The following is a 115,343-nucleotide window of genomic DNA, read 5'->3' on the forward strand; positions in this document are numbered from 1 at the left end:
GGCGTAACGACTTCTCGACTGTCTCGACCACAGGCCCGGCGAAATTGCACTACGAGTAAAGATGCTCGTTACGCGCGGCAGGACGGAAAGACCCCGGGACCTTTACTATAGCTTGGTATTGGTGCTTGGTTCGGTTTGTGTAGGATAGGTGGGAGACTGTGAAGCGCTCACGCCAGTGGGTGTGGAGTCATTGTTGAAATACCACTCTGATCGTACTGAGTGTCTAACTTCGGACCGTGATCCGGTTCAGGGACAGTGCCTGGTGGGTAGTTTAACTGGGGCGGTTGCCTCCCAAAGGGTAACGGAGGCGCCCAAAGGTTCCCTCAGCCTGGTTGGCAATCAGGTGTTGAGTGCAAGTGCACAAGGGGGCTTGACTGTGAGACTGACAGGTCGAGCAGGGACGAAAGTCGGGACTAGTGATCCGGCCATGGCTTGTGGAAGCGTGGTCGCTCAACGGATAAAAGGTACCCCGGGGATAACAGGCTGATCTTGCCCAAGAGTCCATATCGACGGCATGGTTTGGCACCTCGATGTCGGCTCGTCGCATCCTGGGGCTGGAGTAGGTCCCAAGGGTTGGGCTGTTCGCCCATTAAAGCGGTACGCGAGCTGGGTTTAGAACGTCGTGAGACAGTTCGGTCCCTATCCGCCGCGCGCGTTGGAGACTTGAGGAAGGCTGTCCCTAGTACGAGAGGACCGGGACGGACGAACCTCTGGTGTGCCAGTTGTCCTGCCAGGGGCATGGCTGGTTGGCTACGTTCGGAAGGGATAACCGCTGAAGGCATCTAAGCGGGAAGCTCGTTCCAAGATGAGGTCTCCCTCCACCTTTGAGTGGTTAAGGCTCCCAGTAGACGACTGGGTTGATAGGCTGGAGATGGAAGCCCTGTGAGGGGTGGAGTCGACCGGTACTAATAGGCCGAGGGCTTACAACGAAGAGGCTACGCATCCACTGTACGGTGTCTGAGACACCAACCACCCCACCAGGGGCAGACCACACGGTACAAGTGTGGGCGCCTAGGTGGGTTGAGGTTGATTGTTTCATAGTGTTTCGGCGGTCATAGCGGTGGGGAAACGCCCGGTCCCATTCCGAACCCGGAAGCTAAGCCCACCTGCGCCGATGGTACTGCACTCGTGAGGGTGTGGGAGAGTAGGACGCCGCCGGACAATCATTCGAGAACCCCCACCAGGATCCCTGGTGGGGGATTTCTCGTTTTCCGGCTCGCCTGCGGCATTGCGCTGGGCCCGTGGGGTGCGGGTGGGCTCGATGGGGCGAACCTGTTTTGCGCGGGGCCCCTGCGCCGCCCGTGGCAGGACCGCAAAGCTGGGGCCGAAAAGCATGGCCCTGTCCGCGCACAACGCTACGGACACCGCCACCCCACACAAAACAGGTCCGCCCCATCGAGCATTTGGGGTGGGCGGCTTCCGAGTGTCCAGTGGTTGCTTTGGGTGGGCTGGCTCCTTGGCTGATGGGGTGAAAGTCGGTCGCTGGGGTGGGGCTGGTGGGCGAGTATGGCCCGATGCGGATCGAGCGATACCAAGACGTCCGGGTGTTCTGGGGTGTGGTGGAGGGGTTCTACGCCACGGATCCCGTGCGGCACACCGTCCCGTTGACTGTCTTGAGCAGGCTGGTGGCGCTGGACGAGCCACCTGCGGGGATGGTGTTGTTGGCTGTCTTCGACGGGGATGAAGTGGTGGGGGCGACCTTTCAGTACGGGGCTTGGCCGTTGAGCCTGTCGGGTCTGGGGGTCGGGGTTCAGGGCGCGGTCGTGGAGTTCCTGCTCGAGCACGGGATCGACTTCCGGCGGGTGCAGGGGCCTCGGGACGTCACCGATTCGTTTGCTGGGGTGTGGAGCGGGGCCGCGGGCGTGGGGGTTGAGCGGGTTCGGTCCGAGCGGTTGTTCCGGCTGGGGGAGTTGGTCGAGCCGACCGTGGCGGGTGGGGTTCGGTTGGGGGCGGAGGCGGATAGCGAGCTCCTGGGGCGGTGGTGCTCGGAGTTCAGCGACGAGGCACTGGACGGGGACGAGGGGCTGCCGGACCCGGTGCAGTTCGCTCGGGACGCGTTGGCCAGCGGTCGGGGGGCGCCGATCTGGGTGGACGGGATTCCGGTGGCCATGGCGCTGGTGACCAAGCCGGTGCTGGGGATGTCGCGGATCGGGCCGGTGTACACGCCGAAGGACCACCGGGGGCAGGGGTACGGCAGCGCGGTGACCGCGGCCGCCGCGAAGTGGGCTCGGGAGCGGGGTGCGCGGGAGGTCCTGCTGTTCGCCGACCTGGACAACCCGGTGGCCAACTCGATCTACCAGCGGATCGGGTTCCGGCCGGTGTTCGAGGCCGTGGAAACGACCTTCACCGGACGGAATACTCTCGGGATGTGACGTCAGTTCTGGTTGTGCAGCTCGATGACACCGACCCGCCCGGCAAGCTGGCCGAGTGGTTGGCCGACGCGGGCGCGGACATCGTGCTCGCGCAGCCCTACCGGGAGCCCCTGCCGTCGGGTGACTACGCGGCGGTCGTTTGCCTAGGCGGGCCCATGGGAGCCAATGATGTCCTCGAGCATCCCTGGTTGGCTGACGTGCGCAAGCTGCTGTCGTCCTGTGTTGCTAAGAAGACCCCGCTGCTCGCGGTCTGCCTAGGGGCGCAGCTGCTCGCGGTCGCGACCGGCGGCGTTGTCGAAGTGGGCGCGAACGGGCCTGAGGTGGGGGGCGGGCTCGTCGCCAAGAGGGACGTGGGGTGGGCGGATCCGCTCTTCGCGGACCTGCCGATGATGCCGGACGTGGTGCAGTTCCACCACGACGCGGTCACCCGGCTGCCTGTCGACGCCGCCCTGTTGGCTTCCGCCACCCGCTACCCGAACCAGGCGTTCCGGGTGGGGCCGGTCGGCTACGGCATCCAGTTCCACATCGAGACCACCCCCGAGATGGTGTTGGCCTGGGCCGCCAACGCGCCCGAGAGCGCGGCGTGGGCCAAGCCGGGGGAGTTCGAACCGGAGCGGCTGGCCGAGTTGCACGCCGACGTCGAGGAAGCGTGGCGGCCGTTCGTGGAGCGGTTCATGCGGCTGGCCCGGGGTGACCTGGCGGCGGCCGAGACCAGCCGCCCGACGTTGCCGCTGATCTGACATGGCCGACTCCGCGCGCTCCATCTCCTCCGCTGCCCGGTTCGGGCTCACCGACCCGCGCGCCGAGCAGGACCTGCGAGCCGCGGGGCTCTGGGGCGACAACGGCCCTCAGCGGGAGGCGGTCCTCACCGCCCTGTCCCGCACCCCCGACCCGGACCTCGCGCTGCGCGGGCTCGACCGGATCCGGGAAGCGGCCCCCGAGCAGTGGGCCGAGTTGCTGGGTGAGCTGGAAGCCGATCGCAGGCTCCGCGCCCGGCTCGTCGCCGTGCTGGGTTCCTCCACCGCGTTCGCCGACTTCCTCGCCGCCCACCCCGACCAGTGGCGCCGCCTCGACGGTGGCGGTACCGCGGTCGAGGACTACACCGCCGCCCTGTACGCGGCCGTGCGGGCCGACGGTGACACCCCCATCGCTGCGCTGCGGGGCCACGAAGCCGTGCGGGCGCTCAAGTCCGCGTACCGCGGCCTGCTCATGGAGGTGGCCGCCGACGACCTCGGTCACCTCGTCGACTCGACCCTGCCCGCATCCGACTACGACGCCACGGCCAGGCAGCTCAGCGAGCTCGCCGAGGCCGCGCTCCGGGCCGCGCTGGCCGTGGCCTGGGCCGAGACCGGCGGTGCGGACACCGCGCGGCTCGCGGTCATCGCCATGGGCAAGTGCGGTGGCGGCGAGCTGAACTACGTCAGCGACGTCGACGTCGTGTTCGTCGGCGAGGACGACATCGCGGTCGCCACCAGGGCCGCGAGCACGATGATGCGGGTCGCCACCGAGGCCTGCTTCGAGGTCGACGCGGGCCTGCGCCCCGAGGGCCGCAACGGCGCGCTCGTGCGCACCCTCGACGGCCACAGCGCCTACTACAAGCGCTGGGCCAAGACCTGGGAGTTCCAGGCCCTGCTCAAGGCGCGGCCGGTCGCCGGTGACGCCGAGCTCGGGCGCGAGTACCTCGACGTGGTCACCCCGATGGTGTGGATCGCCGCCGACCGGGACAACTTCGTCCCCGAGGTGCAGGCCATGCGCAGGCGCGTGGAGGACCACGTCCCCGCCGAGCTGCTCGACCGCGAGCTCAAGCTCGGCCGCGGCGGGCTGCGCGACGTCGAGTTCGCCGTGCAGCTGCTGCAGCTGGTGCACGGCCGCACCGACGAGACGCTCCGCCTCGGGTCCACAGTGGACGCCCTGGCCGCGCTCGGCGCGGGCGGCTACGTCGGGCGCACCGACGCCGCGGAACTCGCCGACTCATACCGGTTCCTGCGGACCCTCGAACACCGCCTGCAGTTGCAGCGCTTGCGCCGCACGCACCTGTTCCCCGACGATGCCGAAACCGACGACCTGCGCTGGCTCGCCCGCGCCAGCGGCATCGGCCCCGAGCGCGGCCGCAACGCCGCGCAGGTGCTGGTCGCCGACTTCCGCCGCAACACCAACCGCATCCGCAGGCTGCACGAGAAGCTGTTCTACCGGCCGCTGCTCGAAGCCGTGTCCCGCGTTCCCACCGACCAACTGCGGCTCACGACCAACCAGGCCCACGCCCGGCTCGCCGCGCTCGGCTACAGCTCGCCGCAGGGCGCGTTGCAGCACATCAAGGCCCTCACCGAGGGCGTGTCGCGGCGTGCGGCGATCCAAACCGCGCTGTTGCCCGTCCTGCTCGACCTGCTCGGCTCCACCCCCGACCCCGACGGCGGTCTCCTCGCGTACCGCAAGGTGTCCGAGGCCCTCTCCGCGACGCCCTGGTACCTGCGGGTGCTGCGCGACGAAGGCGCCGTCGTCGAACGTCTCGCGACCCTGCTCGGAACCTCGAAGCTCGTGCCGGACCTGGTCGTGCGCGCTCCCGAGGTGCTGCGGCTGCTCGCCGAGCCCAAAGAACTCGCCGTGCGCGCCCCCGCCGAGGTCGCCGAGGCGTTGCGCGTCGCGGTGAAGCGGCACGGGTATCTCGGCAATGCCGTCGCCGCCGCGCGATCCCTGCGCAGGCACGAACTCCTGCGCATCGCGTGCGCGGACCTGCTGGGGTTCACCGATGTCCTCTCGGTCTGCGCGGCGCTCTCGAGCGTGTGGTGCGCGGTTCTGCAGGCCGCGATGGCGGCGGTCGACCGGGCCGAGGCCGCTGCGGCTGGCGGACACTTGGCCACCATCTCCGTCATCGGCATGGGCAGGCTGGGCGGCAGCGAACTCGGCTACGGCTCCGACGCCGATGTCATGTTCGTCTGCGAACCCGCGCCCGGCGTCACCGACACCGATGCCCTCAAGTACGCGGGCCGGGTCGCGCAGACCGTCCGCAAACTCCTCGGCTCACCTACCCAGGACCCACCGCTGCAGGTGGACGTCGACCTGCGGCCAGAGGGCAGGCAGGGCCCCATCGTGCGCACCCTGGAGTCCTATCGCGCCTATTACGCGCAATGGGGCGAGATCTGGGAGGCCCAGGCGCTGCTGCGGGCCCGACCGGTCGCGGGCGACGCCGACCTCGGTGCCCGGTTCATCGAACTCATCGATCCCGTCCGCTACCCCGATGGCGGCCTGGATCCCGCACAGGTACGGGAAATCCGCCGGATCAAGGCCAGGGTGGACACCGAGCGGCTGCCCAGGGGCGCCGACCCGGCCACCCACACCAAACTCGGCCGGGGCGGCCTCGCCGACGTCGAGTGGACCGTGCAACTGCTGCAGTTGCGCCACGCCAACGCCGTTCCCGCGTTGCGTACCACGTCCACAATGGACGGACTCACCGCTGCGGTCGCGGCCGACCTGCTCACCGAGGACGACGCGACCGCGCTGCGCGAGGCCTGGCTGCTGGCCACCCGGGTGCGCAACGCCGCGACTCTGGTGCGCGGCAAGCAAACCGACCAACTCCCCAGCCACGGCCGCGAACTCGCCGCCGTCGCCGCCGCCATGGGCACCCCGCTCACCGAAGACCCCGGCAAGTTCCTCGACGACTACCGCCGCACCACGCGTCACGCCCGCGCGGTTGTGGAACACGTTTTCTACGATTGAGGCGGCCCGGTCGCATAGGCTCGCGGCATGACCTGGAGCATCCGGATCCCGGTGCGCAGCTACGAGCTCGACGCCCTCGGCCACCTCAACCACGCCGTGTACCACCAGTACGCCGAGGTCGCCAGGGTCGAGGGGTTCGCGGCGGCCGGGTGCGCCTGGGACGGGCTCATCGCCGCGGGCACCGCGCCGGTACTGCTCACCTCGACCATCCACTTCCGCCGCGAACTGCGCGCCGGGGACACCGTGGACGTCGACCTGCGGATCGCCTTCGGCACCGGCAAGACGTTCAACGCCGACTCCACCATCACCCTCGACGGCACCGTCTCCGCCGAGATCACCTGCCTGCTCGGCGTGATGGACCTCAGCGCGCGGCGACTGCTGGCCGACCCCCAGGCCGTGCTCGCCGAGCACGGCCTGGACGTCGACAAGCTGGAGTGACCGGCTAGGCGAGCACCTCGTCGACCCCGTGGTCCACCAGCTGCGTGGCCTCGGCCGACTCGGCGATCGCCCGGCGCAGCAGCTCACCGGCCAGCGCGGGCGACTGCAGGTCCAGCGGCCCGTACACGGGAACGTCCAGACCGGCCTGTGCTTCGCGCACCGCCAACGGCGACGCGGTCAGCAGACCGCTCACCGCCAGCACCGGGTGCCCGCCTGCGCGCAGCCGCTGCACGCCGTAGAGCGCGCCGGAGGAGTCGGCTGCGGCGAACAGCACGCCGCTGGTGATCCGCCGGATCTCTGGGCGGTCGAGCAGTTGCGCGGTCTCCGCCTGCAGCAGGCCGTCGGCGATCTCCAGCACGATCGCGTCCACCCCGCGCGCCATCAGGTGGCCGTGCAGCAGCAACGAGCTCGACACGAGCCGTTCCAACGGGATGCGGAAGGTCGTGGCCATCCCCGCGTCGGTGAAGTCCAACGCGGCCACCGCACCCGAGTCGCGGAACAGCCACGGGTCGCCGCCCGCCGCCGTGCCGGTCAGCTTCGCCGCGCCGACGCGCAGGCCCGAACGCGACAGTCCGTGCACGAGCGAGGCGCACGTGGTGGTCTTGCCCGAGTTCATCGACGTGCCGACCACGACGAACGTCGGCGGCTTGCGCAGCGCGGGCAGCGGCGCGCCTAGCGCCAAGTCGGACACGTTGATGACGTGCCCGGTGTGGTCGCCGACCAGCCCGAGCGGGCGGACCGTCGTCGGCGCGCTCACCGCGGCGTTGCGGCTGCGCACCTTGCCGAGCACGCCACCGGCGGCCACCAGGTCGCAGGCGCCGAGGTCGTCGGGGAGTTCCGCTTCGAAGTGGTCGGGCGCGTAGCGGGCACCGTAGGCGACCAGGATCTCGTCACCGACGTAGAGCTTCGCTTTGCGGCCATCGGTCAGTTCCAGCACTTGGTGGTAGCCGACCTTGGTCACCTCCGCGAGCACCAGGTCCCCGTGCCGGGGCTGGTGATCGCTGTGGTGGACGAGGCTCAGGCTGGCGCAGCGATCGAGGTTGCGCACGGAGTAGGCCGTTTTGAGGCGTTCGACGCGCGCGGCATCAAGGGGTGCGAACATGGCTGGGTCCTCGTCGATAGCGGGGAAGCGTCCGAACGAGACGCGCACGGACGTGTGCGCGGGAGCGTAAGGCCTGCCCGGCCGACAAGGGAATCCCGTACTGGGTCTCGATTCGGGAAACACTTCTGTAACCCAGCTAACAGTGCAGGTGGGACCGGATTATCTACCTGATCGGGTGGATTTCAGGCGGGGCCCGGCCAGGCCGGGCGCACCCGCAGCGCGCACCGGTCGGTCTGCACCCCCGCCACCCCGGCCAGTGCCGCAGCCGGGTCGACCGCCCTGCGCAGCGCCGCCGCGGCGTCGGCTTCCCCGCCGGGCAACGCGTTTTCGTCGAATACGGTGACGGTGACCTCGGTGGTGACGACGTACTGGCGTCCGTTGCTGGTCATACCCCGAGCGTGCCCGCGCGCACCGCCCCGGCACATCCGGACCGGACCCGGGTTCCGCCTCAGGGTCTTCCCCTCCGGGGCCGATCGTCGGGGGTGTGCCGCAGACGGCGAACGGCCGAGGGGCGTGCAGCCCCTCGGCCGTTCGAGTCGTGCGGGTCGGGATCAGACGTCGTAGTACAGGCCGAACTCGTAGGGGTGCGGGCGCAGGCGCAGCGGGTCGATCTCGTGCTCGCGCTTGAACGCCACCCAGGTCTCGATGACGTCGGGGGTGAACACGCCGCCCTCGAGGAGGTAGTCGTGGTCGGCCTCGAGCGCGGTGAGCACCTCGCCGAGCGACGCGGGGACCTGCGCGACCTCGCGGGCCTCCTCCGGGGGCAGCTCGTAGAGGTCCTTGTCGATCGGGGCGGGCGGCTCGATCTTGTTCTTCACACCGTCGAGACCGGCCATCACGATCGCGGCGAACGCCAGGTACGGGTTGCCGGAGGAGTCCGGGCAGCGGAACTCGACCCGCTTGGCCTTGGCGTTGTTGCCGGTGATCGGGATGCGCACGCATGCGGAGCGGTTGCGCTGCGAGTAGACCAGGCTCACCGGGGCCTCGTAGCCGGGCACCAGGCGGTGGTAGGAGTTCACCGTGGGGTTGGTGAACGCCAGCAGCGACGGGGCGTGCGCGAGCAGGCCGCCGATGTAGTGGCGCGCGGTGTCGGACAGGCCCGCGTAGCCGGACTCGTCGTGGAACAGCGGCACGCCGTCCTTCCACAGCGAGGAGTGCACGTGCATGCCGGAGCCGTTGTCACCGAAGAGCGGCTTGGGCATGAAGGTGGCCGACTTGTCCGCCGCCCACGCGGTGTTCTTGATGATGTACTTGAACAGTTGCAGGTCGTCGGCGGCGTGCAGCAGCGTGTTGAACCGGTAGTTGATCTCGGTCTGGCCACCCGTGCCGACCTCGTGGTGCGCGCGCTCGACGTGGAAGCCGGAATCCTGCATCTTGAGGACCATCTGGTCGCGCAGGTCGGCGAAGTGGTCGACCGGCGGGACCGGGAAGTAGCCGCCCTTGAACCGGGTCTTGTAGCCCTTGTTGTTGCCGCCCTCGTCGGCGCCGGTGTTCCACCAGCCCTCGACCGAGTCGATCTCGTGGAACGAGCCGTTCTCGGTGTAGTCGAAGCGGATCGAGTCGAAGATGTAGAACTCCGCCTCGGGGCCGAAGTAGGCGGTGTCGGCGAAACCGGACTCGGCGATGTACTGCTCGGCCTTGCGGGCGATGTTGCGCGGGTCGCGGCTGTAGGCCTCGCGGGTGAACGGGTCGTGCACGAAGAAGTTGAGGATCAGCGTCTTCTCGATCCGGAACGGGTCGATCCGCGCGGTGTAGGGGTCGGGCAGCAGCAGCATGTCCGACTCGTGGATCGACTGGAAGCCGCGCACGGACGAGCCGTCGAAGGCCAGGCCCTCGTTGAACGCGTCCTCGTCGAAGGCGCTGGCGGGCAGCGTGAAGTGCTGCATGACGCCCGGCAGGTCGCAGAACCGGACGTCGACGAACTTCACGCCCTCGTCGGCGATGTAGCGCAAGACCTCGTCGGAAGAGTTGAACACGCTCGTTTGCTCCTTCGTCTGCTGTCTCGGGCCCAGACCGGCCCACCGCGTCACGGTCATGCCGTACCCGCTCGGTGATGACGCTAGGAGGGCGGTGTTGCCCGACCATCACCCGGATGTTTCGCCGGTGTTAACGACGGCTCGCGGCCGGTCAAGAGCATGCCGGCACGCGTGACGGTGGGCACCTTCTACGCTGGTCGGGTGAGCAGATGGACCGGTACATGGCTGTCCGGGCCCGGCGCGGGCCACGAGTCCGACGAGGGCCCCGTGCGCTATCGGGGGGAGCGGCTCGGCGCGCCGGAGCGCGGGCTCGGGTCGGTGGCCTCCACCGGGATCCGGCTCGGCGCCCTGGTGCTCGACCTCGTCCTGGCCTCGCTGGTGACCTCGGTGTTCCTGCGGCCCGACTACGACGACCCGAGCCGGATGTGGCAGTTCAACGTCTGGTCGGGCGTGGTGTGGTTGCTGATCACCGTCGCCGGGGTCGCGCTGGCCGGGTTCACCCCGGCCAAGGCGCTGCTGGGCATGCGCGTGGTCCGCATGGACGGCCAACCCCTGGTCGGCCCGTTCCGGGCGATCCCGCGCACCCTGCTCGTCGCCCTGGTCATCCCGGCGGCGATCGTCGACAAGGACGGCCGCGGCCTGCACGACAAGGTCGCCGGGACGATCGTCCTACGCACCCGCTGACGGCTCGGCCAGGTGGACGGCGGTGGCCACCGGGGTGAAGCCGACCTTGCGGTAGACCCGGTCAGCGTCATCGCCGCCCGGGGTGAGCCAGGTCAGGGTGGCTCCACCGCGCCCGGCCGCCGCCAGCACGGCGTGCGCGGTGACCAGCGCGCCGAGCCCCTTGCGCCGGTGCTGCTCGGCGGTCCCGACCCCCACGATCTCGGTGATGCCGTCGGCGACCTGCGTCCACGAAGCCACCGCCGCGGGCACACCGTCGACCTTGGCCAGCACGCTGCCCCCGTCCACGGCCTCAGGTGGCGGACCAGAGGGCAGATCCCCGTCGAAGCCGAACGCGGCACCCGCCACCTTCGCCCCGGCGATCCGGTCCGCCTCGCTGTCGACATAGCTGACGGTGACCCCGTCGACCGCGGGCGGCACCTCGGTCTCGGCGGGGTCCAAGACCATCACCGGGATCCGCATGGTGACCCGCATGCCCGCCGCTTCGAGGAGTTCCGCGGCCCCGGGACAGGCTTGCTCGATGAGCTCGAACCGCAACGTCCCCGGCGGGAAGGATTCCCTGAGCGAGGTGACCGCCCGGGTCACCTCAGCCGCATCGGCGACGACCTCCCCCGGCCTGGCCGCCACGGCGTAAGAGAGGTACGCGGGTCCATCGATGGCCAGCAACCCGGTGAACGGCCCCGCCGCAACCACCCGCCGCGTCTGCCGCAACACCGGCAGGTCATCGTCGCCCACCACCCGCCTGGCCCGGCTCAACCCGGACAACTGAGCGGCGGCGATGCGGGACGCGAGCGGATCAGCAGAAGTCACGGCCGGACGGTAGCCCCACCCGGCCCGCGCCCGCCTCCGGTTATCCGAGCGCGGATACCTACCTGCGGCGCATGGTGCGCTGGACGCTGCGCATCTTGGCGCCTGCGGGCATGGGGCCCTTGGGCATGGCGGCGCCGCGGGCGGTGATGGCGGCGAGGCGCTTCTCGACGGTGTCGATCTGGGCGGGGCGGAGGTTGTTGGGGAGCTTCATCAGGTGCCGCTGCAGTTTGCTGAGCTGGACCTGGCCCTCCTCCTTGCCCACGATGACGTCGTAGATGGGGGTGTCGCCGATGAGGCGGGCGACGCGCTTCTTCTCCTGGGCGAGGAGGGTCTTCACCCGGTGCGGGGCGCCCTCGGCGACCAGGACGACGCCGGGGCGGCCGATCACGCGGTGGATGACGTCGAGCTGGGTGGTGCCGTTGACCGCGGGGGTGACCCGCCAGCGGCCGCGCAGGAAGTTCTCCAGCACCCAGCCCGCGGCGCCCGGCTGGTCCTCGGCCTTGGCGAACTGGGTCCGCTGGACCCGCCGCCCGAGCAGGATCACGGCCGCGAGCAGGCCGAACATGACGCCGACCGGCAGCAGGTACCACTCGATGCCCAGCAGCAGGCCGATCCCGAACGCCACAGCGGCGACCAGCACGACCGCGCCGATCATCAGCGGCAGCAGCGCCTTGTCTTCCTTGCGCTGCATGTTGAACGCTTGGAAGATCTGCGCGCGCCGGGCCTTGGACGCGGCCTTGCGCGCCTGCTTGGCTTCCTTGGCCGCCGCCTTGTCCTGCTTCTGAGCCATACCCACCAGGATACGGGGCGGCCTCCCCCGGTTGGTGGGCGCGCTCTGCGAGGATGCACCGCATGGCTGGCGCGGACACGGACCTGATCGCCGGGCTCGACCCGGAGCAGCTCGCCGCGGTGCGGGCGCCGCGCGGTCCGGTGTGCGTCCTGGCGGGTGCCGGGACCGGGAAGACCAGGACCATCGTCAGCCGGATCGCGCACCTCATCGGGGCCGGGCACGTCACGGCGGGCCAGGTGCTGGCGGTCACGTTCACCGCGCGGGCGGCTGGGGAGATGCGCACCCGGCTGCGGGCCATGGGCATCGGGGGTGCCCAGGCCAGGACTTTCCACTCCGCCGCGCTGCGCCAGCTGCGCTACTTCTGGCCGCGGGTCGTCGGCGACGCGCCGTGGGAGTTGCTCGAGACGAAGTTGCGGCTGGTCGGTCAGGCCGCGCACCGGGCGGGGACGGGTACCGAGCGGGAGGCGCTGCGCGACCTGGCCAGCGAGATCGAGTGGGCCAAGGCATCGCTGGTGGCCCCCGAGGACTACCCGGCGGCGGCCGCGCGCACCCGGCGCGACACCCCGGCGGCGCCTGAGCTGGTCGCGAAGGTCTACGCCGGGTACGAGTCGTTGAAGAACGCCGCCAGGGTGCTCGACTTCGACGACCTGCTGCTGCACACCGCGGCGGCGTTGGAGGAGCACAGCGAGGTCGCCGAGGAGTTCCGCGACCGGTACCGCTGCTTCGTCGTCGACGAGTACCAGGACGTCACCCCGCTGCAGCAGCGCGTCCTCGACGCCTGGCTAGGCCGCCGCGACGACCTCACGGTCGTCGGTGACGCCAACCAGACCATCTACTCGTTCGCGGGGGCTTCGCCACGCCCGCTGCTCGACTTCACCCGCCGCTTCCCGGAGGCGGCCGTCATCCGCCTCGAACGCGACTACCGGTCGACGCCCGAGGTCGTGTCCCTCGCCAACCGGGTCATCTCCGCGGCGCGCGACCGGCCGGCGGGGTCGCGGTTGAAGCTGATCGGCCAGCGCCCGGCGGGGCCCGAGCCGCGCTTCGCCGAGTACGACGACGAGCCCGCCGAGGCGGCCGCGGTGGCCGCGCGGGTCAAGGAGCTCGTCGACGCGGGGACCCCGCTGAGCGAGATCGCCGTGCTCTACCGCATCAACGCCCAGTCAGAGGTGTACGAGCAGGCGTTGACCGAGCTGGAGATCCCCTACCTGGTGCGCGGCGGTGAGCGCTTCTTCGCCCGCCAGGAGATCCGTCAGGCAATGGCCGCCCTGCGGACCGCGGCGGTACGCCCACTTGAGGGTGATCTGCCAGCGGTCGTTCGCGAAGTTCTCGGACCTATAGGTCTCACCGACGAGCCCCCCGCGGGTGGATCTGCCCGTGAGCGTTGGGGGTCGTTGTTAGCGCTGGTCGAGCTGGCGGAGGAGCTGATCGCCGTGCTCCCCGGCGCAGACCTACCGCGCTATGTCTCCGAGCTCGACCAGCGTGCCCAGGCGCAACACCCGCCGACGGTCGAAGGCGTCACCCTCGCCTCCCTGCACGCGGCGAAGGGCCTGGAGTGGGACGCCGTGTTCCTCGTGGGCCTGACCGACGGCACTATGCCGATCCAGCACGCCGACGGTGACGACGTCGCCATAGAAGAAGAGCGTCGGCTGCTCTATGTAGGTGTCACCCGTGCGCGTGAACATCTGGCGTTGTCCTGGGCGCTTGCCCGCGCCGAGGGCGGCAAGCGCTACCGCAGGCGAAGCCGGTTCCTCTACGGCCTCATCCCGGAGAACCACCCGACCGCCCGGATCGCCGCGTCGCGGCAGCGGGAGCTGCCCCGGCAGGCGATGGGGCGCGGGATGAACCCCGTCCGGTACTGCCGGGTGTGCGGGGACAAGCTGGTCGGGACGATGCCGGTGAAGCTGGGCCGGTGCGAGAGCTGCCCATCTGACCTGGACGAAGGCCTGCTGGAGCGGCTGCGCGAGTGGCGGCTGGAGCGGTCCAAGGGGCTGAAGGTCCCGGCCTACGTGATCTTCACCGACGCGACGCTGCTGGCCATCGCCGAGCAGCGACCAGCTGATCGGGCCGCGCTGGTGGCCATCTCGGGCGTCGGCGCCAGCAAGCTGGACCGGTTCGGCGCCGAGGTGCTGGCGATCACCGGGGGCTGAGCGCCACCCGGGTGAGGTGTGACCGGGGTCACGGGAAGTTCTGGAAATTGGGTTGCACGGCCTCTGCCAGGGCCAATAACCTGCTGTGGCAGGCACGAAGTGCCCGCGTGAACCCGTCCGAAGTCGAGTCCAACGGTAGCAGGAAGGTGGTGGCCCCCGTGGTGATCTTCATGACGAATGCGGCCGCTCGTTTCCCGCTGTCCGCGGGCAGCGGCTCTCGTGCGTGCGCCACCGGTGGGCTGCTACCCACCGCCGCGTGGCCGCGTGAGCGGGGCATCGGCGCCGGTGTCCACACCGGCAGCCCGAAGCTGACCCCCGTTCAGACGGCTGGGGCCGTCTTCGCCGATCGAGAGCAGACCACCCAGGTCCGCTCGATCGATCTCGTCGTCACCAAGTACACGTCCGCAGCCTCAGGCTGGGGGACTTGACGCCTGTCAAGAAACCTCCAGGCCCGAGGCCGCGGACTCCGATACCGGAATCCGCGGCCTTTTTCTTTGCCATGAACCAGACATCGCCACGCCACCAGGTTTCCCCAGCACCAACGCCACAGGAGTTCACCACCATGAGTACCGCCACCGCTGCCCTGCCAGGGGCAGCGTTCACCGACCTGATGAGCCCGCAGGGCACAGGGGTCAGCGAGCTGCTCGACGCGGCTCCCTCGGCCGGGCTCGACCTGCCCTGCCGTTCCACCGACAACCCGGACCTGTGGTTCGCCGACGCTCCCACCGAGCTCGAGCGCGCCAAGGTCCTCTGCGGCGACTGCCCCGTTCGGGCGGCCTGCCTCGCCTCCGCCCTTGCCCGGCACGAGCCGTGGGGCGTCTGGGGTGGCGAGATCTTCGAGCGCGGCGCGGTCATCGCCCGCAAGCGGCCGCGTGGCCGCCCGCGCAAGGAGGACCTCGCCCGGGACGCCGCCGAGCGCTCCGCTCGCCAGCAGGACGAGGTCGCCGCATGAACGCGCTGCTGAAAGACCCGATGTTCGACTTCAAGCCAGGGGGTTTCCCGCAAATGCTGCTCTATGAAGACATAGCCCGGTGCCGAAGGCTCGAGGCGGAGCAGGTGGCGCGTGCGCACCGCCTGATCCGCCAGCTGAGCTCAGCCAGGCGCTGGCGTCGGATCTCCACCTGGGCGGCCAAGCGCGCCGATCGCGCCACCGCCGGTCTGTAGTCCGCACCCAACCCGAAGCCCACCGCGGTCACCGCCGCGGTGGGCTTTCGGCCGTTCGGGTGGAGAAACACGGTGGCAACGCCGATGTCATCTCCGGTGCCCAGACCGGCGCTACCGTGGCGGTCCCTGTCCACGATCAGCGTCTGGACGTGGTGATGCACAGCGATGACGCGAACGCAGCTGGTGGTGACCGTGTGCGCGGGGTCGAGGTCGGGCGCACCGGCGCCCGGTTCGGCCCGCCCGGTCACTGGCGCGGTACCGACGCCGAGGACGCCGCCGAACCCGGGGTGGCCGGGGCCGACATCGGCCAGGTCGGCGCCCGCTTCGGTTCCCGCAGGCGGCGCGGGAACGCCGAGCCGGAACCCGAGCCCGAGGTCGTCGTCCCCGAGCAGGCGCCCGCGCTCGACGAGCTGACCGACGACGAGTGGGTGTCGCGCCCGCAGGCGCACGCCCTGGTCCGGCCCTACGCCTGGACCGGTGGCCGCACCCGCGCCCGCGCCGACCTGGCGGTCGAGGCCCTGGTCAGCACGGTCGAGGTGCCAAGGCGCGCGTCGTGGGAGCACCGGATGATCACCGATCTGTGCCTGAGCCCGCGCTCGGTCGCCGAGGTCGCCGCGCTCATCTCGGTGCCGCTCGGGGTGGCCCGCGTGCTGATCACCGACCTGGCCGACCGGGGGGTGCTCACCGTGCACGAGGTCGCCGACGACACCCCCGACCTGGCCTTCATGAGCCGCGTCCTGTCGGCCCTGCGCAAACTCTGACTTCCGCCTAGCGTCGAACCCATGGCGCACGCCCACTCGCACGACCAGCTCGACTGGTCCGCCCGGCTCGGCCCGATGCGCCGCGCCGACGAGGTCGAGTCCGACGTCCTGCGCACCGTGGCCCGCCGCCTGCTCGCCCTGCTCCCCGCGCGTCCGGTCGTGGTGGACGTCGGGTCCGGCACCGGCGGGATGGCCTGCGCGCTGGCCGAGGAGATGGGCGACGAAGGCGGCCGGATCGTGCTGGTCGACAGCGAACCGGCCCTGCAGGCGGTCGCCGAGGCGCGGGTCCGCGAGGTCGTGGGTGACCGGGTGGACGTGGTGACCGTGCTCGGGGACGCCATGGAGCTCGCCGACCTGGTGCCGCCCGCGGATCTGCTGTGGGCCTCCGGGGTCGTGCACCACCTGCCCGACCAGCTCGCCTGCCTCACCGCGCTCGCCGGGCTCCTGCGTCCCGGCGGGTTGTTCGCGCTGCGCGAGGGCGGGCTCAACACCCGCTGCCTGCCGTGGGACCTGGGGCTGGGGGAGCCCGGCCTGCAAGACCGCCTCATCGCCGCCCGCGACGCTTGGTTCGCCCAGTTGCGCGCGACGATGCCTGACTCGGTGCGGCTGCCGCTCGGGTGGAACCTCGCGCTGGTCAAGGCGGGTTTGGTGGACGTGGCGTCCTTCAGCTACCTGGTGGACCTGCCCGCGCCCGCCCCGGCCCCGGTCCGGCACGCGGTGGCCGACTGGCTGGGCGGGCTGGCCGCGGTCGCCGGTCCGGGGTTGGCGCAGTCCGACCAGACGACGTTGCGCCGGTTGCTCGACCCGGACAGCCCGGACTGGGTCGTCGACCGCAACGACGTGTTCGTGCTGGGTGCCTCGACGGTGTACCTGGGGTCGGTAGCGTGAACGCCGTGGAACCGACCTGTTCGCTGTGCGGCCGACTCCGGTCCGCCGAGACGGCTGTGGCGGCGCTGGCGTGGGTGGCCGAGCAGGACGAGCGCGGGATGACCTGGTTGTGCCCGGCGTGCGCGCGCAAGCACGTGCGCGACATCGAGGGGAAGCTGCCCGCCGAGTACTGGTGAGCGGGTGCCGCTAGTCCTCTTCGGCGAACCCGGGCTGCCACCGCGTGATGATCTCGCGCATGGAGAACCGCGCGTCAAGTTGGCACAGGATGCCGGTCGCGCCCGCGGTGACGCGCTGGATCAGCAGGTACTGCGGCGGCAGGTTCAGCGACCGGCCCGTCTTGAAGTCCTGACCCCGCAGGTCACCGACCCGTTCCGCCTGGCGCTGCATCCACGCCCTGCTGAAGTGGAACGTCTCGACCGACGCCGGTTCGGCGAACGGCGCCAGGTACGCCAGCACGTGCTCCGGGTCGAGCCGCATCCCGTCGCGGATGAAGCCCTCGTCGCGCATCAGCTCCATCAGCTCGGCCGAGCGGCCCTGCAGGGAGAGCCGGGTCATCATGCCCAGCGGCTTGGGCAGGCCCTCCGGGAGCCGGGCGACGGCGCCGAAGTCGATCACGCACAGGCGGCCGTCCTCGGTGAGCATGAAGTTGCCCGGGTGCGGATCGGAGTGCAGCAGGCCGACGCGGGCGGGGGACGAGAAGTGGAACTCGGACAGCAGCGTGCCCGCGTGGTCGCGTTCCTCCCGGGTGCCGTCCCGGATGATGCCCGCCAGTGGGCGGCCGTCGACCCACTCGGTGATGGTCACCTTGGGGGCGCTGGCCACGACCCGGGGGACCAGGACCCGCGGGTCGCCCGCGAACGCCTTGGCGAAGGCGCGCTGGTTGCCCGCCTCGGCGCGGTAGTCGAGCTCCTCGACCATGCGGTCGGTCAGCTCCTGCAGCAGGGGTTTGATCTCCATCCCCGGCGCGAACGGCTGGAACAGCCTGCTGAAGCGCTGCAGCTGCCGCAGGTCCGACAGGAGCGCTTCGTCCGCGCCCGGGTACTGCACCTTGACCGCGACCCGCCTGCCGTCGTGCCACACCGCCCGGTGGACCTGCCCGATGCTGGCCGCCGCGGCCGGGGTGTCGTCGAACTCGGCGAAGCGCGCGGCCCAGCCCCGGCCCAGCTGCTGGGCCAGGACCCGGTGCATCACCTGCGCACTCATCGGCGGCGCCGCCGCCTGCAGCTTCGTCAACGCCTCGCGGTAGGGCTCGGCCATCTCGTCGGGCACCGCCGCCTCGAACACCGACAGCGCCTGCCCGAACTTCATCGCCCCGCCCTTGAGCTGCCCGAGCACGGCGAACAACTGCTCGGCGGTGCGCGCCGACAGCTCGGCGCTGACCTCCTCGGCGCTCTGCCCGGCCAGCCGCTTCCCCCAGCCGCCCACCGCCCGCCCCGCGACGCCCAGCGGGATGCTGGCCAGCCGCGCGGTCCGAGCGACGGTCTTGCGTGGCATCTCGGTCACCCCGCGATTGTCCCTTGTCCCCCGCCACGATCGCAGGCGAATAGCCCTCGGGTCTCGACAACCGCCGACAAACAGCCACCGCGGGCAGACCCCCGCCACCACCCAGCCACCCCGCGTGACCGTCGACCAGGCCCGCACCCGCGAGCACGGCTACCCGCCCACGGCCATCGCGAGCACACCGGCGCCTGCGAGTGCGGGCTGCTAGCCGCGCCGCCCGCGCCGCACGAACCGGCGCCGACGCACGCTGCTCACGCCTTCCCCGCCGCCTACCACGGCCTGCCTGAAGCAATCAGCACGTGGCCGCCCGCACGTCGCCTCCCACGAAGGGCGTGCCCGCCACTCACGGCCCCGCTTGCCCTACGAGTGCGGCTGCCCTCCCGTGAGCGCCACCCACGAAGGCAGCCCCGGCAAGCACGGATTGCCACCCGCGAAGGCCCGCTCGCCCTGCGAGCGTGGCCGGTGCACCGCACCTTGCCCGCCGCGGCGGGCAAGGTGCGGTCTACTACCCCGTCGCGGCTGGGCGGCTGTGGCGGAGGAGGTGGCGGTAGGTGGGGCGGGTCACTGCTCCGCAGGAGCAGTCGGGGTGGGGTTGCCAGCGGCGGTGGTCCACCGCGGCGGTGAAGGGGTTGATCTCCAGGGTCGTGTTCCAGGTTCGGGGCGGGTGGGCGGTCGGGTCTCGGAGCCAGGACACGGCGTGCAGGACCTGGGTGACGGCTAGGCCAGCGGTGAAGTGCGCGGTGGCCACGTCCGTTTGTTGCGGGTGGCCTGCCAGTTGGGTCGCGACTCTTGGCCAGCACGGGTCGAGGTCTGTCCGGTGGTGGTCGGCGCAGCGCAGGCAGCTGCTCACGCCGGGGACGACGAGGGGGCCGACGATCCCCACGCCGTCGCGGACGCGGACCGCCAGGTGGGTTTGGCCTTCGGCGACCAGGTCCGCCACCGTTGACGGGTCTGGGACCACGGCGTCGGCGAGGACCACCAGGTCTGGCCGGATCCGGGCGAACCGCCGGACTCCTGCCGTCGCTTCGGCCCGTTGGACGGCTTCCGGTCCGGCGACCTGGCGCGGGCGGCCGATGTCCTCGACCAGGTACCCGGTGCCCACGTCCTCGGCCAGCACCGTCCCCTTGGCCGACAGGTGCAGCCGGCCCACCCCGGCCACTGCGAGCAGGCTGGCCACGGCGACGGCGAGCCTGCCGTCACCGCGGACCTGCACGCGGTACCCGGATCGCGCGGCGGGCGGCGGCAGGCCGGGGTGCAGTGCCGCTGTCACCTCGTCGCCCGCCAGCCGCAGTGGGGTGGGTGGGCCCTCGGCGGCGGCGTCGTCGAGCAGGTTGTGGTCGGCGAGTTCGGCCAGCAGGTCCAGCAGAACCCCCTGGTGCGGCCCTACGTCCGCCGCCACCTCGTCGGTCGTGCGGCCGCCGGTGAGCCCGGTCGCCGCTGTGACGACCGGTTCGGGCAGGCCGCTGACGACCAGTGCCCGACGGGGGTCGAGGCCGATCTGGAGTTCACCGGAGCGGCGCCGCAGCACCGCGAGCCCGGCCCGCAGTCGGGGCCGGTGTGGAAGGGTCCGTTCGCGCATGGGACAAGGGTGCCGGGTTCGGCCGAACGGCGGATCGAGTTGTCCACAGGTGCAGAGTCACACCCGCCCGGTCCTCCCGCGTTGTCGGTGTCTCCCCTTACGGTTGTGCCGTGGCCGAACCCCGCGTCGAGGTGCGCAGGAGCAAGCGCAGAACCCGCACCGTCACGGCATACCGCGAAGGTGACACCGTGATCGTCCTCATCCCGGCGAGGCTGTCCAAGAAAGAAGAAGCCCACTGGGTCCAGGAGATGCAGCGCAGGCTGCTGCGCAACGAGACCAAGCGGCGCTCACCCGCGCGCAGCTCCGACGCGGCGCTGCTCGAGCGCTGCGGCGAGCTCTCCGCGGACTACTTCGACGGCCAGTGCCTGCCCCGCTCGGTCCGCTGGGTGCCGCCCATGCGCACCCGCTGGGCCTCGTGCACCCCGGTCGACCGCACGATCCGGGTCAGTGAGCGGTTGCGCGAGGTCCCCGCGTGGGTGCTCGACTACGTGCTGGTGCACGAGTTGGCGCATTTACTGGTACCCGGACACGGCGAGGACTTCTGGGAACTCGTCCACGCGTACCCCAAGACCGAGCGCGCCGTCGGCTACCTCGAGGGCCTTTCAGCCGCCGCGGGCTGGGGGATCGCCACCGAGGACTAGTCGTCCTTGGGCTCGTCGGTGCGCTCCAGTTGGGCGATCGGGTCGTCGGCGGGCCCGGTCGCGCTGAGGCGGTCGCTGAAGTCGAGGGGTTCGTCGAGGTCCTCGGCGGTGGGCATCAGGTCGGGGTGCGCCCACAACCCGTCACGCACGTCGATGCCGTGCTTGTCGGTGACCAGTCGCCACAGGTTCGTCGCGGCGCGCAGCCGCCGGGGCCGCAGCTCCAGGCCGACCAGCGTGGCGAAGGTCTGCTCGGCGGGACCACCCGAGGCGCGGCGGCGGCGCAGCGTCTCGCGCAGGGCCTCCGCACCGGGCAGCCGGTCGGTGACCGCCTCGCCGACCACCAGGTCCACCCAGCCCTCGACCAGGGCGAGCAACGTCTCCAACCGGGCGAGCGCGGCCTGCTGCTCCGGGGTCGTCTTCGGCTCGAGCATCCCCGAGCGCATGGCCTGCTCGATGCTCTCCGGGTTCGCCGGGTCGACCTGGGTCGCCAGCTGCTCCAGCGCCGAGATGTCGACCTTGATCCCGCCCGCGAACTCCTCGACCGCGCCGAGCAGCCGTTGCCGCAGCCACGGCACGTGCGCGAACAGCCGCTGGTGGGCGGCCTCGCGGGCGGCGATGAACACCAGCACCTCGCTGGCGGGCCGCTCCAGGCCCTTGGTGAACTCCTCGATGTTGGCCGGGAGCAGCGCCGCGGTGGCGTTCGGGCCGAGCGGCAGCCCGATGTCGCTGACCGTCAGCACCTCCGACCCCAGCTGCGCCAGCGCGTTGCCCAGTTGCGACCCGAAGGCCATGCCGCCCATCTGCCCGACCATCGCCAGCAGCGGACCTGCCTGCTGCTTGGCCTCGGCGGGCAGCGCCTCCACCCACGCCCCGGCCATCCGGCGGGCGACCGGGTCGCACAGCCGCTGCCAGGTCGGCAGCGTGTGCTCGACCCAGTCGCGGGCGGTCCACGCCTTGGTGGTGGTGGCCCCGACCGGCAGTGTCGTCACCGGGTCCAGCCACATCTCGGCCAGGTGCACCGCGTCGGTGACGGCGGTGGTGGCCTCGGCGGGTGCGGTGAAGCCGATCTGCCCGGCGAGCTTCTGCACGGCGATCTGCTTGGCCAGGTCGTAGTTGACCGGCCCGGTCGAGGACCCCGCCTGGCTCATCATCTGGCCGAGCTGGCTGAGCATCTGCCCGAGCTGGTCGAACGGGTTCTCCTGACCGCCGCCGCCAGGCTTGCCGCCGCCCTTGCCGTCACCATCGGGGTCCGGCACGCTGAAGCCGAACGGGAACTCGCTCATGTCTCCACGGTACGCGGCGTCGACCGGCCCGTGCCCTCCGGTGAACTCGGCCCGTCCGGTGATCCGCTCTCGGTGAACGCCCGTACCCTGTGGCGTCGTGAGCACCGCACCGGAGTCACCCGCCGCGCACCCCGCCGAGCACGAGCAGCCCACCGTGCGGGCGGCGCTCACCCGGCGCGGCTGGACGATGGTGGTCAGCGCGGTGGTGACGGCCGCGTTGCTGCTGGTCGGCCTGCTGGTGCCGATCCCGTACGTCTCGCTGGGACCCGGCCCGACCTACGACACCCTCGGGTCGGTCGAGGGCGTGCAGGTCGTGCAGATCGAGGGCGAGCCCAGCCACCAGACGACCGGTCAGCTGCGGATGACGACGGTGTCGGTCAACGACGAGATCACCCTCTTCGGCGCGCTGGGCCTGTGGGTCAGCGGCCGCTACGCGCTGGCCCCCCGCGAGGACTACTTCCGCCCGGGTGAGACCGAAGAGGACATCGACCGGCAGAACACCAAGATGTTCCAGGACTCCCAGAGCAACGCCGAGATCGCCGCGCTGCGGCACCTGAAGTACCCGATGAAGGTCATCGCCCAGGAGATCACCTCGGGCGCGCCTGCCGACAAGGTCCTGGCGCCGGGGGACCAGCTGATCCAGGTCAACGGCAAGAAGGTGGCCGCGGCCGCCGACGTGCGCGGGGCGCTGGCGGGCACCACGCCGGGGCAGAGCATCGACATCACCTACAAGCGTGACGGTCAGGAGAAGACCGCGAGCATCACCCTGGCCAAGGCCACCGACTTCGGGCAGGACGAGCGCCAGGAGGGGTTCATCGGCCTGGGCGCGGGGGAGCGCCCGGACGTGGACTTCAAGACCACCATCCGGCTGCAGAACGTCGGCGGCCCGTCAGCGGGCTTGATCTTCGCGCTGGCCATCATCGACCGGCTCACCGACGACGACCTCGCGGGCGGCGCCACGATCGCGGGCACCGGTGAGATCGACGCCGAGGGCAACGTCGGCCGCATCGGGGGCATCCCGTTCAAGATGGTCGCCGCCAAGGAGGCGGGCGTGAGCGTGTTCCTGGTGCCCGAGGGCAACTGCGCCGAGGCCAAGGACAACGCGCCGGACGGGCTGCGGCTGGTGAAGGTGTCCACCCTCGACGGTGCGGTCCAGGCACTCAAAGACATCAAGGCCGGGCGCCCGGTCCCCAGCTGCTAGCCGCGCAGCGTGTCCAGCAGCGCGGCGGTGAGGTTCTCGGCGAGACCCGGGTGTTCGACGACCTCGTCCACCCCGTCCTCGCCCGCGCGCAGCCGCAGGACGCAGGCGGTCGAGCCGTCGCGCAGCACGGCGGCGACCAGTCGGGCCTCGCGCGCCGACGGGTGGTTGGCCGCGGCCGCGCTGATCGAGTCCTGGTCGGTGTCGGGCAGCTCGGCCTCCGCTTCCGGCGGGAGCATCAAGATCTCCTGCACCAGCGCGCACCCCGCGACCGCCTCCGGCCACATGATCGTCCCCAGTGCGGCGCCGAGGTCGCCGTCGGGCAGTTCCTCCTGCGCGACCGGGGTCAGCGCGGCGGCCTGGTCGACCTGGCCCACCAGGTCGGGCTGCTCGCGCAGCAGGTCCTCGGTGGGGACCAGCGCGAACAGTTGCGGGCGCTGGTCCCAGCCCCCGGTGGCGACGAAGTCCTCGACCTCGCGGGCGGCGGCGGGCAGGTCCTGGGTGCTCACGGCGCACATGGTCGCACCGGCCGCCGACCAGGCCGCGGCTGCCCCCGCGACACCTCGAGTTGTCCACAACCCGCCCGGTCATCCACACATAACGGACACCCGAACGGGAACCCGGACCGGCCCTAATAGAGTTGAACAACCTGGACGGGCCAGCTCGTCCGGTGTGAACGTCGAAAGCCAGCGACTCTGGAGCGTGCCCAGTGGCCACTCGGCCCCCGATCGGTCTGCCGAAGCTGTCCCGGCGCAGTCGGATCCTGCTCATCATCGCCGCCGCGTTGATCCTGCTGCTGTTGGTCGGGTCCCGGCTGCTCAGCACCTATGTGAACTGGCTGTGGTTCGGTGAGGTCGGGTTCACCTCGGTGTTCACCACCGTGCTGTGGACCAGGATCGTGTTGTTCTTCGCCGTGGGCGCGCTCGTCGGCGGGCTGCTGGCGGTGAGCCTGTGGGTGGCCTACCGCTCGCGACCGGTGTTCGTGCCGGTGTCCAGCGCGGACGACCCGCTCGCCCGCTACCGCTCCACGGTGGTGCAGCGGGTCCGCCTGTTCGGCATCGGCCTGCCGGTCATCATGGGACTGATCGCAGGCTCGGCCGCGCAGTCGGACTGGCAGCAGATCCAGTTGCTGCTCAACGGCGGCGACTTCGGCATCAAGGACCCGCAGTTCCAGATCGACATCGGCTTCTACGCCTTCACCCTGCCGTTCATCACCTGGCTGATCAACTGGCTGTTCGTGGCGGTCGCCGTCGCCTTCTTCGGCGCGCTGATCACGCACTACCTCTTCGGCGGGATCCGCCTCGCTGGCAAGGGCGGCCAGCTCGCCGCGCCCGCGCGGATGCAGCTGTCGATCACCGCGGGCGTGTTCGTGCTGATCTACGCGGTCGACTACTTCTTCGAGCGCTACGAGCTGCTGTTCAACAAGCACGACCTGTTCAGCGGCGCGAACTACACCGACCTCAACGCGGTGCTGCCCGCCAAGCTCATCCTGATGTTCATCGCGGCCTTCTGCGCGGTGGCCTTCTTCGCCGGTGCGTTCCTGCGCAACCTGCAGCTGCCCGCGATCGCCACCGCGCTGCTGATCCTCTCCGGCATCCTGGTCGGCGCGGCGTGGCCCGCGGTCATCCAGCAGTTCTCGGTGCGGCCCAACGAGAACGCCAAGGAATCGCTGTCCATCCAGCGCAACATCGACGCCACCAGGGCGGCCTACGGGCTGACCGAGAAGAACGTCAAGACCGAGGACTACGCGGGCACCACCACCGCCGCGCCGGAGAAGATCCGCTCCGAGCAGAGCAGCCAGAACACCATCACCAACGTGCGCCTGCTCGACCCGAACATCCTCGCGCCGACCTTCACCCAGCGCGAGGGCCGGGAGAACTTCTACGGCTTCCCGGAGAAGCTCGACGTCGACCGCTACACCATCGACAACAAGACCCAGGACTACATCGTCGCCGCGCGCGAGATCAAGACCTCCGGGCTCACCGAGACCCAGGGCGGCTGGATCAACCGGCACATGGTCTTCACCCACGGCAACGGGTTCGTCGCCGCGCCAGCCAACACCATCAACTCGGCGCTGCAGGACTCCAACGACCAGGGCGGCTACCCGGTCTTCAAGGTCAGCGACCTGACCAACGACGGCCCGATCAAGGTCACCCAGCCGCGGATCTACTTCGGTGAGCTGGCCACCGACAACTACGCCATCGTCGGCGGCAAGGACAACGGCCGCCCGCTGGAGTACGACACCTCCACCAGCACCTTCGGCTACGACGGCGCTGGCGGCGTGCCGATCGACGGGCTGTTCAACAAGCTCGTCTTCGCCGCGCACTACACCGAGCGCAACATCCTGTTCTCGTCGCAGATCGGCGAGGGCGCCAAGATCATGTACAACCGCAACCCGCGCGACCGGGTGAGCGCGGTGGCGCCCTGGCTGACCCTCGACGGCGACCCGTACCCCGCGGTGGTCAACGGCCGGATCCTGTGGATCATCGACGGCTACACCACCCTGGAGAACTACCCGTACGCGCAGCGGACCGCGCTCGGCGAGGCCACCACCGACTCCCTCGACGGCGTGGTGCGCCAGGACAACCGCACGATCAGCTACATCCGCAACTCGGTCAAGGCCACCGTCGACGCCTACGACGGCGCGGTGAAGCTGTACTCGATCACCGACGACGACCCGGTGCTCAAGGCGTGGCAGGGGGTCTTCCCGGGCACGGTCTCGCCGTCCTCGGAGATCTCCGACGAGCTGCGCTCGCACTTCCGCTACCCGGAGGACCTGTTCAAGGTCCAGCGCGAGCTGCTGTCGAAGTACCACGTGTCCGACGCGGCGGAGTTCTTCTCGCAGAAGACCTTCTGGAACGTCCCGGCCGACCCGACCGAGGACGGCGCCTCCAACGCCACCAACGACGGCGCCAAGCAACCGCCGTACTACGTGCTCGCCCAGGCGCCCGGTCAGACCAAGGCGACCTTCCAGATCACCAGCGCGCTCAACTCGCTGAACCGGCAGTTCCTCGCCTCGTGGGTGTCGGTTTCGTCTGATCCGGCGGATTACGGGCAGATCCGGGTGTTGCGACTACCCACCTCCGGCACGGCCCAAGTGGAGGGTCCCGGTCAGGTGCAGAACCGGTTCCAAACCACACCCGAGGTCGCGGAGAACAGAACGCTGTTCAACAACCCCAGCGTCGCGCCGCGGTTCGGCAACCTGCTGACGCTGCCGGTGGCGGGCGGGCTGCTGTTCGTCGAGCCCATCTACATCCAGCGCAAGGACGCCAACGCGTTCCCGCAGCTGGCCAGGGTCCTGGTGTCCTTCGGCAACAAGGTCGGGTTCGCGCCGACCATCGACGAGGCGCTCGACGAGGTGTTCGGCAAGGGCACCGGTGACACGGCGACCAAACCGGGCGACCCGACGACACCGCCGACCAGTTCCACCACGCCGCCGTCCACGACGACCACCACGCCACCGCCCGGCGGCGGGGGGACGGAGCTGGACCAGGCCGTGCAGGCCCTCAACACGGCCATCGCGCACCTGCGGCAGGCCCAGCGCGACGGTGACTTCACCGAGCAGGGCAAGGCACTGGCCGAGTTGGACGCCGCCGCCAAGCAGTACGACGCGGCCAAGGCCAAGGCGGGCCAGACCACCACACCGTCCTCACCCGGCGCATCACCCTCACCCACCCCGGCCCCCGGCGGCTGACCGCCGCCCCGAACCCCGGCAGGCCCGCCCCCGCACCCGCGGCGGCGGGCCTGCCCTTTTCCGCCCCCAAGGTGACCCCACTCACCCCCCGCCCCCCTGATTTGCCCCCGGGTAACCGGCACGTGTACAGTCCTAATTACCAACGCGGGGTGGAGCAGCTCGGTAGCTCGCTGGGCTCATAACCCAGAGGTCGCAGGTTCAAATCCTGTCCCCGCTACTAAAGGGGCGGTACTCCACGGAGTACCGCCCCTTCTTTATTCCCACACCACCCCACTCAACCACCGCACCGTGGGGGCCTGGGGGGTCGCCCCCCAGATGCAATGCGAAAAAGCCCCTGTCCACGCATTCCGTGGACAGGGGCTTCCTACTTTGTAGCGGGGACAGGATTTGAACCTGCGACCTCTGGGTTATGAGCCCAGCGAGCTACCGAGCTGCTCCACCCCGCGGTGGTGAAACAAAGACTATCAGGAGGGGGCGAGGGGTTTTGCAGGGGGGTGGGGGAAGTGGGGGGCGGAGGTGGGGAGTGGGTATTCGGCGTGTGGGTGGGGGGTGGTTTCCGCGGGGGTGCGGGGTTGAAACTGGTGGTTAGTCCTCTGTGGACATCTTGATGGGGGTGCGGAATGGGTGGGTGTGGATGCGCGTGCATCGGCACTGGCGTTAGGGGGGAACGGATGCGGGAGGCGCTGGGTCCACACTGGACCCTCAAACGGGTCTTAGTGTGACAGTCTCCCGGCGAACGCACTCCCCGTCGAGGTTCCGCATCGGCGGATTCCGGTCGGGAAGCCGCTGCCATTGGGGTGATCTGGGCCACAATGGGGGGTGGTGAGCGGCGGAAACCCGGGTCCTGGACCGATTACCGCCCGCCCACCCCGGACTGGGCCGAACGGGTAGCCCGGTGGGAAGAGATCCACTCCTTCGGGGGAGCAAGGCCGCCGAGTCCACGTGGGATAGTCCGGTTTTGGGCCAACTGGGGACAGTCGGCGTCCGCTGATCGGTCCCGGGTCGAATGTCCCGACCGGGCCCGTGCGCGATCAGCCATTGTGGACTGGCGCACATGGCCACTGTGGACAGCACGGCCGTGCCGTGGGACCGTGGTGTTGTGTCTGAACTGAATGCGACCGCCGCCGCCCTGCTCGGCCTGCTGCACGAGGGCCCGCAGACCGGTGGCCAGCTGGTGTCCGCGGCAAGGGAGCGCTTCGGCTCCTTCTTCAGCGTGACGCGCAGCCAGGTCTACCGCGAACTGCCCGCGCTCGCCGACGCCGGTCTCGTCCGCCTCGGCAAGCAGGGTCCCCGCTCCAGCCAGCAGTACGTGATCACCGCGGCTGGCAAGAAGGCGTTCAAGACCTGGCTCGGTGGCGAGCCCGGTCCCGACCACCTGCGCAGCCCGCTGATCCTGCGGCTGGTGCACGCCAGCACCCTGACCGCCAAGCAGCGCGTCGGCCTGATCGACTCGGCCAAGCAGGTCTACAACGGTGAGCACGAGGCGGCCAAGAACGCCGTCAAGACCGCCGAGGACCCGTACGCCAAGGCGATCGCCGAGTTCGGTGTGGCGCGGGCCAAGGCCGTGCTCAAGCTGCTGGACTCCATCCCCAAGTCCTGACCCGGCTACCGCCGCAGCGGTGGCGTCCGCGTCCGCGTAGTCTTTTCCGACGTGAACCCGGACGTCGCCGCTGACCTCAAGGAACTGTCCACCTCGCTGGCCAACGTCGAGGCGGTGATGGACCTTGACGGGTTGCGCGCGCAGATCGCCGACCTGGAGGAACAGGCCGCGCGGCCGGACCTGTGGGACGACCCGGAGTCCGCGCAGAAGGTGACGAGCAAGCTCTCGCACCGCCAGGGCGAGCTGCGCAAGGTCGAGGACCTGCGCTCGCGCCTCGACGACCTCGGCGTGCTCTACGAGCTGGCCGAGGAGGGCGGCGACGAGGACGCCGCCGCCGAGGCGGCCGCCGAGCAGGACAAGCTCAAGGCCGACATCTCCTCCCTCGAGGTGCGCACGCTGCTCTCCGGCGAGTACGACGGCCGCGACGCGCTGGTGACCATCCGCTCGGAGGCCGGTGGCGTCGACGCCGCGGACTTCGCCGAGATGCTGATGCGCATGTACCTGCGCTGGTCCGAGCGGCACGGCTACCCCATCGAGGTCTACGACACCTCCTACGCCGAAGAGGCGGGCATCAAGTCGGCGACCTTCAAGATCGCCGCCCCGTACGCCTACGGCACCCTCTCGGTCGAGCAGGGCACCCACCGGCTGGTGCGCATCTCGCCGTTCGACAACCAGGGCCGCAGGCAGACCTCGTTCGCCGCGGTCGAGGTGGTCCCGGTCGTGGAGCAGACCGACCACGTGGACATCGACGAGAAGGACCTGCGGGTCGACGTGTACCGCTCGTCCGGTCCCGGTGGACAGGGCGTCAACACCACCGACTCGGCGGTCCGGCTGACCCACATCCCGACCGGCATCGTGGTGTCCTGCCAGAACGAGCGCTCGCAGCTGCAGAACAAGGCGAGCGCGATGGCGGTGCTGCAGGCCAAGCTGCTGGAGCGGCGCAGGCAGGAGCAGCAGGCCAAGATGGACGCGCTGAAGGACTCCTCCAGCGGGTCGTGGGGCAACCAGATGCGCACCTACGTGCTGCACCCGTACCAGATGGTCAAGGACCTGCGCACCGAGCACGAGGTGGGCAACCCCGCCGCGGTGCTCGACGGCGACATCGATGGGTTCCTCGAGTCCGGTATCCGCTGGCGCAAGACCCACGTGTAACCGCCCGGGCACCACCGGTGACCAGCTGGTTCCGTAACGGACACCGAGGCTACGGCTCGATAACAACTGAAGGTAGACTCGCCGACCGTGATCCGGCTCGAACAGGTTTCCAAGGTCTACAAGACCTCCACCCGGCCTGCCCTGGAGAACGTTTCCGTGCAGGTCGACAAGGGTGAGTTCGTCTTCCTGATCGGCCCATCGGGCTCGGGTAAGTCGACCTTCCTCCGGCTGCTGCTGCGCGAAGAGGTCCCCAGCAAGGGGCGCGTGTACGTGGCGAACTTCGACCTGACCAGGATGGCGCGGCGCCGGGTGCCCCGGCTGCGGCAGTCCATCGGCTGCGTCTTCCAGGACTTCCGGCTGCTGGCGAACAAGACCGTCGCGGAGAACGTGGCGTTCGCCCTCGAGGTGATCGGCAAGCCCCGGCACACCATCAAGAAGGTGGTGCCCGAGGTGCTGGAGCTGGTCGGCCTGGAGGGCAAGGCCGAGCGGATGCCGCACGAGCTCTCCGGCGGTGAGCAGCAGCGGGTGGCCATCGCCCGCGCGTTCGTCAACCGGCCGCTGATGCTGCTGGCCGACGAGCCGACCGGGAACCTCGACCCGGACACCAGCCAGGACATCATGCTGCTGCTGGAGCGGATCAACCGCACCGGCACCACCGTCCTGATGGCCACCCACGACCACTCCATCGTGGACTCCATGCGACGACGGGTCGTCGAGCTCGACCTGGGTCGCGTTGTCCGCGACGACGCGCGGGGCGTCTACGGCGTCGGTCGGTAACGACCCGCCAGGCCCCCAGAACCACCCGGACCCGGACAGCGAGGAACCCCACCCCCGATGCGTGCCAGCTTCGTGTTCAGCGAGGTCGTGACCGGTCTGCGCCGGAACATCACGATGACCATCGCGATGATCATCACGACCGCCATCTCGCTGCTGCTGCTCGGCGGTGGGCTGCTGGTGGTGCGGATGATCGACAACACCAAGGAGCTCTACCAGGACAAGGTCGAGGTCAACATCTACCTGACCAACGACGTGTCCGCCTCGGACAAGGACTGCAAGGCCGACCCGTGCCGCGGGCTGCGCTCGCAGCTGGAGTCCGACCCGGCGGTGGAGCGGGTGGAGTTCGAGAACCGCGACCAGGCATACGAGCGGTTCAAGCGGATCTTCGAGGCGCAGCCGGAGCTGGTGAAGCTGGCCAGGCCGGAGGCGCTGCCGTCCTCGTTCAACGTGCGGCTCAAGGACCCGGACCGGCCCGAGGTGATCATCCAGACCTACAAGGGCAAGGCCGGGGTCGACTCGATCGGCGACCAGAGCCAGTTCCTGGACCGGTTCTTCAGCGCGCTCAACGGGGTCCGCAACGCGACGTTCTTCATCGCGGGCGTGATGGCCGTCGCCGCGCTGCTGCTGATCTCCAACACGGTGCAGCTCTCGGCGTTCACCAGGCGCACCGAGGTCGGCATCATGCGCCTGGTGGGCGCGACGCGGTGGTACACGCAGTTGCCCTTCCTCCTCGAGGCGGTGGTCACCGGCATCGTCGGTGCCCTGGTGGCGATAGCCATGCTGGTCGGGGCCAAGCTGGCGTTCCTCGACGACGTGCTGGCGCAGCCGATCAAGTCCGGCGTGGTGAAGTCGGTCGAGGCGGGTGACCTGGCGTTCGTGTCGCCGATCCTGCTGCTGATCGCCATCGTCATCTCGGCGTTCACCGGCTACGTCACCCTGCGCCTCTACGTCCGCACGTAGCCCCGGGCGCGCTGCGTAGAGTTGCGCGTCATGGCGAAGGAACGCGGGCGCAAGGCGATCGTCACCAACCGCAAGGCCCGGCACGACTACTCGATCATCGACACCTACGAGGCCGGTGTGGTCCTCGTGGGCACCGAGGTCAAGAGCCTGCGCGAGGGCCGGGCGTCCATCGTCGACGCGTTCGCCACCGTCGACGACGGTGAGGTGTTCCTGCGCAACCTGTTCATCCCGGAGTACCTGCAGGGCACCTGGACCAACCACGAGCCGCGGCGCACCCGCAAGCTGCTGCTGCACCGGGCCGAGATCAGCAAGCTGATCGGCAAGATCAAGGAGTCCGGGGTCTCGCTGGTCCCGCTGTCGATGTACTTCGCCGACGGCAAGGTGAAGGTCGAGCTGGCCCTGGCCAAGGGCAAGAAGGCTTACGACAAGCGGCAGGACCTCGCCAAGCGCGACGCCAACCGGGAGATCGCGAAGGCGGTCGGGCGCCGGGCCAAGGGCCGCGAGTAGGTGGGCCCCGGCAGCGACGCCGAGGTCGCCGGGCTGGTCCGCGGTCTTGGCGTGCCCGGCTTGGTCGACGTGCACGTGCACTTCCTGCCGGAGCGGGTGCAGCGCAAGGTGTGGGCGTACTTCGACGACGCCGAGCGCACCTACGGGCTGGCCTGGCCGATCCACTACCGGGGGTCGGAGGGTCAACGCGTGGCGACGCTGCGGGCACTCGGCGTGGTCGGGTACGCGCCGCTGGTCTACCCGCACAAGCCGGGCATGGCCGAGTGGCTCACCGAGTGGGTCCTGGAGTTCGCGGCCAGGGTGCCCGAGGCGGTGCCCACCGCGACCGTCTTCCCGGAACCGTCGGTCATCGGGTACCTGGAGACCGCTCTGCGCGCGGGCGTCCGGTGCGTGAAGGCGCACGTGCAGGTCGGCGGTTACGACCCGCGAGAGCCGGTGCTGGACCCCGCGTGGGGGATGCTGGCCGAGGCGGGCGTGCCGGTGGTTGTGCACTGTGGACACGGTCCGCTGCCGGGTGAGTTCACCGGGCTGCCGGTGTTTGAAGAGGTGCTGCGCCGCCACCCCCGGTTGACCGCCGTCCTCGCGCACGCGGGCATGCCGGAGACGGCTCGGGCGTTGGACCTCGCGGGGCGCTATTCGCGGGTATACCTGGACACGACGATGGTCGGCGTCGAGTTCACCCTCCGGTCGGCGCCGCTGCCGCCGGACTGGACGGCACGGTTGGCTGACCTCGGCGACCGCGTGGTGCTCGGTACCGACTTCCCGAGCATCCCGTACTCCTACGCCGAGCAGCTGCGGGCCATCTGGGACTGGGCCCAGGCCCCTGGCCTGGGCGAACCGTTCCTGCGGGCGGTGTTGCACGACAACGGGGCCAGGTTGCTCGCTCTGGGCGAACACGCCGGGGGAACAGAACCCGACTCAGGGAAGTTGACGTGATCAGACTCAACTTCTGGAGTGTGATCCATGTCCGAGGCCCTGAACCTGCCGGTGCTCCCGCTGGACGACGCGGTCCTGCTGCCCGGCATGGTCGTCCCCATCCAGCTCACCGGCTCCGACAACGCCAACGAGGCCCGCGCCGCGGTTGAGGCCGCCCAGGCCGCCGGCGAGCCCGCCAGGGTCGTGCTGGTGCCCAGGCTGGACGGCAAGTACGCCCGCGTCGGCACGCTCGCCGTGGTCGAGCAGGTCGGCAGGCTGCCGGGCGGTGAGCGCGCCGCCGTGGTGCGCGGCACCGGGCGGGTCCGCATCGGTGCGGGCACCACCGGCCCCGGCGCGGCGCTGTGGGTGCAGGTGGACACCGCCGACGAGACGACCGATGCCAAGACCCGCGACCTGGCCCGCGAGTACAAGGGCCTGGTCACCACGATCCTGCAGCAGCGCGGCGCGTGGCAGGTGGTCGACAGCGTGACCCAGGTCGACGACCCGTCCGCGCTCGCCGACCTCGCCGGGTACGCCGCGTACCTGTCCGACGAGCAGAAGGTCTGGCTGCTGGAGACCACCGACGTCTCCGAGCGGTTGGCCAAGCTGCTGGAGTGGGGCCGCGAGCACCTGGCCGAACTCGACGTCGCCGAGACAATCCGCCAGGACGTCAAGGAGGGGATGGAGCGCCAGCAGCGGGAGTTCCTGCTGCGCCAGCAGTTGGCCGCCATCCGCAAGGAACTGGCCGAACTGGACGGCAAGCCCGCCTCCGAGGAGCAGGACTACCGGGCCAGGGTCGCCGAAGCCGACCTGCCGGAGAAGGTGCGCGAGGCCGCCCTGTCCGAAGTGGACAAGCTGGAGCGGACATCGGAGCAGTCGCCGGAGGTGGGCTGGATCCGCACCTGGCTCGACACGGTGCTGGAGATGCCGTGGAGCACGCGCACGGATGACGCGTACGACATCGCGGGCGCCCGGGCGGTCCTCGACGCCGATCACGCGGGGCTCGAGGACGTGAAGGACCGCGTCATCGAGTACCTGGCGGTGCGCAAGCGCCGCGACGAGCGTGGCCTAGGCGCTGTGGGCGGTCGCCGTAGTGGTGCCGTGCTGGCGTTGGCCGGTCCGCCTGGGGTCGGCAAGACGTCTCTGGGTGAGTCGGTCGCGCGGGCGATGGGGCGCAAGTTCGTCAGGGTCGCGCTGGGTGGTGTGCGCGACGAGGCGGAGATCCGCGGCCACCGGCGCACCTACGTCGGCGCGTTGCCCGGCCGGATCGTGCGCGCCATCAAGGAGGCGGGCTCGATGAACCCGGTCGTGCTGCTCGACGAGATCGACAAGGTCGGCTCCGACTACCGGGGCGACCCGACGGCGGCGCTGCTGGAGGTGCTGGACCCGGCGCAGAACCACACCTTCCGCGACCACTACCTGGAGGTCGAACTCGACCTGTCCGATGTGGTCTTCCTAGCCACCGCCAACGTCGTCGACGCCATCCCGGCCCCGCTGCTCGACCGCATGGAACTGGTCACGCTCGACGGCTACACCGAGGACGAGAAGGTGACCATCGCCCGCGACCACCTGCTGCCCCGGCAGTTGGAGCGGGCGGGCATGACGGCCGACGAGCTCGTCATCACCGAGCCCGCCCTGCGGCTGCTGGCGGGGGAGTACACCCGCGAGGCTGGTGTGCGCCAACTCGAGCGGGCGATCGCCAGGGTGCTGCGCAAGGTCGCCGCGAAGCTGGCACTGGCGGCGGTGTCACTGCCGTTGCGCGTGGCCGCCGACGACCTGCGCGGCTACCTCGGCCAGCCCAAGCACACCCCGGAGTCAGCCGAACGAACCTCCGTACCGGGCGTCTCCACCGGCCTCGCGGTCACCGGCGCGGGCGGCGACGTCCTGTTCGTCGAAGCATCCCTGGCGGACAAGGCCACCGGCGGAACGGGCGTCACGCTCACCGGGCAACTGGGTGACGTGATGAAGGAGTCCGCCCAGATCGCCCTGTCCTTCCTCCGGTCCCACGGCGCGGCCCTGGGCCTACCGGTAGCCGACCTGGCCGAACGCGGCGTGCACGTCCACGTCCCGGCGGGCGCGGTGCCCAAGGACGGCCCCAGCGCAGGCATCACCATGACCACCGCCCTTGCCTCGCTCCTGTCAGGGCAACCGGTCCGCTCCGACGTGGCGATGACCGGCGAGGTATCCCTCACCGGCCGAGTCCTCCCGATCGGCGGGGTGAAGCAGAAGCTGCTCGCCGCCCACCGCGCGGGCATCACCACGGTGCTGTTGCCGCAACGCAACGAGCCGGACCTGGAGGACGTGCCGAACTCGGTGCGCGAAGAACTGACCGTGCACTTGGTCAGCGATGTACGGGATGTATTGCGGCTGGCACTGGAGCCGCAGGCAGGTCAACTCGCCGCGTGAGGCTGACCCTCCGGTCGTGGGTGCACAGTGCGACGCCCACGAGTACCAGCACCGCCCACGGCACGGGCCCGTCGAACAAGGCGGGCCCGTCCGGGGCGAAACCGCGCACAGTGAGCCCGAGCAGCCCGCCCGTCGCCGTCATGTACCCCGCTGCCACCGCACCGCTCGGCGGAACGGCCCGGCCGCCGCCGGTTTCGAAGCGGCCGAAGACGCGGACCAGGGCGGTCAGCACCAGGCCGGTGCAGGTGAGCCACATCGGGGCCACGGCGAACCAGGCGAGGGAGCCGGGGTCGGGGGTCCGGTAGCCCATGCCGACCACCATGATCCCGGCGACCACGACCAGGGCGGGCATGTGCCACAGGTAGATCGTGGTGCAGCGGGCGGCCACCGCGTCGACGGCGGGTCCGGCGAGCCTGGTGAGGAAACGCCTGGCCAGCAGCAGCAACCCCAGTTGGCCGACCGCAAGCGGGAGCAGCACGGCGGCGGGCGGGCTCATGTTCGACATCGGCGCACCGGGCATGCCGATCATGCTCAGCGCGTACGGTCCACACGCGACCATCAGCGCGACGACCCCGAACCCGGCGACCGCCATTGCTGTGTGCGCCCGCTTGCCGAGTTCGAACCGGCCGTCGGTGTAGCAGAGGCCCAGTTGGTGCACCGCGACCCAGATGACGACGGCGTTGACGAACCCGGCTTCGGGGAGTCCGGCGAACCGCACCACGTCGACCACGACCGCCGTCACGGCCAGGGGGACCAGCACGGCGAGCCCGAACCTGTCGTGCGCGCGGGTCATCAGCGGGGTGAGCGCGACGACGACCAGGTAGACCACCAGGAACCACAGCAGTTGCGCACTGATGCCGCCCGCGATGTCCACCGGCTGCGGCGGAACTCCTAGGCGCAGCAGCACGTGGGGGAGGGCGACCCACACCGCGGCCAATGGCAGTACCGGCAGAACGAGGCGGCGGAGTCTGCTGGCCAGCCAGGCCCGGGTGTCGGTGCTGGCCCTATAGGAGTGCAGGTTCGCCGCGCCGCCCGCGAAGAACACGACCGGCATCACCTGTGACAGCCAGGTCAACAACCACCAACCGGGAGTGGTCAGGGCGTTCCCGGTTTCAACAGTGTGCCCATTGCTGGCCAACACCGGCATCAGCCAGTGTTGGGCCACCACCAGTAAGACCGCCCCCACTCGGATCACGTCCAAGAACGGGTCCCGCCGCGCCCTGCTCAATGCGTCCCCCTCGTGCCTTCCCGCGCCGCCAGCTGCCGGGTTCGAGCATGTCGGCCCAGGTGGCGCCGCACAGCCCGGTCAGCCGGTGTCCTGGTCGGGGTGGCTGCCGCAGTGCCGGGGGTGGGGCCAGCCCCACCCCTGTGAATTCACACGGGTTATCGCTATTCAAGTGTCGATATGAAGGCATCACCTCGCGCGGGCCCGCGCGCTATGGACTGAACAGTGGAATTCATTCCCGTGCTCTGGCGCGAATGGGTGTGATTGTGGTTGCTTCTCACGACCGGCATGCCGAGCCGTTCGATGAACGTCGTCCCTGATCCCTGCATCGCTTTTTGGAGTCATCCGATGAGAGAAGTTCGCGCGAGCCTGCGCAGACGCGCGCTCGCCGCCGGGGTGGTCGCCGCGACGGCGACCGCGCTCGTGGTGGGCATGGGAAGCGCCGAAGCCGCCGAGGGGGTTGTGCTCGGTGCCGACCGGGCCGACGCCATCCCGGGCAGCTACCTGGTCACCTTCAAGGACACCGCGGCCCTGACCTCCACTGTGGACCGTGTGGCCGCCGACGTGGCGACCCGCTACGGCGCCAGCGTGCGCACCACGTGGCGGTACGCGCTGCGCGGTTTCGCGGCGGGCATGACCGCCGCGCAGGCGCGCAAGTTGGCCGCCGACCCGGCCGTCGCCTCGGTCGAGCAGGACGCCGTGGTCCGCGCCACCGGGACCCAGCCCAACCCGCCGTCCTGGGGCCTTGACCGCATCGACCAGCGCAACCTGCCGCTGAACCAGAACTACAACTACGACTCGACCGGTGCGGGCGTCACCGCCTACATCATCGACACCGGTATCCGCATCTCCCACCGCACCTTCGGTACCCGGGCCACGTGGGGCACCAACACCGTCGACACCAACAACACCGACTGCCACGGCCACGGCACGCACGTCGCGGGCACCGTCGGCGGCACCGAGTACGGGGTGGCCAAGGACGTCAAGCTCGTCGCGGTGAAGGTGCTCAACTGCGCGGGTTCGGGCTCCAACACCGGTGTGGTCAGCGGCGTCGACTGGGTGACCCGCAACGCCGTCAAGCCCGCCGTGGCGAACATGAGCCTCGGCGGCGGCGCGGCCAGCACGGTCGACACCGCGGTCCGCAACTCCGTCAACGCGGGCATCACCTACGCGGTGGCTTCCGGCAACGACAACACCAACGCGTGCAACTCCTCGCCCGCGCGCGTCACCGAGGCGATCACCGTCAACGCCACCGCGGAGTCCGACGCCCGCGCGTCGTTCTCCAACTACGGCACCTGCACCGACATCTTCGCGCCGGGGCAGAACATCACCTCGGCGTGGAAGGACAACGACACCTCCACGAACCGGATCAGCGGCACCTCCATGGCCACCCCGCACGTGGCCGGTGCTGTCGCCAGGTACCTGCAGGGGCGTCCCGGTGACACCCCCGCCCAGGTCGCCACCGCGCTGATGAACCAGGCGACCCCGAGCAAGGTGACCAACCCGGGCACCGGTTCCCCGAACCGGCTGCTGTTCACCGGTGAGGGCACGGGCACGCCCACCACGGTCACCCCGCCCGGCAACCAGTCCGGCACCGTCGGCACCCCGGCGAGCCTGACCCTGTCGGCCACTGGTGGCACCGCGCCCTACACGTGGACCGCCACCGGGCTGCCTGCCGGCCTGTCCATCTCCACCGGTGGTGTCATCTCCGGTACGCCCACCACCGCGGGCAACTACAACGTGACCGTCACCGCCACCCCGGCGTCCGGCACCCCGGGCAGCGCCTCCTTCTCGTGGGCGATCACGGCTCCGCCCGCCGGGGACGCGGAGGTCATCTCGCCCGGTGACCAGAACACCCGCGTCGGCACCCCGGTCAACCTGACGCTGCAGGCGACCGGCGCGACCGCGCCCTACCGGTGGTCGGCCGTCGGTCTCCCGACCGGGCTGTCCCTCTCGACCGGTGGCGTCATCACCGGCACCCCCACCACGGCCGACATCTACGGGGTCACCGTCACCGCGACCCCGGCGTCGGGCAACCCGGGCAGCACCAAGTTCAACTGGACCGTCACCGATGCCCCCGGTGGTGACATCACCATCGCCGACCCGGGTCCGCAGTCGAGCAAGGTCGGCGACAAGGCCGGCCTGAAGCTGGTCGCGACCGGTGGCACCGGGCCGTACACGTGGTCGGTGACGGGTCTGCCGGACGGCCTCAGCGCCGTCGACGCGGCGGGCACCGACACCCAGGTCATCCGCGGCACGCCGTCCAAGGCGGGCCAGTTCCGGGTGACGGTCACCGCCACCGGCACCACCGGCGGCTCCGGCACGGTCAGCTTCGACTGGACCGTCACCGGCGGCGTCACCATCACCATCACCGACCCGGGCGCGCAGAAGCCCAAGGTCGGCGAGAAGGTCACCGTGGCGCTCTCGGCCAGCGGCGGTACCGCCCCGTACCGGTGGTCCGCGCGCGGTCTGCCCAGCGGTCTGTCGATCGACGGCAGCGGGCTGATCACCGGTACCCCCACCGAGGAGGGCCAGTTCCTCTCGGTCGTCTTCGCGGCGGCCTCGGACGGCACCGGCAACGTCAGCATCGAGTGGAACGTCGGCCCCGGGGGCGGCGGCTGCGGTAGCGCGCCGCAGCTGGTCACCAACCCCGACTTCGAGGGCGGCAGCACCGGCTGGACCTCCACCACCGGCGTCATCGGCAACCACGGCAGCTGGGGCGTCCCCGCCCACAGCGGCACCACCACCGCCTGGCTCGGCGGCCGCGGCACCACCTACTCGGAGAACGTCGGCCAGTCGATCACCATCCCGACCGGCTGCTCGTCCTACACCCTGTCCTTCTGGGTGTGGATCGACACCGACGAGACCGAGGCCGTGGAGTACGACACCATGTCGGTCCGCTTCGGCACCACCACCCTGAAGTCGTTCTCCAACGTCGACGCGGGTGGTGACTACCAGAAGGTCACCGTGGACGTGAGCGCGCTGGCGGGCCAGACGGCCAACCTCCAGTTCGTCTCCACCGAAGACGCCTCACTGCAGACGTCGTTCGTCCTCGACGACATCACGCTAGCGGTGAGTTGAGAGAACGCTCGTGGGGCGGGCTCGCACCCGCCCCACGAGCGATCCGCCCTCCTAGCCGGGCTCGACCTCGCCTGCTTCGGGGGCGTTGACGTAGAGCACCGAGCTCCAGGCCGTGTAGTCGGCCAAGAAGACGAAGTCGCTGGAGTGCGGGCCGAACCGGGCCTCGAACCGGACCAGTCGGCCGCCCGGCTCCACCCAGAGGTCGACGAGGAACGTGTCGGTCCGGATGCCGCCGACCCCGGTCTCGCTGAGACCGAAGCCGGAGTCCAGCTCCGCGGCGACGACCTCGACCCGGTACCGGACCACCGCCGTGGAGCCGATCCGGTCCGGCTCGGTCTCCACCAGCGTGCTCGCCGCGCTGGTCGCCGTACCGATGTGGCGCGGGTCGAGGGTGCCGATACCCGTGCCGAACGCGGCCAGCGCGAAGTCGGATTCAGTCGCGGTGGCCACGTCGAGCCTCTTCCACGGGCCGCGCACATTCGACTCGCCCTCTTTGAGGAACGTGTCGGCGCCCACCGCGACCACGGTCCACGTCTTCGACTGGTACTCCAGGTCAACTTCGACGCGCGGGCCCGGCTGGTTCAATTCGGCCCGCACGCTCGCCACCGCGACTGTGTTGCGCAACGCGTCCTCACCGATGCGCGACGAAAAGGTCCCGAGCACCGTTGTCTCGCGCATAGCCGTCGTCCGGATGGCGTCCCCGAGCGCCTTCGCGTCGCGAAACTCGGCTGCGGATGGCTTGTCCGACCCCACGCCTCCGCACCCGGTCAGCACGGACAAGAGCACGGCGAAGAGAACCAGAGAACGCACGACGTCCACCCCAGGAGATCGAACCCACCAGGTGGCCGATCTTATGGCGTCAACCGCGGTCGAGGAAGGTGAGGACCGCGCGGACGCGGCGGTGTTCCTCGGAGCTGGGTTCGAGGCCGAGCTTGGAGAAGATGTTGCCCACGTGCTTCTCGACCGCGCCGTCGGAGACCGTGAGGGAGCGGGCGATGGCGACGTTGGACAGGCCCTGGGCCATCAGGCCGAGTACCTCCCGTTCGCGCGGGGTGAGCAGGTCGATGGGGTTGCGCCGTCCTCTGGCCATGAGCTGTGCGATCACCTCCTGGTCGATGCAGGTCCCGCCGCCCGCGACGCGGTGCACGGCGTCGACGAACTCGGCCACGTCGGCCACGCGTTCCTTGAGCAGGTAGCCGACCCCGCCCGCGCCGCCCGCGAGCAGTTCCACCGCGTACCGCTCCTCGACGTACTGCGAGAGCACCAGCACCGGCAGCCCGGGGACCTCCTCCCGGGCCCGCAGCGCCGCCCGCAGGCCCTCGTCGGTGAACGTCGGCGGCATCCGCACGTCGACGATCGCCAGGTCGGGGCGGTGTTCGCTGACCGCGCGGAGCAGGCCGTCGCCGTCGTCGACCGCGGCGACGGTCTCGATGTCCTCGTCGGCGAGCAGGCGGGTCACGCCGACCCGCAGCAGCACCGAGTCCTCGGCGATCACCACGCGCACGGCAGGTCCGCCCTGATCACTGTCGGCCCACCGATGGGGCTCACCACGGTCATCACACCGTCAATCGTGGCAGCGCGGTCGGCCAAGCCCGCCAGCCCACCCCCCGGCCGCAGCACCGCGCCGCCGTCGCCGTCGTCGGTGATCTCGACGACGACCTGGTCACCGGTGGCCCGCTCGGCCCGCCACACCTTCACCGTCACCGCGCTCGCGCCCGCGTGCTTGGCGATGTTGGTCAGCGATTCGCCCACGATGAAGTACGCCGTGCTCTCCACCGCGGCGGGCGGGCGCGGTTCCACCTGGACGGTCACCTCGACCGGCACCGGGCACTTCGCTGCGAGCGACGACAGCGCGGCGTCGAGGCCGCGGTCGCCGAGCACGGCCGGGTAGATGCCGCGGGCGAGGTCGCGCAGCTCGGCGACGGCCAGTTTCGCGTCCGCGTGCGCCTCGTCGATCAACGCCTTCGCCAGCTCCGGGTCGGCGTCGAGCTTCACCTTGGCCCGGCCCAGCCCCATCGCGACCGCCACCAGCCGCTGCTGGGCGCCGTCGTGCAGGTCGCGCTCGATCCGCCTGCGCTCGGCCTCGGCGGCGTCGACCCCCCGGGCGCGCGAGGCCTGCAGCCGTTCGGCGCGGGCGGTGAGGTCCTGGGTGCGGTCGGGGCCGAGCATCGAGATGGTCAGCTGCGAGTGCAGCCAGGCGTAGCGCGGCGCGAGGAACAGGGCCAGCGGGAACAGCGGGATGCTCACGATCCCCAGCGCGAACCCGAGCACCGACAGCGGGAACTCCATCATCAGGTATGCGATGTCCCGCCAGGTCCGCCGGTCGGTCATCAGCATCTGCCACTGCCGCAGCAGCCCCTCGCCGTCGGACACCAGCACCGGTCGCTTCGGCAGGTCCGCCCCGAGCAGCCCGCGCGCCCACGCCCGGTGCGCGTTGCCGAAAGCCCTGGCCAGCAGGGCCGCCGCGACCAGGATGGCCACCCCGACCCAGATCACCACGGTGCCGACGCCGACGCAGATGAGCGTGACGGTGACCACGAAGGTGACCAGGCTCAGCGGGAACGCCCCGATCAGGTAGGCGATGGCCTTCGCCGGGTGCGGGTACCTGCGTGTTTCCATCTCAGACCCCACTCGGCAGCGGCTCGGCCAGGTACGACCCGACCAGCGACGGCGCGGGCCCCAGCAGCGCCCGCGCGAAGTACGCGTGCGCCCGCCCCAGGCCCTTGGTGACCGGCAGCGCCAGCGCCAGCAACAACAGGCCGAGCGCGGCGAACGGCAGCGACTCGAGGAAGGAGTCCACGACCAGGATCGGGTGGTCCCAGTCGCCGAGGCGCCAGCTCCCCGTCGGCAGGAACCGGTAGTACAGCGGCAGGAGCAGGAACCCGGCCGTCATCGACCACGTCGTCACCATCACCACGAACTCGAACACCCCGATCGGCAACAGCAGCACGAAGTAGCTCACATCCCGCCACGTCGCCACGTCCCGCACCCGCGCCTTCCACCGCCCCCGCTCCGGCAACGGCACATACGGCGACGCGATGTAGGTGTCGAGCATCGCGTACACCCGCGCCCGCTCCACCCTGGCCGCCACCCGGGCCCCCACGACCGCCAGCGCCAGCACGGGCAGCCCCACCCACACCACCGCGGTCCCGATCCCCACGCTGAACAGCGTCACCACCGCCACGAACCCCGCGATCCCCACTGGCAGGTTCATCGCCAGGTAGCCGAGTGACCCGAGCACCGACGGGTCCGGTCGGGTCCCGTCGCTCACGATGGTGGTCATTGCCTCACGCCTCCTCAAGCCGTTGACCACCAGCATCGAGGTCACGTCGGCCCGCATCCATGGGGGACGCTACCGATCCCGGGGTAGGGCTGCCCCTACCCTCCGGCCCTGCCCGGGCCTCCCGGCACTCCTGGGATGAAACGACTGGACCCGGGCGTTAGACTGATCCGGAAGTAGTCCCACCACACACGGGGGTGAACGGTTTCGACTCTGGACGTCGAGTCAGGGGAAGCGTGCAGGTGCAGGCGAGATGACCACCTCAAGCGTCGCTCGCAAACCAATAAGCGCCAAGACTAACAGTCGCGCTGACTTCGCCCTCGCTGCCTAAGCGAGTGCGAGTCTGTCGGCCCGGGGGTGCCTCCGCCCCGGTAGCCGGCATCAGCTAGGAGGCTCACCGCCAGTCCCGGTCACGGGGACGAAGCGGGAAAACCACAGTGACTGGGCCCGTCACACCGGCTTGTTCGCGTGACCGGTGGGGCCGAGTAGAGGCACAGCGAACTGCGCACGGAGAAGTCCTGGTGAAACGACAGAGGACCCGGGTTCGATTCCCGGCACCTCCACAGCCTCAGGCGACCTGTGTCCACGGAAAGCGTGGACCAGGTCGCCTGTTGTTTGTTGTGGGGGTCGAACCCCCACACCCCCACGGTGCGGTGGTGACGGGGGCGGGACGGTCTGTGGTGGGGCGGTTGGGGGTGGGTGGCAGGGGGAGCGGGGTGGGGGCGCTCAAGCGGGCTTGTCCCACACCGTGACGTTCAGGTCTACCTCGGTCTTGGTGGCCTCGACCCGCACGTCTGCGATGGCCAGCCGTGCCCAGCGCCCTTCAGTTGTTTCCACGCAGAACGCGGATCCAGCCTTGAGTTCGGCCGGAGGAAGGCCCCGGCGTTGTGGCGAGTTGACGCAATCGGCGTAGCTGGAAGCGGGCTTGCCTGCGGTGATCTTTTGCGCTGAGGTGAGTTCGCCGACCAGTCGGATATCGGCTTTGGAGCCGACGGGTGCGGTACGGCCTTCCTCCGATGAGATCGAATCCAGGTCGTATCCGTCATTCGTGCCGATCGTGATGATCACTTCGGGCCAGTACAGTGCTGGATCCGGGCCTGAGTGGGTAGTGGTGGTTGTAGTTGTGGGTTGTGCGCTGGACGTAGTCGTCTCTGGAGTTCCCGTGGTGGTGCTGGTAGAACTTCCTGGTGTCGCAGGACCGGCGGACTGCTCGTTGTCGATGAACGAGGCTGCCGTGAGCCCGGCCGACGCCACGCCGACCATCCAGATCATGACGAGGGTGGCGAAGTGTCTGCCAGTGTACGGCCGCCCCGATCTCTTGGCGCGCCAGAGGAATATTCCAGAGACCACAGCACAAACAAGCCCGACTGGTCCTGCCGCAAATAGTATTGGAGTCTTGTCTATCAGGTATCCAATGACCGATCCCGCAAGAGATATGACGCCACTGACTCCGCCCAGAACTTGCCACAGTGCCACATTCTTGGTGCCAAGCAAGCCATCATCTGATGGCATCTCGCCGTGAGGGTACATGCCTTGCATACTAGGCAAGATCTCGCTCAAGAGTGAGAAGTTTGACGCTGATGGAATCTCGCGGAATTCGGCCGTTCCGGCTTCTTGAGAACTTGCAAACTTGTCGAACCCTCAATGCTGTGCACGGTGCAGCTTGCACAGCAAGATTGGAATTTGTGTCCACCATGACTTAAGTCCGGGTCTGGGTTGTCGATCGGTCACTGCGCGCCGACCGCGCCTCGCCGTAGCGTTCTGGGTAGTCGAGGGACGGGAGCTGTGATCGAGTTGGGGGTTCCAGATCTGGACAAAACGGGTACGTCACCGTGGAGGTGGGAGAGGAGGTGGTGCGGGTGAGTGGTGGGCCTGAAGGGGGTCTGACCGGGTGGGCCTTGGATGTCATGGACACCCTGGGTGGGCCGGGGGCTGGGCTGCTTGTGGCTGCGGAGAACCTCTTCCCGCCGCTGCCGAGTGAGGTGTTCCTGCCGTTGGCTGGGTTCGCTGCGAGTCGGGGCGGGATCTCGCTGTTCAGTGCGATCTTGTTCACCACGTTGGGGTCGGTGGTGGGCGCTCTTGTCCTCTACTGGCTGGGGGCCAAGTTGGGCCGAGAGCGGCTGCGGGCGCTAGTCGAGCGCATCCCGCTCTTGGATGTGTCTGATGTGGATCGAACTGAGCGTTGGTTCGACAAGCACGGCGGTAGGGCGGTGTTCTTGGGGAGGATGTTCCCGGTCTTCAGGAGCCTGATCTCCATCCCTGCGGGCCTCAACCGCATGCCATTGGCCAAGTTCGTCCTCCTTACCGCCGCTGGCAGCCTGTTGTGGAACAGCGGGTTCATCTTCGCGGGCTACCTGCTCGGGCAGAGTTGGCATTTGATAGAGGGCTACACATCCTTCTTTGAGAAGGTTGTTCTGGGCGTCGTGGTCCTTGCTGTCACGTGGTTTGTCGTCAAGCGGGTGGTTGGTCGACGAGACCGGCCTCGTACGCGATGATTGCCGCCTGTACCCGGTTGCGGACGTCGAGGCGGGTCAGGGTTGCGCTGACGTATGCCTTCACGGTGCCCTCCACCAGGTGCAGGCGCTTCGCGATCTCCGCGTTGGCGAGTCCGGCGCCCACTAGAGCGAGTACCTGTCGTTCTCGCGCGGTCAGTGCCTCTATGCGTTCCCGTGCCACTACGCGCGCGCCCATCCCGGTGGACAACTCGGCGATCACCCGTAAGGCCACCTTCGGCGACAGGTAGGCCGCCCCGTCGGCGACAGCGTGGATGCCTGCGATCAGTTCGCGCGGGTCGCCGGACTTGAGTAAGAACCCGCTGGCACCGTCTCCCAGCGCGCGGGCGATGTAGGCGTCTTCGGAGAAGGTGGTGAGGATGACTACGGCTGTGTCAGGCGTACCTCTACGTATCTCGGCAGCCGCAGCCAGGCCGTCCATGACCGGCATCCTTATGTCGAGTAGTGCGACATCTGGTCTGTGCGCGCGCGTTAGAGCCACCGCCTCACGTCCGTCCGCAGCCTCGGCGACCACGTCTATGTGGTCATCGGCGGCCAGGATCGCGCGTACTCCGGCGCGCACAGTGGCCTCGTCGTCAGCCAGAAGGACCCGGATCACCTGTGCCGCTCCCGAACGACGTCCTTGGCTACCAACCTGTCTGCGTCGAAACACACCCGCAGCACCGTTGAGTGGAAGTCGAACATGGTCGGCTCCGCGAGGTAGTACTTGCAACCGGCGTTAGGCGGGTTGGGCAGGCTTGGGGCGTCCAGCATCTGCATCTCCGGTAGCGCTGCCTCTACTTCGTCCGCGGGCTGCCCGATCCAGAGTCGGTCGTAGTCGGCGCGCGCTAGCACTGAGTGCGTCACGGAGTAGGCGTAGTAGCCGAACATCAGCACAGCGAGCCCGAAAGCAATCGCCGCAGGTACGCTTATCGCCACGATCAGCCCGCGGCGGGCACTGCGCCTGACATGCTCGCGAACGCTTTCGGTGGTCTCTATAGGCTCTAGGGCGAGAGTGGCGTCATGGGGCAGTTGGACACGCACTGCGTAGCCACCCTCCTCCGGTCCTGCGGTGAACGTGCCACCCATGAGCAAGGCGCGCTCACGTAGTGCGATGAGACCGCGCTGCGTGCCAGCCTCTCCTTCGGCAGGGCGGCTCGCAGGCCCATTGACCACCGAGACCGACGTCACGTTCCCCTCGCGCTCGACCCGTACCGTCACCTGGGCTCCAGGGGCGTACTTGGCAGCGTTGGTCAGACCCTCTTGCACCACTCGCCGCACTGCCAACCCAACTGCGCCATTGGCATCCGGCGGACTGTCCAGGTCGACGGACATACCTGACGTCTTTGCTCGTTCGACCATGTCCGCCACGGAGTCGGAGGTAGGGCGAAGAGGCGCCAGTGTGCCGGGCTCGCCGAGTAGGCCGATGATGGTCCGCAGCGTCTCCGATGCCTGCCCGGCGGTCATCCGCAGCTCACCCGCGGCCTGGCGGTGGCGTTCACCAAGGCTGCGGTCGACCTCCAGCCCGCCTGCGCGCAGCACGATAAGGGCCAGTTCGTGCCCTAGCGAGTCGTGCATGTCCTGAGCGATGCGCGCACGCTCCCGCAGCCGCTCGCGTTCGGCGATGATCCGCTGCTCGCGCTCCAACTGCTCCGCGCGCTGCCAACCGGCCCGCTGCAGCTCCGCGCGCTGTCGCACGAAGCGGCCCGCGAACCACGGGAACACGGCCATCACGACCAAGCCGAAGACCATCCACAACCACTGCATCAGCTGGGCGTCGAGCCTGCCGCGGACGACTCCCATCAGGATGGTGTACCCCAGCCCGGCAGCGGCCAGGGCGGTGAACGCGTACACCGACGGTCGAACCCCGGCGCTGCGGCGGCCCAGTAGGTAGCTCATCAGCGCCGCGGCGATCGGGAAGCTCAAGCTGCCGACGCCCGCCAGGATCAGGTAGGCCAGGCCCGCGCAGGCGAGCAGGAACGACACGAGCGGGAGTCGCCTTGAGAGCGCCGAGGCGGCTGCTAGCAGGGCGAACAGGGCCGCCACGGCCCAGTGGAGCTCGCTGATCGGCAGGTTCAACAGGACTTCCACGCCGAACAACGCGCACAGGCTGACCCCGATCGCGACGTCCACGGCGATGGTCCGCGTCTGTTCCACCCGGGCGACGCTACAAGCGAGGGGTGCGTTGTCGACACCGACGAAAGTAAAGCTGGTTCGATGGGGGTTCCACTGTTGAGGAGGAGCCCATGCGCCGGTTGGTGGTCCTGCGGCACGCGAAGTCGGCCTGGCCGGAGGGTGTGCCCGACTACCGTCGTCCGCTCAACGACCGCGGTAGGCGTGACGCCCCCGCGGTCGGCAGGTGGCTGGCCGACCACGTCGACGCCATAGACCTCGCCCTGGTCTCGCCTGCCACCCGCACCAGGCAGACCTGGGAGTTGGCGTCGGCGCAGTTAGCGGACGTCCCACCCACCACTTTCGACGAACAGCTCTACGGCGAGGGCGCCGACTCGATCCTGGCCGTCCTGCGCGCCGTCCCCGACACGGCCAAGACGGTCCTGCTCATCGGCCACAACCCCGACCTCGAAGACGTCGTGGAGACCCTGACCGGCACCCGCCCCGAGTTCAAAACCTCAGCCCTGGCCGTCCTCACCTGGCCGGGCAAGCGCCTGACCACCCTCCCCCGCTCCTGCTCCCTAACCCAAACCCAAACCATCCGCGCCTAACCCCCCTCGCCCCCGGCTCATGCTCCCCCCAGCATGAGCCCCCCACACAACCCAATCCCAGTAGCCAACCCCCACGAGCCACATACCCGACGCGACAAGCCGATAGGCCTGAGCAGACGACGCTGAGCCGCGAGTGATCGCACCGTGGGGGTGTGGGGGTTCGACCCCCACAACAAAAAACAGACGACCCAGTCCACGCTTTCCGTGGACACAGGTCGCCTGAGTCTGTGGAGCTGAGGGGATTCGAACCCCTGACCCTCACACTGCCAGTGTGATGCGCTACCAACTGCGCTACAGCCCCGTACCAATCACGCTAGGTTTCCCGTGGCGTGCTTCGCATACGCTACATCACGGGGTGGTGGGGGGTGAAATCGGGGGGTGGGTTGGGGCTTCCGGCGGGTGGGGTGGGGGTGTTAGACCGTGGGGATGGGTGTTGGTGAGGTGGTTGAGGTCGGGGCTCGGCGGGAGCTGCAGGTCGGGCGGTTGCGCGGGGTGGTGGACCGGCTGCTCGCGGCGGGGGGTGTGCAGGGGCGGCGGCTGCGGGACTGCGGGGTGACCTCGGGGGCTGAGGTGGACCTGGGGTCTTTGCGGCGGTTGCCGACGATCGGTAAGCGGGATCTGTGGGATCACTACCCGTACGGGTTGCGGGCGGTGGACGCTGATGACGTTGTGTGTGTGCACGGGTCGTCGGGGACTGGGGGGCGGCCGACGTTGGTGCCGTACACGGCGCACGACTTGGACGTGTGGGGCGAGGTGGTGGCGCGGGCGTTGGTGGGGGCCGGGGCGACCCAGCGGAGCGTGGTGCACAACGCCTACGGGTACGGGTTGTTCACGGGCGGGCTGGGGATCCACCACGGTGCGGTGCGGTTGGGCGCCACGGTCGTGCCGATGTCCGGGGGGATGACGGAGCGGCAGGTGCGGTTGATCCAGGACCTGCGGCCCGATGTGCTGACCTGCACGCCGTCGTACGCCATCCACCTGGGGGAGGCGATGCGGGGGGCGCCGAACAGCCTGCGGGTCGGGTTGCACGGGGCCGAGCCGTGGACCGACGAGATGCGGGGGCAGATCGAGGGGCTGCTGGGCATCCGCGCGCTGGACATCTACGGGTTGTCCGAGATCATCGGGCCGGGGGTGGCCTGCGAGTCGCTCGATTCCGAGGGGCTGCTCAACATCGCGGAGGACCACTTCTACCCGGAGTGCGTCGACGCGGAGGGGGACCCGGTGCCGGACGGGACGCCGGGGGAGTTGGTGTTCACGACGTTGACCAAGACCGGGATGCCGCTGCTGCGCTACCGCACGGGGGACGTGGCGACGCTCGCGCCGGAGACGGACACCGGCTGGCGGCGGATGTCGAAGCTGCTCGGCCGCACCGACGACATGCTGGTGATCCGCGGGGTGAACGTCTTCCCGACCGAGGTGGAGGCCGTGGTCCTCGCCGACCCCCGGGTCAGCCCGCACTACCTGGTCGTCGAAGACCGCCGCGTCGCGGCCCGCGCCGAACTCCGGGTCGCCGTAGAACCCAAAGCCGACGTCGACCCGGCCCCACTGGCCACCACCCTCGGCGCCGCCCTCCGAGAACGCCTCGGCGTCGGCTGTGACGTGCGGGTCTTCACCCCCGGCAGCCTCCCCCGCACCGACACCGGCAAAGCCAAACGCCTAGTGCGCTGGACAGACGGCGAGTTCCCCCTACCCAGCCTGACCTGGGACTAGCCCGACTGCGCCACCCAGCGAGGCCGCGCAGACGGGCGGTTCCAGCCGCAGACAACGCGGGCCGCGACTGCGACCCCCGACAGCACACCCCGGCTGGCCCACCGCGCAGGCCGGGGCGGTGGGTGGGTGGCCGAGATCCCCACCCACCCAGCCACCGCCCGCAGAACCCGAAGCTGCCAACGGCTCGATGCGGTGAACTTGTTTCGCGTGGGGGAGCGGCACCCGTAGCGTTCTGCGCGGACAGGGCCATGCTTTTCGGCCCCAGCTTTGCGGTCCTGCAACGGGTGGCGCAGGGGTCCCGCGCGAAACAAGTTCACCGCATCGAGCACCCCGCACCCGAAACTGCGCCCACCAGAGATCACGCACCCGACCAAGCGCCCCGACCAAGCGCACTACCCGGTCAGCGCAGTGAGCCAATTCGGGTCGCTGGTGTCGATGATCTTGTTGTTGGACGCCAGGGTCGGGGTGCCGAACGCCTTTTGCCCGTTGTACTCCTGCTGCAGGTAGTCCGTACCGCGCACCTGCTGGAACGCGTCACTGACCTCCTTGTCGTACCTACCAGCCCGAACCCCGTCCGCAAACGTTTGCGAGGTGATGCCGAGGGACTTGCCCAGCTCGATCAGCTGGTCCTTGGTCCAGCCGCGGGCGCCTTCCTCCGGTTGGCTGCCGAACAGGCTCTTGTGGAAGGCGAGGAACTTGCCCTCGTCGGCGGCGAGCAGGGCGGCGTTGGCCGAGTCTGTGGAGTAACCGGCTGGGTCGGAGCGGTCGTTGAGCATGTTCAGCATGTGGTAGCGGACTTTGAGGGTGCCGTCGTTGAGCTTGTTCTCGATCTGGGTGGCGTACGACTCCTCGAACGAGCGGCAGGCCGGGCAGAGGAAGTCTTCATAGACGTCGATGGTGGCCTTAGCGCTGTCCTTGCCCACTACGACAACGGCGCCGTCGCGGGTGACTGGGAGCGAGAGGTCTACGGACTTCACTGCGATGGTGGCGCCTTCGGTCGCGCTCTTCTTGCTGTTCGTGTAGCTCACGCCGCCGATGACCGCTGCCGCGATGATGACGACGACTAGAGCGCCGACGATCATCGGGTTGCGGTTGCCCCCGGTCTTGCGGGCAGCCGCAACCGGGCTCTTAGCGGCCGAGCCGCTCTTAGCCGCCGAGCCGCTCTTCGCGACCGGGCCGCTTGTGGTCTGGTTCTGCCGCCGCTTGCGCGCGCTGCGTTCCGCTCCGCCCACCTGTACCTCTCTCCTAAGCCGCCTCGGCGGTCCGCGTGAAGCGGCCGTCGAGTGCCAGCCGGGTGCGGGGCCGCACGGCCAGCCACACCGCCATGACCAGGAACCCGATGTCCCTGGCGATCTCTTCCGGGTACCGCGTGTCGCCCTCGGCGACCGGCCCGCCGCCGCCGAAGCAGCCGCAGTCGATGCTGAGCCCCCTGGCCCAGGACTGGGCGACCGCGGCGATGAACGCCAGCAGCACCAGGACCGACAGCAGCGCGGTCAGCCGGGTGCCCAGGCCGATCAGCAGCAGCACGCCGAGCGCGAGTTCCAGGAACGGCATCGCCGCCGCGGTCACGCTGACCAGCCCGTCGGGCAGCACGTCGTAGGCGCGCACGGCGATGTAGGTCTGGTTGGGGTCGCTCACCTTGATCCAGCCGGACACCAGCCACACCCCGGCCAACCCCAGCCGCGACAGCGTGCCGACGACGTCGAGCACCGTCCCTTTCGTCACGGTCTCCGAGGCTACTCGGGCACGCTGAGCACAACCTGAGAAGCTGGTGGGGTGCTCCCCGACCTCCCGGTCCGGCCCGCGCTGGACGAGATCACCCGAACGGTGGCCGATCGTGGCGCCGCGGTGTTGGTCGCGCCGCCGGGTACCGGCAAGACGACGCTGGTGCCGTTGGCGCTAGCGGAGATCGGCACGGTTGTCGTCGCTGAGCCGCGTAGGCTCGCCGCCCGTGCCGCTGCCGCGCGGATGGCCTCGCTGCTGGGCGAGCCGGTCGGGCAGACGGTGGGCTACTCGGTGCGCGGCGACCGCAAGAGGTCCAAGAGCACGAAGATCGAGGTCGTGACGTCCGGCTTGTTGGTGCGCCGCCTCCAGAACGACCCGGAGCTGTCTGGTGTGGACACAGTCCTCTTGGACGAGTGCCACGAACGCCACCTCGACGCTGACCTGCTCTTGGCTCTGCTCTTAGATGCCCGCGAAGGCTTGCGCCCGGATCTACGGCTGTTGGCCACGAGCGCCACTGTGGCTTCGGACTCACTCTCCTCACTGCTCGGCGATGCCCCAGTGATCCGGGTCGCGGCGCGCACCTACCCCGTTGATGTCGCCTATAGTCCGTCGCTTCGCAATGAGCGGATTGAGCACTGCGTCGCCAGAACAGTCCACTTGGCTCTATCCGCGCACGATGGTGACGTCTTGGTGTTCCTGCCAGGCGCCGCCGAAATCAGGCGAGTGACAGAGGCCCTAAGAGGCGTAGACGCGGACGTTGTTCCCTTGCACGGGAGGCTCGCTGCTGCGGATCAAGACGCTGCTCTCCAACCAGGCCGTAGGCGGCGCATCGTGCTGTCGACCGCTGTCGCGGAATCGAGCCTTACCGTGCCCGGTGTGCGGATCGTGGTGGACGCTGGGCAGTCTCGAGTACCGAGGGTTGACCATAGGCGCGGTATGTCAGGCCTTACGACGGTGCGAGTGTCGGCCGCAGTGGCCGAGCAGCGCGCGGGTCGGGCTGGGCGAGAGGCACCCGGATGGGTCTACCGGTGTTGGCCCGAGCACGAGCACGGAACGTTGCCGAGGTACCCCGAGCCGGAGATCCGTACCGCTGACCTGACTCGTTTGGCGCTGGAGCTCGCCTGCTGGGGTACGCCGGATGGTTCGGGGCTGCGTTGGTGGGACGCGCCGCCTTCAGGTCCGCTCGCCGCCGGTAGGGAGACGTTGACCGCCCTAGGCGCGCTCGACGGCGGCACGGTCACCGATCGGGGCCACGCTATGGCTCAACTCGGCTTGCATCCCCGTCTTGCCCGCGCCCTGCTCGATGGCGCCGCGCAAGTAGGCCCCACTGCTGCCGCGGAGGTCGTGTCGGTGCTCGACGACGACACCCTCGCAACCGACGCAGACCTGGACGCCACCCTAAGAGCCCTCCGCGCGACCAGGCCGCAGCGGTGGCTACGCGAGGTTCGACGGCTCGCAGCGCTTGTCGACGGCCCTACGCGCGAGCAGGACCCGGCTTTGGTCGTGGCTCTAGCCCACCCTGAGCGCCTAGCGCGTCGCCGGGCACCCGGTGTCTACCTGATGGCCAACGGCACGGCAGTGGAGGCGCCAGGGGGTCTAGGCGACCCTGAATGGCTCGCGGTCGCCGTCGCCGAGCGCAAGCCGGGCGCGGCGCACGGCCGGGTCCGGCTAGCAGCCAGAGCAGATGAGCCATTGGCGGTCCGTGCGGCGGCCCCTTTGTTGGTGGAGGGCGACGAGGTGGTGTGGGCGGACGGTGACGTCCTGGCGCGGTGGGTGCGACGCCTAGGGGCGATCGTGCTCAAGGAGCGGCCTCTTACCAACCCGCCAGCCGTTGCGCTAAGAGAGGCAGTCCTAGCCGGGCTCCGCAAGGACGGACTCGCACTAGTGCGCTTCTCCCCGTCCGCTGCCGCGCTACGCGAGCGTCTGGCCCTGCTGCATCGCGTAGTGGGCCCGCCTTGGCCCGCGGTGGACGACGAGGCCTTGGTCGCAGCAGCCGACCACTGGATCGGGTCCGCGTCCAACCGGTCTGACCTAAGACGGCTGGACATGACCTCAGCGCTGCGAGCCCTGCTGCCCTGGCCAGATGCCAGTCGCCTAGAAGAGCTCGTGCCAGAGCGGATGGAGGTCCCGTCCGGCTCGAAGATCAGGCTGGACTACTCCGGCGACACCCCGGCCCTGCCGGTGAAGGTGCAAGAGGTGTTCGGCTGGACCAGCAGCCCGACGGTTCTGGACGGCCAGGTGCCCGTGGTGCTCCACCTCTTGTCGCCGGCGGGGCGCCCTGTGGCGGTGACCGCGGACCTGGCCTCGTTCTGGGCAGGCTCCTATAGGCAGGTCCGGTCCGAACTACGCGGGCGCTACCCGAAGCACCGCTGGCCGGAAGACCCCATGACCGCCGAGCCCACCCGGCACACCATCCAGCGCCGCTAGCCCTGTGCCACGGTGGAGGGGTGACCTGGGATGGCGAGAACTACCAGAGCCGGTTCGACCGCCTGGCCGAGAGCGGCCAGGACGTGCACGGTGAGGCCGACTTCGTGTGCTCCTACGAGCCCGCCACCGTGCTGGACGCGGGGTGCGGCACCGGCCGGGTCGCGATCGAACTGGACAAAAGGGATATAGAGGTCGTCGGAGTTGACGTGGACGTGTCCATGCTCGCTGTCGCCGAGGAGCGCGCGCCGCACGTGCCGTGGATCCACCACGACCTCGTCGGCCTCGACCTGGGTCGGACGTTCGAGCTCGTGGTGATGGCCGGGAACGTGCCGCTGTTCACCCCGCCCGGCACCCAGGCCGCGTTGGTCGCCGGGGTGGCCCGTCACGTTGCCCCCGGCGGTCTGCTCGTGGCGGGCTTCTCCCTCGACCGCGGCTACGGGGTCGAGGACTACGACGACCACTGCGCCGCCGCCGGGCTGACCCCCGTCGACCGGTACTCGACCTGGTCTAAAGAATCCTTTACTAATGGCGACTATGCCGTCTCCGTGCACCGACGCTCGGCCTAGGCCGGTCGGCGTAAGGGAAATACCTGGCTCCGGGACATCCGGAACATTGGGAACGAATACTGTGAATGGGATTATTCGACGGCCTTCCGGCGGGCCGGGTTCCCGGCGCTGTGAGCGGGATCCGAGCGCCCTCCGTGCCGTCTCACCCAGTGAAACCGCTGGTGGGGGCCGCGCGCACCCCGGCGGGGTCCCGGGTTGTGCGCGCGGCGAACAACTTGCCAGAAGTTGACAGTTCATTTCCGGTGTTTGGTCTTGCCTTGACTGTTGCTTGACCAGATCTGATGCTTCACCGCGCTCGGTGCTGTCCTATTCCTCCCCTGCTGCGGTGTTCTGCCCACGAGGCGGGAGCCGGTCGTGCCGTGCGCAACCCTGCACAAAGGAGCATTCCGATGAAGCGCAGAACGATGGCGGCTGGTGTCGCCCTCGCCGTGCTCGCCGGGACGGCGGTCGCGGTGACCGTCAGCCCGGTGTTCGCCAGTCAGGACCAGCAGACCCAAGGCCAGGACCGCCAGGCGATGGCGATCTCCGCGGCCGACCGGGCCGCCAACAGCGGTCTCGACGCCCTGGCGAAGGGGCCGGACGAGGCCTACTCCCGCGACCTGGTCAACCCGTTCTTCAACGACCTCTACTCAGTCAGCTACCAGCGCAGCTACCGCGGCCTGCCGGTCGTCGGCGGCGACGCCACCGTCCTGGCCGACGGCCAGGGCCGCGTGCAGGCCGTCATGGCCGCGACCAAGGCGAAGGTGGCTGTCCCGTCCACCTCCGCCAGGGTCACCAAGGCCGCCGCCGAGCAGACCTCCCGTGGCCTGCAGGGCAAGACCACCAAGGTCGAGTCCAGCCGCCTCGTGGTCAAGGTCACCAAGGACGCCCCCGCGCTCGCGTGGGAGCACCTGGTCGTCGGCACCACCAAGGAGGGTGGCCCGAGCCACCTGACCGTCTGGGTCGACGCCAACTCCGGCGCGGTGCTGGACAAGGTCGAGGACGCCGCCCACGGCACGCTCAACAGCGAGTGGAACGGCAACGTCAACATCGACACCACCAACTCCGGTGGCACCTACCGCATGGTGGACCCGAACCGCCCGGGCCTGCAGTGCGCGGACTACAGCAACAACACCGTCTTCTCGAAGTCCTCGGACTCCTGGGGCACCGGCAACGCCACCTCCAAGGAGACCGGCTGCGGCGACCTGCTCTACGGCGCCCAGCAGGAGTGGAACATGCTCCGCGACTGGCTGGGCCGCAACGGCCACAACGGCTCCGGCCGCAGCTGGCCCGCGAAGGTCGGCCTGAACGAGCAGAACGCCTACTGGGACGGCTCCACCGTCACCATCGGCCGCAACGGCTCGAACAAGTGGATCGCCGGTATGGACGTCGTCGGCCACGAGTACGGCCACGGCATGGACCAGAACACCCCCGGCGGCACCTCCCAGGAGGCCGGGCTCGGTGAGGCGACCGGTGACATCTTCGGCGCACTGACCGAGGCCTACGCCAACAACCCGAAGGACCCCGCGGACTACCTGGTCGGCGAGACGATCAACCTCGTCGGCAACGGCCCGATCCGCAACATGTACCAGCCGTCGCTGGTCAACAACGACCCGAACTGCTACAGCTCCTCGATCCCCAACACCGAGGTGCACAAGGCCGCTGGTCCGCTCAACCACTGGTTCTACCTGCTGGCTGAGGGCACCAACCCGGGCGGCGGCAAGCCGAACAGCCCGACCTGCAACAACACCACGCTGACCGGCGTCGGCATCCAGAACGCAGGCAAGATCTTCTACGGCGGCATGCTGCTCAAGACCTCGGGCATGACCCACCGCAAGTACCGCGTCGCCACCCTGACCTCGGCGAAGAACCTGGACGCCACCTGCGGTCTGTACAACAAGACCAAGGCCGCGTGGGACGCCATCACCCTGCCCGCGCAGACCGGTGAGCCGACCTGCACCCCGTCGGGCGGCAACGAGTTCTCCCTGTCGCTGAACCCGTCCTCGGGCTCCATCGTCAAGGGCAACTCCGGCACCTTCACCGTCGCGACCCAGACCACCTCGGGTTCGGCGCAGAACGTGTCCCTGTCGGCCTCGGGCCAGCCCTCGGGCGTGACCGTGTCCTTCAACCCGACCTCGGTGCAGACCGGCGCCTCCTCCACCGCGACCGTCAACGTCGGTTCCTCGGTGGCCAACGGCACCTACACGATCACCGTGACCGCGGCCGGTGGCACCAGCCACACCGCGACCTACTCGCTGACCGTGACCGGTGGCGGCGACCCGAACCCGAACCCGACCGCGCCGGACATCGACGTGGCCGCGGTTCAGGCGCACATCTCGCAGTTCGGCACCATCGCCTCGCAGAACGGCGGCAACCGCCGGGCCGGTAGCGCGGGTTACACCGCCTCCGTCGCCTACATCAAGGGCAAGCTGCAGGCCGCGGGCTACACCGTGGTCGAGCAGACCTGCACCTCCGGCTGCGTGTACCGCTCGAACAACCTGATCGCGGACTGGCCCGGTGGCGACACCGCCCAGACCTACATGTTCGGCGCCCACCTCGACGGTGTGGCCGCGGGCCCCGGCATCAACGACAACGCCTCCGGCTCCGCGACCCTGCTCGAGGTCGCGCTCCAGCTCGCCGCCAAGAACCCGACCATGGCCAAGCACGTGCGCTTCGGGTGGTGGACCGACGAGGAGCAGGGCCTCAACGGCTCGAAGTTCTACGTCAACCAGCTGACCTCGGCCCAGCGGTCGCAGATCAAGGGTTACTACAACTTCGACATGGTGGCCTCCACCAACGGCGGCTACTTCATCAACAACATCAACACCGCGGTCGCCTCCCCGCTCAAGGAGTACTGGACCTCGCTGAACCTGGCTCCCGAGGAGAACACCGAGGGCGCTGGCCGCTCCGATGACTACTCGTTCCAGAACGCGGGCATCCCGTCCTCCGGCTACGCTTCCGGCGCTTCGGCCCGCAAGACCTCGGCCCAGGCCCAGAAGTGGGGCGGCACGGCCAACTCGGCCTACGACCCCTGCTACCACGCCTCCTGCGACACCGTGAACAACATCAGCGCGACGCACCTCAACCGGTCCGCCGATGGTGTCGCCTACGCGATCTGGAAGCAGGCCGTCAGCACCACGCCGACGCCGACCAACGACTTCTCCGTGTCGTTGAGCCCGACCTCGGCCTCCGTGCAGCCGGGTGGTTCGACCACCACCACCGTGTCGACCCAGACCACCTCTGGCTCGGCGCAGAACGTCACCCTGTCGGCCACCGGCGCTCCCTCGGGCGTCACCGTGTCCTTCAACCCGAGCTCGGTCCAGACCGGTTCCTCGTCCACCGCGACCATCAACGTCGGTTCCTCGGTGGCCAACGGCACCTACCCGATCACCATCTCCGGTGTCGGCTCGGCGACCCGCTCGGCGACGTTCAACCTCACCGTCGGCGGCGGCAACCCGGGCAACTGCACCGGGTCCAACGTCATCGTCAACGGCGGCTTCGAGTCCGGTGCCACCCCGTGGACCCTGACCTCGGGTGTCCGCGACAGCTCGGCGCAGGAAGCGGCGCGCACCGGTTCGTGGAAGGCCTGGCTCAACGGCTGGGGCTCCACCCGGACCGACAGCGCGGCGCAGACCGTCACCATCCCGGCGGGCTGCACCAACTCCACGCTGACCTACTGGCTGAAGATCACCACCAACGAGACCGAGAACGTCGTGTACGACCGGCTCACGGTGACGGCCAACAGCACCACGATCGCCAGCTACTCGAACACCAACGCCGGTGGCGGCTACATCCAGCGCACCGTCAACGTCGGCCAGTTCGCGGGCCAGTCGATCACCATCAAGTTCAACGGAGTCGAGGACGCGTCGCTGCAGACCAGCTTCCTCATCGACGACGTGGCACTGCAGACCAGCTGACCGGGCAGGACAACTGAGCAGGTAGTGCCTTAGAAGCGGGGTGGGACCCAGGTCCCACCCCGCTTCGCCCTGTCCGGGGGTAGCGCCCGGGCCGTTGATCGCGATCACAGCGGTGATGAGCATCGACAACCTGACCCGCCTGACCTCGTCACCCTGGGGTTGGGTGGTCGCGGCCGTCGCGCTGCTGCTGGTGTGGGAGACGGCCAAGAAGTGGGTGCCGGAGCTCGTCGCCAGGCTCCTTGGCTGGCTTGCCACCCGGCTGGCCGGGACCAGGCTGGTGCGGGCCAAGGCCCTTCGCGAGTACCGGGCGCGGGTCGCGGACCGGTACGCGAGCCTGCCGGTGCTGTTCATGCCGGACGAAGGGCTCGACGCGGCCAAGGTGTACGTCCCGCTGCGCACCTCGGAGCAGACCGACGCCGGGGCCGATGCCTACGAGCGGCTCAAGTCGGCCCGCCGCGCCGTGGTGCTGGGACGTCCCGGTGCCGGGAAGACCATGCTGCTGCGCCACTCGATGCTCACCTGGGCGCGCGACCCGACGTGGCGGCGCGGGCAGAAGGTCCCGGTCCTGCTGGAGCTGCACCGGTTCGCCGAGACCGCGGAGCAGCAGATCATCGCCCAGTTCGCCGAGGACGGATTCGCCAGGCCCGAGCGGTTCGTCGCCCGCGCACTGCGCGACGGCGGCCTCAGCGTGCTCTTCGACGGCCTCGACGAGGTGGCCTCGGCCGAACGCGCCCGCGTCGCCGGACACCTGCGGGCCTTCGCCGCCCGCTACCCCGAGTGCCAGGTCGTGGTGACCTGCCGGACCGCGATCTACGACCAGGACCTCGCCCCCGAGATCACCGCCCGCTTCCACATCGCCGACTTCGACGACCGCGCCATCCGCCGGTTCCTCACCCAGTGGCCCGGGATCCCCGACGCCCTCGACGCCGAGCGGCTCATGGCGGCGCTGCGCGACGCGCCCAGGATCATGCAGCTGGCGCAGAACCCGTTGCTGCTCACTATGATCGCCTACCTCTACGGCGGCAAGGACGAGTCCCGCATCGTCCTGCCGCACTCCCGCGCCGAGTTCTACGGCGAGGTCACCGACATCCTGCTGCGCAGGCTCAAGGACACCCGCAATCAGTTCAAGGGGCCGCAGAAGAAGGCGCTGCTCAAGCACCTGGCGCTGGCCGCGCAGGCCGTCCCTGTCAACGCCGTCGACCGGCGGACCCTGCGCTACGAGGACGTGCTCGCCGAGATCACCCGGGTCGGCCCGTCCCTGGGCCTCAAGGACTCCGACGCGAACCAGGTCCTCGAGGAGATCGTCGACCGCAGCGGCCTCCTCCTGCGCCTCGACGGCGGCAGCGCGTACATGTTCGCCCACCTCAGCCTGCAGGAGTACCTGGCGGCGGTGGCCCACGAACAGGACCCCGCGGCGTTGTTGGCGGCGTTTCGCGCCGACCCGGCGGACTGGCGGGAGGTGGTGAAGCTGTGGTGCGGGGCGGTCAGCGCGGACGCCGGTCCGCTTGTCGCCCAGGTCTTCGAGGACGACCCCGTGCTGGCCTTCGAGTGCCTCGCGGACGCCCAGGTGGTCAACGACGAGGTCGCCGCGAAGGTGATCGCGCACTTCACCGCGCTGTTCGAGGCCAGCCCCGACCTGGACGCGGCGACCATGGCGGCGTTCGGGCTGGTGGCGGCCGTGCCCAATGACCGGGGCAGGCGGGTGTTCAGCTTCTTGGAGGGGCAGTCTGGGCCCTCGGCGTGCCGCGCTTTGGCGGCGACCAAGCTCCCGCGCGCGGCGAAGATCCTGGTCAACCGGCTCCCGGATGCTGACGCGAGGGCGGCGTTGGTGTTCATGGGCGACCTCGCGGTCCCGATGCTGGGCGCGGAGTCGGAGGTTGATCTGCTCGCCGAGATCGGCACCCCGGCCGCAGCGCTCATGCTGGTTCCGATGCTCTGGCGGCCGCAGGCCTATCGCGTGGCGTGGCACTTCATGCGGCTACTGAGCGTCCCGGAGATCGAGGCTGCCCTAGCTGACGCCGAGATACCCCCGAGCTCGGATACCTCGGACATGGCATGGGTGTGGGCACCCTTTCAGGACCACTCGCCGCCAACCTCGGGTGTGGTCGCCGCTCGCGTGGCTCACCTGTGCGAGGGCAAGGGCCTTCTGGATACGGACGACGAGGCGGTCGATCCCCGCCTGGCGATCCCGCTGATCACCGTTTCCGACCGGCACATTCCTCCCTCCTTCGTGCTGGGGCTGGTCCGCCGCGCCATCGATGTGGACGGGTCTCCCGAGTTGTCCGCGTGGAGCCCCGCGTTGCGGTCCTACTGGCATTCGGAGGCCGCGCCTGACCGGACTACGATCTCGTTGATCGACGAAATCGTGGTCCGCGAGATCGCTTTGCTCTCGGATCTGTCTCTCTGGATCCGCATCCCGTCCCGGACCCGTCTGCTGTTGCTCGCCGCCGCGGCGAATGGCCTCCGCTTCACCCGGCAAGACTGGCGGGAGTTCCCCGCTGCGACCGCGGCCGCGGCGGCGCACCAACCGCGGTGGCCGATGGCGTTGGTCATCCCCGCGTGGACGGGCTTGGTCCTGATCGTGGTCCTATCGGCTCTGGGACTGGCGCCCGCGTGGGCGCTGGGCGCCGGGGCGGGTGCTATCGGACTCTGGTTCCTTTCCAGCACCTTCCGCAGGGAAGCCCGTACGGGTCGGTTCAGCCGCAACCCCTACGTGGTGATCATGGCGGCGACCGAGGTGCACGACCTGGGCCGCACGTCGGTCATCGCGCGGTAGTCGCCGATCTTCCTGGGCCGGATGGCGTCGGGGGTGCCTTAGGGCGCTGGACCACTGGATGTCATTCCACAGTGTGATCACCGCGTCCTACTCCAGCAGGTTGTGGCGGGTACGGCGGCACTGGGAGCGTGGGTCCCGCCCGAGGGGGCGAATGGACATTGTGGACAGACACCGGGAGGAAACCTGTGCGGTCGATGATCCGAACGGCTGGCGTCTTAGCCGCGGCCGTTGCGATGGTGGCGGGGGGTGCGTCGATCGCGGGCGCGCAGACCGCCGGAGCTGGGGGGCGGATCGACTGGGGGCCGTGCGCGGAGTCGGCTTCGGTCGACTGCGGCAGCCTGCGGTTGCCGATCAACTGGGCCAAGCCCAAGGGGGAGAAGTTCGACCTGGCCGTGGCCAGGCGCAAGGCGACCGACCCGCGCAAGCGGATCGGGGTCCTCATCATCAACCCGGGCGGTCCCGGCGGGTCCGGGGTCGACTTCGCGTTGGGGGCCGACCGGTTCTTCAGCCCGGACGTGTTGGCCCGCTTCGACATCATCGGGTTCGACCCGCGTGGTGTGGCGCGCAGCCAGCCGGTGAAGTGCTCGCTGGAGGTCCTGAACAAGCAGCCTTCGCTCTACCCGAACAACCAGCGCGAGTTCGAGGCGCTGGCGGCGTACAACCGGGAGTTGGCCGCGGACTGCCGCAAGCACTCCGGGCCGATGGCCGACTACGCCGACACCAAGTCGGTCGTGCGCGACATCGACGCGCTGCGGGTGGCGCTGGGCGAGCGGAAGATCAACTACTTCGGCGTGTCCTACGGCACCCTCATCGGCCAGCAGTACGCCGAGGAGTTCGGCCGCAACGTGCGCGCCATGGTGATCGACTCGAACATGGACCACAGCGCGGGCACCGCCCGGTTCGGCGCGGTCAGCGCGGCCACCGCGGAGGATTCCTTCCGCGAGTTCGTCCGGTGGTGCGAGCGGACCACCAGCTGCGCCCTGCACGGCAAGGACGTCACCAAGTGGTGGGACCAGCTGCTGGCCAAGGCCGACCGGGGCGAGCTCGTCGACCCGAGCGACCCGACCCACGTCATCACCGCGGCGGAGATCAGCCGGTTCGCGTTCTCCGCGTTCTACGGCCCTGACTGGACGCTGCTGGCCGACGTGCTGGCCTCGCTTGAGACCGGCGCTCCCCAGCGGGCCGCGTACGGCACCGAGGAGCTCGTCGAGAACCCGTTCACCGCGGTGTTCTGCAAGGACTGGGACATCCGGGTGAAGAACCACCGCGAGCTCGCCGCGCTCACCGACCGCGCCAACCGGCTCGCACCGCACATGCGCGGTTCCGCACTCGGCCACGTCGCGACCACGGGCTGCGTCGGCCTGCCCGCCGCGACCAACCCGCAGCACGACCTGAACATCACCACCGCGCCGAAGATCCTCATGCTCAACGCCCTGCACGACCCGGCGACCGGCTACGACTGGGCGGTCAACGCGCACCGGCAGAGCCGCGACACCACCGTCCTGGTGACCTACGAGGGCTGGGGCCACGGCGTGTACCCCCGCTCCGAGTGCACCATCGGCATCACCGACACCTACCTGTTCACCCTCCGCACCCCCCGCGACGGAACCCGTTGCGCCGCGGTCGAACCCCCCGTTGGCCCGTCGATCGCCGCAGCACCCTCGCTGCCGCGTCCGGCAGGCCCGCTGCCCGGCCTGCCCGGCTGGGTGAAGTAGTCGCTTGACCCTGGAGGGCCGTCCCGTGCGGGCGGCCCTCCAGGCGCGTCCCGTGGCGTGGTTTCAGGCGTGGGAGAGGGCGAAGGCGGTGAGGAAGCCGACGACGGTGATCAGGCCGATCCAGAGGCGGGCCTTGGCGAACGCCTCGGGGATCATCGTGTCGGCGACCATGCAGAGGATCGCGCCGCCCGCCAGGGCCGTGATGGCGGCGAGGACGCCCGCCGGGAGGACGCCAGCGACCGCGTACCCGAACACCGACGACAGGGCGCTGATCACCGCGATCCCGGCCCACAGCCCAAAGACGTACCGCCGGGACCGGCCAGCCGACCGCATGCCCGCCGCGCTGGAGAGCCCCTCCGGCACGTTCGAGATGAACACCGCCGCCACCGTCACCGCGCTGACCCCGCCGCCGCCCGCCAGGCTCGTCCCGATGACGATCGACTCCGGGATCCCGTCGAGCAGCGCCCCCAACGCGATCGCCGTCCCCGACCCGGCCTGCTGCTCCTCCGAGGTCTGACCGCCGGAGCGCTTCCGGTGCTGCGCCCCGCGTTTGGCCAGCAGGATGTTCGCTCCTGTGTAGACGGTCGCCCCGGCGAGCGCGCCGAGCGCGGTCGGCACGATCCCGCCCTGCTCGTGCGCCTCACCGATCAGCTCGAACGACACCGCGGAGATCAGCACCCCGCTGCCGAACGCCATCACCCCGGCCACCACCCCCGCGGCCACCCGCACCAGGTACCCGACCAGCGCCCCCACCACCAGCGCCGACCCGGCCACCAACCCCCAGAACCCGGCTTCCAGCATCACCCACCTCCGCCGACCATCCTCGTTCATCCCACGAGAACCGGCTGGTGGCGTCCCGCGGATAGGATCGCTGCCATGGGGGAGCAGGAGTTGGCCGACCGTGAGACCTTCTGGCGGTGGGCGGAGGTGGTCATCGCGGTGTCGTTCCCGCTGGCCTTCATCGCCTTCCTGGGGCTGGTGTTCGACTTCCGGCTGCCGGAGGGCTTGAACTACGCGACCCTCCTCGCAGGCGTCGTCTTCGGACTCGCCATCAACGCCTACCTCGTCGGCGAGGGCGCCAAGGCGGTTCGCCGCCCCGGCAGCGGACCGGCGGGCGGGGTTTCGCCGGTGGTCGGCATGGGACTGGTGGTGGCGTTCTACCTGTTCTGCCTGGTCAACCTGATCAACCTGTTCCTTGATGAGGATCTGGCGGCACTGGTGGTGATCCAGTCCTGCATCGGAGTCGTCTTCGGCCTCGGCTTCCCGACCTACGTCGTGCTGCGCCTGATCGGGGGGCGAGGGGCTACGAACTGATCCAGGGCTTTCTCGTCCACCTCGATCCCCAGTGCCGCGCCGAGGACGTGGGCGGCCAGCCGCGGTGGGATGGCGTTGCCGATCTGCTGTGGGATGTCGCCGCCGGACCAGGGGTAGGTGGGGGGGAAGGTTTGGAGGCGGCCCGCTTCGGCGGGGGTGAAGCGGGGGAGTTCGGCGCCGTCGGGGGTGGTGAGGCGGTTTCGGGAGATCTTGCCGGTCACGGTGGCGGCGGGTTCGGCCGAGGTTCGGCGGCCGCGGGCTTTCGGGTCGCCGCCGGTGCCGTAGTTGGAGATGACGACGAACGGGCCGGGGCGGTCGAGGGTTTCGCCCATGGACCGCCACGGGGGCAGGTCGCCCGCGGGCTTGCGGAACCGCTGGTGCGTCGGCCGGGGAAGCAGCGGTTGCCGGTCGAGCCGCGCGATCAGGATGGCCCGGCGCCGGGTTTGCGGTACGCCGAACTCCTCGGTGTGCAGGATCCCGTGGTCGGACCGGTAGCCGATCCCGGCCAGCGCCTCGGCCACCGCCGCCCACACCGGCAGCACCGCCTGCACCTGTTCCAGCACGACCGCCTCGTACGGGCGGCCCGACCGGTGCGCGGCCAGCGCCCACCGCAGCGGCTCCAGCACCAGGGCGGTGCGCTCGTCGTCGAGGCCGGACAGTTCGGCGGTCACGTCTTCACCGGCGGCCATCCGCTTCACGAAGCCCAGCACCTGCTCGAGCGCCCGCCGCCCGGCCCCGCCGCCCGCGACCGTGTACGTCTGGCACGGGGGCCCACCGGCCAGCACCGTCGCGGAGGGGAAGTCGGCTGGGCCGTAGTCGCGCACGTCGCCCTCGACCGTCGCCAGCCCGGCCGCCGCCCTGGTCGCGCAGGCGTTGCGGTCCCACTCGACGCCCACCGCGGGCACGCCCAGCCACCCCGCGGCCACGTCCAGCCCGCCTGGACCGGCGAACAGGTCGACCACCTCCGTCATAACCGCCGATTCTAGGTAACGCCTTGGTCCGCGGCCTTGAAGCCCGCCGGATCGCCAACTAGCGTCTGCGCACTTCTGGCGGCGTGAGGAGGTGCGCTCATGGTGCTCGCACGGGTGACCACGGTGGTGCTGTTCGTGGTGGCGACGATGATCGGTGATGTCCGCGCGGCCGCGCAGTGGATCGCCGTCCTCCCATTCTGAGGGTATTCTATGAATAAGTGGAAAACGGACTTGGACTACGGCCCGATTGTTAATACATTGCCCCAAAAGGGTTGGAATGTCCGCTTTGACCAGCGGTTTCACACCGCCGCCGTGTGAAGATTTGGCGGTGTGAAGGAACTGGTTCAGCCTTCGGCGCGGGGTTAGCGTTCGACGCCAATGTTCATCCCTGCGTTTTCCAGGTTTCCCTGCCGTGGAATTCCCGTCCACGTGAGACCTGGGAAAGGAGCACCATGAAGCCGGCACATCGCCTGCTCGCCGTCGGCGGCGCGATCGCCGCGGGACTGGTCGTGGTCGGAACCGCCATCGCGGTCCCCAACACCCAGGCCCAGCCAGCGACCACCGCCACTGCCGCCCAGGCCCAGGCCAACGCCTCCAACGCCGTCGCGGCGATGGTGGCCAACCCGCCAGCGGCCCTGCACGCCAGTGGCAAGGACAAGTTCACCCAGAAGGCCGTCCGCTCCGCCGGTGGCCTCAACTACGTCGCCTACACCCGCTCCTACAAGGACCTCGAGGTGATCGGCGGTGACTTCGTGGTCGCCACCGACGACCAGGGCACCGTGAAGGCCACCTCCGTGGCCCAGGACAGCACCCTCGGCGAGGTCGACACCGCTTCGGCCAAGCTGTCGCAGGCGGGCGCCGACGCGATCGCGCTCAAGCAGGTGACCGGGGGCAAGTCCAACGGCGCGGGCCGCAAGGTCGTCGTCGCCGAGGGCAGCGGTCGCCTCGCCTACGAGAGCAACGTCATCGGCAAGGACGAGCACGGTCACCTCAGCGCGCTCAGCGTCTACGTCGACGCCCAGGACGGTCGCGTGCTGCGCACCGTCGAGCACCTGGCCGAGGGCACCGGCACCGGCTACTGGAACGGCCCGAACCTGCCGCTCAACACCACCAAGTCGGGCAGCACCTACAGCCTGAAGGACCCCAGCATCACGGGTCTTGACTGCCGCGACTACAGCTCCGGCTCCGTCTTCTCCGGCTCCGACGACTCGTGGGGCAACGGCACCGCGACCAACAAGGAGACCGGCTGCGCCGACGCGCTGTTCGTCGCCCAGACCGAGAACAAGATGCTCTCGCAGTGGGTCGGCCGCAACAGCTTCGACGGCCAGGGCGGCGCCTGGAAGATCAACGTCGGCCTCGACGAGAACAACGCGTACTACTACTCCTCGCGCCCGGCGTACGTGAACCTCGGCCACAACCCGCAGGGCCAGTGGGTCGGCTCGCTCGACATCTTGGGCCACGAGATGGGCCACGGCATCGACGACCACTCCGGCTCCGGCGGCTTCTCCGGCGGTGGCACCCAGGAGTTCATCGGTGACACCTTCGGCACCGCGACCGAGTGGTTCGCCAACGAGCCCTCGACCTACGACGAGCCGGACTACATCATGGGCGAGGACACCAACCTCGTCGGCTCCGGCCCGATCCGCTACATGTACAAGCCCTCCCTGCACGGCAGCGACCCCAACTGCTACTCCAGCAGCGTGCCCAACATGGAGGTGCACGCGGCGGCGGGCCCCGGCAACCACTGGTTCTACCTGCTCGCCGAGGGCTCGAACCCGAGCAACGGCCAGCCGGTCAGCCCGACCTGCAACAACACCACGCTGCAGGGCATCGGCATCCAGAAGGCCATCAAGATCATGCACGGCGCGGTCCAGCTGAAGACCTCGTCGAGCTCGTACCTCAAGTACCGGACCTGGACGCTGACCGCGGCCAAGAACCTGTACCAGGGCAGCTGCGCCGAGTTCAACGCCGTCAAGGCAGCCTGGGACGCGGTGAGCGTTCCCGCGCAGTCCGCTGACCCGACCTGCACCGGTGGCACCACGCCGCCGAGCAGCACCACCACGCCGCCGACCACGACGAGCTCGCCGACCACGACCACGCCGCCCACCACCACGACCCAGCCCCCGGGCGGCTGCTCCGGCCAGAAGATCCTGAACCCGGGCTTCGAGTCGGGCAAGACCAACTGGAGCGACCCGAACACCACCATCGGCAACTGGACCAGCTACCGCGAGCCCGCTCGCAGCGGCACCCAGTCGTCCTGGCTCGGTGGCTGGGGCTCGTCGCACACCGACACGGTCAGCCAGTCGGTCACCATCCCGACCGGCTGCCGGGCGACGCTGAGCTTCTACCTGCACATCGACTCGGCGGAAACCGAGAACCTGGCCTACGACAAGCTCACGGTCAGCCTCGGCTCCACCGCGGTGGCCTCGTTCTCCAACACGAACAAGGCCGCGGGCTACGTCCAGAAGACCTACGACGTCTCGTCGCTGGCAGGGCAGACGGTGACGTTGAAGTTCGCGGGCAGCGAGGACAGCAACCTGCAGACCTCGTTCGTCCTCGACGACCTGGCGCTGACCCTCGGCTAGTCCCTTGAGGACGGTCCACTGAGGGCAGGTGGAGACAGGGAAACGGGCGGGCACCCGGGGTTACCCGGGTGCCCGCCCTCTTCTCATCCGGTTGTCAGCGGTGCGAGTGCGCGTGGTTGTCCAGCGCGGCGCGGATCGCCTTGTAGGACTTGGGTTCCACCGGCGCCGCCGCCCTGGCGGTCGGCAGGATGGGGCCGTTGGGGCCGACGGTGGGCTTGCCCGCGGTGTAGAGCCAGATCTTGAGCAGGTGCCGCACCGGGCGCCCGGGGGCGAGCCGCTCGGCCAGCGCGGTGAAGTCCTCGATCCGGCCGGTGCCGCCCTTGCGGGTGGCCTGCCAGGTCTTGAGGATCTGGAAGAACGCGTCGTCGCCGACCAGGGCGCGCAGCGCGTGCGCGGTCGCCGCGCCGCGGTCGTAGACGGCCACGTCGAACTGCCGGTCCGCGCCCGGGTCACCGGGCAGGACCTGCCAGAACGGGTCCTCGGCAGGCCTGGAGTCGTAGACGTACTGCGCCAGCTCTGCCGCGGTGCCCTCGCCGACGTGCTCGGACCACAGGTACTGCGCGTAGGTCGCGAAGCCCTCGTTGAGCCAGATGTCGCTCCACCGGCCGACCGCCACGCTGTCGCCGAACCACTGGTGGGCGTTCTCGTGCGCGACCAGCGAGGTGTTCGAGCCGCCGATGAAGCCGCGCGCCCCGTAGACCGGCCTGGTCTGGTTCTCCAACGCGAACCCGATCCCGGTGGTCACCACCCCGCCCTGGGCCTCGAAGGGGTAGGGGCCGAACCGGGTGGCCAGGAACTCGTTGATCTCCGGGGTGCGCTCGATGCTGGCCTTCGCCGCGCCGAGCGAGTCGCCGAGGTCGGCGCCGTAGGCGGTGATGAACGGCTTGCCCTCGGGCGTGGTCTGCCGGTTGACCTCGTACTTGCCGATCTCCAGCGAGGTCAGGTAGGTGGCCTGCGGTTGGGTGCTGCGCCACCACCAGCGGGTCCAGCCGGTGCGGTTCTTGGTGGTGCGCACCAGGTTGCCGTTGGACAGCGCGACGACGCCGTCGGGCACCTCGACCGACACGTCGAAGGTGGCCTTGTCGGTGGGGTGGTCGTTGGCCGGGTACCACCACTGCGAGATCTCCGGCTCGTTGACCGCGAGCGCGCCGTCGGGGGTCTTCACCCAGGACGTGAAGCCGTTGATCTTCACGGTGGACGGCCGGTCGTTGTAGGCGACCACCACGGTGATCGGGGCGCCCTTGGCCAGCGGCCGCGCCGGGGTCACCACGAGCTCGCCGTCGCCAGCCGCGTTGGCCGAGAAGGTCGCGGCGACGTTGTTCACCAGCACCGACGAGACCCGCAACCCGAAATCGAGGTTGAATCGGGACAATTCCTGGGTCGTGGTCGCGGTGATCGTCGTCGTACCGGACAGGACATCCGTCGTGGGCTGGTAGGTCAGTCTGATGTCGTAGTGGGAGACGTCATATCCGCCGTTTCCGGCGTTGGGGTAGTACGGGTCGCCGACGCTGGGCGCTCCTGGTGCCGGTGCGGCGGCCGCGATGCTGGTCAGCAGGGTCGCGGCGACGGCGGCGAGCGCCACCGGCGTTGTCGCGCGAACGGTTTTGCGCATCTGTTCCCTCCCTCGTGGGCGCCGCCGAAGGTAGTGGGTAATTCGCCGCCGACATACAGCCGAAAGAGGGCTCCTACTAACTGGGAATCATTTCTTTCACCACTTCAACCGATAACGACGTTCGACGTGGTCCATTCCGCCCAATCGGCGGGTGTGCGATGCTGTTCGCGTGCCGATCGACGACCTGGTCCTGCTGCGGCGAGCCCGCGACCGGATGGACCGCGACTACGCGCAGCCGCTGGACGTGGCCGCGCTGGCCAAGGGCGCGCACATGTCGGTCGGGCACTTCTCCCGCGCGTTCCGCGCCGCCTACGGCGAGTCGCCGCACAGCTACCTGATGACCAGGCGGATCGAGCGTGCCAAAGCCTTGCTGCGCCGGGGCGACCTGAGCGTCACCGAGGTGTGCTTCGCGGTCGGCTGCTCCTCGCTCGGCTCGTTCAGCACCCGGTTCACCGAGCTGGTCGGTGAACCGCCCAGCGCCTACCGGGCCCGCGCGCACGACGAGGTGGTGGGCATCCCCGCCTGCTACGCCATGCTCTACACCCGGCCGGTCCGGCGGCCGGTCACGAATGGAGAAGCGTCCCGCGCGGACGGCTCGTAGCCTCGTCCACATGGCACTGACCGTCTCGCACACATTCATCGCCGTTCACGACCATGACGCCGCGCTGGGGTTCTACCGCGACGCCCTGGGCCTGGAGGTCAGCAAGGACGTCTCCTACGAGGGGATGCGCTGGGTCTCGCTGCGCCCGCAGGCCCAGCCCGAGCTGGAGATCGTGCTCGAACCCCCGGCCGCGGACCCCAACACCTCCGAGGCCGACCGGGCCGCGCTCACCGAGCTGCTCACCAAGGGCCTGCTGCGCGGGGTCCTGTTCGCCACCGACGACTGCGACGCCACCTTCGAGCGGATCGCGGCCACCGGCGCCGAGGTCGTGCAGGAGCCGATGGACCAGCACTACGGTGTTCGCGACTGCGCGTTCCGTGACCCATCTGGCAACCTGATCAGGTTCACCCAGAACAAGCAGGCGTAACACCGGGTATCCAGGGCGCGACATCCTGTTCGCACCGCCCAGGGCCCGGGCGGCGCGGAGGGGGTTGGTGCGGCTCATGTCGGGCAAGTCCCGTGCCGTGCTCATCGGCACGTCGACCTACAGCGACGCAGGCCTGCCCGACATCCCCCAGGTCGGGCCCGGTCTCACCGAGCTGAGCCGGGTGTTCACCGAGCTCGGCCTGGTCGAGTCGGCCACCACGGTGCTCGACGAACCGTCCATCGGCGCGCTCGGCCGCGGCCTCACCCAGGCGATGGCCGGTGCCGACGACCTGCTGCTGGTCTACTACATCGGCCACGGGCTCGTCGGGCGCGCGCACGACCTCTACCTGGGCATGCACGACAGCGAACCGGGTTCCCCGGAGTTCGGCTCGCTGTCCTACAACGCGCTGCGCGACCGCGTCCTGGACAGCCCGGCCACCATCAAGGTCGTCATCCTCGACTGCTGCTTCTCCGGGCGGGCCTTCGGCACCGCCATGTCCGCCCCGGTCGACGAACTGGTCATCGACGGCACCTACGTGCTCACCTCCGCGCCCCCCAACCGGGTGTCGCTCGTGCTGCCGGACGAACCGCACACGGCGTTCACCGGCCGCCTGCTGCGCTTGCTCGACGGCGGCATCCCTGGCGCGGGGGAGTACGTGACCATCGACGACGTCTACCGGCACCTGCTCGTCACCATGCGGGGTGAGGGCCTTCCGCTGCCGCAGAAGCGCAGCGGTAGCACCGCCGACCGGTTGCGCATCCGCAACCGCGCCACCATGGACACCGCCGACGACCTGCGCGACCGGGTGGCCGCAGTCGTCGTCCGGGCCAGGGACACCACCTGGGCCTCGGTGGTCGACGACCTGGCCGACCTGCACTCCCGCCAGATCCGCCTGCTGCACGGCGAGCACCCGGACGTGCTGCGGACCTTCGCCTCGCTGCTCTTCGCCCGTGCCGCCGCGGGCGACCCGGCCAAGTCCGGCGAGCTGCTGCGAGAGCTGATCCTCACCCAGGGCGCCGTAGTCGGCTTCGACCACCCGGACCTGCTGCGCACCGTCTTCTACACGGCCATCTGCCTCGGCGAGTCCGACAACGGGACCGAGGCGATCGCCCGCCTGCGCACCCTGGCCCCCATGCAGCGCAGCTACCTCGGCTACGAGCACGAGGACACCTGCCGCACCCAGCACGCGCTGGCCCGCTACCTGGCGCGCACGGGCGAGTACGTCGAGGCCAGCGCCCTGCTGGAGGAGCTGGGAGCGATCCGCGAGCGAACCCTGGACCCGGCGTCGCCCACGCTGGCGGTGACGCGCCGCGACATCGACGTCGTGGGGAGGGCGGTCAGGGGTGGCTGAGTTCTTCTCCGAGGGGTTCACCGCCGAGGCGGTGGCGGTGCTGACCGTCGCCGAGCAGGAGGCGGCCCGGCTGCACCACGACTACCTGGGGTCGGTGCACCTGCTGCTGGCCCTGGCCCAAGCCCGCGGGCACGTGGCAGCGGTCCTGCTCGAGCGGGGGCTCGGCCCGGACGTCCTGCGGGCCAGGGCCGAGTTCCACGTCCGCCGCGGTGTCTCGACCGGGCGGACGCCGCTGCGGGTCGCCGCCGAGGTGCAGCGGGTCATCGACCACGCGAAAGCCGAGGCGACCGCGCTCGGCCGGGTCGCCGTGCACACCGAACACCTGCTGCTCGGCCTGCTCAGCGAACCCAACTGCGTAGCGGCCAGGATGCTGGTCAACCTCGACGCCGACCTGCAGTCCCTGCGCACCGACGTCCTCACCCGGCTGGACCCGCGCCTGGCCCAACTCACCGGCGACCCCGTCCTGGACCGGCACACCACCGGCGTGCACCCCGAGCCGATCATCGGCCGCGACGCCGAGGTCGACGAGGTCGCGCAGGCCCTGAGCCGCCGGACCCGGCGCAGCGTGGTGATCCACGGCCCGCGCGGGGTCGGCAAGGCGGCGATCGTCCAGGGCCTGGCGCACCGGGTCGCGACCGGTCAGGTGGTCAAGGCCCTGCACGGCCTGGTGATCAGAACCCTCGTCGGCGACCTCCCCGACGGCGACTCCGCCCGGCAGCTCACCGACCGGCTCACCCGGGCCGGGTGCGTCCTCTGGGTCCCGCGCCCCGACCTGCTCGACCCCTTCCGGTCGGCGGTCACCACCGGCGACCTGAGCGTCATCTGCACCACCGAGCAGCTGAGCATTTCGTTGGGTTCACCCCCCTTCCACACCGTCGCCGTCGAGTCCATGTCGCGGGCGGACACCATCGCCGTCCTCACCCACCTGCGCCCCGGAGTCGAGGACCACTACGCCGTGCGGATCCCAGACCAAACCATCGCCGCGGTCGTCGAGACGGCGGCTGCTATGGGCAGGCCGCTGCCGGGCGGAGCCATAGACCTGCTCGACGAACACTGCTCCCGCGCCCAACAGGTAGACATCACCCCCGACCTCGTCCGCCCCGACCCAGTGCTCACCGGAGCCGCCGTCTTCGACACCGACATGTGGTCCCTGGGCTAGCTCTTCCGCAGGTCAGCGTGAGTTGTCCACAACCCCTTGGCTCGTCCACAGGTTTCCGCGCCCCCTTTCCCCACAGGCCAGACCCGATAAAATGGGATTGGGGCCGCCCCCGGAGAGGGTGGGGGCTGTGCCGCGTGCGCGCGAGGCGGGATCGTTGGGGCGGTTGCCGTGTATTCATCGGTGCACCGGTGAGCGGGTCGGCGCGATTTGTCCACAACCCCTTGATTCATCCACTGGTTTTCGCGCCCCCCTTCCGCGTGGGCCAGGGCCGATAGAATGGCATCGGGGCCGCCCCCCGGAGAGGGTGGGGCTGTGTCGCGCGCGAGGCGGAATCGTTGGGGCGGTTGCCGTGGATTCATCGGTGCACCCGGCAAGTGGGTGCGAGCTGTCGATGCTCAACTGGCGACCACGACGCGGCGGCCGTACGGAGTCGCGGGCGAGCGAGCGGTGGGTTCGGCGTGTTTCTCGGTGTGGATGCCAGCGAAGGCGCCTAACACGCGGCCGGTGTGGACTGGCGGGCAAGCGTCTGCAGGACGAGCCGTTGCCCGACACCGAACTGGAGCTGCGAGCCCTGGTCGACGAGCTCGCCTAGCCCAGGCCACTGCTGGTTGTGGTCGACAAACAGGCAGCGACACGGTGCGCGGCTGCCCGGGCATCAGGTGGCCTGGTTGCCTGGGCCGGGCGACCCGCATCTTGCTTGAGGTCGATGTCGCCTCGAGCTTCGCCCGCTCCGGCACCTGGCCCGAGCGGGGGTTGTGTCGCGCGCGAGGCGGGGCGTTGAAAGAGTGTTCTCGCAGGTCAGCGGGAAGTCATCGGTGGGCCGATGAGTTCGGGCCGCTTCCGCCGTTACACGGGTACAGGATGGCCACCGAGGCCGTCCGAGATCCTGGAGACACATCATGGACTGGAAGTTGCAGGTCGTCGTCGTGCCCGTGGCCGATGTGGATCGGGCGAAGGAGTTCTACGCGGGCAAGCTCGGGTTCGCCGTGGACACCGATTTCAGCCCGAACGAGCACTTCCGGGTCGTGCAGGTCACCCCGCCGGGCTCGGCCTGTTCGATCACCTTCGGCAAGGGGGTGGGTGGGGGTGAGCCGGGGTCGGTGAAGGGCTGTCACTTGGTGGTCACCGATATCCTGGCGGCGGAGAAGCAGCTGGACGCGGCGGGGGTCGAGCACTCGGGTACGCAGCACTTCGTCGACGGCGTGATGACTCCCGGGGTCGATCCCGAGGGCCGCGACTTCGGTTCGTTCCTCTTCTTCTCCGACCCGGACGGCAACTCCTGGGCTGTGCAGCAGGTCGCCGCGCGATGACCGACTTCGAACCCTATCGGCGGGAGCTGCACGTCCACTGCTACCGGATGCTCGCTTCCTACGAGCAGGCCGAGGACGCCGTGCAGGAGACGTTCCTGCGCGCGTGGCGCCACCGCGACGGGTTCGATGGCGGGAATGCCAGGGCGTGGTTGTACAAGATCGCGACGAACGTGTGTGTGGATCAGGCACGGTCGGCCAGGGCGCGCACCGAGGTGGCGTGGCTGACCCCGTACCCGGATCGGGAGTTGGACGAGGCGCAGGGGCCGCATGGTGCGGCGGTCGCCAGGGAGACCATCGAGTTGGCCTTCCTGGCGGCCCTGCAGGTCCTGCCCGCCAGGCAGCGGGCGGCCCTGTTGGCGCGCGAGGTGTTGGGCATGCCCGCGGCGGAGACGGCCGAGTTGTTGGACGTGAGTGTGGCTGCGGCGAACAGTGCGCTGCAACGCGCCCGGGCCACCATGCGCGAGCACCTGCCGTCCCGCCGCGACGACTGGGTGGCGCGCGAACCCAGTGCGGCCGAACGGGACTTGCTGGCCAGGTTCATCGACGCGCACGAGCGGTGTGACGTGGCCGCCGCCCTCGCGGTGGCCGCCGAGGACATCCGCGTCACGATGCCGCCCAACCCCCTGCGCTTCGACGGCCGCGACGCGATCACGACATTGCTCGTGCGCGCCTTCGGCCCCGATCGCGACGGCGATTGGCGCCTGCTGCCCACGACCGCCAACCGCATGCCCGCGGCGGCGAGCTACCTGCGCAGGCCGGGGGACGCGCGGTTCCGCGCGTTCAAGCTGGACGTGCTGCGCGTCGAGGGGGCGGAGGTCGCCGAGATCACCACGTTCGGCTACGCGCTGTTCGACCACTTCGGACTGCCGATGGTGCTCGACCGGTGAACCCGTGGCTGAGCAGCTCGCCGGTGGGCACGGGAACCCGCAGGTAGGCCGTCTGCGCGAACGACTTGACCCGCACCGGAACGGGCACGTAGAGGCCCGGGTCATCTCCGGCGTACCCCGACAACACCGCGTCCACGTACGCCCGCTCCGACACCACCGCCGCCACCCTGGTCCCCGGACCCGACCGGTCCAGCAACTCCCGGACCGGTCGGGCGTCGAGCAGCCGGTGCGCCTGGACCCGGGCCTCACCGTTGCCAGCCCCCAGCGACCGCCCACCCGTCAGCGGTCCGATGTGGACTGTCGCGCGCATGCGCACCCCGTCCGGCAGCACCTCTTGCAGGGTGGGCAACACGGGGTTCAGCAACAGCGGCAACAACCCGGACCGGAGCCCCAACACCCACCCGTCCCCGGTGCTGGCGCTCAACGGCGCCCGGTCCCACTCCCCGCCCAACCCGCACTCGGCGAACACCTCCCGCAGCACCACCGGCACCAACCGCACGAGATCGGCCTGCTCCCGCCCCCGCCACCCCCCGAACCCCTTGACGTCCACCACCAACACCGCCCGATACGGCGGCAACTCCAGCACTCGCCCCACACCGACCTCCTTCCGTCCCCCCAACCCTCTCCCCAGTCCCACCGCCGAACCGTCCGCCACCGGACAGATTCGCACCCCGGAAACCCGCTGCTTCACCGCTGACCCGCGTGGGAGGCCAGCAGGTCCCGATCGGCCACCACCAGCCGCGGGCCGCCGCGGAGGGCGCCGAAGCGGCGGAGTTGGGAGATGTGCTCAGCGACGGTGCTGCGGGCCAGTCCCAGCGATTGGGCCAGGGCTTCCTGCGACAGCGGCACCCGTCGGTCGTCCGGTTCCGCCAGGTCGATGACCGCCAGCAGCAAGCGGGCCAGCCGGGCGAGGCTTCCCAGGCGGGTCAAGGACATCTGCTCCACCGCCTCAACCAGCTTCAGCCGCAGGTACTCACCCAGAGCCGCCCCTGCAACGGATTCCAACGCGCGTGCACTCAAGCAACAAGCCGTGCACCGATCCAGGGCCACCACCGACGCCGTCCGGCCCACCCCGGCCGTGGCCAGCTCGCCCACCAGGTCGCCCGCACCCCGCAGTGACACGAGCAACCCGTCCGCCAGCACCACCCGAACCCGCCCGCGCACCAGCGCCAGCGCGTACCCGCCGGGATCCCCCTGCCGCAGCAACACCTCGCCGCGCGCGTACTCCCGAGCTGCCCCGGCGGCCACCACCGCCGCCCAGAGCCGGGCGCCGACCAGGGTTCGGAAGGTCTGCACACCCTCCAACTACCGCCACGGCCACCCCCGTCGCCCGTGGCCGCACCGGATTTCGCCCGATCGGGCCGGGGGGCGCCGAGTCGTCAACGGACAGAACCTGGTCAACCTGCTCGGGACCGCGCTGGTCCGCACGGCGGCGGATTACCTTCGGGTGACGCCGAGTAGAGAGGAGATCCGCCGTGGAGACCGAACTAGCCTGGTGAGGCGCGCGGGGATCGGCGATGATCACGGGGTGGAGGGTGCGATGCGACTTCCCGGTGACCTGGTCGCCGAGTCCCTGATGGCCTACCTCTCCGAGGAGGACCGCGCGCACGTGGTCGGTCTGGGGACGCCTCGGGTGTTCGGGCCGGGGGAGACGCTGCTGCGGCAGGGGGACCCGACCGACCACGTGCTGGTGCTGACCAGCGGCTGGACCAGGGTGCTGACCAGGCGCGCGGACGGGCAGACCGTGCTGGTCGCCTTCCGCGGCCCCGGTGACGTGCTGGGGGACCTGGCCGCGCTGCACGGGTGGGTGCGCTCGGCGGACGTGCAGAGCCTCGACGAGGTGCACGCCGTGCACCTGCGCGCCCAGGAGTTCGGCGACCTGCTCGCACAGCGCACTTCTGTCGCGCTGGCGATGGTGATGCAGTTGGCGGCCCGGCTGCGCGAGGCGGAGAGCGCCCGCGCCGACTTCGCCACGATGCACGTCACCGAGCGGGTCGCGGCGTACCTGCTCTGGCTGTCGCGGACCTACGGCGTGCCGACCGACACCGGCCTCGCGCTGCGCGTCCCGTTCACCCAGCAGGACGTCGCGAACCGGGTCGGCGCGTCGCTGCGCGCCGTGGCCAGGGCGTTCTCGGTGCTGCGCGACCGGGGGATCGTCATCAACACCCGCAGGCAGACCGTCATCGCGCGCCCGGATGTGCTGCGCGCCTTCGTCCGCGAGGTCCCCGAGCTCTGAGATGTGCCAAATGGCGTGCTCGGCGCGTGCCACAGGTCATCGCGGGGCCCGTTGTCCCGGGGGCATCCTTGTTCTGCGAGCGAGATCCGGGGAGGGATCACCGATGAGGATGCTGATGACGGTGGGATCGGTAGCGCGGATTGGCTTCTGGACATTCCTGGCCGGTCTCGGTTCCGGCATGTTGCTGGTCAGCGGTTTCTGACCGCCAAGCGAAGACGAATTGTTCCCGGGCTGAACGCTGCCCTGAACATGGAGGAGGTGCATGGCCGTGGAAAGCCACTGGATCCTGTTCTTGGTGTGAGCGCCGATCACCGGTCGGCGGGGGGATGAGGGGGCGGGCGCCCGGTTCGCACAGGGGGGAATGCGAACCGGGCGCCTTTCATCAGATGTGTCCGGTGTTTGTCCAGCCGCCCGTGATGTGTCACTGGTGACGAACCGGGTGGCCTGCGATGCTGCGTGGAGGATGGCGTGCGAAAGGCTGGTGGCCGGGTGGGAGTCGAGATCGCCGACGTCGTCGCCGAGCTCAAGGAGGTCCGGCGCGGGCGCGGGGTGCGCTCCGACGACCTGCACAGCCGGGTCGGCCCGGCACTGCGGATGGCCTGCGGGATCACCGAGATCGACGACCCCGCGCTGGTGCGGCGCAAGCTGGTGCTGCGGTTGACCCACCTGGGCGCTCGGCTCCCGTCCGACCTGCACCTGGCCGCGGTCGCCGCGCTCGGCCTGCACAAGGAGGCCGACGGCGGGTTCCTCGACCAGCGCATCGACTGGTTGGCAGGCCGGTTCGACCGCGACCCGCGCACCGCGCGCAGGCGGGTCGACAGCGCCTTCCAACTGCTCGCCGAACTGCTCTACGACGCCGGGATGCGCGACCGCAAGTCCGGCTCGTACTCGCCGGATGGCTGGTATGTGGAGTCGTTGCGCGCCGCCCTGCGGCTCGACCTCGAGGTCCCGACGCTCACCGAGCAGCGCCAGATCGTGGCCGCTGTCGACGAGCTCGACGAGTTGGTGCTCTCGCTGAGCGCGCCGCGCGACCAGGCCATGCCCGAGGGGGCCGACATCCGCGCGGAGATCGCCTACGGCGGCGAGATCGTGCAGGAGCAGCGGGTTTCCTCCAGCCACACGCGGTTCATCGTGCGGTTGCCCAGCCCGTTGAGCCTGGGGCAGCGGCACGACTACAGCATCGAGTTCACCTCGTACCCGCGGTCGTGGATGCGGCCGTACTACGTGTTCACCCCGCTGCGCCGGTGCGAGGAGTTCACCGTGCGGGTGCGGTTCGACCCGGTCAACCCGCCCAAGCGCGTGTGGCGGGTCAACGGGTTGCCCGCCAAGGCGTTCGAGGACTTCGCGCCAGGTGAGGACCTGTTGACCATCGACAGGGTCGGCGACGTCGCGCTGGAGTTCCACGACCTGCAGCAGGGGCTGAGCTACGGCCTCCAGTGGCTCGACTAGCTCTTTGTCCACAGTGGACCAGGTGTCCGCTCTGGGTGAACCCGCTGGTGCCGCTCGGGTTCGCCGCGCGACGATGGGGGTGTGCGGCCAGGGGTGAGCCCCGCGGGCTCATCGCGAGGCTGGGGGTCCCGCGATTCCCGCGACCTCCCCTGGTCACGGTGTCGCACCGCGCTAATTCTCCGGCGCCGGAAATGTGCGTCGATGACAAATTCACACGGCCTTCTTGTGGGTGTTACTGGCCGGTAGCTAGCGTGGCCGCACGGCGGTTCCCGCTGGTTTCCCGGGCTTTGTCCACCAGAGGAAGGAATGCGCGTGAACACTGCGAAATACGCCACGAGGCTGGCGGTGGCCACCACCGCGGCCGGGCTGGTGGCCACCGGTCTGCTGGTGGGCGCCGGATCGGGCGCCGCGACCCCGGTCTCGCTCACGCTGGACTACACCTGCCCGTTCCCGCTGATCGGCAACCAGGCGATCAAGGTCGTCATCAGCACCGACATCCCGGACACCATCGGGGTCGGCCAGCCGACCGGGGCGTTCGACATCACCGCGATCACCACCGTGCCCGACACCGCCACCCAGGGCCTGACCCTCGTCGGTGCCGCGACCGTGGAGGGCACCGCCGTGTCGGCCGCGACCGTCACCGCTCCGGGTGTCACCCTTCCGGTGAACGTGCCGATCGCGGTGGAGAAGACCCCGGTGCCCGCCTCTGGCGCCTTCGACGTCAAGGCGACCGGTCAGACCCCGTCGCTGACCTTCAGCCAGGCGGGCCCGGCGACGATCGCGGTCAACGGGCTCACCCTCACCCTGACCCCCAAGAAGGCCGACGGCAGCGCCACCGGCCTCGGCACCTTCGACTCGCCGTGCACGCTCAACCCGGGGCAGAACAACACCCTGCACACCTTCGAGATCACCGGCGCCCCCACCACGACGACCACGCAGCCCACCACCACCACCACCACGCAGCCCACCACCACGACGACCCAGCCCACGACGACCACGACGCAGCCGACGACGACCACCACCACAACGAGCCCCCCGACCGGTGGCGTGAAGATCGGCTACGACCTCAAGGGCAGCTCGACCCTCAAGGCCCTCAACGGTTCCGTGCCGCTCTCCGGCGCGTTCACCGCCGAGGCCGACCTCGCCGCGGGCACCTACACCGGCGCCCTCACCCTCAACCCCACCAGCGGGAAGTTCACCGTCCTCGGCTTCCTGCCCGCTGCGGCGAACATCGCCTTCGCCCAGGTCGGTCCTGCGGGCGGCACGGTGAAGACCGGCGCGATCACCTTCGCGGGCGCCCTCGACATCACCCTCACCAAGATCGCCATCCTCGGTCTGCCCGTCTACCAGGGCACCACCTGCAAGACCACGACCCCGTCGGCCATCACCCTCGGCTCCAGTGGGCCCTTCGACGTCCTCAAGGGCGGCACCCTCGTCGGCACCTACGACATCGGCAAGGTCAGCGGGTGCGGGCCGCTGAACGGCCTCATCGCCCCGCTCGTGACCAGCAAGGGCAACACGATCAAGGCCGACTTGGCGGTGAAGAAGTAGGAAAAGGCCGGTGGCCCCATATCGGGACCACCGGCCTTCGGCTGTCTTACGCCCACTCGGGCAGGCGTTTGGCGATCTCCTCCGGCCCGGGCATCGCCGCGATCTCCTCGGCCAGGGTGGCGACGACCTTGGTCACGCCGTCGTCGGCGAGCAGTTCGGTCGCGGCCTCGGTCAGCGCTTCCGGCGTCACGTCGGCGCCGAGGAGCTGGCGGGCGGCACCAGCGTTGGTGAAGGTCTCGGCGTTGGTGAACTGGTCGGCGCCCTGGGGGATGAACAGCTGCTTGACCCCAGCGGCCGCAGATCCGAGGGTGGTGCCCGACCCGCCGTGGTGCACGACCAGGTCGACGTGGGGGAGCAACTCGGCCTGGGCGACCCAGGGCAGCACGGTGACGTTCGCGGGCGGCTCACCCAACGCCGCCACCTCGACCGTCGGCCCGGTGGCGACCACGACCCGGTTCCCGGTCGCCGCGAGGCCGTCGATCGCCGCCCGCAGCACCTGCGGGTTGCCGAACGCGGTGCCCAGGGTCAGGTAGATCAGGCGCCCCTCGCCCGAGGTCGCGATCGAGGGCAGCTCACCGGGCTCGGCGAAGGCGACCGGCCGCAGCGGCACCCGGTTCGGGGCGAACTGCTCAGGCTCCTGCAACGACTCGGGGTAGATGTCGAGGTACGGGACGCCGAACCCGACCCGCTCGTCGAACTCCACCCCGAACTCGGCGGCGAGGGTGGGCAGCCGGTTCTTCAACGCGGGCATGGTGTCCAGCGCCACCGGCTTGCTCACCCCGTGCCCAACCGAAGGGATCCCGGCCCGCTTGGCCGCGATCGCCGCCCCGATCGCGGCCGCCTCGTGCACCACCAGGTCGAACCGCCGCCGCTCGAACACCGCGTCCAGGTCCGCGATCGCCGCCCGGGGCAGGATGTCGCCGAACACCCGCATGGCGATCCCGGACATCTCCTCCGGTGTCAGGTCCTTGATCTCCCGCCCGGCGATGACCTCGGTGAACGAGCCGGTCATGTCCCCACCGGCCTTGATCGTCTCAAACCCCAACGCGGCCAACGCCGGGTGGAAGGTCTCCCAGGTGGCGTAAGTGATCTCGTGCCCAGCCGCCTTGGCCGCGATGGCCAGTGGCAGCAGGGGGTAGGTGTGCCCGTGCGCGGGCAGACTGCTGAAGAGGATCTTCACCCTCCCCAAGGTAGGCACATCACCCCCTCGACGGCGCGTGATTTACCCGTATCCGCCCCGTTCCGCCCAATATTCACGACCTATGGCCTACGTCACCGCCGCGAAGCAACGGGAAGCCGCCCACCTAAAGCAACCACTGGACACTCGGAAGCCGCCCACCCAAACGCTCGATGGGGCGGACTTGTTTTGCGTGGGGGAGCGGCAGTCGTAGCGTTGTGCGCTGCAGGGCCATGCTTTTCGGCCCCAGCTTTGCGGTCCTGCCACGGCTGGCGCAGGGGCCCCGCGCAAAACAAGTTCGCCCCATCGAGCACACCGCACCACCACAGACCCAGCGCAATGCCGAAGGCGAGCCGACCGCGCCTTATCGAGCCCACCCGCACCCCACGGACCAGGCCGCAATGCCGCAGGCGAGCCGACCCCTCAGCGCAACACAGGCGGAAGCTCCGAAGGATCCCCCGCCTGCCACTGCAACGGATCCCCGAGCGGCACCAACTCCGTCAGCTGCAACACGCACCACGGCGAGATGTCGAGCTCCCCCGTGCGCACCTCCTCCAAGAACTGCCCCCACGGCAGCCACCGAACCGAATCCACCTCAGCCGGGTTCGGCGCCGGTTCGGCCTCCACCAGGACCCGGTACACCGGGCACATCTCGTGTTCGACGATCCCGTCCGGCATGACCGCTCGGTAGCGGAAGGCGGGCAGGATCAGTTCGACCTTGTGCGGGCCCGGCAACCCCAGTTCGTCCACCAGCCGCCGCGAGACCGCGTCGGCCGGGGATTCGCCGGGGGCCGGGTGGCCGCAGCAGGAGTTGGTCCAGATGCCCGGCCAGGTCTTCTTGGTCAGCGCGCGGCGGGTGATCAGGAACCGGCCGTCGGTGTCGAAGAGGTAGCTGGAGAAGGCGAGGTGCAGCGGGGTGTGCTCGTGGTGCACGGTGGCCTTGTCCGCCGTGCCGATGCTGTTGCCCGCGTCGTCGAGGAGCACGACCTGTTCGGCGATTGTCACCCGGTCACAATGCCGTTACCCACCGCTACAGGCAACCTAGAGTTCAGTCGGCGCGCCGATGCCGAGCAGGTCCAGTCCGAGCACCAGCACGTCCGAGGTGATCCTGGTCAGTGCCAGCCGGGAGCCGCGCACCGGTGCCGGGACGTCGTCGCGCAGGATCGGGCAGCTGTCGTAGAACGTGGTGAACGTCGAGGCCAGGTCGTAGAGGTAGCCGGTGAGCTTGTGCGGGGCGTAGCCCTCGACCGCGGCCGAGATGGCGGCGGGCAGTTGCAGCAGCTTGACCAGCAGGGCCCGCTCGGCGGGCGCGGTGAGCTCGATGTCGCCGAACCGCGCGTCTCCCGCCTTGCGCAGCACCGACTGGCACCGGGCGTTGGCGTACTGCAGGTACACCGACGTGTTGCCCTCCTTGGCCAGCATCCGCGACCAGGTGAACACGTAGTCCTTCTCCCGGTCGTTGGCCAGGTCGGCGTACTTCACCGCGCCGATGCCCACCGCCCGCGCCACGTCCGCCTGCCGCTCGGTGTCCAAAGAGGACCGTTCGGCCACGGTTTTCGCCGCCTGCTCAACGGCTTCCTCGAGCAGTTCGACCAGCTTGACCGAGCCGCCAGCCCTGGTCCTGATGGTCTTGCCGTCCTCGCCGAGGATCGTGCCGAATCCGATGTGGACGGCCGAGTGCTCCGGCCCGAGGTACCCGGCCTGCCGGGACGCGGCGAAGATCATCGCGAAGTGCTGCGCCTGCGGGGTGCCGACCGCGTAGAGCAGGTCGGTCATCCCGCGCTCGGTGATCCAGTACCGCACGGTCGCCATGTCGGTGGCCGCGTAGCCGTACCCGCCGTCGCTCTTGCGCACGATCAGCGGCAGCGGCTCGCCCTCGCGGTTGCTGAACCCGGGCGGGAACACGCACACCGCGCCGTCGCTGATCTCGGTGAGCCCCTTGGCGGTCAGCTCGTCGATCACCGTGTCCAGGTAGGGGTTGTAGAAGCTCTCCCCGTACACGTCCGCGGGCGTGAGCGAGATCCCGAGCAGTTCGTAGACCTTCTGGAAGTGCCGGGTCGACTCCGCGACCAGTTCCCGCCACAGCGTCAGCGTTTCCTCGTCGCCGCCCTGCAGCGCCACCACCCGCGCCCGCGCCCGGTCGGCGAAGGTCGGGTCGGCGTCGAACTTCTGCCGCGCTTCCTGGTAGAACCGGTTGAGGTCGCTGATCTCGCCGTCGGCGGCGTGGCCCTCGTCGAGCAGGTGCTCGATGAGCATCCCGAACGGGGTGCCCCAGTCGCCGAGGTGGTTGTGCGCGACGACCTCGTGGCCGCTGAAGCGCAGCAGCCGCAGCACCGCGTCGCCGATGATCGCCGACCGCAGGTGGCCGATGTGCATCTCCTTGGCCACGTTCGGGCTGGAGTAGTCCAGGGCGAACCGCCGCGGCCGCTCCACCACCGGTACGCCCAGTCGGGTGTCACCCAGTAGTGAGCCGACCCGGGCGGTCAGCCACTCCTCGCGCAGCCGCAGGTTGATGAACCCGGGCCCGGCGATCTCCGGCGGCTCGAGCATGTCCGCGGAGTCGAGGTTGTCCACGATCACCTGGGCCACCTCGCGCGGCGCCTTGCCGAGCTTCTTGGCCAGGCTCATCGCCGCGTTGGCCTGGTAATCGGCACCGTCGCGGGTGGACGGTCGGATGACGGCCTCGTCCGGGGTGATCTCCAGGCCCAGCCCGCGGCGCAGCGCCCCGGCCACCCGTGCCCCCAGTTCCCGACCGACATCCCCGTGCGCCACCCTGGCACCTCCTCATCTCAGGCGACCAGTATCCCAGGGGCGCGCACCTCGGTTTCACCGCAGTGCGCCGGGGCGCGGCTGCGCCGACCGCCCACCGTCATCGCTGCGGATTCCGCAGGTCAGCGGCAGATCGGCAGCTATACACTCGATGTAGACACTGCGTGTAGACACACGGTGTACGGTGGGTGCATGGCGGATGGGGCGACGCGATCGGGCCGGGCCGCCCGACTACGGGCGGCCTCGGGCTTCGGTGTCGTGCGGTGGCGTTTCCGGGGCGTGCGGTTCGCGCTCGTGGTGATCGACATCGGGTTGTGCGTCACCGTGTTGCTCTTCGCCGCGGGCGCCGTCGAGGCCATGGGTCGGGCGGCGGCGCGCGAGGCCGCCAGGACCCCGGTGTTCGGCGGCCAGTCGTCGCTCATGGTCGGCGGCGGTGGGTTCGGGTACGGCGGCATCTCCGTGTCCGGGCGCGAGGTCCAGGGGGTCGGGCCGCTGCCGCCTGGGGTGCGGCGCCTCCCGGCCGACGGCGAGGTCGTGGTGTCACCCGCGCTGGCGGCGCTGCTCGACTCCGATCCCCAACTGCGGGAGCGCCTCCCCGGCGTGCGCGTCGGGCTGATCAGCCCCGCTGGGCTGGTGGGTGCCGACGAGCTGTACTTCTACCGGGGGACCAGCGGGCTCACCGCCGCCAGCGCCGTCTCCGGGTTCGGCACCGGGCGCGCGAGCGCCGCGAGTCCGGGGCAGCTGTTCGGGGTCGGGCTCGGTGTGGTCGCGGTGCTCGCACCCCTGCTCGTCTTCGTGTCCTGCCTCGCTCGACTCGGTGTCGCGGAGCGGGATCGGCGCCTGGCCACGTTGCGACTGCTCGGCGCGAGCACGGGTCAGGTCCGGGTGGTGGCCGCCGCGGAGAGCTTCGTGGGGGCGCTCGCCGGGCTGGCCGTCGGGATCCTGTTCTTCTCCCTGGGTTCGGCGCACGTGGCCGACTTCGGGCTGGGTTCGGTCTCGTGGGGTGTGGTCGTCGCGGTCGGGTTGGTCGTGCTGGCGCTGGCCGTCGGGGCGGTGCTGGTCGGGATCAAGAGCGTCCTCGTGGAGCCGCTGGGTGTGGTCCGCGGCGGGGGTTTGGCCCGCAGGCGGCTCGGCTGGCGGCTCGCGCCGGTCGCCCTGGGGCTGGGGCTGTTGCTCCCCGTGGTGCTCGACGCGGTAGCGGACCTGGCGGTGGTGTCGACGCTGGTGGTCGCCGGTGTGCTGTCGTTGCTGCTGGCGATCCCGGTCCTGTTGCCGCTGCTGGTCGAGCGCGCCGCTGGGGTGGTCCGCGGTGGCCCGCCGTCCTGGCAGTTGGCGATGCGACGGCTCCAACTCGACAGCGGGACACCCAGTCGGGTCGTCGGTGGGCTGGCGGTGGTGTTGGCGGGTGCCATCGGCGCGCACGCCCTGACCAGGTCGGTCGGTCTGCCGGGGGTGACGGGGCCCTGGGTGTTCGACGGAGCGGTCGCCCTGCTGGCCGGGTTCACCCTCTTCGTCGCGGGGGCCAGCCTGCTCGTGCTCGCGGTGCACCAGCTCGGCGAGCGCCGCAGGGCCCTGGCCGCGTTGGCTGCGGCGGGCACGCCGTGGAGCGTTATCGGGCGCTCCCTGCTGTGGCAGAACCTGGTGCCGGTCGTGTTCGGCGTGCTCATCGCGGACGCGGCGGGGTTGTGGTTGTCCGCGGTGGCGCTGCGCGTGCTCGCCACGCCGGTGCGGGTCGACTGGGCGTTCATCGGCCTGCTCAACATTGCCGCCGTGCTAACCGTGTGCGTCGCCACGATTACCGCCATCCCGGTGCTGCGGGTGACCGCCAGGGCCGACGGGCTGCGTGTCGAATGAGCGGCGACCGCGACCGGGCGCCCCCGGAAGTTGCCCCTCGTTCTTGCCCATCGGCCGTTCCATTACCTTGTAGCGGATCCGGAAAATAGCTGGTCAGTCACTGTCAAGTGGGCAGATCCGGAACTTTGCCGGGGCTGAACCAGAACTGGGGAAATATTGGCAACGCGCTGGATAAGCTTCTCTCGACAGTTCCCCAAGGGATAGTCGAGAGGAGTGAAAATGCGTGGTGTTCTCGCAGCCGCGAGCGACAGGTTGCTCGCGCTGATCGTGCCCAAGGTTGAGGCGCAGGCCATGGCCTGCCACGAAGAGCACTCGTACTGCAAGGGCGACTGCCCGTTCTGGTGGTGGCGTCGCGCGCACTACATGGTGTGCGACGACGGCAGCTCCCACTGGGAGTACGAGTGCTGCGGCTGCGGCTGCTGATCTCCTGAATTGAGTGGTACCGGTACCGCGCCCTACTCAACAGGGCGCGGTACTCGGCCACTCGATCATAGATGACTACGACACTCGAGGTGAAGACATGGAACTGTCGGTCAGCGTTCGCGCGATGGGGAAGCGGTACGGGCGCAAACACGTCATCGACGGTCTTGACCTCGACGTACGGCCCGGGGTGACCGGGCTGCTCGGCCCGAACGGGGCGGGCAAGACGACGCTGCTGCGCTGCCTGGCCACCGTGCTCGCGCCCGATGCCGGGAGCCTGCGCGCGCTCGGTCTCGATCCGACCGATTCCACGCAACGGGTCGCGTTGCGCAGGCGATTGGGCTACCTGCCCCAGGACCCGGCTTTGTACGGGCACTTCACTGTCGCCCAGATGGTGGATTACATCGCGATTCTCAAGGAAATCACGAACCGGCGCGAGCGGCGGGATGAGATCACCAGGGTGCTGGCCGAGGTGGACCTGTCCGGGCAATCCGCCGTCAAGGTGAAAAAGCTGTCCGGCGGAATGCGGCAGCGGCTCGGTATCGCTGCGGCCCTGGTCGCCGACCCGGATTTCATCATCCTCGACGAGCCGACCGTGGGATTGGACCCGGAGCAGCGCATGCGGTTCCGGATGCTGCTCTCGCGGCTCGGCGAGAGCAAGGTGGTGCTGTTGTCCACGCACCAGACCGAGGACGTGGCGGCTCTCTGCGAGCGGGTTGTCGTGTTTCGGGCCGGGCGGGTCGCTTTCGACGGTACCCCGGCCGAATTGGCGCGGCACGCGGGCGGGCAGGTGTGGTCGACCGAGTCGCGGCCCGAGCACGGCGACGTGTTCTGGCGGACCACGGAAGGGCGCTACCGGGTCGTCGGCGCGCGGCCGCCGGGTGCCGAGGCCGTGGCGCCGACCGTCGAGGACGGCTACCTGCGCCTGCTCAACGAGACCGCCGAGAAGGTGGCGTCGTGAGCCGCGCGTTCGGGGCCCTGGTGCTGTTCGAGTCCCGGTTGCTGCTGCGCAGCCCGGTCCTGGTGCCGCTGGCGGTGGTCATGCTGGCCGCGCGGACGTTCACCACCTGGCAGCAGATGCCCAACTGGTCGATAGACACCGTCGACACCGCGACCGCGGCCGTCATCGTCGGCGCGGGCGCGTTGCTGTCGGCGAACCTCGCCGCGCTGCGCGACGCCAAGGGCGGGTTCGCCGAACTTCTCACCCCGGTCCCCAGCCAACCGGTCGTGCGCACGATGGCTGTTCTGGCCGCCGCCACGGTCGTTTCCGCGCTGCTGTCGACCGCCGTGATCGCCGTGCACGTGGCGAGCCTGCGCATCGGCAGCGTGCCGGTCGGCCGCTTCGACCTGGCCGAACTCGCGGCGGGCGTGGTCGTGGTCGTGCTGATGGCCGCGCTGGGGGTCGCCCTGGCGCGGTGGGTGCCGGTCCTGGTGGCGGCGCCGGTCGCGCTGCTGGTCCTGGTGTGGTCGATGTTCCAGTTCCCCGGGGTGTGGTTGCTGCCCGTGGTGCCGGACCTGAAGGTCTCGGTCGACCCGGTGCGGCCCCCGTTGTGGCACCTGCTCTACGCGGCCGGGCTGGTCGTCATCGCCCTGGCGGTCGCGTTGCTGCGGCACGGGCCGCGTCCCGCGCGCCTGGGTGTCGCGGTGCTGGGTGTGGTCGCCGCGGTGCTGGGTGGCGTGCTGACCCTTGGATCACCGCAGGCAGGCGCGCCGACGGCGAGCGCGGGCCGCGGGTGGGCGGACCGGGAGGTCACCAGCGGTGCCGAGCACTGCACGGACCTCAGCGGTGTCCGGTACTGCTCGTTCCCGACCTTCGCCGCCTGGATCCCGTTGTGGCAGGAGGCGATCGACCCGGTCGTCAGTGCGGTACCGCCAGGAGCGCGCGACGACCTGCCGCGGGTGGTGCAGCGCACCCTCAGCGGCCGGATCGACGCGGCGTCCGCGCGGTCGACGATCATGCCCGACACGTCGTGGGGGCGAAACGGCGGGGAGGTCGACTCGCGGCGGGCCCTCGCCGCGCAGATGGCCGGTGCGCTCACCGGGTTCCCGCCGGTCACCGAAATCCAGACCATGCGGGGCTGCGACGGCCGGGACCGGTCGCGGACCGTGGTCGCGCTCTGGTTGATCAACCAGGTGGAGCCCGCGGCGGCGCCGGAGCGCGGGTCGAGCCAGGGGGACGGTGGCGAGTACTCGGCGGGCCGCGCCAAGTCCGACCTCGGCGCGGTCGACTACAGCGACACCGAGCTCGGCTACGCGACCCGGCTGCGCGCCACCCCGGACGCCAAGACGCGGATCTGGTCCAACTGGGACGAACTCGTCGACCCCGACACCACCCTCGCCCGGGCGCTGCCCCTGCTCGGTCTCACCGCGGATCTCCCGCTCCAGCGGTCGGAGGGCGAGCCGTGCCGCTGACCCGGGTTTCCCTGAGCCTGTTCCGGCCGGTCGTGCGCGCTGTCGACTGGGTGCCCTTCGCGGGTGTCGCCGTCGCCGCGGTCGGTCTCGCGGTCGCCACCGGCGGCGATGTGCGGCCGTTCAACCTCGCGGCCACCGTCCGGCTGACGGCGTTGCTGCTCGGCGCGACCGCAGGCTTCGCCCTCCTGGACCCCGCCGCCGCGGCGACCGCGGCGACCCCGGTGCCGCGCTGGATACGGCAGTGGACCCGAACCCTGGTGGCGTTCGGCGCTTCCCTTGCGGTGTGGGCAGTGGCGTTCACCGTGCTCGCTGTCCGCTCCGCGAAGGGCGCCCAACTCGGGACCGGCGGCTACCTGCTGGAGGCCTGCGTGTGCGTGGCCGCGGGGTTGGCCGTCACCGCCGTTCTCGCCAGGAGCCGCGGCGCGGACCGCTCGATCGCGATGACCGGTGCGGCGGTCTTGTTCGCGCTGGCCGCGGCGACCTTGTTCTACCCGGGCCGGGTCTGGCCGTTGCCCGGGGAGCCGGACTGGGCACCGGTCCACCTCGCGTGGCTGGTGGTCCTGCCGCTACCGGTGCTGGTGCTGGCTCACGCGAACCGGGACACACGCCGGTGAGAGGGGGAGATGGTGGAGTACGTGCACTTCGCCGCGAGGATCGGCTTGGGACTGGTGTTCTTGGTCTCCGCGGTGAGCAAGCTGCGCGGGCGGCAGCAGTTCGCTGAGTTCGTGCGGGCGACCGGGCAGTTGGCGCCGGTGCTGCCCGCCCGGGGAGCCGCGGTCGTCGTGGTGGCCATTGAGGTCGCGGTGCTGGTGTTGCTCTGTTCGCCCTGGGCCGCAACGGGTTTTGTCGTCGCGGGGTTGTTGCTGCTCGCTTTCACCACCGCACTGGTCCTCGCGGTGGTCCGCGGCAGGAAGGTGCGCTGCCAGTGCTTCGGGGACTCGACCTCCGATGTCGGCTGGTTGCAGGTGAGCCGCAACGTGGTGCTGCTGGCGCTCGCCGCCGCGGGCGCGGTCGGCGGCACGTCGGTGGCGGGACTCGCGGACACCGGGTGGCTGTTGGTCGCCCTGGCCGCGGGCGCGCTGGTCGGTGCCGCGGTCGTGTTGTCCGAGGAAGTCGTCGGTTTGTTCACACCCGTTCGATGAGAAGGAGTACCGAATGTCGGTCACAATCGCGATCACCGTTCTGGTCGGCGTCCTTGGCGTCCTCAACCTCTTCCTGACCGTCGGGGTGATCAGACGGTTGCGGCAGCAGTCCGAGGTGGCGGTGGCCAACCGCCCGGCGCCGCCGGAGGTCATGGTGCCCAACGGCACCGCCGTCGGCGAGTTCACCGCGTCCACTGTGGACGAAGAGGTGGTTGGCACCGAGATGTTCCGCGAGGGCCCCACCTTCGTCGGCGTCTTCGCCCACGGGTGCTCGTCCTGCGACGAGCGGCTGCCCGGGTTCCTGGAAGCCGCGCAGCGGTTCCCCGGTGGTCGTGACCGGGTGTTCGCGCTGGTCATCGGCGCGAGCGAGGACGTCGTGGAGAAGCGGGCCGCGCTCTCGCCGCTGGCCAGGGTCGTGCTGGAGGAGACCCCGGGTGGCCCGGTCGCCTCGGCCTTCAAGACCAAGGGCTACCCGGCGTTCGCCGTCGTCGACACCGAGGGCGTCGTCCAGGCGTCGGGGACCCTGATCGAGCACGCGCTGCGCGCCCCGGTCCGGGCCTGATCCCGGTGGGTGGGGTTCGCGAGGCACTCGGCCTGACCTGGCGGGCGGGCCGGGCCACCACCCTCGCCTTCATCGTGCTCACGGTGATCACCTCCGGCGTGCCGGTCGCGGTCGCGTGGCTGACGAAGGTGCTGATCGACCTGCTCGTCGCGGGTGGTGCGGCGGTGGACTCGGTGCTGGTGCCGGGGGTGCTGCTCGCGGTCAGCGGCCTGCTCGCTGGCCTGCTCCCGCAGGCGATCCTCTACACCCACAAGGAACTCGAGCGCCGGGTCGGACTGGTCGCGCAGGATCGGCTGTTCGCGGCCACCGAGCGGTTCGTCGGTCTCGCCCGGTTCGAGGACCCGCGGTTCGTCGACCGGCTGCGGCTCGCGCTGCAGCACGGCGGCGCCACGCCGGGGGTCGTGGTCTCGACGGTGCTCTCGTTGGGCAGCACGGCCTTGCGGGCGGTCGGGTTCCTCGCTTCGCTGGTCCTGCTGGCCACGTGGCTGCCCTTCGCCGCTCTCGCCTCGGCCCTGCCCGCCCTGGCCGGGGAGATCTGGCTGGCCAAGCGCCGCGCCGCGCTGCACTGGGAGCTCGGTCCGGTGGAGCGGCGGGAGATGTTCTACCGGGCCCTGCTCACCGATGTCCAAGCGGCGAAGGAGATCCGGCTGTTCGGTACCGGCGCGCACCTGCGGGCGCGGATGCAGCGGCAACGCACCCACACCAACGGCGAGCAGCGGCGGATGGACCGCGGTGAGCTGTGGGTCCAGCTCGCGGCGGGCGCGGTGACGGCGGGCTTCGCTGGCGGTGTGCTGCTGTGGGCCGTCGTCGCGGCCACCGGCGGCCGGATCACCGTCGGCGACGTCTCGCTCGTCGTCGCGGCCATCGCGGGTGTGCAGGCCGCCGCCTCGATGCTGGTGCGCGACCTGGGCAACTCGCACAAGCAGTTGTTGCTGTTCAACCACTACCGCGAGGTCGTCGGCAGCGATAGCGACCTCCCGGTCGCGGCCAGACCGGTCGCGGTGCAACCGCTGCGGCGTGGCATCGAGTTCCGGGACGTGTGGTTCCGGTACTCGCCCAACCACGCGTGGGTGCTGCGCGGGGTGAGCTTCACCGTGGCGCACGGTGCCTCGCTCGGCCTGGTCGGGCGCAACGGCGCGGGCAAGAGCACGTTGGTGAAGCTCCTGTGCCGGATGTACGACCCCGATCGCGGCGCGATCCTGTGGGACGGGGTGGACATCCGCGAGATCGACCCGGCCGAGCTGCGGTCGAGGATCGGCGCGGTGTTCCAGGACTACATGAACTACGACCTGACGGCGGCCGAGAACATCGCCCTGGGTGACCTGGAGCGCGGGGCCGACCGCGACGCGGTGCGCGCCGCCGGGGGCAGGGCGGGTGCCGACGACTTCGTCTCCGCCATGCCCAAGGGGTACGACACCCTGCTTTCCCGGGTGTTCTTCCAGGGCGACACCCACCGCGGCGGCTCGGGGATGACCCTCTCCGGCGGCCAGTGGCAGCGGCTGGCGCTGGCCCGCGCCTACCTGCGCGGCGAGCGCGACCTGCTCATCCTCGACGAGCCGAGTTCGGGGTTGGACGCGGAGGCCGAGTACCGCGTGCACACCGACCTGCGCGAACACCGGGCGGGCCGGACCAGCGTGCTCATCTCGCACCGGCTCGGTGCCGTTCGCGACGCCGACCTGCTGGTGGTGCTGGACGAGGGCCAGGTCGTCGAGTCGGGGACGCACGACGAGCTCATGGCGCGCGACGGCCTGTACGCGGGCATGTTCGGCAGCCAGGCCGAGGGCTACCAGCTCGGCCTGCCGGAGGCGGTGTGATGGCCTGGGATGTGCTGACCTGGGGCCTGGTGGGTGCTGTGGTGGCCGGGCTCGTGGTGGTGCTGTGGTTGCGCAGCCGCGTGGTGTACGTCGACGTCGTGGGGCGGAGCATGCTGCCCACGTTCGGGCCGGGTGACCGGGTGCGCGGCAAGCGGGTGGGCAGTGGTGGCGTCCGGGTCGGCGATGTGGTCGTTGTGGACAGTCCACGCGCGACGATGGCACAGCTGACCGCCCTGATCTCGACGCCGACACCGATCGTCGAGCGCGAGCAGGCCATCCCGGCGCCCGCCGGGCGCGGCCCCAACTGGGTGATCAAGCGCGTCGCGGCGTTGCCGGGTGAGCCAGTCCCGGCCGAGGTGCGCGCGGCGGCCGGACGCGCTGTGGTGCCGCCCGGGCACCTGGTGGTGCTCGGCGACAACCCCGCGCAGAGCATCGATTCGCGGCAGCAGGGGTTCCTCTTGTTGGACAAGGTGCTGGCGGTCGTGCCCGTCAGCGGCGAGTGAGCGGGTGCTGGGGAAGGAGCACATGACGGGTGCGGAAGCGGTAGGTCGAACTGTTTCCAAGAGTGGATCGAGACTGGGGGCGTTTGTGGGGCACAACCCGATCACGTTCGGCAAGGCGTTGCGGGCATCGCGGCTCAGAGCGGGGCTGACCCAGTTCGCGCTGGCCGAACTCGCGGGGGTCAGCCCCCGCACCGTGCGGTACATCGAGAGCGCCGAGGTGGCGCGACCGCGGCGGGAATCCGTCCGCAGGCTGGCCCGCGCGTTGCAGGCGCTGGGCGAGGTCCCGTGGACGACCGAGGGCGAGGTGCGGATCGAGGTCCTCGGTCCGCTGGAGGTCAAGCGGGGCGGCAGGCCGATCCCGTTGGGCACGCTCAAGCAGCGGTGCCTGTTCGCGACCCTCGCGCTGCGCCCCAACGAGGTGGTCGGCCGCGACGAGGTCATCGACGCCCTCTGGGGCGACCAGCCGCCCGCCAGCTGCAACAACCTGCTCAACACCTACGTCTCCGGGGTGCGCGGGTTCGTCGACGGGGGCGGGCGGCGCGGGGTCGGTTCGATCATCTCGCGGGTCGGGCTGGGGTACCGGCTCGCCGTGGACGACGAGCAGACCGACGTCACCGGGTTCCTCGACCTCGTCACCGTGGCGTTGAGCACGCCGGACCTGTTCGCGCGCAAGCAGTCGCTGGAGCGGGCGCTGGACCTGTGGCGCGGGCCGGTCCTCGACGACCTGCCCCGCCGCGTCCGGTTGTCCCCGGCCGCGGTCGCGCTGGCGGGACGCCGTGTGCAGGCCGCGTTGGCCTACGCCGACGCGGCGCTGGCGGTTGGTGCCGCCCAGGACGCGGTGGACCGCCTGCGACCCATGGCCCACCACGAGCCGCTGCACGAGCCGCTGCACGCCAGGTTGATGCTCGCTTACGCCGCGGCGGGCCAACAAGCCGCTGCCCTGCGGGCGTTCTCCGACATCCGGCTCCGCCTCGACGAGGAACTCGGTGTGCAGCCCGGTCGCGAGATCCGGCTCGCCCACACCGAGGTCCTGTCGGGCGAACGGGTGCCCCCGCACCAGCCGGGCGGTCCGGCCCTCGACGGTGGTGGCGCTGTGCTGATCACGGGTCTCGCGGCCGAGCCCTGGCCGTACCGGGTGCGGGACCGGGGTCCGGAGGACGCGGTGAGGCGGCTTCTGCGCGGGCTGGCCGTCTCCGCTGATCGTGTCCGCACCGACGACGTCCACGCGCGCACCCTGTTCCGCTGACCCGATCGCCAAGTCCTCCGCCGCCGCCAGAACGGGCAGCGGCGGATTTGGTGTGCTCGTTGTCACACCGCTTTCCGTTGTGGTCGCACCGTGTGGCGGTGGGGGCCACGCGCCCGTGCGGAAGGCGGCGGCCCCCACGCCAACTGGAGCCGCGCTGTGCGGTCGGGCTCCTCGTGGGTGAGGTCGAGCGGGAGGGCGCGGCGGTGGGGGTTGTGCACGCCCACCGCCGTCGCCACGTGTTCCCCAGACCCGCAGGGGCGGTCGCGCGACGCGGTCACCTCACTCGGTGCAGGGTCCCCGGGATCCCCAGCCCTCGTTGGGTTCTCCGGTTGGTTGAGCGGTGTTCTCCCGTCGCGTGGAACTGTGCCAGTATTTGTTAACCACCGTGAACCTGACAAGACGGCGCGGCGGTGCGGATTTTCCCGTTTCCCAGTTCTGCGCCGTCTCCCCGGCGTTCAGTCGATCGCCAGATCCCGTTCCACCTCGGCCAACTCCGCGGCGCTGCCCTGGACTTTGGGCCCGGTGAACCACTTGCGCGCCGACACTATCCACCACAGGGCCGCCCCGCCGAGCACCACCGCGAACGCGATCGGCGTGTAGTTGAGCGATTCCCAGGTCACCGGGTAGACCTGCGGCAACATGAACAGCACGAAGATGAACCCGACCCAGATCGTCGCGATTATCCCGATAGGACGACCCCACCGGCCCAGGTGCCACGGTCCGCGCTCGAAGTCGTCACCCGCGCGTACCCGCAGGTAGATCGGGATGACGTAAGCCGTGTAGAGGCCGACCACCGCGATCGAGGTGACCGCCGCGTAGGCGGTGTAGCTCCACAGGTACGGCACGGCCAATAGGAACGCTCCCACCGCCGCCAACCACACGGAATTCGTTGGCGTCCTGGTGCGCTTGTTGATCCGGTGCCACACGCGGGAACCGGGGATCGCGCCATCGCGGGCGAAGGCGTAAATCATCCGCGAGTTGCCGGTCACCGCGGCCATGCCGCAGAACAGTTGCGCGCCGATGCAGATCAGCAAAAGCACCTTGCCGGTGGCAAGTCCTACCGCGTCGATGAACACCTGCGCCGGTGGTACCCCGGTCGCGGAGTTCACCGCGCCGTCGTAGTCCTGGATGGCGAAGGTCAGTCCGATCAGCAGCACCCACCCGGCGGCCAGCGAGACCAGGATGGAGTTGACGATCCCGCGCGGACCGGCCACGGCGGCGCCGCGGGTCTCTTCGGTCATGTGCGCCGAGGCGTCGTAGCCGGTGAGGGTGTACTGCGCGAGCAGCAGTCCCAACAGGAACACGTACACCGGTGAGGTCCACCCGGTCTGGTTGACGAACTCGCCGAACACGAACGACGCGTCCTGGTGGCGGTCCGGCACGACCGCGAGCACGACCACGATCGCCAGCACGCCGAGCAGGTGCCACCACACGCTGACCGTGTTGAGCACCGCGACCACCCGCACGCCGAAGGTGTTCAGCAGCCCGTGCACCACCAGGATGATCGCCAGCAGCAGCACGGTGTGACCAGGGGTGGCCGCGAAGCCGAACTGCAGGTCCAGGAACGCGTTGAGGAACAGCGCCGCGCCGAAGTCGATGCCCGCGGTGACCGCGACCTGCCCGACCAGGTTGAACCAGCCGGTGAACCACGCCCACGCGGGCGCGTTGCGCTTGGCCAGCTTCGCCGCCCAGTAGTAGAGGCCGCCCGCGGTGGGGTAGCTGGAGCACACCTCCGCCATGCCCAGGCCGACGAGCACCACGAAGAGCCCGACCAGCGGCCAGCCCCAGATCATCGCGGCTGGGCCGCCGGTCTTCATGCCGAACCCGTAGAGCGTCAGACAGCCGGACAGGATCGAGATGATCGTGAACGACACCGCGAAGTTGTTGAAGCCCGACAGCGAGCGGCGCAGTTCCTGGGCGTAGCCCAGGGCGTGCAGCCTGGCCTGGTCGTCCTGCTCTGCCGGGGGGTGGGTGGGGGACTGGTCGGACATGTGTCCTCCAATGGACTGGTCACGCTCCATTGCTGGACCAACAAGTGTGATCTGCGCTACCCCGCTGGTCAAGGCCCATTGGCGCGGCGGTGGCGGCTGCGCACGGTGACGAATCGACGGGATCTGCGGCTGCGGTGTTGAATCCGCGCGCCCCGATCTGGCGGTTGCGTACGCCCGCCGCCGCTGACAGCATGCTCGGGAGGCCCGCCAATGGTCAGGTGTTGGACCTTTGCGGCGGGCATCCGGACAGGAGGTCGGTTGTGGGCGACACCGGGATGCCGCTGGCGCGGCTGCGCGAACTGGTCGACTCCGGCGCGGTGGACACCGTGCTGGTCGCCATCACCGACATGCAGGGCCGGTTGCAGGGCAAGCGGGTCACCGCCCGGTTCTTCCTCGACGAGGTCGTCGACCACGCCACCGAGGCCTGCGACTACCTGCTGGCCGTCGACGTGGAGATGAACACCGTCGCCGGGTACCGCTCGTCGTCGTGGGAGGACGGCTACGGCGACTTCGTGCTGCGGCCCGACCTGTCCACGCTGCGGCTGATCCCCTGGCACGAGTCGACGGCCCTGGTGCTGGCCGATGTGGAGCTCGTCGAGGGCGGCCCGGTCACCGTCTCGCCCCGGCAGGTCCTGCGCCGCCAGCTCGACCGCCTCGCCGAGCGCGGCCTCACCGCCTACGTCGGCACCGAGCTGGAGTTCCTGCTCTTCACCGACACCTACGAGCAGGCGTGGCGCGCGGGCTACCGGGACCTGACCGCGGCCAACCAGTACAACGTGGACTACTCGCTGCTGGGCACCGGCCGGGTCGAGCCGGTGCTGCGCGCGATCCGCAACGGCATGGCGGGCGCCGGGATGTACGTCGAATCGGCCAAGGGCGAGTGCAACCTCGGCCAGCACGAGATCGCCTTCCGCTACGCCGACGCGCTCACCACGTGCGACAACCACAGCATCTACAAGACCGGCGCCAAGGAGATCGCCGCCGCGCTCGGGCACAGCCTCACGTTCATGGCCAAGTACGACCAGCGCGAGGGCAACTCCTGCCACATCCACCTGAGCCTGCGCGGCGAAGACGGCACGCCCGTCATGGCCGGGGACGGCGAGCACGGCTTCGCCCCGCTGATGCGCCACTTCATCGCCGGGCAGCTGGCGTACCTGCGCGAGCTGACCTACTTCTTCGCGCCGAACATCAACTCCTACAAGCGCTTCGCCGACGGGTCGTTCGCCCCGACCGCGCTGGCGTGGGGTGTGGACAACCGCACCTGCGCGCTGCGCGTGGTCGGGCACGGGCAGTCGCTGCGCGTGGAGAACCGGGTACCGGGCGGTGACGTGAACCCGTACCTGGCCGTGGCCGCCATGATTGCCGCCGGGTTACGCGGGGTCGACGAGCAACTGCCGCTGGAGGAGGCCGTCACCGGGAACGCCTACACTGCGGCCAAACCCCGTGTCCCGGCCACTTTGCGCGCGGCGGCCGACCTGCTCGCGGCGAGTTCCGTCGCGGTCGAGGAGTTCGGCGCCGACGTGGTCGACCACTACCGCAACGCGGCGGCGGTCGAACTGCGGGCCTTCGACTCGGCCGTCACCGACTGGGAGCGCGTGCGTGGCTTCGAACGTCTCTGACCGCCCGCCGGTCATCGGCATCACCACCTACCTGGAGCACGCCACCTTCGGCGTCTGGGAGACCGAGGCCGCCGTCCTGCACCGCGACTACCTCGACGCCGTCCGCGCCGCCGGGGGCAACCCGGTCCTGCTGTCTCCGATCGGCGACTGGCGCACCGGCACCCTGGACTGGCTCGACGGACTGGTCCTCGCGGGCGGGGCCGACGTCGACCCGGCCCGCTACGGGCAGCCGCCGCACCCGACGACCGGCACCCCGCAACCGCTGCGGGACGCCTCGGAGTTCGCACTGCTGCGCGCCGCGATCGAGATGGACCTGCCGACGGTGGCGGTCTGCCGTGGGCTGCACGTGCTGAACGTGGCCCTGGGCGGGACGTTGCACCAACACCTGCCGGAGATCGTGGGGACCAACGACCACCTCCCGCACGTGGCCTCCTTCGGCAAGACGGAGCTGTCGGTGACGCCCGGGTCCCTGCTGGGGCAGGTGCTGGGGGAGTCGGTGTCGGCGTTGTGCCACCACCACCAGTCCGTTGACCGGGTGGCCGAGGGGCTGCACGTCGTGGCGCACGCGCAGGACGGGACGGTCGAGGCGCTGGAGCTGCCCGGCCACCGGTTCATGCTCGCCGTGCAGTCGCACCCCGAGCAGAACGCCGACGACGTCCGACTGTTCGCGGCGCTGGTGAGCGCCGCCCGTGCGCGAAGGGAAGGTCGTCGATGACCTCGTTCGATGTCGTCAACCCGTCGACTGAGCAGGTCATCGCGAGCGTTGACCTCGCGGGGATCGAGGAGGCCGACAAGGCGATCGCGCGGGCCGAGGCGGCGTTCCCGGCGTGGCGGGACGTGGCGCCCGCGGACCGGGCCAGGCTGTTGCGCCGCTTCGCCGACCTGGTCGACGACGACCTCGAGCACCTGGCGCGCCTGGAGGTCACCAACGCCGGGCACACGATCGGCAACGCCCGTTGGGAAGCGGGCAACGCCAGGGACGTCCTGCACTACTACTCGGCCGCGCCGGAGCGGTTGTTCGGGCGGCAGATCCCGGTGGCGGGCGGGGTGGACATCACCTTCGCCGAGCCGCTGGGCGTCGTCGGGATCATCGTGCCGTGGAACTTCCCGATGCCGATCGCGGCCTGGGGGTTCGCGCCCGCGCTCGCCGCGGGGAACACGGTGGTCCTCAAACCGGCCGAGCTGACCCCGCTGACCGCGCTGCGGCTGGCCGAACTGGCGCACGCGGCGGGTATCCCCGAGGACGTCTTCCAGGTCGTCCCCGGTCGCGGCGACGTCGTCGGGCAGCGGTTCGTGACCCACCCCGCGGTGCGCAAGGTCGTGTTCACCGGCTCCACCAGGGTCGGCAAGCAGATCATGGCCGGGTGCGCCGAGCAGGTGAAGCGGGTGACCCTCGAGCTCGGCGGCAAGAGCGCCAACATCGTCTTCGCCGACGCCGACCTGGCGAAAGCCGCGGCCACGGCGCCGTCCGCGGTGTTCGACAACGCGGGTCAGGACTGCTGCGCGCGGTCGCGGATCCTGGTCGAGCGGTCGGTCTACGACGCGTTCATGGCCGAGTTCGAGACCGCCGTGCGCGGGGTCGTGGTCGGCGCGCCGGGTGACGCGGCGACCGAGATGGGGCCGTTGATCTCCGCCGCGCACCGCGACCGGGTCCAGGCCTACGTCGACGACGCGCCGGTCGCCTTCCGCGGATCCGCGCCCGACGGCCCCGGCTTCTGGTTCCCGCCGACGGTGCTGGGGCCGGGGCAGTACCCGGCGTGGGCGGAGGAGGTCTTCGGGCCGGTCGTGTCCGTGGTCCCGTTCACCGACGAGGCCGATGCCCTGCGGTTGGCCAACGACACCGAGTACGGGCTGTCCGGCTCGATCTGGACCCGCGACGTCGGCCGGGCGCTGCGGGTCGCGCGCGGGGTGGCCGCGGGGAACCTGTCGGTCAACTCGCACTCGTCGGTGCGGTACTCGACGCCCTTCGGCGGGTTCAAGCAGTCGGGGTTGGGCCGCGAGCTGGGGCCGGACGCCCTGGCCGGGTTCACCGAGGTCAAGAACGTCTTCATCGACACCCAGGAGTGAACATGCGTCTAGCGGGTCGGGTCGCGGTCGTCACCGGCGGCGCCAGCGGGATCGGGTTGGCCTCGGTCCGGCGGCTGGCCAGCGAGGGCGCCAAGGTCGTCGTGGCCGATGTGGATCCCGATGGCGGGTCCGCTGCCGCCGCCGAGGTCGACGGGCTGTTCGTGCGGGTTGACGTGACCAGCGAGGACGAGGTGCGGGCGCTGTTCCAGACCGCGTTCGACACCTACGGCTCGGTCGACATCGCGTTCAACAACGCGGGCATCTCGCCGCCGGAGGACGACTCCATCCTCACCACCGGCCTCGACGCCTGGCGCCGGGTGCAGGAGGTCAACCTGACGTCGGTGTACCTGTGCTCGAAGTACGCCATCGAGCACATGCGCCGCGCGGGCAAGGGCTCGGTGATCAACACGGCCTCGTTCGTGGCGGTGATGGGCGCGGCGACCTCGCAGATCTCCTACACCGCGTCCAAGGGCGGGGTGCTGGCGATGAGCCGGGAACTCGGCGTGCAATTCGCCCGCGAAGGGATCCGGGTGAACGCGCTGTGCCCCGGCCCGGTGAACACCCCGCTGCTGCGCGAGCTGTTCGCGGCGGATCCGGAGCGGGCCGCCCGCCGCCTGGTCCACATCCCGCTCGGCCGCTTCGCCGAACCCGAGGAGATCGCCGCCGCAGTGGCCTTCCTGGCCAGCGACGACTCGTCCTTTATGACCGCGTCCCAGTTCCTGGTCGACGGCGGCATCTCGGGGGCGTATGTCACTCCCGTCTGATCCACTCGACCCGGTACTCGCCGACGCCCTGTTCCGACCGGTCCGCGCGGGTAACGCCTTCGAGGAGACCATGGAGCGGATGCTGCAGGCAATCCGCCTCGGAGTCGTACCCCCAGGCGGCAGGCTGCCCCCGGAACGCGAGCTGTCCGCGCGCCTGGGGGTCAGCCGGGTCACGCTGCGCGAGGCCCTGCGGGCGTTGCAGGAATCCGGCCACATCGAATCCCGCCGAGGCCGCTACGGCGGCGCCTTCGTCCGCCTCCCACCCTCCGACCCCCTCCCCCCACCGGGTGATGTCGAGGACACCCTGACTCTGCGCTACGCCCTGGAGACAGGAGCAGCGGAGTTGGCGGCGTCCAGGTCCCTGACCCCCCAGGTCCGCCGCCACCTCCGCAGCTGCCTAGCGGAGACAGTGACGTCCTCGATCTCCGACTACCGCCGAACCGACTCCCGTCTGCACCTGGCCATAGCTGAAGCGACCGCGACCCCGTCCCTGACCGCTGCGGTCGCCGACGTCCGAACCCGGCTGAACGCGCTGCTAGCCGCGATCCCGGTGATCCCGGCGAACCTGATCCACTCGAACGAGCAACACAAGGCCATCATCGACGCGATCCTGGACGGAGATGCAGCCGCGGCCCGGGTCGGAATGGCCGAACACCTGGCCGGAACAGCGGCTCTGCTGCGGGGGTTCCTTGCGTAGCAAGTCTGTCTAGTTCGCTTGACGCTTGCGCGTCTAGCGGAGTAGACATAGACTATGGAGAACAAGCGACTACGTCCGAGAGCGCTGATCACGTTGCTGCGCAAGCGCGCTCGGCAACACCGATGCCGCATCGTCGAAGAACCTGGACGGGGCAAGGGATCGCACCGCCTGTACATCGTGCTGGGTCCGGACGACGTGGAGGTCGGCCGGATCACGGTGCCCGATCATTCTCGGGCACTGTCCAGCACTGTTCTGCGCAGCGTGGAGCGCGCCTTGGCGCACCAGTTCGGTGATCGATGGTTGGAGGAGAAGTGACCGATCAACTGCCCGTCTACTCCGTCGTCGTCTCGCGGGAGGACGACCTGTGGGTGGCCGTCGTGGACGACCTCCCCGGCGGGGCGACCGACGTCGAGCGGTTCCGCGAGCTGCCGGACGCGGTGCGCGACCTCATCGCGACCCTGCGGGGCGTCGAGCCGGACACCTTCTGGATCGAGTGGCACTACCGCCAGGGCGACCTCGACCTCACCCAGGTCATCGCGAACCTGCACCAATGGGAGCAACTCGCCGACCGGGCGGCGCGCTACCGCGACTCCGCGCGCATGGTCGTGGTCGAGCGGCTGCGCGCCGCTGGCTTGTCGTACCGGGAGATCGCCGACGTGATCGAGGTGTCGCACCAGCGGGTCGGGCAACTGCTGGAGAAGAACGACAAGGTCGACATCTCCGTCGAGCTCTCCGATGTCGCGGCTTCGTTGCACGTGAGGTGGCCGGATGAGCTGTTCGCGCGGCCGGATCCTGCGGCAGGCGCGAGCCCATTCGAGGCGTTGCTCGTCGCACTGCTCCATAGCGCCAGCAAGGCATCGCCGAAGGCCAGGTCAGAACTGCTGTCGAACACGGCCGCATTGTTGACCGAGACCGCCACCGACCAGGACTTCCTGCGGTCCGCCGGTTAGGGACTACTGCGGACGCAGGGTGGTGGCGTCCACTTCTGGGGTGGGGGATTCGCAGGTGCCGCCGGAGCCGCAGCTGTCGCAGCAGGAGCGTTGGACGGGGGCCAGGAGGGCGGCGACGGCGTGGTTTCCGGCTTGGTGTTGGAGGGTGAGGATGGCCGAGCCCGGGGTGGGGGCGGGTTTCGGTCGTGTGGGGGTGGGGGCTTGGGTGGGTAGCGCTTCGTGTTCGCGCATGGGCGTTCCTCGGCTGGGGTTGGTCGAAGGGTAGAGCGTGCGCGGCTGGCTGTGGGGGCGGGAATCTGTGCCCGTACGGCCGGGCGTGTCGTCGTTAAGGTTGCTGGTCATGGGCACCGAGCGCGAGGAGCGGAGACCGGACCCGGCGCGCGCCCGCCCGGCGGCGGCGCCCGACGGGCAGCACGCGTTGGTGGGGTTGCAGCGCAGCGCCGGGAACAAGGCGGTGGCCGACATGGTCACGGTGAGTCGCCGGGTCACCCCGCCGCCCGCGCCGGTCACGCGGCCGCCGGTGGTGCAGCCGCGGGCGGGGGCGGGTCCGGCGGTGATGACGCCGAACGGGGCGCCTCGGTACGCGGCGCCGCCGGACTACACGATTGACGAGTTCGACCGGCGGCTGACCTCGGCGGGGACCCGGGAGGCCGCGATCTGGGAGGGCGAGCGGCCGATCGCCACGGTGGCGGGCGGTGGGTCGGCGCCGGGGTTCGTGGTGGAGCGGGGCTGGGCGAAGACGTCGGTCGCGTTCGAGGGCGGGTCGGAGGGCAACGTCACCGTTCACCACCGATTACGGTCGTTCGACGTGCTCGGCGCCCTGGCGCACGACGCGTCGAAGGTCAGCAGCGAGGCCGACCTGGCCAGTGTGCACGCGGTGTACTTCCCGGACTCCCTGGTCACGGAGCTACCGGCGGGCCCGTCCATCCCCACCGCACTCGACGACGTGACGATCATCTACTCGCCCCGGGCCATCGATCCCGGTGGTGGCGCCCGTTTCCCGGTGCTCGCGGCCGCCCTGCGCAAACGCGCGCAGACCCTCCCGGAGATGTCGGGCTGGGCGATGATGAAGGCCATCGCCGGCATGGACCTCGACCTCGCGGCCGCCCCCGCCGAGCGGAAAGGGGGCCCCTGCCTGCAAAAACCGGTCCCCCGCCAAGGCGGCAACGCCCAGCACAACGCCTTCGCCGACAAGGTCACCGGCTCCATGACCGACTACTACCTGCGCACCCCCGAAGGCCTGGAGACAACAACCGACGGCCTGGACGCCACCGACCCCAAGCTCGTCTGGGAGGTCAAAACCCGCCACGAGTGGGCCACCGAAGCAGGCCTAGCGGGCGGCTCGCTGTTCTCCCCGCTGATCCACCGCGAGTTCATCTACAAGCTCGAAGCCCAACTCGCCCGCCACATAGCGGTGACCTCCCGCTGCGACATGAAGCTGGCCTACGCGGTCGACGACCCCACCCTGGCCGACTTCCTGCGCAAACACTGGGGCAACAGCCCGCCGATCCACCACCGGTAGCTACTTGTTGACGATCCGCTCCGGCTCGGTGAAGTTGTCGCCGCCGGGCGGGGAGGTGCGGGTGGTGTGCAGCGAGATGACCCGGCCGTCGGTGCAGGTGATGCGCAGGTCGGAGACCTTGGGGTCGACGGCGTAGGAGTCGATGCTGGCGATGCCGGGGTGACCCGCCGCCGCGAGCTGCTCCCGCAGGTACTCGATGAAGCGGTCGCGGCGCATCAGAGGACCGCCTCGGGGATGGCGTAGGCGGCGTGGGCGGGCACACCCGGCCCGCTGACCTCGCGGACCATGATGGTGACTCGGGCCCCACTGGCGAAGTCCACGCGGAGCCGGCTGTGCCCCTTGTCGATCTTGACCACCTCGGTGATCTCCGGGTGGTCCTGGCTCAGCACGGCGAACAGCGCGTCGTCGAGGTCGCGGATCCGCATGGGTCAATATAGACACACAGAAGCCCCCGAAATCATCCCGGGGGCCTGTGTGGGATCAGCCGACCTTGGTGAGGAGGCTGCGGAAGGCGGGGGCGGTGAACCGGAGGGTGGGGCCGGGGTTCTTGCTGTCCCGCAGGTGGACGGTGGTGGGGGTGGGGCAGGCCGCTTCGACGCAGTCGTTGTTGCCGCCGCCAGTGCCGCTGAAGCTGCTGCGGCGCCAGGTCATCGGGTGACTCCACTGAGGAATGCGGTGAAGGACTGGGTGTCGACGCGCAGTGTGGGGCCGGTGTGCTTGCTGTCGCGGAGGTAGACAGTGGGCTCGGTGGTCGGCCGCGCGACCTCAACGCAGTTGTTGTTGCCGCCACCCGCTCCGCTGCGGCTGCTGCGACGCCACTGAAGTTCGTTCACTTGCTCAAACTCCTCACTTTGGCGCGGATCACCTCCGCGCTCTCCTCTGGGTTCAATGCCTGAGTCCGAACGTCTTCGAACATGGCCTGGAAGAGTTGGACGTCGTGTTCATTCTCCACCCACACGCCACCGGCGGGGTGTTCCAGGTACACGACATCTGAGTCGCTTTCGTCGCCGAACGTCATGATCTGATAACCGCCAGACATGTTGCCGTAGGCGCCGGACTCGAACGGTATGACGTGGATCGTGATGTTCGGTTGCTCGATCAGCAATAGCAGGCGCTGCAACTGATCGTGGAGCACCTTGCGTCCTCCAACCTCCCGATGGAGCAGGGCGGCATCCAGGCACACGCACAGCTCGATGTTCTCCGGATCTTCTAGGTATCGCTGCCGCTCCAGTCGAATGTTGACTAGTTCGTCTACATCGGACGTCTCCCTCGCAGTGGCGAACACAGCCATTGCGTAGTCGGCGGTCTGCAGCAGGCCGGGGATCACCGTTGTCTCAATGGAGAAGATGCGTTCGGCTTCGCGCTCGGTGTTGACCAGTTCGCGGAACGCCTTGGGGGAGTCGGCGGGGAGGCGGATCTTGGGCAGGGTCACCGAGGCGGCGTCGTAGAGGGCGTTGGCCTTCTCTTCGGCCTCGTCACCCGCGCCGTAGAGGGTGAGCAGGACGGAGACCGCTGCCCAGGTGGGTTTGTAGATGCCGTTCTCGTAGCGGCTGATGGTGCTCTCTTCGGTCTTGAGCTTGCGGGCGGCGTCCACTGCGCGCAGGCCTGCTGCTTCGCGGAGGTCGCGCAGGAATCGGCCGAGTCGCTTCTTGCGGCGGGTGGGGGTTGCTGCCATGGACGGAGGGTAGCGGCTGACCGGGTGGCACAGTTGCCACCCTATCGGGGCATTGTTGGAGCAACTTGCGCCGGCCTACCTTGAGCACGACACAACCAACGAAAGGAAGGTGCCCCTTGCTGCGCTCCGATCTGGAGATCACCACCTGGGCCAGGATCAACGACAGCTGCGCCATCTCCACCGAGGTCGAGGGTTCTGACCTGCTGGTCCGCTTCGCCGGTCAGCTGGACAACTTCGAGGTCCTGTTCACCCCCACCAGCCTCGACCAGCTCATCGACGCCGCCACCAAGGGTCGCGACCAGCTGCACGCCGCCTGATCAGGTCCCCCGCCGCCGGTGTCCGGTTCACCCGTCCCCCGAACGGCCCCATGTCGTACCTTCTAGGGGTCGGACGAGGGACCAGGGGGTGGCAACCATGCAAGACAACCGGCGGCGGGACCCCCGGCCGAACACCGACCCCCAGGCCAGCGGCCACCTCCCCCGCGAGGACCAACCCCCGCCCACCCCAGGCAGGCAGGGCGGCAAGCCTCCAGCGAACGGCACTCCACCTCCCGTGCGCTCCACGAACGGCACCCCACCCACCAGCGGGGGCCGAGGTGCCGAGCCCTCCGTGCGGGGTTCCGCGCCGAACCGACCCCCCGTCCCGCCGGGGCGGTCTCCAGGTGCGGACCGCCAACGTGGTCGGGGATCGACCAACGAGACGCCGGTCAACGGTCGCCCAGGTCCCAAGCCCTCCGCGACCGGTCGCCCAGGCCCCAACGGTCGTCCCCTCCCACCTCGCCGTCCGCATCCCGCCGACGCGCCCACCGAGCTCCTCCACCCCGTCCGCCCCGACGAGGAGCCCACCGAGTTCATCCGCGCCCACCGCGGCACCCTCGGCACCCCCCGCTACCGCGACCCCGAGACCGAGCGCATCGTCCCGCCCCCCGATGAGCCCCCCGACGAACCGGACGACGTCGACGACGAGTTCGACGACACGCCCGAGCCGCCCAAGCGCAAAGCGAGCACCGGCTCCGTCATCGTCCGCTCCATCGGCGAGGCCATGGTGACCCTTGGCGTCGTCGTTCTCCTCTTCGTCGTCTACGAGGTGTGGGTCACCGACCTGATGTCGGCCGAGAAGCAGGCCGATGTCACCGTCGCGCTCGACGAGCAGTGGCAGCAGCCGACGGTCGCCGATCCGCAGCGGCAGCAGAAGTTCGAGTTCGCCGATGGTGAGGGGATGGCGAAGCTGTACATCCCGGCGCTGGGGGAGGATTACCACTTCACCGTCGTCGAGGGGACTTCCATCGAAGACCTCGAGACCGGTCCCGGGCACTACAAGAAGTCCGCCCTGCCCGGTCAGCCCGGCAACTTCGCCGTCGCGGGCCACCGGGTGGGCAAGGGTGCGCCCTTCAACGACCTCGACCTGCTCAACGCCTGTGACGCGATGGTCGTGGAGACCCAGTCCTCCTGGTTCGTCTACCGGATGCTGCCCACCACCGACGACGCCAAGAACTGGGCCGCCAAGTCCGCGAACCCGCGGTGCGCCGGTGTCGCCCCCCAATCAGGTGAGTACGCCAGGGCTGTCGGCCGCCAGATCGTCACCCCCGCGCAGAGCGAGGTCGTCGCGCCGGTCCCCGGCAACCCCGGTGCCAAGACGCCCGCCGAGCAGCGGCAGAAGATGATCACGTTGACCACCTGCCACCCCAAGTTCTCCAACCGGCAGCGGATGATCCTGCACGGCGTCCTGGTCCGCGAGCAGCCCAAGAACGCCGCCGACCCCGCTTCGGTTCCCGCGGAGCTGCGCGAGACCGGCTGAGGATCACTCAAGGTCCACTCCGCACAGTGCTGACCAGCATCGTTACCGATCTCCACCCGTACTGGTGAATCCCGCGGTCTTGCCGCGCGCCTTGCGTGCGGCCAAGGCAGATTCCGATTCGTCGGAAACTGCCGTTCTGCAGGGGAGTTGGCATGTCCATAACGAGAGCGGTCCGCCGCGGCCTGGCGGTCGCGCTGGCTTCGGTGACCGCCGCCGCGGGTGTGGTGGTCCTGGTGGCCGCTCCCGTGGAAGCCGCCGTCGTGCGCCCGTTCACCTTGAACTACGACAAGGAGATCTACGGCGACTTCTACCAGGCGGGCAACGGCAACATGCAGTGCCCGTCGATCACCGACCCCGTGGACCCGTTCGGTGAGGCCCAGGAGAACTGCGCGACCTCCCAGGACCGCAGCTACACCGCCAACACCGGCATCAACGACAGCTTCTACATGCGGTGGGCCGATGTGGACGGCTCCGGCGCGACCTACAACTCCTCCACCGGGACCGTCACCGTCCCGGCGGGCGCCAAGATCGACTACGCCCGGCTGAACTGGGCCGGTGACACCGGCACCATCCGACTCGCCGACGGCACCATCTCCACCGACCCCGGCTGCAACACCCGGCAGTTCGTCGATGGCGCGGGTACCGCGATCCTGCCGTCCGGCACCCCGGAGTCGACCTCCGTGCGGCTGACAGTCGGCGGCGTCACCACCGCGTACGCGCCGCAGGTCGTCAGCCGCGACGCGCTGGCGAACGTGCCGAACTCGCAGCCGCAGTTCTACACCGCCTACGCCAACGTGACCACGCAGGTCTCGACGAACCTGACCACCGGCTCGGCGCAGACCATCACCCTGGGCAACGTGTGGTCGCCCCAGGGCTTCGGCTGCTTCGCGGGCTGGTCGCTGGTCGTCGTCTGGTACTTCGACACGCCCAACGCCGACGCCCCGGCCAAGCGCGAGGTCTACATCTACGACGGCCACGTGCGCCAGTCCTCGGCCGACGCCGCGACCACGACCACCGTGTCCGGCTTCCGCGTCGGTGACAACAACGTCCGGGTCGGCGTCACCGCCTACGAGGGCGACTTCAACATCACCGGCGACTCGTTCTCCATCAACGGCACGGCCGTCGGGGAACCGCTATCACCGGGGACGACGAACAACTTCTTCGTCTCCAACGCCGAGCACGACGCCAACCCGAACCCGGCGAACAACATGAGCGTCGACTCCAAGATCCTGGCGACGAACCTGATCACCACCGGGTCGACGTCGGCGACGCTGACGTTCGCGACCTCCGGTGACACCTACCTCGCCGAGAACCTCGTGCTGTCGGTGCCGATCCCCTCGATCAGCATCACCAAGACGCTCAACGCCCCCGGCCCGTACCGGGCGGGTGATCCGGTGACCTACAACTTCTCCGTCGTCTCACCGGGTGGCTCCAACGCGACCAGCGTCACCGTGGACGACCCGCTGGTGGCCGACTGCGACGAGGTGATCGGCACGCTGCTGGCCGACGTGCCCTACACCTACTCGTGCACCGGCGCGGCGGGATCGACCGACTTCACCAACACGGCGACGGCGACCGGCACCGACCCGTTCGGCGACCAGATCACCGGCACCGGCACGGTCGACGTCGACGTGGTCAACCCGTCGATCGACATCACCAAGGTGCCGGACAAGGCGAACTACACCACCGGCGAGACCATCACCTTCACCATCACCGTGCACAACGACGGCGACAGCAACATCACCGGCATCGCGGTGACCGACCCGACCGTGCCCTCGTGCGCCAACGCCTCGATCGGCACCCTCGGCGCGGGCGGCAGCACCAGCTACACCTGCACCGCGACCGCCCCGATCACCGGTGACAGCAACACCGCGACGGTCAACGGCACCGACGTGCTCGGCGCCCCGATCAGCGACTCGGCGACCGCGTCCGCCCCGACCGTGGGCACCATCTCCGGCCGCGTGTTCGCCGACCGGCTCAACAACGGCACCTACAACCCGGGCAGCACCCAGTACGACACCGGGATCTCCGGGGTGACCGTCACGCTGACCGGCACCACCGCGGGCGGCTCGCCGGTCAACATCCCGGCCACCACCGCCGCGGACGGCACCTTCGAGTTCACCACCGTCCAAGCCGGTACCTACGTGGTGACCGAGACGCAGCCCACCGCCTACGACGACGGCACCGACACCCCGGGGACCATCGGCTCCTCCGGTGGCAACGACGTCGTCAACATCACGCTGACCTCCGGGCAGTCGAGCACCGGCAACCTGTTCGCCGAGCGCCCGACCTCCAGCCTGGCGGGCAACGTCTACCTCGACGCCGACAACAGCGGCACCATCAACGGCGCCGAGACCGGCATCTCCGGGGTCACGGTCACGCTGACCGGCACCGACTCCGACGGCAACGCCATCACGCTGACGGCGACGAGCGCGGCCACCACCGGCCTGTACTCGTTCCCGGACCTGCGGCCGGGCACCTACACGGTGACCGAGACGCAGCCGGGCGCCTACTCCGACGGCAAGGAAACCCTCGGCACCGCCAGCGGCACGCTCTCGCCGCCGAACGCGATCAGCGCCATCACGCTGCCCGCGCGGACCAACGCCACCGGGTACCTGTTCGGCGAGTACGTGGCGGTGTCCATCAGCGGCACCGTGCAGGACGACGGCGGCAACGGCATCGCCAACGTCACCATCGCACTGTCCGGCTCGGCCACGTCGAGCACGACGACGGCGCCCAACGGCACCTTCTCCTTCACCAACCTGGCGCCCGGCACCTACACGATCACCGAGACCCAGCCCACCGGGTACGGCGACGGGCCGGAGACCAACGGCACGCCCGCGGGCAACGTCAGCGTCAACGACGTCATCAGCGGGATCGTGGTGAGCTCGGGCAACACCGGTACCGGTTACATCTTCGCCGAGGACCGCGGTTCGCTCGCCGGTGTCGTGTTCGACGACTACGACAACGACGGCACCAAGGACGCCGGTGAGCCGGGCATCGCCGCGAGCGTGCACCTGACCGGTACCGACGCCAACGGCACCGTGGTGAACCAGACGGTCACCTCCAACGGCACGACCGGTGTCTACACGTTCACCAACCTCGTCGGCAGCGCCAACTACACGCTGACCGAGGACACCCCGGTGAACCGGTTGGACGGCAAGGAGACCGTGGGCAACACCGGTGGCACGCTGTCGCCGCCGAACGCGATCACCGGCATCTCGCTCGCGGGCGGTGAGGACGCCACCGGGTACAACTTCGGCGAGGTCGTCCCGTCCTCGATCTCGGGTCTGGTGACCAACAACGGCTCCACGCCGAGCCCGCTCGCGGGGGTCACGATCACGCTGACCGGCCTCGACGACCTCGGCAACCCGGTCAACCTGACGACCACCACGGGTGTCGACGGCACGTACACCTTCACCAACCTGCGGCCGGGCGGGAACTACACCCTCGCCGAGACCCAGCCCAACGGCTACGGGCAGGGTTCGTCGGAGGCCGGTAGCGAGGGCGGCGACGACTCGTTGCCGAACTACATCACCAACATCGACCTCGACCCGAACAAGTCGATCACCGGCTACAACTTCACCGACAACTTCACGGTGCTGGAGGGCATTGTCTTCCAGGACAACCGGCCGACTCCGTCCACCCCGCCCAACGGCGTCCAGGACAGTGGCGAGCCGGGCATCCCGGATGTGGTCCTGCACCTGACCGGTACCGACGTCAACGGCCTCACGGTCAACGTGACCGCGACCAGCAAGGGCGATGGGTCTTACATCTTCCCCGAGCTGGTGGCGGGCACCTACTCGCTGACCGAGGACCAGCCGGACAACTACAACGACGGCACCGACACCCCGGGCAACAGCGGTGGTGCGAGCAGCGGGTCGGACACGATCACGCCGATCACCCTGGTGGCGGGCGAGAACGCGGCGGGCTACCTGTTCGCCGAGCTGCCGGACTCGATCGGCGGCCGCGTGTGGGTCGACCTCGACGGCGACGGCGTGATCGACGTGGACGAGACGACCTTCCTGCCCGGGGTCACCGTGACCCTGCAGGACGGCAACGGCGTCCAGATCGGGACTTCGACCACGACCGACAGCAACGGGCACTACCTGTTCGCGAACCTGCCGCTTGGCGACTACATCATCGTCGAGAGCCAGCCCACCGGGTACGGGTCGACCACGCCGAACGTGGTGCCGGTGACGCTGGAGCAGCTCAACCCGAACACCGTTGACGGCAAGGTCATCAACTTCGGCGAGCAGCACGGCAAGATCGGCGACTTCGTCTGGGACGACACCAACGGCAACGGCCTGCAGGACTCCGGTGAACCGGGGATCGGCGGGGTGACCGTGACGCTCTACAACGACGCGGGCAGCCCGATCACGACCACGACCACCGACTCCAACGGCAAGTACGTGTTCGCCGACCTGGTCGCGGGCACCTACTACGTCGGTGTCTCGCTGCCCGCGGGCAAGGCGTTCACCAAGCCCAACGTCCAGGGTGACGCGACCAACTCGGACTTCAGCTGGGTCACCGGGGTCACCGCCGCGCTGGCCATCGAGCCGGGCGGCGACGGCCGGATCCCGCAGCTGTCCGATGTGGACGCGGGCCTGATCAACCGGGTGATCGACCTGGCGGTGGGGGTCAGCACCCCGACGCCGTCGGCCAACGTCGGCCAGAAGGTCATCTTCACCTCGGTGGTGTCCAACACCGGCAACACGCCGGTGCAGGGCGCGCGCACCACGATCACCGTGCCGAACGGACTGCGGATCGACTCGGTCGGCGGTGAGGCCGTCCCGGCGGCGAGCTCGCAGGACATCAACGCCGCGGCGGCGGTGCTGTGGCAGTGCACCGTGGCGGGCCAGGTCGCGACCTGCGTCACCGACGCGGTGATCCTGCCCGGCCAGCAGCTCGGCGCGATCACGGTGAACACCACCGCGACGACCACGGTCCGCGACACCACCGCGGTGGCGAACGTGACCCTGGCCGACGGGACGCCGGACGACAACGTGCTCAACAACGCGGCCGTGGTCACCGTCGGCGTCACCGCAGGCGACGAGCTGGTGGACACCGGTGCCGACGTCAAGTGGCCGTTCTTCGGCGGTCTGTTCCTGCTGCTCGTGGGTGCGGTCACGGTGTTCGTGACCCGCAAGCGCAAGCACGGTAGCGAGTGATCGCCAGCTAGCTGACGGAAGGGCCCGCCGGGAGTTCCCGGCGGGCCCTTCCGTCTGTTGTGGACAGTCCGATCGTCGGTTGCGTGATCACGGCCCGTCATGCGTCCGCCGCCCGTTCGTTATGAGATTTCACCTGTTCAGCCCAAATAGTCGATCAAGGACTTGTGCGCATCGGCGGAGCGTCGTAAACCATCACCCATTAGTGGCGTAAGTGGGTGGAGGCGCAATGGGACAGCCGGTGAACGCGAACTGGCAGGGGTTCTGGTCTGACTTGCCGCACGAGCGGGGGTTGGCCATCTGGGACAGTGCGCCGGGGGTGACCGCGACCGCGCACCTGCCGCTGTTCGAGCAGCACTTCGCCGTCGACCTCCCGCTGCTCGACGTCGGCTGCGGCAACGGCACCCAGTCCGCCGCGCTGGCCGAGCACTACGGCCGGGTCCTCGGCCTCGACTTCGCGCCCGCCGCCATCGAGCACGCCCGCGCCCTGCACCCCTCCGGCGTCGACTTCCGCACCTTCGACCTCGCCGACCTCGACGCCGCCGCGGCTCTGCACGCCGAACTGGGCGACGCCAACATCTACATGCGCGGCGTCCTGCACCAGATGCCCGACGAGCGCCGCGCCGACGCCGCCGCGGCACTGGCCACCCTGGTGGGCGCCACCGGCCACCTCTTCGCCGTCGAACTCGCCCCGGCCGCGGGCGACACGATCAAGGACGCCCTGTCCCAGAGCCCGACCGCCGTCCCCAAGATGCGCCAGGTCTTCAAGCACAACCTCACCCCCGCCGCCTGGGTCGACGGCAAGCTCCAGGAGTTGCTCACCGGCGCGGGCCTGGCCATCCTCGACTCCGGCCCGATCACCCTCCAAGGCACCGACACCCTCCCCAACGGCGACCGCCTCGACCTGCCGATGACCTATGCGGTGGCCCGAGCGGGCTAGCGCCACCGGCGGTTCGCGGATGATCCGTGCCACGACGGGTCCCCGCGCCCCGGCCCGCTGGATAGGGTCGGGGCGTGGTGGACCGTGATTGAGCAGATCCTGCCCGCCGCCGTCGTGGCGGTGGAGGCGTTCGTCGACCCGCCGGGGGCTTCGCTGCTGCCGGAGGAGGAGCCGTTCGTCGCGAAAGCCGTGGACAAGCGCAGGCGCGAGTACACGACCGTGCGGCATTGTGCGCGAACGGCGTTGGTGCGGCTCGGGCGGGAACCGGTGGCCATCCTGCCGGGCGAGAAGGGCGCGCCCCAGTGGCCCACGGGCGTGGTGGGCAGCATGACGCACTGCGCCGGGTACCGGGCCGCGGTCCTGGCTGAGCAGTCCGAGATCACCACGGTCGGCATCGACGCCGAGCCGCACGTGGGGCTGCCGGACGGGGTGCTGGACGCGGTGAGCCTGCCCGACGAGCGCGAGCACCTGGCCGACCTGGCCGCGCGGGCGCCGCAGGTGCACTGGGACAAGCTGCTCTTCGCCGCCAAGGAGAGCGTCTACAAGGCGTGGTTCCCGTTGGCGCGCAAGTGGTTGGGCTTCTCCGAGGCCCGCATCCGACTCGCCGAGGACGGCACCTACACCGCCGACCTCCTCGTCCCCGGCCCGACCGTCAACGGCACCGAACTCACCGGCTTCACCGGCCGCTGGACCACCGGCGATGGCCTGGTCATCGCCGCCATCGCGCTCTAAACCCGGAACGATCCGCGCCCGAGGCCCGCAACACCCCGTCCCCGCCCTGGTGACCTGCGGCGACGGGGCGGCTCTGTTCCGGGAATAGCGCGGCTGTTGTCCGAGGGCATTGCTTGTCGATTTCCGCTGAATACCTTCCTCAACGAAACCCCTGCGTGAGGAAGGTTCGACCCGATGGACGCGAAACGACGATGGTTGGCCGCGACTGCGGCCCTGTGCGCGGTCGGCGGTGTGACCGGGTGGTTGTCGAGTTCGGTCTCCGCCCAGCAGCCCGCCGCCGCCGAGGTTGTGGTGGTGGGGGCCGGGGACATCTGCGGCTCCAACTGCAAGCAGACCGCTGACCTGGTGAAAGCCGCCAACCCGGCGGCGGTGTTCACCACCGGCGACAACGCTTACGAGAACGGCTCGCTCAGCGATTACCGGACCTACTACGAACCCGCGTGGGGCCAGTTCCGGTCATTGATCAAACCGACCCCCGGCAACCACGAATACCAAACCAGCGGCGCCGCCGGGTATTGGGACTACTTCAACGGGGCGGGCAACAACACCGGCCCGGCGGGGGAGCGCGGCAAGGGGTACTACAGCTGGGACGTCGGTGACTGGCACTTCGTGGCGTTGAACAGCAACATCACCATGTCCGCCGGGTCCGCGCAGGAGGTGTGGCTGCGCAACGACCTCAAGTCCACCGCCAAGCCGTGCACCGCCGCGTACTTCCACCACCCGCTGTTCACCCGCGGCTCGCACAGCCCGACCACCGCCGCGCGGCCGCTGTGGCAGGCGCTCTACGACAACAAGGCCGACCTGATCCTCAACGGCCACGACCACAACTACCAGCGCTACGCCCCGCAGCGGCCCGACGGCACCGCGGACGCGACCAACGGCATCCGGCAGGTCCTGGTCGGCACCGGCGGCCGCGCGTTCTACACGTTCTCCCGCACGATGCCCAACATCGAGGCCAGCAACGACAACACCTACGGCATCCTCAAGCTGACGCTGAGCGCCACCGGCTACCGCGGCCAGTTCGTGCCCGTCGCGGGCCGCACGTTCACCGACGACTTCTCCGGGTCCTGCAAGCCCAAGGGCACCAGCGGCGGGTTCTCGCTGACCGCCGACCCGGCGACGGTCGCGCCGGGCGGGTCGACCACGACCAAGGTGACCGTCAGCGGGAGCGGGTCGGCGAACCTGTCGCTGTCCGGGCTGCCCGCGGGGGTCACGGCGAGCATCGCGCCGAACCCGGTCACCGCGCCCGGCGCCGCGACGGTCACGCTCAACGCCGCGTCCACCGCGACACCCGGGACCAGCACGGTCACGGTCAGCGGAACGGTCGCGGGGCAGACCAAGACGACGACGTTCGCGCTCACCGTGGGAACCCCCAGCAGTGACGTCTACTTCGACGAC

At 69.9% G+C, this 115,343-nt stretch carries 100 protein-coding genes, 3 tRNA genes, 2 rRNA genes and 1 other RNA gene (2 of these 106 only partly in view); 70 read left to right on the plus strand and 36 right to left on the minus strand.

Translation table 11 applies throughout. From position 1 onward, the window contains the following. The 6 genes from JOD54_RS12155 to JOD54_RS12180 all read left to right on the plus strand — a co-directional run. Window positions 1–929, plus strand: a 23S ribosomal RNA gene (locus JOD54_RS12155) (it extends 2,177 nt beyond the left edge of the window). A gap of 115 nt (window positions 930–1,044) precedes the next feature. Next, window positions 1,045–1,161, plus strand: a 5S ribosomal RNA gene (rrf, locus tag JOD54_RS12160). Window positions 1,162–1,514: 353 nt separating this feature from the next. Further along, on the plus strand, window positions 1,515–2,372 hold the full coding sequence (locus JOD54_RS12165; RefSeq protein ID WP_204450642.1) for a GNAT family N-acetyltransferase: 858 nt from the start codon (window positions 1,515–1,517) through the stop codon (window positions 2,370–2,372). Beyond that, window positions 2,369–3,112, plus strand: a complete 744-nt coding sequence (locus tag JOD54_RS12170) for a type 1 glutamine amidotransferase (RefSeq protein ID WP_204450643.1) — start codon at window positions 2,369–2,371, stop codon at window positions 3,110–3,112. The genes JOD54_RS12165 and JOD54_RS12170 overlap by 4 nt, the downstream gene beginning before the upstream one ends. 1 nt (window position 3,113) lies before the next feature. Further along, window positions 3,114–6,086 carry a bifunctional [glutamine synthetase] adenylyltransferase/[glutamine synthetase]-adenylyl-L-tyrosine phosphorylase gene (locus JOD54_RS12175; protein WP_204450644.1) on the plus strand — a complete coding sequence of 991 codons (2,973 nt, stop codon included), beginning with the start codon at window positions 3,114–3,116 and terminating at the stop codon, window positions 6,084–6,086. 27 nt (window positions 6,087–6,113) lie between these two features. Continuing rightward, the gene (locus JOD54_RS12180) at window positions 6,114–6,524 is read left to right on the plus strand and encodes an acyl-CoA thioesterase (protein ID WP_204450645.1); all 411 of its coding nucleotides are present in this window, start codon (window positions 6,114–6,116) and stop codon (window positions 6,522–6,524) included. A gap of 4 nt (window positions 6,525–6,528) precedes the next feature. Here JOD54_RS12180 and JOD54_RS12185 read toward each other — a convergent pair whose 3' ends face one another. The 3 genes from JOD54_RS12185 to glnA form a co-directional block, all read right to left on the minus strand. Further along, complete coding sequence (locus JOD54_RS12185; protein WP_204450646.1) at window positions 6,529–7,626, minus strand: P-loop NTPase family protein; 1,098 nt, start codon at window positions 7,624–7,626, stop codon at window positions 6,529–6,531. A 182-nt stretch (window positions 7,627–7,808) separates the two neighbouring features. Next, entirely contained in the window at window positions 7,809–8,015 is a 207-nt protein-coding gene (locus JOD54_RS12190) for a hypothetical protein (protein WP_204450647.1), read from the minus strand. A 162-nt stretch (window positions 8,016–8,177) separates the two neighbouring features. After that, window positions 8,178–9,602 carry a type I glutamate--ammonia ligase gene (gene glnA, locus JOD54_RS12195; RefSeq protein ID WP_204450648.1) on the minus strand — a complete coding sequence of 475 codons (1,425 nt, stop codon included), beginning with the start codon at window positions 9,600–9,602 and terminating at the stop codon, window positions 8,178–8,180. 201 nt (window positions 9,603–9,803) lie between these two features. On the opposite strand from glnA, the gene JOD54_RS12200 reads away from it, so the two are divergent. After that, on the plus strand, window positions 9,804–10,286 hold the full coding sequence (locus JOD54_RS12200; protein WP_204450649.1) for an RDD family protein: 483 nt from the start codon (window positions 9,804–9,806) through the stop codon (window positions 10,284–10,286). Here JOD54_RS12200 and JOD54_RS35530 read toward each other — a convergent pair. Further along, entirely contained in the window at window positions 10,272–11,093 is an 822-nt protein-coding gene (locus JOD54_RS35530) for a GNAT family N-acetyltransferase (RefSeq protein ID WP_204450650.1), read from the minus strand. The two genes, JOD54_RS12200 and JOD54_RS35530, sit on opposite strands and share 15 nt — an antisense overlap. Before the next feature lie 58 nt (window positions 11,094–11,151). After that, a complete protein-coding gene (locus tag JOD54_RS12210; protein ID WP_204450651.1) occupies window positions 11,152–11,883 on the minus strand; it encodes a DUF4191 domain-containing protein in 732 nt (243 codons plus the stop codon). A 62-nt stretch (window positions 11,884–11,945) separates the two neighbouring features. Here JOD54_RS12210 and JOD54_RS12215 point away from each other — a divergent pair, with 62 nt between their 5' ends. The 7 genes from JOD54_RS12215 (at window position 11,946) to JOD54_RS12245 (ending at window position 17,019) form a co-directional block, all read left to right on the plus strand. Beyond that, entirely contained in the window at window positions 11,946–14,030 is a 2,085-nt protein-coding gene (locus JOD54_RS12215) for an ATP-dependent DNA helicase UvrD2 (RefSeq protein WP_204450652.1), read from the plus strand. Between the two features lie 107 nt (window positions 14,031–14,137). After that, on the plus strand, window positions 14,138–14,458 hold the full coding sequence (locus JOD54_RS12220; protein WP_204450653.1) for a hypothetical protein: 321 nt from the start codon (window positions 14,138–14,140) through the stop codon (window positions 14,456–14,458). Window positions 14,459–14,592: 134 nt separating this feature from the next. After that, window positions 14,593–14,982 carry a WhiB family transcriptional regulator gene (locus JOD54_RS12225; protein ID WP_239573356.1) on the plus strand — a complete coding sequence of 130 codons (390 nt, stop codon included), beginning with the start codon at window positions 14,593–14,595 and terminating at the stop codon, window positions 14,980–14,982. Beyond that, complete coding sequence (locus JOD54_RS12230) at window positions 14,979–15,194, plus strand: hypothetical protein (RefSeq protein ID WP_204450654.1); 216 nt, start codon at window positions 14,979–14,981, stop codon at window positions 15,192–15,194. The genes JOD54_RS12225 and JOD54_RS12230 overlap by 4 nt, the downstream gene beginning before the upstream one ends. 194 nt (window positions 15,195–15,388) lie before the next feature. Then, a complete protein-coding gene (locus JOD54_RS12235; RefSeq protein ID WP_307859964.1) occupies window positions 15,389–15,955 on the plus strand; it encodes a DUF742 domain-containing protein in 567 nt (188 codons plus the stop codon). A gap of 21 nt (window positions 15,956–15,976) precedes the next feature. Beyond that, a complete protein-coding gene (locus JOD54_RS12240) occupies window positions 15,977–16,843 on the plus strand; it encodes a class I SAM-dependent methyltransferase (protein ID WP_204450655.1) in 867 nt (288 codons plus the stop codon). Continuing rightward, on the plus strand, window positions 16,840–17,019 hold the full coding sequence (locus JOD54_RS12245; protein ID WP_204450656.1) for a hypothetical protein: 180 nt from the start codon (window positions 16,840–16,842) through the stop codon (window positions 17,017–17,019). Before JOD54_RS12240 ends, JOD54_RS12245 begins: the two co-directional genes overlap by 4 nt. Before the next feature lie 10 nt (window positions 17,020–17,029). Here the strand turns inward: JOD54_RS12245 and JOD54_RS12250 are convergent, their stop codons facing one another. Next, on the minus strand, window positions 17,030–18,337 hold the full coding sequence (locus JOD54_RS12250) for an ABC1 kinase family protein (RefSeq protein ID WP_204456230.1): 1,308 nt from the start codon (window positions 18,335–18,337) through the stop codon (window positions 17,030–17,032). A 511-nt stretch (window positions 18,338–18,848) separates the two neighbouring features. Beyond that, window positions 18,849–19,922: a ThiF family adenylyltransferase gene (locus JOD54_RS12255; RefSeq protein WP_204450657.1), complete on the minus strand. Its 1,074-nt coding sequence runs from the start codon at window positions 19,920–19,922 to the stop codon at window positions 18,849–18,851. 110 nt (window positions 19,923–20,032) lie between these two features. Between JOD54_RS12255 and JOD54_RS12260 the strand changes: the two genes are divergently transcribed. Further along, a complete protein-coding gene (locus tag JOD54_RS12260; protein WP_204450658.1) occupies window positions 20,033–20,563 on the plus strand; it encodes a M48 metallopeptidase family protein in 531 nt (176 codons plus the stop codon). Here JOD54_RS12260 and JOD54_RS12265 read toward each other — a convergent pair. After that, window positions 20,560–21,846 (minus strand): zinc-dependent metalloprotease, encoded by a 1,287-nt coding sequence (locus tag JOD54_RS12265; RefSeq protein ID WP_204450659.1) that lies wholly within the window; start codon window positions 21,844–21,846, stop codon window positions 20,560–20,562. The genes JOD54_RS12260 and JOD54_RS12265 overlap by 4 nt on opposite strands. Before the next feature lie 97 nt (window positions 21,847–21,943). Between JOD54_RS12265 and JOD54_RS12270 the strand changes: the two genes are divergently transcribed. Then, on the plus strand, window positions 21,944–23,047 hold the full coding sequence (locus tag JOD54_RS12270; protein ID WP_307859965.1) for a YlbL family protein: 1,104 nt from the start codon (window positions 21,944–21,946) through the stop codon (window positions 23,045–23,047). On the opposite strand, the gene JOD54_RS12275 is transcribed toward JOD54_RS12270, so the two are convergent. Continuing rightward, window positions 23,044–23,562 carry a PPA1309 family protein gene (locus JOD54_RS12275; RefSeq protein WP_204450660.1) on the minus strand — a complete coding sequence of 173 codons (519 nt, stop codon included), beginning with the start codon at window positions 23,560–23,562 and terminating at the stop codon, window positions 23,044–23,046. The genes JOD54_RS12270 and JOD54_RS12275 overlap by 4 nt on opposite strands. Window positions 23,563–23,753: 191 nt before the next feature. Between JOD54_RS12275 and JOD54_RS12280 the strand changes: the two genes are divergently transcribed. Together JOD54_RS12280 and JOD54_RS12285 are read left to right on the plus strand one after the other, a co-directional pair. Continuing rightward, window positions 23,754–26,738 (plus strand): UPF0182 family protein, encoded by a 2,985-nt coding sequence (locus JOD54_RS12280; RefSeq protein ID WP_204450661.1) that lies wholly within the window; start codon window positions 23,754–23,756, stop codon window positions 26,736–26,738. A 143-nt stretch (window positions 26,739–26,881) separates the two neighbouring features. Then, window positions 26,882–26,955, plus strand: a tRNA-Met gene (locus JOD54_RS12285). Window positions 26,956–27,110: 155 nt separating this feature from the next. Here the strand turns inward: JOD54_RS12285 and JOD54_RS12290 are convergent. Further along, window positions 27,111–27,184, minus strand: a tRNA-Met gene (locus tag JOD54_RS12290). 653 nt (window positions 27,185–27,837) lie between these two features. Here JOD54_RS12290 and JOD54_RS12295 point away from each other — a divergent pair. The 7 genes from JOD54_RS12295 (at window position 27,838) to lon (ending at window position 35,055) form a co-directional block, all read left to right on the plus strand. Continuing rightward, a complete protein-coding gene (locus JOD54_RS12295) occupies window positions 27,838–28,338 on the plus strand; it encodes a PadR family transcriptional regulator (RefSeq protein WP_204450662.1) in 501 nt (166 codons plus the stop codon). A 51-nt stretch (window positions 28,339–28,389) separates the two neighbouring features. After that, on the plus strand, window positions 28,390–29,490 hold the full coding sequence (prfB, locus tag JOD54_RS12300; RefSeq protein WP_204450663.1) for a peptide chain release factor 2: 1,101 nt from the start codon (window positions 28,390–28,392) through the stop codon (window positions 29,488–29,490). An 87-nt stretch (window positions 29,491–29,577) separates the two neighbouring features. Further along, entirely contained in the window at window positions 29,578–30,267 is a 690-nt protein-coding gene (ftsE, locus tag JOD54_RS12305; RefSeq protein WP_092783152.1) for a cell division ATP-binding protein FtsE, read from the plus strand. Between the two features lie 57 nt (window positions 30,268–30,324). Then, window positions 30,325–31,227: a permease-like cell division protein FtsX gene (gene ftsX / locus JOD54_RS12310; RefSeq protein ID WP_204450664.1), complete on the plus strand. Its 903-nt coding sequence runs from the start codon at window positions 30,325–30,327 to the stop codon at window positions 31,225–31,227. Between the two features lie 30 nt (window positions 31,228–31,257). Next, window positions 31,258–31,734 (plus strand): SsrA-binding protein SmpB, encoded by a 477-nt coding sequence (gene smpB / locus JOD54_RS12315; protein WP_204450665.1) that lies wholly within the window; start codon window positions 31,258–31,260, stop codon window positions 31,732–31,734. After that, complete coding sequence (locus JOD54_RS12320; RefSeq protein ID WP_204450666.1) at window positions 31,735–32,670, plus strand: amidohydrolase family protein; 936 nt, start codon at window positions 31,735–31,737, stop codon at window positions 32,668–32,670. A gap of 27 nt (window positions 32,671–32,697) precedes the next feature. Further along, a complete protein-coding gene (lon, locus tag JOD54_RS12325; protein WP_204450667.1) occupies window positions 32,698–35,055 on the plus strand; it encodes an endopeptidase La in 2,358 nt (785 codons plus the stop codon). Here the strand turns inward: lon and JOD54_RS12330 are convergent. Next, complete coding sequence (locus tag JOD54_RS12330) at window positions 34,991–36,283, minus strand: acyltransferase family protein (RefSeq protein ID WP_204450668.1); 1,293 nt, start codon at window positions 36,281–36,283, stop codon at window positions 34,991–34,993. The genes lon and JOD54_RS12330 overlap by 65 nt on opposite strands. 345 nt (window positions 36,284–36,628) lie before the next feature. On the opposite strand from JOD54_RS12330, the gene JOD54_RS12335 reads away from it, so the two are divergent. Further along, complete coding sequence (locus tag JOD54_RS12335) at window positions 36,629–39,361, plus strand: putative Ig domain-containing protein (protein ID WP_204450669.1); 2,733 nt, start codon at window positions 36,629–36,631, stop codon at window positions 39,359–39,361. Between the two features lie 51 nt (window positions 39,362–39,412). On the opposite strand, the gene JOD54_RS12340 is transcribed toward JOD54_RS12335, so the two are convergent. Genes JOD54_RS12340 through JOD54_RS12355 form a run of 4 tightly spaced genes read right to left on the minus strand, consistent with a single transcriptional unit; the run spans window position 39,413 to window position 42,644 of the window. Next, window positions 39,413–40,171 (minus strand): hypothetical protein, encoded by a 759-nt coding sequence (locus JOD54_RS12340; RefSeq protein WP_204450670.1) that lies wholly within the window; start codon window positions 40,169–40,171, stop codon window positions 39,413–39,415. A gap of 49 nt (window positions 40,172–40,220) precedes the next feature. After that, complete coding sequence (locus JOD54_RS12345) at window positions 40,221–40,865, minus strand: response regulator transcription factor (RefSeq protein WP_204450671.1); 645 nt, start codon at window positions 40,863–40,865, stop codon at window positions 40,221–40,223. Continuing rightward, the gene (locus JOD54_RS12350; protein WP_204450672.1) at window positions 40,853–41,980 is read right to left on the minus strand and encodes a sensor histidine kinase; all 1,128 of its coding nucleotides are present in this window, start codon (window positions 41,978–41,980) and stop codon (window positions 40,853–40,855) included. The genes JOD54_RS12345 and JOD54_RS12350 overlap by 13 nt, the downstream gene beginning before the upstream one ends. Before the next feature lies 1 nt (window position 41,981). Then, a complete protein-coding gene (locus JOD54_RS12355; protein WP_204450673.1) occupies window positions 41,982–42,644 on the minus strand; it encodes a sensor domain-containing protein in 663 nt (220 codons plus the stop codon). A gap of 190 nt (window positions 42,645–42,834) precedes the next feature. Here JOD54_RS12355 and ssrA point away from each other — a divergent pair. Beyond that, window positions 42,835–43,207, plus strand: a transfer-messenger RNA (tmRNA) gene (gene ssrA / locus JOD54_RS12360). 160 nt (window positions 43,208–43,367) lie between these two features. Here ssrA and JOD54_RS12365 read toward each other — a convergent pair. Continuing rightward, window positions 43,368–43,709, minus strand: a complete 342-nt coding sequence (locus JOD54_RS12365; protein WP_204450674.1) for a hypothetical protein — start codon at window positions 43,707–43,709, stop codon at window positions 43,368–43,370. A 764-nt stretch (window positions 43,710–44,473) separates the two neighbouring features. Here JOD54_RS12365 and JOD54_RS12370 point away from each other — a divergent pair. Then, entirely contained in the window at window positions 44,474–45,136 is a 663-nt protein-coding gene (locus JOD54_RS12370) for a DedA family protein (protein WP_372440309.1), read from the plus strand. On the opposite strand, the gene JOD54_RS12375 is transcribed toward JOD54_RS12370, so the two are convergent. Both JOD54_RS12375 and JOD54_RS34100 read right to left on the minus strand, forming a co-directional pair. Further along, window positions 45,093–45,752, minus strand: coding sequence for a response regulator transcription factor (locus JOD54_RS12375; RefSeq protein ID WP_204450675.1), 660 nt, complete (start codon window positions 45,750–45,752; stop codon window positions 45,093–45,095). The genes JOD54_RS12370 and JOD54_RS12375 overlap by 44 nt on opposite strands. Then, window positions 45,749–47,290, minus strand: a complete 1,542-nt coding sequence (locus JOD54_RS34100) for a sensor histidine kinase (protein ID WP_204450676.1) — start codon at window positions 47,288–47,290, stop codon at window positions 45,749–45,751. The genes JOD54_RS12375 and JOD54_RS34100 overlap by 4 nt, the downstream gene beginning before the upstream one ends. Before the next feature lie 89 nt (window positions 47,291–47,379). On the opposite strand from JOD54_RS34100, the gene JOD54_RS12385 reads away from it, so the two are divergent. Beyond that, the gene (locus JOD54_RS12385; protein WP_204450677.1) at window positions 47,380–47,856 is read left to right on the plus strand and encodes a SixA phosphatase family protein; all 477 of its coding nucleotides are present in this window, start codon (window positions 47,380–47,382) and stop codon (window positions 47,854–47,856) included. A gap of 228 nt (window positions 47,857–48,084) precedes the next feature. Here JOD54_RS12385 and JOD54_RS12390 read toward each other — a convergent pair. Further along, a tRNA-Ala gene (locus tag JOD54_RS12390) sits at window positions 48,085–48,157 on the minus strand. A gap of 125 nt (window positions 48,158–48,282) precedes the next feature. Between JOD54_RS12390 and JOD54_RS12395 the strand changes: the two genes are divergently transcribed. Beyond that, a complete protein-coding gene (locus JOD54_RS12395) occupies window positions 48,283–49,566 on the plus strand; it encodes a phenylacetate--CoA ligase family protein (RefSeq protein ID WP_204450678.1) in 1,284 nt (427 codons plus the stop codon). A 392-nt stretch (window positions 49,567–49,958) separates the two neighbouring features. Here JOD54_RS12395 and JOD54_RS12400 read toward each other — a convergent pair whose 3' ends face one another. Beyond that, window positions 49,959–50,798, minus strand: coding sequence for a DsbA family protein (locus JOD54_RS12400; protein ID WP_204450679.1), 840 nt, complete (start codon window positions 50,796–50,798; stop codon window positions 49,959–49,961). A 13-nt stretch (window positions 50,799–50,811) separates the two neighbouring features. Next, window positions 50,812–51,291 (minus strand): MauE/DoxX family redox-associated membrane protein, encoded by a 480-nt coding sequence (locus JOD54_RS12405; RefSeq protein ID WP_307859969.1) that lies wholly within the window; start codon window positions 51,289–51,291, stop codon window positions 50,812–50,814. 51 nt (window positions 51,292–51,342) lie between these two features. On the opposite strand from JOD54_RS12405, the gene hrpB reads away from it, so the two are divergent. The 5 genes from hrpB to JOD54_RS12430 all read left to right on the plus strand — a co-directional run bounded on the left by hrpB (window position 51,343) and on the right by JOD54_RS12430 (window position 62,671). Next, entirely contained in the window at window positions 51,343–53,718 is a 2,376-nt protein-coding gene (gene hrpB / locus JOD54_RS12410; protein WP_204450680.1) for an ATP-dependent helicase HrpB, read from the plus strand. A 20-nt stretch (window positions 53,719–53,738) separates the two neighbouring features. Beyond that, entirely contained in the window at window positions 53,739–54,284 is a 546-nt protein-coding gene (locus tag JOD54_RS12415; protein ID WP_307859970.1) for a class I SAM-dependent DNA methyltransferase, read from the plus strand. 389 nt (window positions 54,285–54,673) lie between these two features. Further along, entirely contained in the window at window positions 54,674–58,180 is a 3,507-nt protein-coding gene (locus JOD54_RS12420) for a M20/M25/M40 family metallo-hydrolase (RefSeq protein ID WP_239573358.1), read from the plus strand. A 115-nt stretch (window positions 58,181–58,295) separates the two neighbouring features. After that, window positions 58,296–60,956 (plus strand): NACHT domain-containing protein, encoded by a 2,661-nt coding sequence (locus tag JOD54_RS12425; RefSeq protein WP_204450681.1) that lies wholly within the window; start codon window positions 58,296–58,298, stop codon window positions 60,954–60,956. Between the two features lie 194 nt (window positions 60,957–61,150). Further along, window positions 61,151–62,671 (plus strand): alpha/beta hydrolase, encoded by a 1,521-nt coding sequence (locus JOD54_RS12430; RefSeq protein WP_239573359.1) that lies wholly within the window; start codon window positions 61,151–61,153, stop codon window positions 62,669–62,671. A 63-nt stretch (window positions 62,672–62,734) separates the two neighbouring features. On the opposite strand, the gene JOD54_RS12435 is transcribed toward JOD54_RS12430, so the two are convergent. Beyond that, entirely contained in the window at window positions 62,735–63,472 is a 738-nt protein-coding gene (locus JOD54_RS12435; protein ID WP_239573360.1) for a ZIP family metal transporter, read from the minus strand. A 75-nt stretch (window positions 63,473–63,547) separates the two neighbouring features. Between JOD54_RS12435 and JOD54_RS12440 the strand changes: the two genes are divergently transcribed. After that, on the plus strand, window positions 63,548–63,985 hold the full coding sequence (locus JOD54_RS12440) for a hypothetical protein (protein ID WP_204450684.1): 438 nt from the start codon (window positions 63,548–63,550) through the stop codon (window positions 63,983–63,985). Here the strand turns inward: JOD54_RS12440 and JOD54_RS12445 are convergent. Continuing rightward, window positions 63,940–64,956: a DNA cytosine methyltransferase gene (locus JOD54_RS12445; protein ID WP_204450685.1), complete on the minus strand. Its 1,017-nt coding sequence runs from the start codon at window positions 64,954–64,956 to the stop codon at window positions 63,940–63,942. The genes JOD54_RS12440 and JOD54_RS12445 overlap by 46 nt on opposite strands. A gap of 452 nt (window positions 64,957–65,408) precedes the next feature. Between JOD54_RS12445 and JOD54_RS12450 the strand changes: the two genes are divergently transcribed. Continuing rightward, complete coding sequence (locus tag JOD54_RS12450) at window positions 65,409–67,541, plus strand: M4 family metallopeptidase (protein WP_204450686.1); 2,133 nt, start codon at window positions 65,409–65,411, stop codon at window positions 67,539–67,541. 94 nt (window positions 67,542–67,635) lie between these two features. On the opposite strand, the gene JOD54_RS12455 is transcribed toward JOD54_RS12450, so the two are convergent. Further along, the gene (locus tag JOD54_RS12455) at window positions 67,636–69,153 is read right to left on the minus strand and encodes a M1 family metallopeptidase (RefSeq protein WP_204450687.1); all 1,518 of its coding nucleotides are present in this window, start codon (window positions 69,151–69,153) and stop codon (window positions 67,636–67,638) included. A 214-nt stretch (window positions 69,154–69,367) separates the two neighbouring features. On the opposite strand from JOD54_RS12455, the gene JOD54_RS12460 reads away from it, so the two are divergent. From JOD54_RS12460 to JOD54_RS12485, 6 genes are all read left to right on the plus strand, one after another. Beyond that, window positions 69,368–69,754, plus strand: a complete 387-nt coding sequence (locus JOD54_RS12460) for a helix-turn-helix transcriptional regulator (RefSeq protein WP_204456236.1) — start codon at window positions 69,368–69,370, stop codon at window positions 69,752–69,754. Window positions 69,755–69,764: 10 nt separating this feature from the next. Next, window positions 69,765–70,181 (plus strand): VOC family protein, encoded by a 417-nt coding sequence (locus JOD54_RS12465; protein ID WP_204450688.1) that lies wholly within the window; start codon window positions 69,765–69,767, stop codon window positions 70,179–70,181. Between the two features lie 76 nt (window positions 70,182–70,257). Beyond that, complete coding sequence (locus JOD54_RS12470) at window positions 70,258–71,532, plus strand: caspase family protein (RefSeq protein ID WP_239574444.1); 1,275 nt, start codon at window positions 70,258–70,260, stop codon at window positions 71,530–71,532. Next, complete coding sequence (locus JOD54_RS12475) at window positions 71,525–72,691, plus strand: Clp protease N-terminal domain-containing protein (protein WP_204450690.1); 1,167 nt, start codon at window positions 71,525–71,527, stop codon at window positions 72,689–72,691. The genes JOD54_RS12470 and JOD54_RS12475 overlap by 8 nt, the downstream gene beginning before the upstream one ends. A gap of 899 nt (window positions 72,692–73,590) precedes the next feature. Continuing rightward, window positions 73,591–74,001, plus strand: a complete 411-nt coding sequence (locus JOD54_RS12480) for a VOC family protein (RefSeq protein ID WP_204450691.1) — start codon at window positions 73,591–73,593, stop codon at window positions 73,999–74,001. Further along, the gene (locus JOD54_RS12485) at window positions 73,998–74,888 is read left to right on the plus strand and encodes an RNA polymerase subunit sigma-70 (protein WP_204450692.1); all 891 of its coding nucleotides are present in this window, start codon (window positions 73,998–74,000) and stop codon (window positions 74,886–74,888) included. The genes JOD54_RS12480 and JOD54_RS12485 overlap by 4 nt, the downstream gene beginning before the upstream one ends. On the opposite strand, the gene JOD54_RS12490 is transcribed toward JOD54_RS12485, so the two are convergent. Beyond that, window positions 74,827–75,483, minus strand: a complete 657-nt coding sequence (locus JOD54_RS12490) for a hypothetical protein (RefSeq protein WP_204450693.1) — start codon at window positions 75,481–75,483, stop codon at window positions 74,827–74,829. The two genes, JOD54_RS12485 and JOD54_RS12490, sit on opposite strands and share 62 nt — an antisense overlap. 92 nt (window positions 75,484–75,575) lie before the next feature. Next, window positions 75,576–76,184 carry a Crp/Fnr family transcriptional regulator gene (locus tag JOD54_RS12495; protein ID WP_307859972.1) on the minus strand — a complete coding sequence of 203 codons (609 nt, stop codon included), beginning with the start codon at window positions 76,182–76,184 and terminating at the stop codon, window positions 75,576–75,578. A 244-nt stretch (window positions 76,185–76,428) separates the two neighbouring features. Here JOD54_RS12495 and JOD54_RS12500 point away from each other — a divergent pair, with 244 nt between their 5' ends. The 3 genes from JOD54_RS12500 to JOD54_RS12510 all read left to right on the plus strand — a co-directional run bounded on the left by JOD54_RS12500 (window position 76,429) and on the right by JOD54_RS12510 (window position 80,124). Continuing rightward, window positions 76,429–77,124, plus strand: coding sequence for a Crp/Fnr family transcriptional regulator (locus tag JOD54_RS12500; RefSeq protein WP_204450695.1), 696 nt, complete (start codon window positions 76,429–76,431; stop codon window positions 77,122–77,124). Window positions 77,125–77,592: 468 nt separating this feature from the next. Further along, window positions 77,593–78,573 (plus strand): hypothetical protein, encoded by a 981-nt coding sequence (locus tag JOD54_RS12505; RefSeq protein WP_307859973.1) that lies wholly within the window; start codon window positions 77,593–77,595, stop codon window positions 78,571–78,573. 312 nt (window positions 78,574–78,885) lie between these two features. Beyond that, the gene (locus JOD54_RS12510; RefSeq protein ID WP_204450696.1) at window positions 78,886–80,124 is read left to right on the plus strand and encodes a DUF6801 domain-containing protein; all 1,239 of its coding nucleotides are present in this window, start codon (window positions 78,886–78,888) and stop codon (window positions 80,122–80,124) included. Window positions 80,125–80,170: 46 nt separating this feature from the next. Here JOD54_RS12510 and JOD54_RS12515 read toward each other — a convergent pair whose 3' ends face one another. From JOD54_RS12515 to argS, 3 genes are all read right to left on the minus strand, one after another. Then, window positions 80,171–81,304: a glycosyltransferase gene (locus JOD54_RS12515; RefSeq protein ID WP_204450697.1), complete on the minus strand. Its 1,134-nt coding sequence runs from the start codon at window positions 81,302–81,304 to the stop codon at window positions 80,171–80,173. 420 nt (window positions 81,305–81,724) lie between these two features. Then, window positions 81,725–82,306, minus strand: a complete 582-nt coding sequence (idi, locus tag JOD54_RS12520; protein WP_204450698.1) for an isopentenyl-diphosphate Delta-isomerase — start codon at window positions 82,304–82,306, stop codon at window positions 81,725–81,727. 36 nt (window positions 82,307–82,342) lie between these two features. Continuing rightward, window positions 82,343–84,073, minus strand: coding sequence for an arginine--tRNA ligase (gene argS, locus JOD54_RS12525; RefSeq protein WP_204450699.1), 1,731 nt, complete (start codon window positions 84,071–84,073; stop codon window positions 82,343–82,345). A gap of 189 nt (window positions 84,074–84,262) precedes the next feature. Here argS and JOD54_RS12530 point away from each other — a divergent pair, with 189 nt between their 5' ends. The 10 genes from JOD54_RS12530 to JOD54_RS12575 all read left to right on the plus strand — a co-directional run bounded on the left by JOD54_RS12530 (window position 84,263) and on the right by JOD54_RS12575 (window position 94,023). Then, the gene (locus JOD54_RS12530) at window positions 84,263–85,924 is read left to right on the plus strand and encodes an FtsX-like permease family protein (RefSeq protein WP_204450700.1); all 1,662 of its coding nucleotides are present in this window, start codon (window positions 84,263–84,265) and stop codon (window positions 85,922–85,924) included. 219 nt (window positions 85,925–86,143) lie between these two features. Further along, on the plus strand, window positions 86,144–86,347 hold the full coding sequence (locus tag JOD54_RS12535) for a hypothetical protein (protein WP_204450701.1): 204 nt from the start codon (window positions 86,144–86,146) through the stop codon (window positions 86,345–86,347). Window positions 86,348–86,444: 97 nt separating this feature from the next. After that, complete coding sequence (locus tag JOD54_RS12540; protein WP_204450702.1) at window positions 86,445–87,305, plus strand: ATP-binding cassette domain-containing protein; 861 nt, start codon at window positions 86,445–86,447, stop codon at window positions 87,303–87,305. Continuing rightward, window positions 87,302–88,756, plus strand: a complete 1,455-nt coding sequence (locus JOD54_RS12545) for a hypothetical protein (RefSeq protein ID WP_204450703.1) — start codon at window positions 87,302–87,304, stop codon at window positions 88,754–88,756. The genes JOD54_RS12540 and JOD54_RS12545 overlap by 4 nt, the downstream gene beginning before the upstream one ends. After that, on the plus strand, window positions 88,747–89,370 hold the full coding sequence (locus JOD54_RS12550) for a hypothetical protein (RefSeq protein WP_204450704.1): 624 nt from the start codon (window positions 88,747–88,749) through the stop codon (window positions 89,368–89,370). The genes JOD54_RS12545 and JOD54_RS12550 overlap by 10 nt, the downstream gene beginning before the upstream one ends. Window positions 89,371–89,379: 9 nt before the next feature. Next, entirely contained in the window at window positions 89,380–89,898 is a 519-nt protein-coding gene (locus tag JOD54_RS12555) for a MauE/DoxX family redox-associated membrane protein (protein ID WP_204450705.1), read from the plus strand. A 13-nt stretch (window positions 89,899–89,911) separates the two neighbouring features. Further along, window positions 89,912–90,460: a TlpA family protein disulfide reductase gene (locus tag JOD54_RS12560; protein WP_204450706.1), complete on the plus strand. Its 549-nt coding sequence runs from the start codon at window positions 89,912–89,914 to the stop codon at window positions 90,458–90,460. Window positions 90,461–90,465: 5 nt separating this feature from the next. After that, window positions 90,466–92,274 (plus strand): ABC transporter ATP-binding protein, encoded by a 1,809-nt coding sequence (locus JOD54_RS12565; RefSeq protein ID WP_204450707.1) that lies wholly within the window; start codon window positions 90,466–90,468, stop codon window positions 92,272–92,274. Continuing rightward, entirely contained in the window at window positions 92,274–92,777 is a 504-nt protein-coding gene (locus tag JOD54_RS12570; protein ID WP_204450708.1) for a S26 family signal peptidase, read from the plus strand. Before JOD54_RS12565 ends, JOD54_RS12570 begins: the two co-directional genes overlap by 1 nt. Before the next feature lie 85 nt (window positions 92,778–92,862). After that, a complete protein-coding gene (locus JOD54_RS12575) occupies window positions 92,863–94,023 on the plus strand; it encodes a BTAD domain-containing putative transcriptional regulator (protein ID WP_204450709.1) in 1,161 nt (386 codons plus the stop codon). A gap of 455 nt (window positions 94,024–94,478) precedes the next feature. On the opposite strand, the gene JOD54_RS12580 is transcribed toward JOD54_RS12575, so the two are convergent. Next, window positions 94,479–96,014, minus strand: coding sequence for an amino acid permease (locus tag JOD54_RS12580; RefSeq protein ID WP_204450710.1), 1,536 nt, complete (start codon window positions 96,012–96,014; stop codon window positions 94,479–94,481). A gap of 275 nt (window positions 96,015–96,289) precedes the next feature. Between JOD54_RS12580 and JOD54_RS12585 the strand changes: the two genes are divergently transcribed. From JOD54_RS12585 to JOD54_RS12615, 7 genes are read left to right on the plus strand one after another with little or no spacing between them, the layout of a single operon-like run. Beyond that, entirely contained in the window at window positions 96,290–97,633 is a 1,344-nt protein-coding gene (locus tag JOD54_RS12585; RefSeq protein WP_204456238.1) for a glutamine synthetase family protein, read from the plus strand. Continuing rightward, the gene (locus JOD54_RS12590; protein WP_204450711.1) at window positions 97,614–98,348 is read left to right on the plus strand and encodes a gamma-glutamyl-gamma-aminobutyrate hydrolase family protein; all 735 of its coding nucleotides are present in this window, start codon (window positions 97,614–97,616) and stop codon (window positions 98,346–98,348) included. Before JOD54_RS12585 ends, JOD54_RS12590 begins: the two co-directional genes overlap by 20 nt. Further along, window positions 98,345–99,700 (plus strand): aldehyde dehydrogenase family protein, encoded by a 1,356-nt coding sequence (locus tag JOD54_RS12595; protein ID WP_204450712.1) that lies wholly within the window; start codon window positions 98,345–98,347, stop codon window positions 99,698–99,700. The genes JOD54_RS12590 and JOD54_RS12595 overlap by 4 nt, the downstream gene beginning before the upstream one ends. Window positions 99,701–99,702: 2 nt before the next feature. Further along, window positions 99,703–100,464, plus strand: a complete 762-nt coding sequence (locus JOD54_RS12600) for a 3-oxoacyl-ACP reductase (protein WP_204450713.1) — start codon at window positions 99,703–99,705, stop codon at window positions 100,462–100,464. Next, entirely contained in the window at window positions 100,448–101,161 is a 714-nt protein-coding gene (locus JOD54_RS12605; protein WP_204450714.1) for a FadR/GntR family transcriptional regulator, read from the plus strand. The genes JOD54_RS12600 and JOD54_RS12605 overlap by 17 nt, the downstream gene beginning before the upstream one ends. Window positions 101,162–101,215: 54 nt before the next feature. Then, on the plus strand, window positions 101,216–101,476 hold the full coding sequence (locus tag JOD54_RS12610; protein ID WP_239573362.1) for a hypothetical protein: 261 nt from the start codon (window positions 101,216–101,218) through the stop codon (window positions 101,474–101,476). Then, a complete protein-coding gene (locus JOD54_RS12615; RefSeq protein WP_204450715.1) occupies window positions 101,473–102,111 on the plus strand; it encodes a hypothetical protein in 639 nt (212 codons plus the stop codon). Before JOD54_RS12610 ends, JOD54_RS12615 begins: the two co-directional genes overlap by 4 nt. Window positions 102,112–102,114: 3 nt before the next feature. Here JOD54_RS12615 and JOD54_RS12620 read toward each other — a convergent pair whose 3' ends face one another. After that, on the minus strand, window positions 102,115–102,342 hold the full coding sequence (locus JOD54_RS12620) for a hypothetical protein (protein WP_204450716.1): 228 nt from the start codon (window positions 102,340–102,342) through the stop codon (window positions 102,115–102,117). Between the two features lie 109 nt (window positions 102,343–102,451). Between JOD54_RS12620 and JOD54_RS12625 the strand changes: the two genes are divergently transcribed. After that, window positions 102,452–103,633, plus strand: coding sequence for a hypothetical protein (locus JOD54_RS12625; protein WP_204450717.1), 1,182 nt, complete (start codon window positions 102,452–102,454; stop codon window positions 103,631–103,633). Here JOD54_RS12625 and JOD54_RS12630 read toward each other — a convergent pair whose 3' ends face one another. Genes JOD54_RS12630 through JOD54_RS12650 form a run of 5 tightly spaced genes read right to left on the minus strand, consistent with a single transcriptional unit; the run spans window position 103,634 to window position 105,308 of the window. Then, on the minus strand, window positions 103,634–103,849 hold the full coding sequence (locus JOD54_RS12630; protein WP_204450718.1) for a hypothetical protein: 216 nt from the start codon (window positions 103,847–103,849) through the stop codon (window positions 103,634–103,636). Then, entirely contained in the window at window positions 103,849–104,058 is a 210-nt protein-coding gene (locus JOD54_RS12635; protein WP_204450719.1) for a hypothetical protein, read from the minus strand. Before JOD54_RS12635 ends, JOD54_RS12630 begins: the two co-directional genes overlap by 1 nt. 55 nt (window positions 104,059–104,113) lie before the next feature. Beyond that, a complete protein-coding gene (locus JOD54_RS12640; RefSeq protein WP_204450720.1) occupies window positions 104,114–104,284 on the minus strand; it encodes a DUF397 domain-containing protein in 171 nt (56 codons plus the stop codon). Then, a complete protein-coding gene (locus tag JOD54_RS34105) occupies window positions 104,281–104,466 on the minus strand; it encodes a DUF397 domain-containing protein (RefSeq protein WP_204450721.1) in 186 nt (61 codons plus the stop codon). The genes JOD54_RS12640 and JOD54_RS34105 overlap by 4 nt, the downstream gene beginning before the upstream one ends. Then, on the minus strand, window positions 104,463–105,308 hold the full coding sequence (locus JOD54_RS12650; protein ID WP_204450722.1) for a helix-turn-helix domain-containing protein: 846 nt from the start codon (window positions 105,306–105,308) through the stop codon (window positions 104,463–104,465). Before JOD54_RS12650 ends, JOD54_RS34105 begins: the two co-directional genes overlap by 4 nt. A gap of 116 nt (window positions 105,309–105,424) precedes the next feature. Between JOD54_RS12650 and JOD54_RS12655 the strand changes: the two genes are divergently transcribed. The 6 genes from JOD54_RS12655 to JOD54_RS12680 form a co-directional block, all read left to right on the plus strand. After that, on the plus strand, window positions 105,425–105,625 hold the full coding sequence (locus JOD54_RS12655; protein WP_204450723.1) for a hypothetical protein: 201 nt from the start codon (window positions 105,425–105,427) through the stop codon (window positions 105,623–105,625). Window positions 105,626–105,917: 292 nt separating this feature from the next. Next, window positions 105,918–107,105 carry a class E sortase gene (locus JOD54_RS35020; RefSeq protein WP_307859975.1) on the plus strand — a complete coding sequence of 396 codons (1,188 nt, stop codon included), beginning with the start codon at window positions 105,918–105,920 and terminating at the stop codon, window positions 107,103–107,105. 152 nt (window positions 107,106–107,257) lie between these two features. After that, complete coding sequence (locus JOD54_RS12665; protein ID WP_204450724.1) at window positions 107,258–112,276, plus strand: SdrD B-like domain-containing protein; 5,019 nt, start codon at window positions 107,258–107,260, stop codon at window positions 112,274–112,276. Window positions 112,277–112,502: 226 nt separating this feature from the next. Beyond that, window positions 112,503–113,213, plus strand: a complete 711-nt coding sequence (locus JOD54_RS12670) for a class I SAM-dependent methyltransferase (protein ID WP_204450725.1) — start codon at window positions 112,503–112,505, stop codon at window positions 113,211–113,213. Window positions 113,214–113,297: 84 nt separating this feature from the next. Beyond that, the gene (locus tag JOD54_RS12675; RefSeq protein WP_204450726.1) at window positions 113,298–113,945 is read left to right on the plus strand and encodes a 4'-phosphopantetheinyl transferase family protein; all 648 of its coding nucleotides are present in this window, start codon (window positions 113,298–113,300) and stop codon (window positions 113,943–113,945) included. 174 nt (window positions 113,946–114,119) lie between these two features. Then, a protein-coding gene (locus JOD54_RS12680) for a metallophosphoesterase (RefSeq protein ID WP_204450727.1) crosses the window boundary here: on the plus strand, window positions 114,120–115,343 show its 5' portion. 498 nt of this gene lie beyond the right edge of the window; the window shows 1,224 of its 1,722 coding nt (coding positions 1–1,224); it begins with the start codon at window positions 114,120–114,122; the stop codon falls past the right edge of the window.

The sequence above is a fragment of the Actinokineospora baliensis genome (assembly GCF_016907695.1).
In the GTDB taxonomy this organism is placed as follows: Bacteria; Actinomycetota; Actinomycetes; order Mycobacteriales; family Pseudonocardiaceae; genus Actinokineospora; species Actinokineospora baliensis.

Bases quoted from the DNA above. Each gene is read 5' to 3' on its own strand.
- JOD54_RS12165 (WP_204450642.1), top strand. From the start codon at position 1,515: ATGCGGATCGAGCGATACCAAGACGTCCGGGTGTTCTGGGGTGTGGTG.
- JOD54_RS12175 (WP_204450644.1), top strand. From the start codon at position 3,114: ATGGCCGACTCCGCGCGCTCCATCTCCTCCGCTGCCCGGTTCGGGCTC.
- JOD54_RS12180 (WP_204450645.1), top strand. From the start codon at position 6,114: ATGACCTGGAGCATCCGGATCCCGGTGCGCAGCTACGAGCTCGACGCC.
- JOD54_RS12185 (WP_204450646.1), bottom strand. From the start codon at position 7,626: ATGTTCGCACCCCTTGATGCCGCGCGCGTCGAACGCCTCAAAACGGCC.
- JOD54_RS12190 (WP_204450647.1), bottom strand. From the start codon at position 8,015: ATGACCAGCAACGGACGCCAGTACGTCGTCACCACCGAGGTCACCGTC.
- JOD54_RS12210 (WP_204450651.1), bottom strand. From the start codon at position 11,883: ATGGCTCAGAAGCAGGACAAGGCGGCGGCCAAGGAAGCCAAGCAGGCG.
- JOD54_RS12215 (WP_204450652.1), top strand. From the start codon at position 11,946: ATGGCTGGCGCGGACACGGACCTGATCGCCGGGCTCGACCCGGAGCAG.
- JOD54_RS12225 (WP_239573356.1), top strand. From the start codon at position 14,593: ATGAGTACCGCCACCGCTGCCCTGCCAGGGGCAGCGTTCACCGACCTG.
- JOD54_RS12230 (WP_204450654.1), top strand. From the start codon at position 14,979: ATGAACGCGCTGCTGAAAGACCCGATGTTCGACTTCAAGCCAGGGGGT.
- JOD54_RS12240 (WP_204450655.1), top strand. From the start codon at position 15,977: ATGGCGCACGCCCACTCGCACGACCAGCTCGACTGGTCCGCCCGGCTC.
- JOD54_RS12250 (WP_204456230.1), bottom strand. From the start codon at position 18,337: ATGCCACGCAAGACCGTCGCTCGGACCGCGCGGCTGGCCAGCATCCCG.
- JOD54_RS12255 (WP_204450657.1), bottom strand. From the start codon at position 19,922: ATGCGCGAACGGACCCTTCCACACCGGCCCCGACTGCGGGCCGGGCTC.
- JOD54_RS12265 (WP_204450659.1), bottom strand. From the start codon at position 21,846: ATGAGCGAGTTCCCGTTCGGCTTCAGCGTGCCGGACCCCGATGGTGAC.
- JOD54_RS12275 (WP_204450660.1), bottom strand. From the start codon at position 23,562: ATGTGCGCCGTGAGCACCCAGGACCTGCCCGCCGCCGCCCGCGAGGTC.
- ftsX (WP_204450664.1), top strand. From the start codon at position 30,325: ATGCGTGCCAGCTTCGTGTTCAGCGAGGTCGTGACCGGTCTGCGCCGG.
- smpB (WP_204450665.1), top strand. From the start codon at position 31,258: ATGGCGAAGGAACGCGGGCGCAAGGCGATCGTCACCAACCGCAAGGCC.
- lon (WP_204450667.1), top strand. From the start codon at position 32,698: ATGTCCGAGGCCCTGAACCTGCCGGTGCTCCCGCTGGACGACGCGGTC.
- JOD54_RS12335 (WP_204450669.1), top strand. From the start codon at position 36,629: ATGAGAGAAGTTCGCGCGAGCCTGCGCAGACGCGCGCTCGCCGCCGGG.
- JOD54_RS12350 (WP_204450672.1), bottom strand. From the start codon at position 41,980: ATGGAAACACGCAGGTACCCGCACCCGGCGAAGGCCATCGCCTACCTG.
- JOD54_RS12355 (WP_204450673.1), bottom strand. From the start codon at position 42,644: ATGACCACCATCGTGAGCGACGGGACCCGACCGGACCCGTCGGTGCTC.
- JOD54_RS12385 (WP_204450677.1), top strand. From the start codon at position 47,380: ATGCGCCGGTTGGTGGTCCTGCGGCACGCGAAGTCGGCCTGGCCGGAG.
- JOD54_RS12395 (WP_204450678.1), top strand. From the start codon at position 48,283: ATGGGTGTTGGTGAGGTGGTTGAGGTCGGGGCTCGGCGGGAGCTGCAG.
- JOD54_RS12420 (WP_239573358.1), top strand. From the start codon at position 54,674: ATGAAGCGCAGAACGATGGCGGCTGGTGTCGCCCTCGCCGTGCTCGCC.
- JOD54_RS12425 (WP_204450681.1), top strand. From the start codon at position 58,296: ATGAGCATCGACAACCTGACCCGCCTGACCTCGTCACCCTGGGGTTGG.
- JOD54_RS12430 (WP_239573359.1), top strand. From the start codon at position 61,151: ATGATCCGAACGGCTGGCGTCTTAGCCGCGGCCGTTGCGATGGTGGCG.
- JOD54_RS12435 (WP_239573360.1), bottom strand. From the start codon at position 63,472: ATGCTGGAAGCCGGGTTCTGGGGGTTGGTGGCCGGGTCGGCGCTGGTG.
- JOD54_RS12440 (WP_204450684.1), top strand. From the start codon at position 63,548: ATGGGGGAGCAGGAGTTGGCCGACCGTGAGACCTTCTGGCGGTGGGCG.
- JOD54_RS12445 (WP_204450685.1), bottom strand. From the start codon at position 64,956: ATGACGGAGGTGGTCGACCTGTTCGCCGGTCCAGGCGGGCTGGACGTG.
- JOD54_RS12450 (WP_204450686.1), top strand. From the start codon at position 65,409: ATGAAGCCGGCACATCGCCTGCTCGCCGTCGGCGGCGCGATCGCCGCG.
- JOD54_RS12455 (WP_204450687.1), bottom strand. From the start codon at position 69,153: ATGCGCAAAACCGTTCGCGCGACAACGCCGGTGGCGCTCGCCGCCGTC.
- JOD54_RS12460 (WP_204456236.1), top strand. From the start codon at position 69,368: ATGGACCGCGACTACGCGCAGCCGCTGGACGTGGCCGCGCTGGCCAAG.
- JOD54_RS12465 (WP_204450688.1), top strand. From the start codon at position 69,765: ATGGCACTGACCGTCTCGCACACATTCATCGCCGTTCACGACCATGAC.
- JOD54_RS12470 (WP_239574444.1), top strand. From the start codon at position 70,258: ATGTCGGGCAAGTCCCGTGCCGTGCTCATCGGCACGTCGACCTACAGC.
- JOD54_RS12480 (WP_204450691.1), top strand. From the start codon at position 73,591: ATGGACTGGAAGTTGCAGGTCGTCGTCGTGCCCGTGGCCGATGTGGAT.
- JOD54_RS12485 (WP_204450692.1), top strand. From the start codon at position 73,998: ATGACCGACTTCGAACCCTATCGGCGGGAGCTGCACGTCCACTGCTAC.
- JOD54_RS12500 (WP_204450695.1), top strand. From the start codon at position 76,429: ATGCGACTTCCCGGTGACCTGGTCGCCGAGTCCCTGATGGCCTACCTC.
- JOD54_RS12530 (WP_204450700.1), top strand. From the start codon at position 84,263: ATGGCGGATGGGGCGACGCGATCGGGCCGGGCCGCCCGACTACGGGCG.
- JOD54_RS12535 (WP_204450701.1), top strand. From the start codon at position 86,144: ATGCGTGGTGTTCTCGCAGCCGCGAGCGACAGGTTGCTCGCGCTGATC.
- JOD54_RS12540 (WP_204450702.1), top strand. From the start codon at position 86,445: ATGGAACTGTCGGTCAGCGTTCGCGCGATGGGGAAGCGGTACGGGCGC.
- JOD54_RS12555 (WP_204450705.1), top strand. From the start codon at position 89,380: ATGGTGGAGTACGTGCACTTCGCCGCGAGGATCGGCTTGGGACTGGTG.
- JOD54_RS12560 (WP_204450706.1), top strand. From the start codon at position 89,912: ATGTCGGTCACAATCGCGATCACCGTTCTGGTCGGCGTCCTTGGCGTC.
- JOD54_RS12570 (WP_204450708.1), top strand. From the start codon at position 92,274: ATGGCCTGGGATGTGCTGACCTGGGGCCTGGTGGGTGCTGTGGTGGCC.
- JOD54_RS12580 (WP_204450710.1), bottom strand. From the start codon at position 96,014: ATGTCCGACCAGTCCCCCACCCACCCCCCGGCAGAGCAGGACGACCAG.
- JOD54_RS12585 (WP_204456238.1), top strand. From the start codon at position 96,290: ATGCCGCTGGCGCGGCTGCGCGAACTGGTCGACTCCGGCGCGGTGGAC.
- JOD54_RS12595 (WP_204450712.1), top strand. From the start codon at position 98,345: ATGACCTCGTTCGATGTCGTCAACCCGTCGACTGAGCAGGTCATCGCG.
- JOD54_RS12600 (WP_204450713.1), top strand. From the start codon at position 99,703: ATGCGTCTAGCGGGTCGGGTCGCGGTCGTCACCGGCGGCGCCAGCGGG.
- JOD54_RS12605 (WP_204450714.1), top strand. From the start codon at position 100,448: ATGTCACTCCCGTCTGATCCACTCGACCCGGTACTCGCCGACGCCCTG.
- JOD54_RS12610 (WP_239573362.1), top strand. From the start codon at position 101,216: ATGGAGAACAAGCGACTACGTCCGAGAGCGCTGATCACGTTGCTGCGC.
- JOD54_RS12620 (WP_204450716.1), bottom strand. From the start codon at position 102,342: ATGCGCGAACACGAAGCGCTACCCACCCAAGCCCCCACCCCCACACGA.
- JOD54_RS12625 (WP_204450717.1), top strand. From the start codon at position 102,452: ATGGGCACCGAGCGCGAGGAGCGGAGACCGGACCCGGCGCGCGCCCGC.
- JOD54_RS12630 (WP_204450718.1), bottom strand. From the start codon at position 103,849: ATGCGCCGCGACCGCTTCATCGAGTACCTGCGGGAGCAGCTCGCGGCG.
- JOD54_RS12635 (WP_204450719.1), bottom strand. From the start codon at position 104,058: ATGCGGATCCGCGACCTCGACGACGCGCTGTTCGCCGTGCTGAGCCAG.
- JOD54_RS12640 (WP_204450720.1), bottom strand. From the start codon at position 104,284: ATGACCTGGCGCCGCAGCAGCTTCAGCGGCACTGGCGGCGGCAACAAC.
- JOD54_RS12650 (WP_204450722.1), bottom strand. From the start codon at position 105,308: ATGGCAGCAACCCCCACCCGCCGCAAGAAGCGACTCGGCCGATTCCTG.
- JOD54_RS12665 (WP_204450724.1), top strand. From the start codon at position 107,258: ATGTCCATAACGAGAGCGGTCCGCCGCGGCCTGGCGGTCGCGCTGGCT.
- JOD54_RS12670 (WP_204450725.1), top strand. From the start codon at position 112,503: ATGGGACAGCCGGTGAACGCGAACTGGCAGGGGTTCTGGTCTGACTTG.